Genomic DNA, 114,240 nt, shown 5'->3' on the forward strand with positions numbered 1-114,240 from the left:
TGATCCCGGCGGCCGCACCGCGGTCGCCCGGACGTGACGAAGGGCCCCACCGATGCGGTGGGGCCCTTCGTCGTCGAGCGTGGTGTCGTGCCGACTCAGTCGTCGACGATCTGCGGGTCGTAGCCCGCCTCACGGAGGGTCTGCACCACCAGGTCGCGGTGGTCGGGGCCGCGCGTCTCGATGCTGAGCTCGAGCTCGACGTCGCTGATCTGGAGTCCGTGGCCGTGCCGGGTGTGGAGCACCTCGATGACGTTGGCGTTCGCCTGCGCCACGAGTTCGGCCGTCCGCGCGAGCTGTCCGGGACGGTCGGGCAGTGGGATGCGGAGGGTCAGGTAGCGGTCAGAGGCGGCGAGCCCGTGGCTCACCACCCGCTGCAACAGGAGCGGGTCGATGTTCCCACCCGAGAGGATCGTGACCGTCGTCCCGGTCGGCTCGATCTTGCCGGCCAGGATCGCCGCGACCCCGGCCGCCCCGGCCGGCTCGACGACGAGTTTCGCGCGTTCGAGGAGGACGACGATCGCACGGGCCAGGTCGTCCTCGGAGACGGTGACGACCTCGTCGACGAGCGCGCTGATCATCTGGAAGTTCAACTCGCCGGGACGGGCCACGGCGATGCCGTCGGCGATCGTCGGCTGCACGGTGATGGTCGTCGGCGTGCCCGCCTCCAGGGACACCGGGTACGCGGCGGCGTTGGCCGCCTGCACGCCGATCACCCGGATGGTGCGACCTTCCAGGGCCGCCCGCTGCTTCATGACGCCGGCCACGCCGGAGATGAGGCCGCCGCCGCCGATCGGGACGATGACCGTCTCGACGTCGGGCACCTCCTCGAGGATCTCGAGGCCGAGCGTGCCCTGCCCCGTGATGACGTCGGGGTGGTCGAACGGCGGGATGAGGATCGCACCCGTCTCCGCGGCGAACTCGGCGGCGGCGATGAGCGGTTCGGCGACCGTGTGGCCGCGCAGGATGACGTGGGCACCGTAGTCGCGGGTGGCGGCGAGCTTGGGCAGCGGGACCCCGACCGGCATGAAGATGGTCGCGGCGATGCCGAGCTCGCGCGCGGCGAATGCGACTCCCTGCGCGTGGTTGCCGGCGGAGGCCGCGACCACGCCCCGAGCGCGTTCCTCCGGCGTCAGGCTCGACATGCGGTTGTACGCGCCACGGATCTTGTAGGAGCCGGTGCGCTGGAGGTTCTCGCACTTCAGATGCACCGGGACGCCGAGGACGTCGGCGAGGTAGCGGGAGCTCTCCATCGGGGTGCGTTGGACGGTGCCGACGAGGGTGTCCCTGGCACGCTCGAACGCGGCGAGCGACGGGCCGGGGATCACAGGTGCGGTGGTCGTTGAATCGGTCATGGTGTGCGGGGTCCTGGACTTTCTGGGGACGGGGTCGCTGGGAGGTCGTCGCTGGGGTGCTGGGGCTCCTGATCGGCTGGGCGATCCTTGGGCTCGTGGGACGAGCGGGAGCCCGGACGGATTCGCCTGGGGCTCGGGACGGTCTGCCAGATGGCGCCGTCGGCGTCCGGCTCCGGTGGAGCGGTGCCGCCGGTCCGCCAGGTGCCGCTGGCGATGGTGTGGACCATCACGTTGATCACGGCCACCACGGGTACGGCGAACAACGCGCCGGGGATGCCCGCGACGAGCGTGCCGCCGGCCACCGCGAGCACCACGGCCAGGGGGTGCACCTTCACCGCGGTCCCCATGATGAGTGGCTGGAGGACATGCCCTTCGAGCTGCTGCACGAGGAGGACGACACCCAGCATCAGCAGGGCGATCAACGGTCCGTTGTAGACGAGTGCGAGGAACACCGCGACGGCCCCGGTGACGACGGCGCCGACGATCGGCACGAACGAACCCAGGAAGACGAGCACGGCGACCGGGATGGCGAGGGGGACCCCGAGGATGAACGCGCCGAGGCCGATGCCGACCGCGTCGATCGAGGCCACGAGGATCTGCGTGCGCACGTAGTTGCCGAGCGTCCGCCAGCCCGCGCGGCCCGCGCTGTCGACGGCGGGACGTGCCCGCTGCGGGAAGACGCGTACCGTCCAGCGCCAGATCGTCCGACCGTCGATGAGCATGAACAGCAGGCAGAAGAGGGTCAGGAAGACGCCCGTGGCGACGTGGCCGAGCGTCGAACCGATCGACAGCGCGCCGGAGAGGAGCACCTGGCCGTCCTGTTGGAGCGAGTCGAAGGCCTGGGCGATGAAGTCGTTGAGCTGCGCCTCGGTCACGTGCAACGGACTGGCGAGCAGGAAGGCCTTGAAGTCGCCGTAGGCGGTCATGGTGCGGGCCTGCACGGAAGCGAACTGCGAGGTGATCTGCGAGATGGCGAGGAAGATCAGTCCGCTGACCACGGAGAGCGTGCCGACCATCGCGAGCGCGATGGCGAGGCCCTTCGGCCAGCGATGCCGCACCAGGACGTCGACGACGGGCTTCAGCAGCGCCGAGACGAGGACGGCGATGAGCAGCGGGATGACGATGAGGCGGAGCTGCACGACGAGGAAGACGAGCAGTGCGACGACCGCGGCGACCAGGAGGATCCGCCAGGACCATGCTGCGGCCACGCGCATGCCGCGCGGAACACTGCTCGAGCCGCTCAGCTCGGGTTCGCGCACGGGCGTTGTCGCTTCGGGAAGGAAACGTCCCCACCAGGTCTTCGGAGTGTCGTCCGCCATTGCTCAAGTGTAGGGCTGGCACATGCCTGTCCGAGCATGCGGATGACGGGCTCTGTGCCCTCGTCGTGGGCCGCCCGGGTGTCGGCGGCCGGTGCTAGCGTCGGGCCGTGCCCGCTCCCCTCTCCCCTGCTCTCGCCCGACGGATCGCACTCGGTGCGCAAGGCCTCGGCGGGCCACCGCGCACGTCCCCGGCCGGGACCCGCACGCTCCGCTCCACGATCGACCGCCTCGGCCTCCTGCAGATCGACTCCGTCAACGTCTTCGAGCGCAGTCACTACCTCCCGCTCTTCGCGCGGCTGGGCGGGTACGACAAGGGCCTCCTCGACGGCCTGACCCTCGCCGCCGACTCGCCCTACCTGGAGTACTGGGCGCACGAGGCGGCGTTCATCCCCCGCGAGTCGTGGCCGCTGTTCCGCTGGCGGATGGAGGCGAACCGCGCGAAGCATGCGGGCGACGACACCACCTGGGCGAGCCAGAACCCGGAGATGCTGGACTGGGTGCGAGCCCTGCTGCGCGCCGAGGGGCCGTTGAAGGCGAGCGAGATCGAACACGACGCGAACGTCCGACGCGGACCCTGGTGGGGATGGTCCGACGTGAAGCGGGCGTTGGAGGTGCTGTTCCTCTACGGCGAGGTCGTCACGGCCGGACGCGATCGATTCGAGCGCCGGTACGCGCTCGCCGAGCAAGTGCTGCCGCAGCACCTCCTCGACGTGGACGTCGCCCGGCCCGACGCGATCCGCGCGCTCGTCGAACAGGCCGCGGCGGCGCAGGGCGTCGCGACCCTCGCCGACCTGGCGGACTACTTCCGGATCAAGCCGCAGACCGCGGTCCGCCTGGCGGTCGACGAGCTCGTGGACGCCGGCGTCCTCGAGCCGGTCTCCGTCGCCGGTTGGGACCGACGCGGCGGGCCGCATGAGGCCTGGATCCATCGCGACGCCCGTCGACCGCGACGCATCGAGGGGGCGGCTCTGCTCAGCCCGTTCGACCCGGTCGTCTGGTTCCGCGAACGCGCACTGCGGATGTTCGGACTCCACTACCGGATCGAGATCTACACACCGGAGCCCAAGCGCGTCTACGGGTACTACGTCCTGCCGGTCCTGATCGACGGCGAGATCGTCGCGCGCGTCGATCTGAAGAGCGACCGCCAGGCGGGGGTCCTCCGTGTCCAGTCCGCGTGGTTCGAGCGTGGGCATGAGGATGACGTCGCCCGGGGGCTCCGTCCCATCGCCGACGACGCGATCGCGGGGCGCCTCGCGGGGTTGCTCGAGCAGACGGCCCACTGGCAGGGACTCGACGCCGTGGTCGTCGTCGATCGAGGGACGCTCGCGGCTCCCCTGGCCCATGCGGTCGGCACCACGCTCGTCTCCCGTCCACCCGCGTAGGCATGGGCACTACTCCCCATGCTCAGGGGTCGCAATCACTCTCAGGGGATGCACACCGACTGCTAAGTTGATGAGCACCTTCATGGTCCGAAACGAGGGGAACCCGCCCATGAGCAACGACGACACCACACCCGCACAACCCGGCCGACCGAACCCGGACGAGCAGCCGAACCAGCCGTACCAGGGGCAGCAGCAGTCCCCGTACCAGCAGGGTCAGCAGCCGTCCGACAACCCGTACCAGTCGGGCCAGCAGCAGACGCCGAACCCCTACCAGCAGGGCCAGCACACGCCGCAGAACCCCTACCAGTCGGGCCAGCAGCAGACGCCGAACCAGGCACCTCCGGCTCCGTACGGCCAGCAGACCGGCCAGCAGCCGACCGGCGGCCAGAACCCGTACCAGCAGGGCCAGCAGCAGACCGGCGCGCAGAACCCGTACCAGCAGGGCCAGCAAGGCCAGCAGCCGAACGGCCAGTACGCGACGGCGCAGAACCCCTACGCGACGGGCGCGCCCAAGCAGCCGATGGATCCGAAGCAGAAGAAGCGGATCATCATGTGGTCGTCGATCGCCGGTGGAGCGCTCGTCCTCATCGCAGCGGCAGCCATCACGATCGGTGTCCTGAACACCACGGCCTTCGGACCGCAGGCGAAGGTCGAGGAGTACCTCAAGGCCATCGCCGCGGGTGACGCCAAGCTCGCCAACAGCCTCGTGGCCCCCGACCCCTCGATCGTCGGCAGCACGGACGACGCCACGGCGGAGCCCGAAGCCACGAAGGAACCTGAAGCCACCCCCGACCCCGACGAGTCGGCAGCCCCCGACGATGACGCTGACGCCGATGCTGCAGCTCCCACCGCGGTGAAGCCGACGGCGCTGCTCACGAACGAGGTCCTCAAGGCCGCGGACGAGCGCATCAAGGACCCGAAGGTCGGCCGCGTCTACAACCGCAACGGCGAGGCTCGCGTGCAGGTCACGTACGAGCTCGGCGGCAAGAAGTACGAGGACACGGTCACGCTCGAGAGCGAAGGCAAGCAGTTCCTGTTCTTCGACCAGTGGAAGCTCGCGAGCTCGCTCGTCGGCAGCATCAGCGTGTACACCGGTCTCGGCGGCACAGCGTTCAGCGTCAACGGCGTCAACTTCGACGGTGCGGCTGACGCAAGCCTCTTCGCTTACCCGGCCGTGTACACGATCGCGCCGCCGGAGAGCAAATTCCTGCAGGGCGACGCGCAGACCATCACCCTGACCTCGTACACCGCCGGCGAAGGTTCGGCCTTCGTCGACATCGACGTGACGGCCACGGAGGCCCTCACGACCGAGGTGACCAAGCAGGTCGTCGCCATGATCGAGAAGTGCCTCGGCGCCACCACGCTCGACACCGAGTGCGGCGTCATGCCCGACTGGCAGCAGAAGCAGTTCTCGAGCGTCGGTCCGGTCACGTGGACGCTCACCTCTCCCCCGACCGTCGAGGTCGATGAGAGCGGTTCGTACTTCTACACCTCGGCCGGCCGCATCGACGGCTCGTTCGACGCCTCCTGGTACGGCAGCGCCGTCACCGGGCAGCAGGTGTGGGACACGTACCTGAACTTCCCGGGCAAGATCACGATCGACGCCGATGACAAGGTCACGGTGACGTTCGACTCCGACGAGCAGACCGAATAACGGTCCTCGCCTGAACGCCGAATGGGGCGGCACCTCCGGGTGCCGCCCCATTCGTGTGTCCCGGTTCGAAACGCTGACCGGTCCAGACCGCGCCGACAGGAACCAGACGGTGCCCACGAGAACCCGACCTGCCCGTTAGAACCCGTCGCCGATGGTGCTGAGTCGCTTGATGCGCTCGACGAGCGGCGGGTGCGTGCTGAAGAGTCGGGCCACGGCCCCTGGCTTCAGCGGGTCGGCGATCCACAGGTGCGCCATGGACGAGTTCTGCTTCGCCATGGGTCGACCGTAGGCGGCCAGCTTGCCGAGCGCACTCGCGAGGGCCTCCGGGTGGCGGGTGGTGAGCGCGCCCGTCGCATCCGCGAGGTACTCGCGCTGCCGCGAGATGGACAACTGGACGAGCGTCGCGAGCAATGGCGCCACCAGCATGGCGACGATCCCGATGACGAGCATGACGGGGTTGCCGCCGTTGTTGTTGTTGCGGTTGCCGCCGCCCCAGATCGTCATCCGGAGGAGCATGTCCGAGAGGAACCCGATCGCGACCACGAGCCCGAAGACGACCATCGAGACGCGGATGTCGTAGTTGCGGACGTGGCCGAGTTCGTGCGCCATGACGCCCTCGAGCTCGGCGTCGTTGAGGATGTCGAGGAGGCCGGTGGTCGCGGCCACCATGGCGTGCTCCGGATCGCGTCCCGTCGCGAAGGCGTTCGGCGCCGGATCGACGATGAGGTAGACCTCGGGCATCGGTGTACCGGTGGTGATCGCGAGGTTTTCCACGATGCGGTACAGCCGCGGGTGGTCGGCGAGCTCGATGCGTTGCGCGCCCGTCATCGCGATCGCCTGGCGGCCGGCGAAGAAGTACTGGATGCAGGCGTACACGACGGCGACGACCAGGACGATGATCGTGATCGTGAGGTTCTGGTACAGGTATCCGGCCAGCCACCCGAGCCCGCCGATGATCGCCAGGAAGACGATGAAGATCAGGACGGTGTTGCGCTTGTTCCGCGCGATCGCTCGGTACACCGGACGGCGCTCAGGCGATCAGAACTGGACGCGCGGCGGTTCGGCGATCGCCGCGTTGTCGGTGACCTCGAAGAAGTCGCTCTCGGAGAAGCCGAGCCCCTTGGCGAAGAGGTTGTTCGGGAACACCTTGATCTTCGTGTTGAGCTCCCGGACGCCTCCGTTGTAGAAGCGACGCGAGGCCTGGATCTTGTCCTCGGTGTCGACGATCTCCGACTGCAGCTGCAGGAAGTTCTGGCTCGCCTGCAACTGCGGGTAGGCCTCGGCGACCGCGAAGATGCTCTTGAGCGCCTGCTGCATGTGCGTCTCAGCCTCGCTCACCGCGGCCGGCCCCTGGGCGGTCAGCGTCTCGGCACGGGCCTTCGTCACGTTCTCGAACACCGCCTTCTCGTGGGAGGCGTAGCCCTTCACCGCCTCGATGAGGTTCGGGATGAGGTCGGCGCGGCGCTTCAGCTGCACCGTGATGTCGCTCCAAGCCTCCTCGACGCGGACGTTCAGCGTCACGAGCGAGTTGTACGTCACCCAGAAGTAGATGCCGACGATGACGACCAGGGCGACGACGATGAGGACTGGGATCAGCCATTCCATGAGGATGGGCTCCTTGCGAATCGATGGAGAGCGGGTCTGTCCATTCTATCCGCGAGGCGCGGCAACCCTTGGGGACTTCGCAGGAAGCACGCAGCCGCCATGCAGCCAGCGCCTGCGGGCCCCGCTTCGGCGTCACTCGCCGAGGACGCGCGTGAGGTACGGGTTGCCGAACACCCGGCCCGGGTCGAGACGGTAGCGAAGGGCGAGGAAGTCGTCGAAATGCGGGTACGCACCCCGGAGGGAGGAGGCGTTCCGGCCGTGCAGCTTGCCCCAGTGCGGCCGACCCCCGAGCTCCGTCATGATCGCCTCCACGGCCCGGAAGTACTCCCCCGGGTCCTCGCGGAAGAACCGGTGGACGGCGACATAGCCGGTCGCCCGGCCCGAGGCCGTGGACAGCCAGAGTTCGTCGGATGCCGCGACCCGCACCTCGATCGGGAACGAGATCCGCCACCCGCGTTCCTCGATGAGGGCTCGAACCTTGGCGAAGGCGGTCGGCAGCTGCTCGAGCGGGACGGCGTACTCCATCTCGACGAACCGCACCGTCCTGCTGGTCGTGAACACCGCCGTCGACCGGTCGACGAACTCCCGATCACCGACGAGCCGGTCGGCGAGTCGATTCACCCCCGGGACGATGGCGGGCGCCACGGTGCCGACGTTGCAGAGCACGCGGTACACCCCGTTCGCGAGCAGGGTGTCGTCGACCCACCGCTCGAGCGGCCGGAGTGGACGCACCGCGGAATCACCCGGGAGTCGCACGTTCGTCTTCGTGAGGGCGGTCCCGGTGTGCGGGAACCAGTAGAACTCGAAGTGGTCGACGGCGGCGGCCCGAGCGAGCAACTCCGACAGCAGCCCGTCCAGCGGTTCGGGTCGCTCGACGGCGTGCAGCACGAAGGCCGGGACGCACTGCAGGGTGACCTCGACCAGGATGCCCAGCGCTCCGAGACCGAGCGCCAGCGCCGGCAGCAGCGCGGTCTCCTGCTCGTCGTCGGCGGTCAGCAGCTCGCCGTCGGCGGTCACCAGTACCACGCCGACGACCTGCGTGGCGATCCCGCCGAAGGCCGATCCCGTCCCGTGCGTCCCCGTGGAGATCGCGCCGGCGATGGACTGCCGGTCGATGTCGCCGAGGTTGGGCATCGCGAGCCCGTAGGGTTCGAGCAGCCGCGGGACGTCGTGGAGGCGGGTCCCCGCGCGCAGGGTCACCCGGCGACGCTCCCGGTCGACCCGCACCACCCCGGACAACGCGTCGAGTTCGAGCAGCACCCCGGGTGCCACGGCGATCCCGGTGAAACTGTGACCCGCACCGACGGCTTTGATCGGCAGGCCGGCACCGGCTGCCGCACGGATGAGGCGCTGCACCTCGACGATCGACGCCGGGCGTTCGACGCGCACCGGCCGCACCCGTTCGGTGCGCGCCCAGTTCGTCCACACACTCCGACCGCGCATCAGATGAACCCCCGGCCTTCACCGCGGTACGTCGGGAGGACGGCCTCGACCCCGTCGTCGCCGATCACGTGGAACGCGTCGACGCGCTCGCTGAGCTCGCCCGACTTGGTGTGTCGCAACCAGACACGGTCGCCGAGCCGCAGAGCCGCCGCCGCCGCGCCGGAGACCGGCGTCTGGACCTCCCCCGCCATCTCGCGCGGGAGCATCCGCAGGCCTTCGGGCCAGGCGATCACCGGGAGCCGGTCCAGCCCGGGTGGCCCGGAAGCCACCCAACCGCCACCGAGGACGGTCGCGAGTTCGGCCGACGGCTTGCGGACCACGGACAGGCCGAAGGCAGCTGCGGGAGCCGGCGTGAAGGCCCGGTAGTGGTCGAAGAGGTGGCCGCCGAAGACACCGCTGCCGGCGGCGATCTCCGTCACGGCGTCATCGGACGCGGTCAGTTCGAGCGACCCGGTCCCTCCGCCGTTCACGAACTCGAGGTCCGTCACCGCGCGCACCTCGGCGACGACGGCGGCACGCCGCTCCCGGAGCTCCGCCCACGATCGCCGTTGGATCGCGCGGAGGGCGGCCGACCAGGCAGGCCGACCGGCCAGGTCGTCGCCCTGCCCCGCGATCTGCGCCTCGTAGGCCATGACACCCACCAGCCGGAAGCCCGGCCGGCGGTCGACCACCTCAGCGAGCGCCCGGACCGCGTCGGGGGTGCGGAGCGGTGAGCGGCGGACGCCGATGTGGCCGAGCGCCGGCGTGCGGAAGGAGGCGTCGAGCTCGATGCAGACCCGGATCTCGGCGCGCCGCCCCGGTGGCACGACGCTGTCGACGAGGTCGAGGTGCTCGACCGAGTCGATCATGATGGTGACCCTCCGCGCCGCCCGTTCGTCGGCGCCGAGCCGGTCGATCGCGCCGCGTTCCGCGGTCGGGTACCCGACCACGACGTCGTCGACGGTCTCCGCGAGCCAGAGCGCCTCCGCCAGGGAGTACGCGAGGACGCCCTCGTAGCCGGGCTGGCGGAGGAGGGCGTCGATGACGCCGCGCACGCGGATCGACTTGCTGGCGATGCGGATGGGTTTGCCTGCGGCCCGCCGGAGCAGGTCGTGGGTGTTGTACCGGAGCGCCCCGAGGTGCAGGACGGCGGCGGGCGAGTCGACGTGGGCGACTGCGCGTTCGATGCCGCCCCAGTACCGCCTCGGGTCGAGCCACGGCGTCGGGTCGGTCACACGACCGCCCGCGGTCAGTTCGATGGACATCAGCGCACTCCTCTGACTCGGGTGACGGCGATCGCCCCGGCGACGGCACACGCCGCCGAGACGAGGTACAGCCCGGCGAATCCGCCGAGCCACGCGACGAGACCGGCGCCGATGAGCGGCGCGACCGCCTGCGGCACGGCCTGCGCGATGTTCATGATGCCGAGGTCCTTGCCGTGGGACGTGGGGTCCGGGAGCACCTGCGTGGCGAGCGCCTGGTCGACCGACATGAAGCAGCCGTAGCCGAGTCCGATCAACGCGGACGAGACGAAGCCCATCGGCAGCGACGGCCAGATCGCGAGCAGGAGCGCGGCGAGGGCCTGCGACACGGACGCGGCGACGACGAAGGCCCGGCGACGACCGAGCCGGTCGGAGAGGCGGCCGAGCAGGATCGAGGACGCGACCACGAACACGGTGTAGACGATCGTGACGAGCAGGAGGTCGGTCTCCGCGTCGGCGTCGCCGAGCCCGTACAGCAGGAAGTAGAAGAGCAGGGAGGTGCTGAACGCGTTGCCGAGGTTGACGAGCACGCGGCTGAGCATCGTCCAGGCGAAGTCCGGATGCCGGCGCGGTGAGACCCAGAGGCTCTCCACGAGCGTCCGCGGGGTGAGCGGCGCGGGCCGCTCCCCCGCCGGGATCGGGTCGGGCAGGCGGAGGAAGGGCACGACGAGCGCGACGAGGATCGCCGCGAGCGCGAGGTAGCCGACGAACGGCTGGGTGTCGAGGAGGAGGAGCAGGGCGATGCCGAGGATGACGCCGACGGCCTGGGGTGCCGAGATCCATCCGGAGACGAACCCGCGTCGCTCCACGGGGACCTGGTCGGAGATGGTCGCGGTGAGTGCCGCTCCGAGCACGCAGAAGCCGACGATAGCGAGGCACCAGCAGACGCCGATACCGACGACGTCGGTCTGCAGACCGAGCAGCACGAGTCCGAGGGCGAACAAGAGCGTCCCGGCGGCGATCCACGGTCGCCGCCGGCCGTACCGCGACCTGGTGCGGTCGGAGAGGGCGCCGGTCAGCGGGTAGACGACGATGGAGCAGAGCCCCGCGGCCCCCGCGACCAGGCCGAAGGCCACGACGCTGTCCACCCAGTGCTCGGGGGCGAGCCGGGCGTCGATCTGCGCCGGCAGCAGGAGCTGCAAGGGTGCGAGCTGGGCCATCCACACGCCCAACCAGGCGGCGGCGAACGCGGTGACCCAGCGACCGGTGATGCGTCGGTCCACCATGGCGGTACCCGTGCCGCTCATCGTCGTCGCGATTCGGCCTGGGGCTCGAGACCGGGCGTCCGCATGGCGGAGACACTCGGTGGCTCCTGCACCGCGGGGATCCTCGCCATGGCGACCCTTCCAGGTGCGCTCCCGGGTCGTACCGCTCCATCGCCACCGGCCCGCCTGGGGCAGACGACCCAGTCGGGCCAGTATGTCGGACGAGCGGTCGCGGCGCACCTGTCCGAGCCGGGCTCCGGTGCGGATCGCCCGGGAATTGTCGGCCGATCTGGCGAGGGAGGTTGACTTCGCGCGGCGATCTTGGGGGAATGGAGACGGTGACCGGGGAACACGCGCGCGCAGGAACAGGAGTCCGATCGAATCGCTCGATCGGACGCGTCGCGATCCTCCTCACCGGTTTCCTGCTCGCGGGGCTGTGGACGACGACCGTCGCCGCCCCCGCCTGGGCGACGCCCGAACCGCTTCCGGCTCCCAGCCCGAGCGACACCTCGGCGGCCCCGACCCCGCCGCCGCTCGACGGTCCGACGATCACGAGTCCGGCCGCCGGCTCGTTCATCGGCAGCGGGTCGGTCACCGTCACGGGCACGAAGGACACCGGGACCGGCATCCAACTCCAGCTCGGTGACGGCATGGAACCGGCCTGCATCCTGCCGCAGGACGACGGCACCGACTGGTCCTGCTCGGTCGTCCTCCCGGACGGCGGCGGCATCTCGATCACCGCGGTCGAGGTCGGCGCCTCCGAGACCCTGTCCGCGCAGGTCTCCGTGTCCGCGCTCGGCCCGCCCACGATCACGGACGGGACCCCGAGCAACGGTGGCGTCCGCGGCACCGCCTACCCGGGCGCGACGGTGACCGTGCGTGCGGACTCCGGCGCCACCTGCAGCTTCGCGGCGGACAGCTCGGGCAGCTGGTTCTGCGTGCTGGGTGAGCCGCTGCCGGCCGGCGACCTCTCCGTCACCGCCACGCAGCAGGCGTCGTTCACGGGTGGACAGCGTTCCGACGCCTCCGCCCCCGTCGTCCTCTCGATCGATCGGGACGCGCCCGCTCCCCCGGTGATGACCTCGCCGGTCGCCGGCCAGGCGATGCCCCTGGGCGCCTCCACCTACGCCGGCACCGGCGAAGCGGGCGCGACCGTCACCGTGTTCGCCGACTCCACCTCCGTCTGCACGGCGGTCGTCGTCGACGGCTCCTGGACGTGCTCGGGTGCCGGTGTCCCGGCCGGCGCGCACGTGGTCCTCGCCATCCAGCAGGACGCGGCGGGCAACACGAGCGGCGCGAGCACGGCCGTCACCCTCACCTTCGGGGACGCCGCCGGAGCACCCGCCACACCCGCACCCTCCCAGCCGTCCCCGCTGCCGACGGAGGGCGCCTCGCCGGCGCCAGCCCCCGGGAGCCAGCCGCCGGGGACGCAGCAGCCGGCACCCTCACCGAGCGGCGAGCCGACGCCCGGTGCGGCTCCCCCGGTCGGTGGTGGCGGCGGGCTCTGGTCGGGCTCGACGCCGTTCTCCCAGACCCTCTCCTCGACGATCGACGGCCGTGGTCAGCCCGTCTGGTGGCTCGCGGCCCTGCTCGCGCTCGCAGCCGTGGCCCTCATCGCGGTCCCGGCGCGGCTCCTCGCGACCTCGACCGCCGGATGGCTGTCGATGGTCGGCGAACACCGTCGAGCACCCGTGACGGGGCGCAACCGGCCCCGCAGCGAGTTCGAGCGCCCGCCGTCCGTGCCGCTGCCGAGCCGGTCAATCCTCGCCGTCGTCACCACCGTCCTCGCCGCCGGCATCCTGATGTTCGCGCACCCGGTCGTCGGACAGCCGGCCTACCTCCGCCTGTGGTTCGCATCCGTGCTGGCCGTGGTCGTCATCAACGTCGCAGGGCTCCTCGCCCAGCTCGTCGTCGCCCGGCGGTCCGCACTCGGTCCGATGCGGGTCAGCATCCGGAGCGGTGGCCTCGTGACCGTGGGCCTCGTGACCGCGCTGTCGAGACTCTTCGCGCTGCAACCCGCGTTGCTCTTCGCCCTCCTGGCGGACCTTCGCCCAGCTCCGAGCACTGAGGCGTCCGATGACGCCGACACAGCCTCAGGGACCGTCACGCCGGCTCGTGCGGCAGGCGTCTCCACACGGACCGCCGGTCACCTCGCTCTGGCGAGGATCGCCGCCGCCGCCGGGATCGGATCCCTCGCCTGGCTCGTGTCCGCATTGGCCGGCGAGCCGAGCGGCGCCGTCGGCGCCATGGCCGTGGAGGCCGTGAACCTGACCGCGATCGCCGGGATCGGGTCGGCGTCGATCGCGCTCCTCCCCCTGGGTCCGCTGGGCGGTCGCGCCGTCCTCGACTGGTCCAAGCCGGTGTGGCTCGCGAGTGCCTTCCTCGGCTTCACCCTGCTGTTCGGACTCCTGGGTCCGACGGCGACGATGCCCGGCGCCACCGACACCCTCGTCGGGATCCTGCTGGGTGCGCTCGTCTTCGCGGCGATCGGTGCCGGCGCGTGGGCGTGGCGTCGACACATCCGTCCGCTCCTCGACGCGCACTGAGCGTGCCGTGGCGTCCGCGGAGGGCCCGGCTGGACGCGATCGGCAGGTGGACGCTTCGGGAGCGTCAGCCGGCGTCTGCGGCGCGCTGGACGGGCAGGCCGCTGGCAGCCCACTCGGAGATGCCACCGGTGACGTTCACCGCGTCGTAGCCCTGCTGCTCGAGGTACCCCGCGACCCGTGCACTGCGGCCGCCGGAGTGGCACATCACGTAGACCGTCTCCTCGCGCGGGACCTCGTCGAGGTGGTCGAGGAAGGACGACATCGGCAGATGCCTCGCGCCGGCCACGCTCGCGACGGCGACTTCGTCGGCCTCACGGACGTCGATGATGACGGCCTCGTCGAGCTTGCTCAGTTCGGTTGGGGTGATCTCCTGCATCGCATCAGCCTACCCTCGCATCGCTGCCGCGCGGCCTGGTCCGACGGCGGGCAGACGTGAGGGCGAGGTAACCCGAATACCTCGCCCTCACTTGAGGCGTCTAGCAACCGATCGACCAGGAAGCTTGCGGCTTCCGGGACCGGCTCACGGGTGACGCCCCCACTCGAAGGTAGCGGACCGTCGGCCCCTTCCGTGACGTCGACCGCCGTGTCGCGGCCCGGAAGGTGAAAATGGCGACCCCCGTTCGGGGGTGCTCACCGACGGCCGGGAGGGTCAGTGGGCGCTGTCGGGGTCGCGCGGGAGGTGGAGCTCGCCCGGGTCGACGTCCACGTCACCGACGTCGTCCGGCCCGCCCGTACCGGGGGCGACGTTGATCATGCCCGAGGCGATGTCGGGGTCGCGGACGACCGGCTGTCCGTCGTCCTGCTTGGCTTCCGTCTCGGCTTCGCTCGAGGGGCTGTAGGAGCGGTCCTTGGTCGTCTGCTCGTCGTCGTTCAGGCCGGATTCGTTCGGAGTACTCATGCTCAGCACGCTACTGGCCGTCACGGTCCGCACCCGGCCCCTTGCAGGATGGTCGAGAACGTGCAGACCTCCGAGGGCACCGGGACGGTTCGCGTCGGCCGCGATCAGTGCAGGCGGCGGAGCGACGCCGCGGCGACGACCGGCCGGGCCGCCTCGACGTACGCGGAGAGCGTCTCGCGGAGCGCAGCCGCGTTCTCGTCGGTCAGATCGATCTCGTAGTTCTCGCCGTCGATGCCGAAGCGGACGGTCTCCCCCAGTCCGCGCGGGATGTCGGAACCGTCGAGGTCGTCGATGAGCGTCGTGATCGTTCGGGTGGCCATGCGTCCATCCTCCCACCTCACGGAAGGGGATCGTCGTACCCCCGGTGGGGTTCGAACCCACACTGCGGCGATTTTAAGTCGCCTGCCTCTGCCAGTTGGGCTACGGGGGCGTGCCTCTCATCGTATCGAGGCGTGAGACGCCGAGAGGCGCATGTCCCGGCTGACCGATGACATGCGCCTCTCGAAGGACGGAGCGGGACGCTCCAGCCGGACTACTTGCTCGCGCTGACGTCCTCTGCAGGCGTCGCGTAGGCCTGCTCGTCGCCGGCGCCGGTCGGGGCACCTGCGGCGGCGGCGGGAGCCTCCGACGAGGGAGCCTCAGCGGCGGGCGCTGCGGCCTCGGCCGGGGCGGCCTTCGGCTTGCGCTTGACGGGAGCCTTCCGGGCCGGCTTCTCGGCGGCTGCCGGAGCCGCGGGGGCCGCAGCAGGAGCCGCGGCGTCCGCCGGGGGCTTCGGGCGCGACGCGAAGGTCTCGAACGCCTCGCGGGGCGTCTGGACGGCCTGCAGGGAGACGATGTCGCGTCCGAGCCAGAAGTTGTTCCACCAGCCACCGAAGACGCGGAACTTGCGCTCGAAGCTCGGCATGGCCAGACCGTGGTAGCCACGGTGGGCGAACCAGGCCGGAAGGCCCTTGATCGCGAGGTTGCCGGACTGGAACACGCCGACGCCGATGCCGAGACCGGCGACCGCGCCCATGTTCTTGTGGAAGTAGTTCTTCGGCTCCTCGCCACGGAGGACCGCGGTGATGTTCTTCGCGAGGAGCTTGCCCTGACGCACGGCGTGCTGCGCGTTCGGCACGCAGAACCCGCCGACACCGCCGCCGCTGAGGTCGGGGACGGCGGAGACGTCGCCGGCCGCCCAGGCGCCCTCGACGATGTCGTCGTCGGTGCCCACGCGGAGGTCGGCGCGGGTCTTGATGCGGCCACGCTCCTCGACGGGGAGGTCGCCACCACGGACGACACCCGGGTTCGCCATGACGCCGGCGGTCCAGACGATGAGGTCGGACTCGAACGACTCACCCGTGGAGAGCTCGATCTTGCCGTCGACCGCGGACTGCAGCTGCGTGTCGAGGTGCACGAGCGCGCCGCGCTCGGCCAGGTTCTTGAGGACCCAGTGGCTCGTCTCGATCTTGACCTCGGGCATGATGCGCCCCATGGCCTCGATGAGGTGGAAGTGCGTGTCCTCGAAGGAGAGCTGCGGGTAGAACTTCAGCAGCGAGCTGGCGAAGGAACGCAGCTCGGCGAAGACCTCGATACCGGCGAACCCGCCACCGACGACGGTGAACGTGAGCAGGCGGTCGCGCTCGGGACCGGCGGGCAGGTTGGCCGCCTTGTCGAAGTTGGAGAGCACGCGGTCGCGGATCGCGACGGCCTCCTCGATCGTCTTCAGACCGATCGCGGTGTCGGCGACACCCGGGATGGGGAAGGTGCGGGAGACGGCGCCGGCGGTGACGACGATGATGTCGTAGTCGACCTCCCAGGGCTCGCCGATCTCCGGCGTGATCGTCGCCTTCTTCTCGGCGTGGTTGATGCCCGTGACCTTGGCGGTGATCACGTTGGTGGACTTCAGGTGACGACGCGGCGAGACGACCGCGTGACGCGGCTCGATGGAACCGGCGGCGACCTCGGGGAGGAACGGCTGGTAGGTCATGTACGGCAGCGGGTCGACCATGGTGACTTCGGCTTCGCCACGGCGAAGCTGCTTCTCGAGCTTCCAGGCGGTGTAGAACCCGGCGTAACCACCACCGACGATCAGAATTTTGGGCACGGCGAACGATCTCCTACGTCAAGACGATTGGTTCAGATCAATGTCTGAGAATATCGGAACAGAGTACTACTTCCGCAGTACCCGCTTGAAATGCCTGGTAGCGCCTATGACACCGAGCGCCACCAGGCTACCAGTTCCGAGCAGGAGCGCCAGCGGCAATGACCCGTAGAGCAGGGTGCTCGGGGTGGGCAGGAAGGGGTTCGCGCGGACCTCGACGGCCTCGCCCTCCGGGATCGCGGGTGGCTGCGGTTCCGGTGTCGGCCGGTGGAACCCGTCGGCCGGATCGGTGTCCTGCGGAGCACGCCGGTAGAGCGTGATCCAGTCGGACAATTGCTCCTCCGGAGACGTCGACGCTGGCCCGACGGTTGCGCTGACCGCCCGCTCGGCGTCGATGAGACCGGCGCCGTAGATCGGACTCTGGGCGGAATCGCCCACCTGCTTCGCCGTGGCGGTCACTCGCTCGATGGCGTCGGCCGCGCTGAGGTCCGGCCACGCCGAGCGCACGAGCGCGACCAGCCCGGAGACGATCGGCGCCGCGCCGCTCGTGCCCTGCCACTGCACGGAGGAACCGGCCGGCGTCACCCCGACGAGCTGCTCGCTCGGCGCGGCGACCGCGATCGTGATGCCCTGGCTCGAGGCGTCGAAGCTCGCCGAGCCAGTCCGGTCCACGCCCGCGACGGTCAGCACCCCGGGGATCGTGGCGGGGGCGCCGACCTCGACCGTCCCGCTCCCCCGGTTGCCCGCCGCGGCGACGACGACCACGTCGTGCGAGAAGGCGTACAGGAACGCATCGTCCCAACTGGTCGGCCAGTCGAGACTGTTGCGGGTGAGGGACATGTTGATGACGTCCGCACCGTTGTCGACGGCCCACCGGACGGCCGTGGCGATCTGCTCGTCCCAGGGCACGACCGTAGACCCCTCCGAGCCGAACCCGACCGAGATGGAGAGCAGCCGGGCCTCCGGAGCGACGCCGATGACGCCCGCGCCACCCGTCCGGCCGCGGCCCGCGATCATCGACGCGACGAGCGTCCCGTGCTCACTCCCCTCGGACCCAACCGGGGTCCGTCCGTCGGCGCTGCCGAGACCGGAGACGTCGACGCCGCCCGCCACCGCACCGTTCAACTCCGTGGGACCGTCGGCGATCCCCGTGTCGATGACCGCGACGGTGACCCCGGCGCCCTTCGTCGTCTCCCACGCCGTGGTGAACCCGTAGTCGTCGAGCCAGTACTGCATGTCGCGGACGGTGTCCGCCGAGGCCGGGAGTGCCGGTGCGACGACGAGGATGACTGCCACCAGGGCACCCAGCGCGGGGCGCAGACCACGGAGACCACGCGGACGGCGTCCGTGTCGCTCCCCGACGCTCCCCCGCGTGCGACGTCCGTCGCGTGCGGGGGCTATCCCAGACCCGCCTGGCCGTCCGCGCATGCGCAGACCTCCGGGCTCCACGTCGCACGCTCGAGCGCGAGGTCGCCGATGGGGTTGACGCCCGGGCCGGCCGCGAGGGCGTGGCCGACGAGCGCGTGCAGGCATTTGACCCGGACCGGCATGCCGCCGGCGGAGATCCCGTCGATCTCGGCGACCTCGGCGATGGAGGTGCGGTCGGCGAGGTAGGCGGCGTGAGCGCTCGCGTACCCGCTCCGCAGCTCCTCGTCCTCGGCGAGCAGCTCGGTGTACTCGTTCATGACCTGCGTCGCCTCGAGCGAGGACACCGCGGCGGTGGCCGCAGGATGCGTCAGGTAGTAGAAGGTGGGGAACGGCGTGCCGTCGGCGAGACGCGGTGCCGTGGAGACCACGGTCGGGGCACCGCACACACAGCGTGCGGAGATGCCGACGACGTCCCGTGCCGGGCGTCCGAGTTGCGCCGACACGATCTCGACGTCACGCTCGGAGACGGGGCCGAAGGGAGGGGTGCTCATGGTTCCATTATCGCCGGGATCACCGACGTCGCTCGACGTCAGCCTCCGGCGGGCGGCGCGGCGGGTGTCGTCTGCGCGGGCGCCGGTGTCTGCGCCGGGTCGGTGGCGTCGGTCGCGGTCGGTGCCGGCGAGTACCCTGTGGCGACGAGCGAGGCCAGCAGTCCGTCGAGCCAGTCCGACTTCGCGTCGACGAGGGTGTCGCTCACCGGGGTCTCGGTCGTGGGCAAGGACGCCGGGTCGACGTCGTTGATGATGATGTAGCTCACCTCGCCGGGCAGCGCGTAGAACAGGCGGTCGCGGGCCTGCGTCATGACGTAGCTCTGGTCGTTCCACCGTTCGCGCTCCGCCTGCTGGGCGTCGACCTTGGCCTGGGTGTCGGCGACCGAGGCCTGCAGGACCGCGATCTGCTGCCGCTGCTCGAGGAAGGTCTTGAGGTTCGGGGCGAGGACGACGACACCGAGGACCAGGATGCCGAGGAGGAGCACGCTGAACCCCGAGAGGCGGAGGCTCCGCAGCCATCCGCCGGCCTCGGACGGGCGTGCCGGGGCCGTCCTCGTCGATCCGGTCCGCGTCCGCGGGCCCGAGGAACCGGCGGCCGCCGAGCGGGCGGCCTTGGTCGCGGGTCGCGTCGCCTTCGTCGCGGATCGCGCCGGCTTCGCCGTGGCTCCCGCTGCGCGCTTGGACGGCGCGGCGCCCCGCGGCGCGGTCGCCTTGTCGGCTGACGGCCGCCGAGACGCCGACGACCGCTGCTTCGCCGTGCTGGCGGACGACGTCCCGCTCGTCGGCGGCGTGCCCTTCGGCTCGCCTCCGGCCGGCATCGATGGCTTCTTCACAGGCGCCTCCCGCACACGACGAAGGCTCTCAGGGGTGCCGATCGGCACCCCTGAGAGCCTTCAGGTGACGATGCTTAGGCGGTGAACCGGGGGAAGGCGCTGCGGCCGGCGTAGACGGCTGCCTGGCCCAGCTCCTCTTCGATCCTCAGCAACTGATTGTACTTCGCGACCCGCTCGCTGCGTGCAGGCGCACCGGTCTTGATCTGGCCCGCGTTCGTGGCGACGGCGAGGTCGGCGATCGTGGTGTCCTCGGTCTCACCGGAGCGGTGCGAGAGGATCGTGGTGTAGCCGGAGCGCTGCGCGAGCGAGACCGCGTCGAGCGTCTCGGTGAGCGTACCGATCTGGTTGACCTTGACGAGCAGCGAGTTCGCCGCACCCTTGGCGATGCCGTCGGCGAGACGCTTCGGGTTCGTGACGAACAGGTCGTCGCCGACGATCTGGACCTTGGAACCGAGCTCCGGCGTGAGGTGGGCGTACCCGGCCCAGTCGTCCTCGGCCAGCGGGTCCTCGATCGTGATGAGCGGGTAGTTCGCGACGAGGTCGGCGTAGTACGCGGTCATCTCGGTGCTGTTGAGCGCCTTGCCCTCGAACTGGTAGGCGCCCTCCTTGTAGAACTCGCTGGAGGCGACGTCGAGGCCGAGCGCGATGTCGGTGCCGACCGTGAAGCCGGCCTGCTCGATGGCCTCGACGATGAAGTCGAGGGCTGCGCGGTTGTGCTCGAAGTCGGGGGCGAAGCCGCCCTCGTCGCCGAGGCCGGTGGCGAAGCCCTTCGACTTCAGCAGGCCCTTCAGCGTGTGGTACGTCTCGGTGCCCCAGCGGAGCGCCTCACGGAAGCTCGGAGCACCGATCGGCAGGATCATGAACTCCTGGATGTCGACGCCGGTGTCGGCGTGCGAGCCACCGTTGATGATGTTCATCATCGGGACGGGCAGGACGTGGGCGTTGGCGCCGCCGACGTACCGGTAGAGCGAGAGGTCCGCGGAGTCCGCAGCGGCACGGGCGACCGCGAGGCTGGCGCCGAGGATGGCGTTCGCGCCGAGGCGGCTCTTGTTCTCGGTGCCGTCGAGCTCGATCATGGTGTGGTCGACGAGACGCTGGTCGTCCGCCTCGATGCCCTCGAGGGCCGGGCCGATCTCGTCGAGGACGGCGTCGACCGCCTTCTCGACGCCCTTGCCGAGGTACCGTGCGGCATCGCCGTCACGCAGTTCGTACGCTTCGAACGCACCGGTCGATGCGCCGGACGGGACTGCTGCACGACTGACCGTGCCGTCCTCCAGGAGCACCTCGACCTCGACGGTCGGGTTGCCTCGGGAGTCGAGAATTTCGCGAGCGCCTACTGCCTCGATGAGTGCCACTGATGTTCTCCTTGTGGGGATTGGGACGTGGGACGGGTACGACGGCCGCCCGCGCTCAGTCTAGTGACATCGGCTGAACGGGCGCAGGGCCCCGGTCCGTCGACGGGTGACACGCCTCAGCGGTCGAGACGGAAGCTCGAGACGATGCCGTGGTGGTCGCTCCCCTGCGCGTCGCCGACGGCGTTGTGGGTCGCGACCATGCCGCGCACGAACACGTGGTCGAGTCGCATGAGCGGGGTGCCCGCCGGCCAGGTGAGGCCGAACCCGCCCTCGCTCTGATTCGGTTCCGAGACCTCGCTCTGCAACGCGGCGAGCGCGCGGTCGGAGGCGGAGGCGTTGAAGTCGCCCATGACGACGACGCGGTCCCTGGTGTTCGCCGCGACGGCCTCCGCCAGCTCCTCGAGCATCACGTCGCGCTCGGCGTGCGCGCCGGGGCGGGCGGAGTCGGCGTGGATCACGTAGACGCTCACCGCACCCGCCGGCGTCTCCACGACGGCGTTGATCGCCCGATACCAGTCGAGGCCGAGCTTCAGGCCGACCGAGTCCTCGATCGGATACCGGCTCCAGAGGCCGACGGTCCCGGTGACGACGGAGTACGGGTAGGCGGCGTCGAGGGTCGCCGCGAGGGGCTCTCGGTCCTGGTCCTCGATCTCCTGCAGCGCGATGAGGTCGGCCCCGCTCGCCGCGAGCGAGCCCGCGATGACCGCCGGGTCGCCCTCGGGACCGAGGTTCTGGCTGGCGACGGACAGTGAGGCCGCCGCCGGGACGGCTTGCCGCGCATCGCCCAGCGGGACGACGCCCGGCCCGAACAGGAAGCCCCAGACGAGCGTCGGGGCGAGCAGGCCGATGACGGCTCCCGGCGTGCGCGCCACGAGCATCAGGAGGGCGAGGACGGGGAGCACGACCCAGGTCCACGGCAACGCGTTGTCCCACACGAGGCCCAGGCCGAGGACATCCGGCACGAGCGTGTGTGCGGCCGTGAGGAGCGCGAGCGGGACGCCCACGAGCAACGCGATCGTGGTCGCCTTGCGACGGACACGACCGACGCCGCGGCGGACGGGGACGGCCGTCTCCGGCGCGCGGCGCGAGCGCGGCGGGGAGGCCATGGCGGTCATCGGAACCAGTTCTTCGGTCGAGGGGTCGTGAGCGGGCGTCCACCTCGCGGTGCGGTTCCGTCGGAATGCTCCATCCTGCCCCGAAGAGCTGGGCAGGCGCTCGGAAGCGCGCCGTGCGTCGCGGACCTCGTCGCGCGGAGGCTCAGTCGAGCGGCTTGAACTCGAGCGACTCGCGCGTCGAGTCCGCCGCCACGAAGGCGAAGGAACCGAACCCGGCCGCCGTCACGCGCTCGAGGAGCGCTCGGAGGTTCTTCACCCGCGCCTCGAGGCGGACGCGGCGACCCTCGGCGACGAGTCTCGCCTTGAGCGCGACGAGCGTGGCCGGGGCCACGTCGCGGTCGTGCACGAGGACGACGGACTCCCCGGCGGCGTCGCTCGGGAGCTCGACGAGGTCCACGATGCGCTCGAACCCGATCGAGAACCCGGCGGCGGGCACGTCCTGACCCAGGAAGCGACCGATCATCCCGTCGTAGCGGCCGCCACCACCGAGCGAGTATCCGAGATCCGGGTGGGCGATCTCGAAGATCGCACCCGTGTAGTAGCCCATCCCGCGGACGAGGAAGGGGTCGAAGACGAGGGGGTTCGCGAACGGGTCGGCCGGCTGACCCTGGAGCGGGCTCGCCGCGGCAACGGCCTTGCCGAGCGCGTCGAGCTCCGCCACCACGGTGTCGTCCGCGCCGGCCGGCAGGGCCTTCCGGATCGCGCGTTCGCCGAAGGTGTTGAACTCCATCGTCTGCGGACGGGAGAAGAAGGCCTCGAGGGCGTCCACCGCCGCTTCGTCGACACCACGTCCGCGGAGTTCGGCGACCACACCCGCCTCGCCGATCTTGTCGAGCTTGTCGATCGTGATGAGCACCTGCGCGTGCGTCTCGGCGGGGAAGCCCAGGGCGTCGAGCATGCCGATCAGCAGGCGGCGGTCGTTGATGCGCACCGTGGACCCGGTGATCCCGAGTTCGACCAGGGTCGCGAGCGTCGCGGTGATGAGCTCGGCCTCGGCGAGGTTCGAGGCTTCGCCGATGATGTCGATGTCGCACTGCACGAACTGGCGGTACCGGCCCTGCTGCGGGCGCTCGCCGCGCCAGACCGGCGCGATCTGGATGGAGCGGAACACCGGTGGCAGCTCCGCCCGGTGCGAGGCGTAGAACCGCGCGAGCGGCACCGTGAGGTCGAACCGCAACCCGAGGTCGGTGAGCTCGGTCTGGTTCTCGGCCGCGGCCACGATGGCCTCAGGCGTGAGCTTGCGCCGGAGGATGTTGAACGCCATCTTCTCGTTGTCGCCGCCGAGCCCGGAGTGCAGGCGGTCGTACTCCTCGACCACCGGTGTCTCGATCTCGTCGAAGCCGTGCGCGGTGAACACCCGGCGGATGGTGCCCAGCGCGTGCTCCCGACGGGCCTTGTCGGCGGGGAGGAAGTCACGCATGCCGCGCGGCGGGTTCACTGGAGCAGCCATGCCTCAATTCTGGCACGGCGCCGACGGTGTCCAGTGAGGGTGTGACCGGCGATCAGCCGTCCCGGTCGGCCGTCGTCGGTGCCGCACCGGGGCGCTCGGCGTCGAGGACCCGTGCACTGAGCCGACGGACCGCGGTGCGCAGCGCCCGCTCGGCGTCGAGCCCGTCGGCCTTCGCTGCGGCGACCACGGCGAGGAGGTGGTTGCCGAGGGCGTCCTCGTCGGCGAACCGCTCCGCCTCTGGCTCCGGCCGCACGCCGAGCGAGGCGGCCCGGCCGAGCACCTTGTCGGCGAGGGCGAGCGAGGGCATCGCCTGTGGGATCCCCTCGAGGGCGCTCGCCCGCTGCGCCTTCTCGGTCGCCTTCGCGGCGTTCCAGACCCGCAGGACGTCCTCCGGGGTCGGTGCCTGCTCGTCACCGAAGACGTGCGGGTGCCGGTGGACCATCTTGCGGGTGACCGCTTCGGCGACGTCGTCGAAGTCGAACGGTGCGTCCGGGTCGCGTGACGCGATCTCCGCGTGGAAGACGACCTGCCACAGCACGTCACCGAGCTCCTCGACGAGATCCTCGCGCGACCCCGCCTCGACGGCTTCGACGAGTTCGTAGCTCTCCTCGATCAGGTACGGGACGAGCATCCGATGGTCGATGCCCTGCGTCCACACGCACCGGTCGCGGATCTGGCGCATCGCGTCGACGAGGCGCGCACCGGAGGTGTCGCCGACAGGCACACTGCTCATCGGCGCGGTCCGCCGAGACGAGCGTCGCCCGCGCGCCCGGTCCGGGACAGCAGCCGTACGATGCGGTCCCTGGCTTCGGTGAACGGCGGATAGACGAGCGACAGGGTGTCGGGCGAGAGGGGCTTGGAGAACACCGCCTTGGCGTGGCTGAACGTGTCGAAGGAGTGGCGACCGTGGTACGCACCCATCCCGCTCGCTCCCACGCCACCGAACGGCAGTCCGGGGACCATCAGGTGGGCGGCCGGGACGCCGAAGGCGAGTGCCCCGGACGAGGTGTCCCGGGTGAACCGGCGACGGGTGGTCGCGTCGTCGCTGAAGACGTAGAGCGCGAGCGGCTTCTCCCCCGCGCGGATGTGGGCGATGGCCTGCTCGAGACCCGACACGTGGAGGATCGGCAGGATCGGCCCGAAGATCTCCTCCTGCATGATCGCGGCGGACGCGTCGACGCCGTTCACGACCGTCGGGGCGATGTACCGCTGAGATGCGTCCACCACACCGCCGATGACCGGTTCCAGCCCGTCGAGGAGGCCGCTGACCCGCCCGAAGTGTCGGTCGGAGATGATGCGACCGTAGTCGGCGTTCCCGGCGGGATCGGCGCCGTAGAGGTGCGCGACCGCATCGCGCAGGTACGGGACCAGCCGGTCGGCCACGGATTTCGTGGCGAGCACGTAATCGGGGGCGACGCAGGTCTGTCCGGCGTTCATGAGTTTGCCCCACATGATCCGTCGGGCGGCGTCCGCGAGGTCGACCGTGTCATCGATGTAGACCGGCGACTTGCCACCGAGTTCGAGGGTGATCGGCGTCAGGTGCTCCGCCGCCGCCCGGGCGACGACCCGCCCGACGGGGGCCCCTCCCGTGTAGAAGACGTGGTCGAACCGTTCGGCGAGGAGGGCGGTGGCGACCTCCGCATCGCCCTCGACGACCGCGACCGCGCGGTCGTCGAGGTACTCGGGGAGCAGCCGGGCGAGCGCCGCGCTCGTCGCGGGGGCGAGCTCGCTCGGTTTCAGCAGGACGGCGTTCCCGGCGGCGAGCGCTCCGATCATCGGGCCGAGGGACAGTTGGACCGGATAGTTCCACGGCCCGATCACGAGGACGACGCCGACCGGCTCCGCCACGACCGACGCGGAGGCCGGCGCGAGGGTCAGCGGCACGGCCACCCGCCGCGGCTTGACCCAGCGCTTCAGGTGCTTCAGCGTGTGGTCGAGCTCACTGATGAGGAGACCGATCTCGGTGATCTGCGCCTCCGTGCCGCTCTTGCCCAGGTCGGTGGCGAGCGCCCGCTCCAACTCGTCCCCGCGCTCGAGCAGCAGCTGCTTCACCGCACGGAGCTGCCGGATGCGCCAGGCGAGGGGCTTCGTCGCTCCGCGGTCGAAGGCCTGTCGGAGCCGGGCCACGGTGTCGGCGACGACCGTCTCCGGGTCTTGGATCGTCCGGGTACTGGTCGCCATGGGTTCCTCCGACTCGACGGGATCGTGCGCCCCAGCATACGTCCGCCGACCGATCACCCGCGGGGCGGGACGGCTGCCTCATCGACGCCGGCTGCGGCGAGGAAACGCCCGACCCCGGCCGCGATCTCGGGCGATCTCGTGTGGTGCAGGTAGTGGTCGGCGTCGAGCGGGACGACCTCGCCGCGGATGACGCTCGCCGCCTGGTCCTCGTGCAGCGGGAGCCAGCCCTCCACCGTCGGGTTGTGGCGTTGCACGAACAGCAGCACCGGGAGGTCGCTCGGGAAGGTCTTCCCCTTCGCCGCGCGGAAGTTCGCCGCGATGCGGGACATCTCGTCCGACGACGTAGCACTCGAGGTGTTCCGCTGCGAGATCATCCCGAGCTGCTCCCGGGTGTGCCGCTCGTAGGGCGGATCCGGGTACGGGTCTCCCGACAGAGCCGTGACGAGACGGGTGATACCGAGCGCCTTGGCCGCGCGCAGGGCGTCGACCGGCAGGGCCGCGTCCATCCCGGGCTGGTCGGGGACGCTGCTGTCGATACCGACGAACGCCGTCACCTCGTCACGGAACCGCTCGACGTAGTCCAGTGCGTAGATCCCGGCGATGGAGTGCCCCATGAGCATGTACCGGTCGATGCCGAGCGCGGAGACGGCCTCGTGGATCTCGGAGACGATGTTCGTGGTCGTGCGGGGCACGTCGGTCTGGTCGCTGAGCCCGTACCCGAGCGGCTCGACGACGACCACCCGATACGTCGCGGACAGCTCGTCGGTGAGCGGCGAGAAGTCGAGCACGGGCGAACCGGTGCCGAAGCCCGGCAGCAGGACGATCGTCTGCTGGCCCTCCCCCGCCACCTGGACGTTCATGCGTCTGCCGTCGACCTCGACCCGCTGCCCGTAGTCCTCGATGCGCGTGGCCTCGGAAGCCGATGCGGCGGTGTTGACGATGGTGGTCGTGAGGAGCCCGGCGAGCACGAGCGCGACGAGCGACACGACCCCCGTGAGGACGATGCGGAGGAACTTCTTCATCCCTCCACGCTAGGAATGAACGACACCTGTCGGATCAGCCGCGGGTGCCGATCTCGTCGTCCCGAAGTCCCATCAGGACCGCGGCGTCTCGGCCGCAGGTACCTCCGGCAGCGGGTAGATCGCGTTCAGGAACTGCTGCACCCACGCGATGAGGTCCGTGTCGGCCAAGGCTTCATCACCCACCCGCGGCAAGGGCACGATGACCGTGTTCGTCTGAGCCAGGTACTTCGCACCGGGGTACATGCGACGCAACCGGGTCTGGATCGAATCCGGCAGATCCGCGGGCGTGACCCGGAGGTTCGGCCCCACGGCGATGAGGTCGCTGAGTCCGGAACGCTGCGCCCGCTGCCGCAGCCGTGAGACCGCCACGAGCGTGCTCACCTGCGCCGGCGGTTCGCCGTAGCGGTCGGTGAGCTCGTCGATGACGAGGTCGATCTGGCCGTCCTTCGCGGCGGGACCGGAGGCGGCGGACAGCTTCTGGTAGGCCTCGAGCCGCAGGCGCTCGCTGTCCACGTACTCCTCGGGGATGTGCGCGTCGACCGGCAGTTCCAGCCGGAGTTCCGTCTGGCCCTCGGCGACGTCACCGCGGAAGGTGGACACGGCCTCGCCGATCATGCGGAGGTAGAGGTCGAACCCGACACCGGCGATGTGCCCCGCCTGCTCGCCACCCAGCATGTTGCCGGCGCCCCGGATCTCGAGGTCCTTGAGCGCGACCTGCATGCCGCTGCCGAGCTCGTTGTTGGCCGCGATCGTCGACAGGCGGTCGTGGGCGGTTTCGGAGAGGGGCTTGTGCTCGTCGTAGAGGAAGTACGCGTAGGCGCGCTCGCGACCGCGCCCGACCCGCCCGCGGAGCTGGTGCAGCTGACTCAGGCCGTACTTGTCGGCGCGGTCGATGATGATCGTGTTCGCGTTCGAGATGTCGAGGCCGGTCTCGATGATCGTCGTGCAGACGAGGACGTCGAAGCGGCGCTCCCAGAAGTCGACGACGACCTGTTCGAGTGCGGCCTCGCCCAGCTGGCCGTGCGCGATCGCGATCCGCGCCTCCGGGACGAGCTCGGCGAGGTCGGCCGCGACCCGGCTGATCGACGACACACGGTTGTGGACGAAGAAGATCTGCCCCTCGCGGAGGAGTTCGCGCCGGATCGCCGCCGAGACCTGCTTGCCGTTGTACGGCCCGACGAACGACAGGATGGGGTGCCGGTCCTCCGGCGGCGTCGCCAGGGTCGACATCTCCCGGATGCCGGTGACGGCCATCTCGAGCGTGCGCGGGATCGGCGTCGCGCTCATCGCCAGGATGTCGACGTTCGTCTTCAGTTTCTTGAGGGCGTCCTTGTGCTCGACGCCGAACCGCTGCTCCTCGTCGATGATCACGAGACCGAGGTCCTTGAAGTGCACCTTGTCGGTCAGCAGGCGGTGGGTGCCGATGATGACGTCGACCGTGCCGTCCGCCAGTCCGGCGAGCGCCTCCTTCGCCTCCTTGTCGCTCTGGAACCGGCTGAGCGGTCGGAGGTGCACCGGGAATCCGGCGAAGCGCTCCTGGAAGGTCTCGAAGTGCTGCTTGACGAGCAACGTCGTCGGCACGAGCATCGCGACCTGCTTGCCGTCCTGGACCGCCTTGAACGCCGCCCGGACGGCGACCTCCGTCTTGCCGAACCCGACGTCGCCGGACAGGAGGCGGTCCATCGGGATCTCCCGCTCCATGTCGGCCTTGACCTCGTCGATGGTCTGCAGCTGGTCGGGCGTCTCCGCGAACGGGAACGCCTCCTCCAGCTCGCGCTGCCACGGGGTGTCGGGCCCGAAGGCGTGCCCCTTCGACGCCATGCGGGCCGAGTACAGCTTGACGAGCTCGACCGCGATGTCGCGGACGGCCTTGCGCGCCTTGCTCTTGGCCTGGGACCAGTCGCTGCCGCCCATCTTGCTGAGCTGCGGGGCCTCGCCGCCGACGTAGCGCGTGAGGAGGTCGAGCTGGTCGGTGGGGACGAGCAGTTTGTCGCCCGGGTACCCGCGTTTCGACGGCGCGTACTCGAGCACGAGGTACTCACGCGTGCTCTTCACGGGGTTGCGGCCACCGCTCGAGACCTCCCGTTGGGTCATCTCGACGAACTTGCCGATGCCGTGGGTCTGGTGCACGACGAAGTCGCCCGAGCGCAACTGCATCGGGTCGACGACGTTCTTCCGGCGGGTGGCGAGCTTCTTGACGAGTCGCGAGTCGTAGCCGGCGGTCCGCCCGTAGAACTCGGTCTCGCCGAGCAGCATGAGCTTCGAGGGTTCGAGCTCGAAGCCACCCTCGACGTCGGCCTGCAGCAGGTAGGCGACCCCGGGCTCGGGGTCGGCGGGCAGCTCGTCGACCATGCGTGCGGCGATCTCGTGCTCGGCGAGGACGTCGGCGGCTCGCTCGACGAGGCCGACCCCGCGCGCGGCGACGATGACCGTCCAGCCCTCACGGACGCGGGCGGCGACGTGCTCGATCGCGCCCTCGACGTTGCCGTGGAAACTCGGCACCGTGTCGCCCTCGACCGTGACGGTGAGCAGTTCGTCGAGTTCGAGGTGCTCGGGGAGCGTCTCGACGTCGGGCCCGGCACGGAAGCCGCTGAGGGTCCACCACGGGTGGTCGGGGGCCGGAGCCCCTGGCGCACTGAACGTGACGGAGTCCTTCAGCGCCCCGAGCGACATGAAGTCGCCGGACGCGAGGTCGATCGGCGCGTTCGCCCCCACGGTCGCCGCGCTCCAGGCGGCGGCGAGGAACTCGCGGTTCGTCTCGGCGAGGCTGATCGAGCGCGTCACGACGCGCTCCGGTGAGACGACGGCCACGGCCGCGCCGTCCGGCAGGTAGTGCGTCAGCGGCACGAGGCGGTCGACGAGCGCCGGGGTGAGCGACTCCATGCCCTCGACGGCGATGCCCTCCGCGATCTTCTCGAGGATGCCCGTCAGGCTCGGGAACTCGTGCTGCATCTCCGCGGCGCGCTGCCGGACGGCCGGGCTGAGGAGCAGCTCACGCGACGGCGGCAGGCGGATGGCGTCGACCGGCTCGGGCAGCGAGCGCTGGTCGGCCACCGAGAACGCCCGGATGCCGTCGACCTCGTCGCCGAAGAACTCGACCCGGTAGGGGTGGTCCGCGACGGGCGGGAAGACGTCGAGGATGCCGCCGCGCAGCGCGAACTCGCCGCGCCGGGACACCATGTCGACGCGGGTGTACGCCAGCTCGACGAGCCGGAGGGCGATGGCGGCCAGGTCGTGCCCGCGGCCTCCCTGGACGAGCTCGATCGGAGCGGTGTCGGTGAGGTTGTCCGCCACGGGCTGGAGGGCCGCTCGGACCGACGCCACGAGCAGGAACGGACGCTCGCCGGTCCAGGCGCCGAGCCGCCGCAGCGCCTCCAGACGTCGTCCGACGATCTCCGCGCTCGGGCTGAGGCGCTCGTGCGGCAACGTCTCCCAGGCGGGGAACTCCACGATCTCGGCTTCGGGCATGAGGTCGCTGAGCGCGGAGCGGAGTCGCTCCGAGTCGCGGCCGGTCGCCGTCACGACGAGGGCCGCCTGGGATGCACCCTGGCGACCGCGTTCGTCCATGAGCGCCGCGAGGAGCGGGGCACGGAGGCCGTCGATCACGGAGAAGTCCGCGCTCTTGCCCGCGTACGCGAGGGCGTCGTCGATCGTTGCGGCGCGCCGAAGCGCGTGAGTCAAACCCTGAAGCGTCACCGGGACAGCCTACGCCGAGCCACCGACACCGGTGACCGGACGGGCCCGTCCGCCACCGCTGTCAATCGGCTGCGGACGACGCCCCATGCGACGTCCCGGTCCGCCTGACGCGCCATGATTGAACCATGACCAGCACGGAGCCCCGGCCCGACCAGTACGCAGCGGTGGAGCCGGTTCGCGGCTTCCCCCTCCCGCCGATCCGGCAGCCGATCCGCCGGATCGGCGCACGGACGTTCGACTTCTCGAAGCAGGTCGCGGTCATGGCGATCATCAACCGCACCCCCGACTCCTTCTTCGACCAGGGCGCGACGTTCTCGCTCGACCGCGCCGTCGAGGCGGCGGTGACGGCCGCGGAACAGGGCGCGGACTGGGTCGACATCGGCGGCGCGAAGTTCGCCCCCGGTCCGGAGATCCCGGCGGCCGAGGAACTGGACCGCGTCCTCCCGGTGGTCGAGGCCCTTGCCGCTCGCAGCGACGTCGTGATCTCCGTCGACACCTTCCGCCCCGAGGTCGCCGCCGCCTGCATCGCGGCCGGCGCCTCCGTGATCAACGACACGACCGGCATCCACGATCCGGCACTCGCCGACGTGGTCGCCGCGAGCGAGGCGACGCTCGTCATCACGCACAGCCTGGCGAAGCCCCGGCAGCCGCACCCTCGACCGCACTACGACGACGTCGCGCGCGAGGTCGCCGCGTTCCTCGCCGACCGGGTGGAGCTCGCGATCGCACACGGCGTCCCCGAGTCCCGACTCATCGTCGACCCGGGCCACGATCTCAACAAGACCACCGTGCAGACGCTCGAACTGACCCGCCACCTGGGTGAGATCGCCGCACTCGGCTTCCCGACGCTCGCCGCCGTGTCGAACAAGGACTTCATCGGCGAATCCCTGGACCGCCCGAAGACGGAGCGCCTCGAGGGGTCACTCGCCGCGGCGACCGCCTGCATCCTGCTCGGTGCTCGCATCGTGCGCATGCACGCCGTGCCGGAGTCCATCGCCGCCGTGCGCATGGTCGAGGCGATCCTCGGCTTCCGCGCGCCGGTCGCGCCCGTCCACAACCTCTGACCCACACCCCTCGAGGAGCCCGATGAGCACCCCCACCATCACCAGTCTCGTCCCCGGACGGGACGAGGCCATGTCGATCGACGACCTCGTGGCCGCGTACACCGTCGACGATCGCGCCGCCACGACGGTCCGCGTCAACTTCGTGGCGAGCCTCGACGGCGGCGCGACCGTCGACGGCGTCTCCGGAGACCTCGGCGGACCGGCCGACAAGGTCGTGTTCGACATCCTGCGCCGGCTGGCGGACGTCGTCCTCGTCGGAGCGGGCACGGTACGCGACGAGGGGTATGGGGCGATGCGCCTCGACGTCGACGCCGCGACCTGGCGGGACGAACACGACCTCCCGTTGCACCCCGTGTTCGCGATCGTCTCCGGTTCGCTCGACCTGGACCTCCGCTCGGACGTCTTCACCCTCGCTCCCGTCCGCCCGCTCGTCGTCACGACGGATCGGGCCGACCCGGCGAAGCGCGTGGCGATCGAAGCGGTCGCCGACGTCGTCGTGTGCGGCGACGAGCACGTCGAACCGGCGAGGGTGGTCGAGGCGCTCGCGGAACGCGGCCTGCGGCAGATCCTCTGCGAGGGCGGGCCGGCGCTGTTCGGCTCGTTCATCGACGCCGACGCCGTCGACGAGTTCTGCCTGACGATCAGCCCGACCCTCGTCGGTGGCCAGAGCTCGCGGATCTCGGCCGGGCCGTCGCCGGCGGCGCCGCGCGGGTTCCACCTGCAGCACCTCCTGCGTTCGGAGGACCTGCTGCTCTCCCGGTACGTGCGAGCCCGACCGACGTCCACGCCGGAGTCGTCTACCCGGTGACCCGGCCCCGGGACACCACCGTGGCTCCGACGACCCCGCAGCTCGCGGGAGTCAGGCCCCGTGGAACCGGGTCTGGGCCGCCAGCAGCCCTTCGGACACGAGGAGCTCGACCGCGTCCGCCCCGTCCGAGACGAGCATCGGAAGCTGCTCCCGCTCCGTCCCCGCGAAGTCCTTGAGGACGAAGTCGGCTGCGTCCTGACGGCCGGGCGGGCGGCCGATGCCGACGCGCACCCGCGAGAACTCCGGGGTCTTCAGAGCCGCAGCGATGTCGCGGATGCCGTTGTGGCCACCGTGGCCGCCGCCCTGCTTGAGCTTGATGGAGTCGAACGGGATGTCGAGCTCATCGTGGACGGCGATGACGTGGTCGGGCTCCACCGAGAAGAACTGGGCGAGCGCCGCGGTCGGCCCACCGGACAGGTTCATGTAGCTGTTCGGCTTCGCGAGGATGAGCTTCGGACCGCCGGGGACGAGTCGTCCCTCCGCCACGCGGGCGTTGCCCTTGTGGCTCTTGAAGGTGCCACCGATCCGCTTCGCGAGTTCGTCGAGGACCATCTGTCCGACGTTGTGCCGGTTGCGGGCGTACTGCTCGCCAGGGTTGCCGAGCCCGACGACGAGCCATGTGTCTGCAGCCATGCTGCCTTCCTGATCGAACGCCTCGGTACGCCCGGTGAGACCGGCCAGAAACCGAGCGAACCTGCCGCCTGCCATGCCCCGAGACTATCGGGGCCGGCGGGCGACAGGTTCGTCTGCTGGGGTGGTGACTACTCTGCGGCCTCGGCTGCGGTCTCCTCGGCGGCGGCCTCAGCGGCCTCCGTCTCCTCGTCGGCCGGAGCGGACGGCACGGTGATCGCGACGATGAGGACGTCGGCCTCGGTGATGAGCGACGCGCCCTTCGGGAGCTCGAGGTCGCCGGCCAGGATCTGGGCGCCCTCTTCGAGGCCCTCGACGCTGATGGTGACGCGCTCGGGGATGTGGGTGGCCTCGACCTCGAGGCTGACCGTGGTGGCGTCCTGGTTGAGGATGGTGCCGGCAGCGGACTCGCCCTCGATGGTGACGGGGATGTCGACCTGGACCTTCTCGCCCTTCTTGACGACGATGAGGTCGAGGTGCTCGATGATCTGGCGCACCGGATCCTTCTGGACGTCCTTCACCAGGGCGAGCTGGCCCTTGCCGTCGATGTCGAGCTCGAGGACCGCGTTCGACTTGCGGAGGATGAGCAGCATCTGGTGGCCGGGCAGCGAGACGTGCACGGGCTCGGTGCCGTGGCCGTAGAGCACGGCCGGGATCTTGCCGAGGGCACGGAGCTTGCGGGCTGCGCCCTTACCGAACGATTCGCGGAGTTCCGCGGCTACCTTCAGGTCTTCAGACATGATGTTCTCCTCACGGGTCTTGCACCCGGTTGGTCGTGCCGCGACGCTGCGCGGCGGAATGGATGAGTCAACTCGAACGCGTATCTGCGTGAGGAAAAGCCGGAAGCCAGACCACCGCGTCGATCACGGAAGCTGCCACGGGCCGCTTCCCTCGCCGAAGTTCAATGGGAGAGTCTACCGCACGGCCTGGAGGCCCGCGACCGCCTCGTCCACGATCTCGTCGACGGTCGCGTCGACGTCGACGATGAACCCCGGCTCGTCGGCGTCGAGCTCCTCGAGCAGCGCGAACTGCGAGTCGAGCAGCGACGGGGGCATGAAGTGCCCGCTCCGGCCCTCCATGCGGCGGCCGAGCACCTCGCGCGAGCCGTGCAGCAGGACGAACCGCACGCCCGGCGCCTCCGCGAGGATCGCCTCGCGGTACACACGGCGGAGCGCCGAGCAGGCCATCACGAGCCCGGTGTCCTCGGCGTCGGCGAGCGCCTTGCCCACGAGGGCCAACCACGGCCACCGGTCGGGGTCCTCGAGCGGTGTCCCCGCCGCCATCTTGCGGACGTTCTCGAGCGGGTGCAGCGCGTCGGCGTCGACGAACGGCACACCCAGCCGATCGGCGATGAGGACGCCCGTCGTGCTCTTCCCGGACCCGGACACGCCCATGACGACGACGAGCGGTGCATTCACACGGAACCCCCTGCGGTCTCCGGCCGGTGACCGGTGGCCGGCTCGTCCGACCAGGACAGCACGATACCCGACCGCCGTCGGAGCCCACCTGATCGACCCGGGACCACACCGCCCTCGGAGGTCACTGAGAGGTGCGGGAACACCTCCCTTTGCTACGGTTGCAGCACGGGCCGTGCCCGGATCGACGAGGGCGTCACTGCTGTCACACCGCCGCCGGATCGAGCCCCGAGCACTCGGAACGCCTCCCGCATCACCCACTCTGAAGGAGAACCACATGGTGAACACCGCCGAAGCGCACGCCAACATCGGCGTCGTCGGTCTGGCCGTCATGGGCAGCAACCTCGCTCGCAACCTGGCGAGCCGCGAGGGCAACACGGTCGCCGTGTACAACCGCTCCCCCGAACGCACCGAGCTGCTCGTGTCCGAGCACCCCGAGGCCGGTTTCGTGGCGTCGAAGACCATCGAGGAGTTCGCCGCTTCGCTGTCGAAGCCGCGGACGGCGATCATCATGGTGCAGGCGGGCAAGGGCACCGACGCCGTCATCCAGCAGCTCACCGAGGTGTTCGAGCCGGGCGACATCATCGTCGACGGCGGCAACGCGCTCTTCACCGACACCATCCGTCGCGAGCACGCGGTTCGCGAGACGGGCATCAACTTCGTCGGCGCCGGCATCTCCGGTGGCGAAGAGGGCGCCCTGAAGGGTCCCTCGATCATGCCTGGCGGCTCCGCCGAGGCGTGGGAGACCCTGGGCCCGATCCTCAAGTCGATCGCCGCGGTCGCCGAGGGCGAGCCGTGCGTGACCCACGTCGGCACCGACGGCGCCGGTCACTTCGTGAAGATGATCCACAACGGCATCGAGTACGCCGACATGCAGCTCATCGCCGAGGCCTACGACCTCATCCGCCGTGGGACGGGCAAGTCGCCCGCCGAGATCGCGGAGATCTTCGCCGAGTGGAACCGCGGCACCCTCGAGAGCTACCTCATCGAGATCACCGCCGAGGTCCTCAAGCAGGTGGACGCCAAGACCGGGCAGCCGCTCATCGACGTCATCCTCGACCAGGCCGGCGCCAAGGGCACTGGCGCCTGGACGGTGCAGACGGCCCTCGATCTCGGCATCCCCGTGTCCGGCATCGCCGAGGCCGTGTTCGCCCGCTCGCTCTCGTCGAAGCCGGCGCAGCGCGCCGCGGCCCGCGAACTCGCCGGCCCCTCCGAGGAGTGGACGGTCGCCGACCCCGACCAGTTCGTCGAGGACGTGCGCCAGGCGCTCTACGCCTCGAAGATCATCGCCTACTCGCAGGGCTTCGACGAGATCGTCGCCGGCGCCGAGCAGTACGGCTGGGACATCAAGAAGGGCGAGATCGCGAAGATCTGGCGCGGTGGCTGCATCATCCGTGCGCAGTTCCTCAACCGCATCACGGAGGCCTACGAGGAGAACCCCGAGCTCGTCGCCCTCGTGACGGCACCGTACTTCAGCGACGCCGTCGCCGAGGCGCAGGACAGCTGGCGTCGCGTGGTCGTCGCGGCTGCCCAGGCCGGGATCCCCTCCCCCGCGTTCTCCTCGTCGCTGTCGTACTACGACGGGCTCCGCGCCGAGCGTCTGCCCGCAGCGCTCGTGCAGGGGCAGCGTGACTTCTTCGGCGCACACACCTACAAGCGCGTCGACCTCGACGGCACCTTCCACACGCTGTGGTCGGGCGACCGCAGCGAGGTCGAGCAGGAGGGCTCGAGCCACTAGCTCCCAGCCCCTGAACACGCGGAACGCCCGGTCCTCCTCGGACCGGGCGTTCTCCGTTGCTCCGGCTCTCCGGCGGCACGCGAAACGCCCGGTCCGTGACGGACCGGGCGTTTCGCGTCGCTCTGGCGGTTCGGCCTTATGCGGCGCCGTCGAACATGCTCGTCACGGAGCCGTCGTCGAAGACCTCGTGGATCGCGCGGGCGATGAGCGGGGCGATCGAGAGGACGGTGAGCTTGTCGAAGCGCTTCGCCTCGTCGACCGGCAGCGTGTCGGTGACGACGACGGAGTCGATCGCTTCGCTCTGCAGGAGCTCGACCGCGGGGTCGGAGAACACGGCGTGCGTGGCGGCGACGACGACGCCGATCGCTCCGGCGTTCTTGAGCGCCTCGGCCGCCTTGACGATCGTGCGACCGGTATCGATGAGGTCGTCGACGAGGAGGCACACGCGCCCTTCGACCTGTCCGACGATCTCGTGGACGCTGACCTGGTTCGGCACCAGCGGGTCGCGACGCTTGTGGATGATCGCGAGGGGCGCACCGAGCTTGTCGCTCCAGATGTCGGCGACGCGAACACGGCCCATGTCGGGCGAGACGACGGTCAGCGTCGACGGGTCGAGCTTCGCGCGGAAGTGCTCGAGGAGGACCGGCATGGCGAAGAGGTGGTCGACGGGGCCGTCGAAAAAGCCCTGGATCTGCGCGGCGTGGAGGTCGACCGACATGATGCGGTCGGCACCGGCGGCCTTGAAGAGGTCGGCGACGAGACGGGCCGAGATCGGCTCGCGGCCACGACCCTTCTTGTCCTGGCGGGCGTACGGGTAGAACGGGGCGACGACAGTGATGCGCTTCGCGCTCGCCCGCTTCGCCGCATCGACCATGATGAGCTGCTCCATGAGCCACTCGTTGATCGGAGCGGTGTGGGACTGGATGACGAAGACGTCGGTCCCGCGGATGCTCTCGTCGTACCGCGCATAGATCTCGCCGTTGGCGAAGGTCCTGGCGTCGGTGGGCAGGAGCTCGGAATCGAGTTCTGCGGCGATCGCCTCGGCGAGTTCCGGGTGGGCTCGTCCGGAGACGAGGACCAGCTGCTTCTTGTTGTCCGCCGTGATGCCTGACACAGACCCTGCCTTCTGCCGGAATCCTCCGGCCTCACTCACGAGTCGACGTTACCAGCCGCAGCCGAGTCGCCCGACACGGGATCCACGGCCGGAGGCGCCGTCGCCGCGGCTGCAGCCGACGCCGCCGCGGTACCCGGGCGCTTCTGCTCCACCCAGCCTTCGACGTTCCGCTGCTGTGCGACCGTCAGGGCGAGCGCTCCGGCGGGGACGTCCTTGCGGATGACCGAACCGGCTCCCGAGTACGCACCGTCGCCGACGCTGACCGGAGCGACGAGCGTGTTGTGCGCACCGGTGCGGACATGGGACCCGATGGTCGTGCGGTGCTTGTGCACGCCGTCGTAGTTCGAGGTGATGGTGCCCGCGCCGACGTTCGACTCGACGCCGATCTCGGTGTCACCGATGTAGCTGAGGTGCGGGACCTTGCTCCCCTCGCCGATCTGCGCGTTCTTCGTCTCCACGAAGGTGCCGATCTTGCCGCGCTCGCCGAGCACGGTGCCGGGGCGGAGGTAGGCGAACGGGCCGACCTCGGCACCAGCGCCGATGACCGACAGCGTCGCGTCCGTCCGGCGCACCCGAGCACCCGGACCGACCTCGGTGTCGACGAGCGTCGTGTCCGGACCGATCGTCGCGCCGGACTCGACGACCGTGGCTCCGAGGATCTGCGTGCCCGGCAGCAGGGTGACGTCGGCGTGCAGTCGCGCCTTGATGTCGATCCACGTCGTCGCCGGGTCCTGGACGGTCACGCCGGCGAGCTGCCAGGCGCGCACGAGGAGGGCGTTGAGCTTCGCCGCAGCGGCGCTCAGCTGCGCGCGGTCGTTGATGCCCTCGACGAGCCAGGAGTCGCTCACCGGGAGCGCCGAGACCTCGGACCCGGCACGCCGGAGCAGGCCGATGACGTCCGTGAGGTACTTCTCACCCTGCGCGTTGTCGGTCGTGACCTCGGCCAACGCGTCGCGGAGCTGGCCCACCCCGAAGAGGTAGACACCGGCGTTGATCTCGTTCACGGCACGCTCGGCGTCGGTCGCGTCCTTCTGCTCGACGATGTAGTCGAGCGCCCCGGCGTCGGTCCGGATGATCCGCCCGTAGCCCGTCGCGTCGTCCGGCACGGCCGAGAGGATCGTCGCGGCGACGTCGTGGTTGCGGTGGCGTTCGATCAGTGTCGTGAGCGTCGCGGCGTTCAGCAACGGGACGTCGCCGTTCACGACGAGGACGTCACCGTCGAAGTCGTCGGGCAGCGCCACGAGCGCCTGCTCGACCGCGCGGCCGGTGCCGGGGACCTCGTCCTGGTCGACGATCGTCGCGCCGGGGAGTTCGACCTCGATGGCCTCGACGAGCCGGTCGCGCTCGTGGCGGACGACGGCGATGACGTGCGCGGCGTCGAGCGAACGCGCCGTCGCGAGCACGTGCCCGACGATCGGGACGCCACCGAGCGGATGCAGCAGTTTCGGCGTCGCCGACTTCATGCGGGTTCCCTGGCCAGCGGCCAGGATGATGATGGCCAGACGGTCGTCGGTCACGTGTGCTCCCCCTCGGTCCGGGCACTCGCCCGGTCGGTGATCGGTCGCTCCGCCACCAGGATTCGAACCTGGACCGAACAGCTCCAAAGGCTGCCGTGCTGCCGTTACACTATGGCGGACCACTCAGCCTGACGGCGGAGCGTGGTCAATTCTGCCATGGATGGGCGACCATCGATTCAGCACCCGGCACTCGATTCGGGCCCGGTCGCCGCTGTGCCTCGATAATGGTGGGATGCCAGCTAGCACCGATGAGGTCGACCGCATCGTCGACGCGTGGAACCGCGAGCGCCCGGACCTCGACTTCTCGCCACTCCAGGTCCTCTCGCGCGTCGCCCGGCTGTCCCGCCACCTCGACCGTGCGCGTCGGGCGGCCTTTACCCGGTCGAACCTCGAGCCCTGGGAGTTCGACGTCCTCGCCGCCCTCCGACGTGCCGGTTCTCCGTACCGGTTGAGCCCGAAGGCACTCCTGCTGCAGACGCTCGTCTCGAGCGGGACGATGACGAACCGCATCGACCGTCTCGTCGAGCGTGGACTCGTCGAGCGGCAGGGCGACCCCAACGACGGCCGGGGCATCCTCGTCCAGATGACCAACGCCGGCCTCAACACCGTCGACGCCGCCATCACCAGGCTGGTCGACGCCGAGGCCGACCTCCTGGGTGGCCTGAGCGGCGCTGAGCAGACCAGGCTGACCGTGTTGCTCCGGAAGCTCAGCCTCGACTTCGACTAGCTAGCGGCGGAGGACCTTCCGCGCCAACCAGTTGCCGAAGAACTGGATGAGCTGGACGAGCAGGATGATGATGATCACCGCGGCCCAGGTCACGACCGGCTCGAACTGCCGGAACCCGTACTGGATCGCGAAGGCGCCGAGCCCACCGCCGCCGATGAAGCCGGCCACCGCAGACATGTCGACGATGACGACGAACACGAAGGTGTAGCCGAGGATCAGCGGCCCGAGCGCCTCCGGCAGGACGATGCTCAGGAGCGTGCGGAGCCGGCTCGCGCCCGCGGCCCGTGAGGCCTCGATGACGCCGGGCGACACCGTCAGCAGGTTCTGCTCGACGATGCGGCTGATACCGAAGGTCGCGGCCAGGGAGATGATGAAGATGAAGGCGTTCGCCCCGATCCCGGTGCCGATCACAAGTCGCGAGAGCGGCTGCGCGGCGGCCAGGAAGATGATGAACGGGATCGGACGGAAGATGTTCACGATCACGTTGAGCACGCCGTAGAGCACCGGGTGCGAGTAGAGGTTGCCGGGCCGGGTGACGTACAGACCGGTCCCGACGACGAGGCCGGCGATGCCACCGAAGAGGAGGCTGAAGGAGACGAGGTACAGGGTCTCGACGGTCGCGTCGCCGAGCTTCGGCAGGAGGTCGATGAGGGCGTCCATGTCAGCGCACCTCCGTCACGGTGGCCTGCGATCCGATGGCGGTCAACGCCCCGTCGATCGTGGCGTCGTCGCCGCGGAGCGCGAGCGTCAGGTGCCCGAACGCGCGCCCCTGGATGTCGTTGATGCCGCCGTAGACGAGTTCGAAGTCGACGCCGGCCTGCGCCAGCGTGAGGAAGACGCCGGCCTGGGACGCGTCGCCGTCACGGAAGGACAGGGTGACGATGCGTCCGACGTGGCGTTCCTGGAGGACGGCGAGCTCGGCCGGCGACGGGACACCCTTGATGACCGTCGAGACGAAGCGCTTGGACGCCGCGTGCTGCGGGTCGGAGAAGACCTCGAAGACGTCGCCCTGCTCGATGACCTTGCCACGCTCCATGACGGCGACCTTGGTCGCGAGCGACTGGATCACCTCCATCTCGTGGGTGATCACGACGATCGTGACGCCGAGGTCGCGGTTGACCTGCTTGAGCAGGGCGAGCACCTCCTGCGTCGTCTCGGGGTCGAGCGCGCTCGTCGCCTCATCGGCGAGCAGGATCCGGGGCGAGGTCGCGAGCGCCCGGGCGATGCCCACGCGTTGCTTCTGTCCGCCGGAGAGCTGGTCCGGGTAGTTGTCCGCCTTATCGGCGAGGCCGACGAACTTCAGGAGCTCGTCCACCCGCGTTCGTACCTCGGAGCGTGAGCGTCCGGCGACCTCGAGGGGGTACGCGATGTTCTTGCGGACCGACTTCGAGTTGAAGAGGTTGAACTGCTGGAAGATCATCCCGATGCCGAGTCGCAGCCGGCGGAGCCCGCTCTCCGAGAGCGTCGTCACCTCGGTCCCGTCGACGACGATGCTGCCGGACGTCGCCGGCTCGAGCGCGTTGATGAGCCGCACGAGCGTGGACTTCCCGGCTCCCGAGTAGCCGATGATGCCGAAGACGTCACCGGCCTCGATGTCGAGGTCGACGCCGTCGATCGCTGCGATCGGTGGGGCGCCCTTCTGCGGAGACGGGTAGCGTTTCGCGACGTCTCGGAGGCTGACGAGTGGCATGCGGGTGTCCTCGGGGTGGGGCGGTCAGCGGGCGGGGAAACGACGATGCGTTCCTACGGGGGCGGGTGACAGCCTCCCACAGGAACGCATCGGACGCTGGATCAGCCCTTGGCCTTGATGTCCTTCTGGACGGTCTCGAGCGACTGCACGAGGTCCTTGACCGGTGTCTTCAGGGGCACGGCCGTGCCACCGGAGTTCTCCACGACGCCGTCGACGACGGACTTCGTGTCCTGGTAGATCTTCACGAGCTTCGCGTACGTCTCACTGTCGGCGTCGGCGGCCTTCGCGGCGAAGATGTTGACGTACGGCAGGGCGTTCGGGTCGGACGGGTCGTCCTCGGCGATCGCGTCGGACGCCTTCAGGCCGGAGTCGTTGATGAAGTCGTTGTTGATGATCGCGCCGGTGACGTCGGGCAGCGAGGTCGGCGTGAGCGAAGCCTCGAGCGAGGTGACGGTGACCTTCGACTTGTCGGCGATGATGTCGTCGGGCGTCGAGAAGATGTTGCCGCCGTCCTTGAGCTCGAGGAGGCCGGCCGACTGCAGGACGAGGAGGGCGCGCGCCTGGTTGCTCTCGTCGTTCGGGATGGCGATCGTGTCGCCCTTCTTGATGTCCTTCACGCTGTCGACCTTGGTCGAGTAGAGACCGAGCGGGTAGATCGCGGTCGAACCGATGGGCGTGAGGTCTTCGCCGGAGGCCTCGTTGTACTGCGCGAGGTAGACGATGTGCTGGAACTGGTTGATGTCGATCTCGCCCTCGGTGAGCGCGGGGTTCGGCTGCGTGTACTCACCGAAGTCGACGATGTCGACGAAGATGCCCTCCTTCTCGGCGGCCTCCTTGTAGGTCTCCCAGTAGGGGTCGCTCGCGCCGACGACGCCGATCTTGACGGGGTTCGCCTCGGTGCCCTTGTCTTCGGCGGCGGCGCCTGAACCGCCGGCGCATCCGGCGAGGAGCGCGATGGCGGGGATGATGGCCAGTCCGGCCAGAAGCTTCTTCGAGAAGGTCATTGCTGTGATTCCTCTTTCGGGTGGTGCGCGCCGGTGGACGCTGATTCGACGGTACGTCGGCCTAGCAGGGATGACGAACCGGTGCGTAACACTTCGGAACAGAGCGACGGATGCGGTCGATCGCGGTCGACGACGGCGACTATTCGACGAGCTCGGACAGCTCCAGCCAGCGCACCTCGAGGTCGGCGATCTCGCCGTACATGGCCTGGATCTTGGCGCCGAGCGCCGTGATCCCGGCGAAGTCGTTCTGGTCGTGGACCGCGACCTTCTCGTGCGCCTGCTCGATCTGGCCGTTGAGCTTGTGGAGCTTGCGGTCGATCGCCTTGATCTCCTGCTGCGCGTTCCGCAGCTCCGCACCGCTCAACGTCGGCGTCTTCTTCGTCGGACCGCCGCCCGAGGCCGTCGGGCGGTCGTGCTCCTGCGAGCGGCTGCCGGCGGTCCCGGCGTTGAGCTTCAGGTACTGGTCGATGCCACCGGGGAGGTGGCGGAAGTGGCCGTCCATGATCGCGTACTGCTGGTCCGTCACGCGCTCGAGGAAGTACCGGTCGTGCGAGACGACGAGCAGGGTGCCGGGCCACGAGTCGAGGAGGTCCTCCATGGCCGCGAGCATGTCCGTGTCGAGGTCGTTGGTGGGCTCGTCGAGGACGAGGACGTTCGGCTCGTCGAGCAGGATGAGCAGCAGTTGCAGACGTCGACGCTGGCCACCCGAGAGGTCCTTCACCGGGGTCGACAGCTGGGCGCTCGTGAAGCCGAGGCGTTCGAGCAGCTGCCCGGGGGTCATCTCCTTGCCACCGGCGACGTAGCTCGTGCGCTTGCGTCCGATGACGTCGCTCACGCGGTCCTGCTCGTACTCGGCGAGCTCGTCGAGCTGCTGCGTCAGCGTGGCGACCTGCACGGTCTTGCCGCGCTTGACGCGCCCCTCGGTGGCCTCGACCTCGCCGGTGACGAGTCCGAGGAGCGTCGACTTGCCGGCGCCGTTGACACCGAGGATGCCGGTGCGCTCACCCGGGGCGATGCGCCACTCGACGTCCTTGATGATCGTGCGGTCGCCGTAGGACACGGTGACGTCGAGGATGTCGACGACGTCCTTCCCGAGCCGGGCGGTCGCCATACCGGCGAGCTCGACCGCGTTCCGGACCGGGGGTTCGTCGGCGATGAGCGCGTTGGCCGCTTCGATGCGGAACTTGGGCTTGGCCGTCCGCGCAGGGGCGCCGCGGCGCAACCACGCCAGCTCCTTCTTCATGAGGTTCTGACGCTTCGCCTCGGACACGGCTGCCGAGCGGTCGCGCTCGACGCGCTGGAGCACGTACGCCGCGTACCCGCCCTCGAAGGGCTCGACGATGCGGTCGTGCACCTCCCAGGTGGCGGTGCAGATCGCGTCGAGGAACCACCGGTCGTGGGTCACGACGAGCAGGCCGCCCGAGTTCCTGGACCAGCGACGGTTCAGGTGTTCGGCGAGCCAGGTGATCCCCTCGACGTCGAGGTGGTTGGTCGGCTCGTCGAGGAAGAGGATGTCGTGGTCGCCGACGAGGAGCGCCGCGAGCGCCACCCGACGACGCTGACCACCGCTGAGATCGGCGACGAGGGCATCCCAGGCGATGTCCGAGGCGAGGCCGGAGATGACGTCGCGGACCTTCGGGTCGCCCGCCCACTCGTGCTCGTCGAACCCGCCGACGATCGTCTGGCCGACGGTCTTGTCGTGATCGAGCGTGTCGGACTGGTCGAGCACGCCGACCGTGACGCCGTTGCGCACGGTGACCCGACCGGAGTCGGGCTCCTTCCGCCCCGCGAGGAGCCCGAGGAGCGTGGACTTGCCGTCGCCGTTGCGGCCGACGATGCCGATGCGGTCGCCCTCGTTCACCCCGATCGTGATGCCGTCGAAGACGACTTTGGTCGGGTACTCGAGGTGGAGCGCTTCAGCGCCGAGAAGGTGTGCCATATCCGGTCTACGATACCGGCTCCGGCGACGCGCGGCCTCCGTGCACCCTAGGCTGCACAGGTGGCTCTGTTCTCCCGTTCCCGCCGGCTCCCGCTCGACCAGCGCGACGCGCGGCTCACCCTCCTCGACAAGCGCATGCAGCGTTACGAACTCTCCGTCGACGACATCCCGCAGTCGGTCGTGTCACTCACCGACCCGCGCTCGCTCGAGTACCCCTACATCCGGCACATCGCCCGCGTGATCGACGCGGAGGGCCCGGCCGGTGAGCCGCTCTTCACCGTGCATCTCGGGGCCGGGGCGCTGACGCTCCCCCGCTACGTGCAGGCGACCCGACCGGGCTCTCCGCAGCTCGTCGTCGAATTCGAGCCGGAGCTGTACGCCGCGATGCTCGAAGCGCTCCCGCTGCCGGAGGGTTCGCGCGTGGAGGTCCGGTTCGGCGACGCCCGAGCCGTGGCGGACGAGCCGGTCGACGACATCGCGGCCACCGCCGCGGACGGCACGGTGTGGCGGGACGCCAAGGTGACCGTCGTCGACCTCTGGGATGCGGCGGTGATCCACCGTCGGGTCGCGAGCCTCGAGTTCTACCGTCGGGTCGCAGCGCGGTCCGCAGCCGACGGTGTGATCGCGGTCAACCTGCTCGACGGCAGCCCCTTCGACTACGCCAGGCGCCAGGCGGCGACCCTCCGGACCGTGTTCGCGCATGTGGCCGTCGTCCTCGACTTCGACCCGGTCGACGACGAGGGGCCGCTCGGCAACGTCGTCGTCTTCGCGAGCGACGCACCACTCGCTGCCGTGACGCACCCGCAGCTCTTCGGCGCGCCGGCCCCCGAGCAGCTGCACGGTGACGCACTGACGGCGTGGATCGACGGCGCGGCGGTCATGACCGACGCCGACGGCGAGGACTCCCCCGACCCCGACGACCCACGCTGGGACTGACGGCCGTCCTTTGCACCCCCATCCGATTGCGCTACGGTGGGCGTAGCGCAATCGACCGATCCACCCGGAATCGGCTCTCGCGCGGAGGAGGTTGGTCGGTGCCCGTCTCCCGACGCGTCTCCCGAGCGCAGCAGATGAGCGACCGCATCCTCGACGCAGCCCTCGACCTCATGCGCTCGCGCGGCTCGGTCGCCGTCAACATCGAGGCGGTCGCCGAGACCACCGGTGTCGCCAAGACGACGATCTACCGGCGGTACCGCAACCGCTCCGAACTGCTCACGGCGGCCGTCGCCCGCGCCATGGAGACCCCGGTCGAGATCCCCGAGGACCTGCCGACGTACGAGACGTTCACCTGGCTGCTCCACGAAGCGCGCGCGATGATCGAGGACGTGGTCGGCCGTGGCACGATTGCGTCGATCCTGCTCCAGGACGATCCCGAGTTCTCCACCCTGCTCCGGGACCTCACCCGCAACCGTGCTCGTGCCCTGTCGAACCTCGTCGACGAGCGGATCTCCACAGGAGATCTCAAGCCCGGTCTCGACGGCCGGCTCGTCGCGACCCTCCTGCTCGGCGCCGTCCTCGGTCAACTCGTCCGCGGCGCCGACATGGACGACGACTGGGCGGACCAGGTCCTCTCCGTGCTCTGGCCGGCACTCGCGGCATGAACCCTCGCAGCGCCAGACCGCACGCCGCGGTCGTCTACAACCCGACGCGCGTCCAGCTCGAGCGTCTCCGCCGCCTCGTCGACGACGCCGCGGACGACGCCGGCTGGGGCCCGACGACCTGGATCCCGACCCGCGAGCGGTCCGCCGCCGTCGAACAGGTCGCCGAGGCCCTCGACGGTGGCGCCGCACTCGTGATCGCAGCGGGCGGCGACGGGACCGTCCGCGAGGTCGCCGGAGCCATGCGTCACACGCGGACACCGTTCGCCGTGGTCCCGCTCGGCACGGCGAACCTCTTCGCGCGGAACGCGGGCATCCCCATCGACACGGCCGCAGCCGTCCGAGCGGCCTTCACCGGGGAGGAACGCCGCATCGACGTCGGGTCGATCGAGTACCGACGCGTCGACGGCGTCCAGCGGAGCACCCCGTTCCTCGTGATGACCGGCTTCGGGGTGGACGCCGACATGGTCGCCTACGCTGATCCCGTCCTCAAGCGCCGGTTCGGCTGGGTCGCCTACGTCGGCCCGATCGTCCGGGGACTCTTCCGTCGGGACCGGCCGCGCTTGTCCTGGAAGGTCGACGGCGGATCGATGCGCAGCGCGCGGACCCACACGATGTTCGTCGGGAACTGCGGGACCGTCTCGGCCGGACTCGACGTCCTGCCCGACGCATTGATCGACGACGGCGTCCTCGACGTCCTCATGGTGCGCTCGCTCGAGGGATGGGACGGGGTCCGGGTGACCCGCTGGCTGCATCGCGCGAACAACCCCGTCGCCCGGTTGACGAGGTCGAAGCTCGCGCGGCCACGCCCGCGGCCGAGCGCCGTCGAGACGGCCGGTTCCGCGGGCGGCGCGGTCCGCTACCTGCGGGCGGAACGGCTGGACGTCACGGTGTCACCACCCGCGGCGTTCCAGGCCGACGGCGACGGCATCGGCCTGGTGGCCGCGGCACGCGTGACCGTCGACGCCGGCGCACTGCTCGTGCGCCTGCCGGTGACGACCTCGCGTTCCACCCGCCTCGGGTCCTGAGCCGCCCTTCGACAGGCTCAGGGACCGGAGGCGGCTCAGGGACCGGAGGCGGCTCAGGGACCGGAGCGCGGTCCCGGACCGAGCTCAGTCGGCGAGGATCTTGCCGGGGTTGAAGTTCGATCCCGGGTCGGCGCTCTCGAAGAGGCCACGCATGATCGCGACGCCCTCGCTCGAGATGTCCTGTTCCATCCACGGAGCGTGCTCGACACCGACCGCGTGGTGGTGCGACAGGGTCCCGCCGTGGTCGACGAAGGCCTGCTGGATGGCCGACTTGACCTGCTCGTACTCACCGATGGGGTCGTCGCCCGTGATGAACGCGAAGGTGAAGTACAGGCAGGCACCCGAGTGGTACGAGTGCGAGAGGTGGCACATGATCCAGCCGTGCACGCCGAGCTTGTCGTAGGCGGCGTTGGCGGCGTCGTTCGCGGCGTCGTAGACCTCCTGCAACCGCGACCACGGTGCGGCCGTCTCCGAGACGTCTGCCGCCGCGCCACGGTCGAGCAGGAAGTCGCGGAGGTAGGGGGTGTCGAACTTCTTCTGGTCGTACAGGGCACCGGGGCCCTTGCCGACGCCCATGCCGCCGTGCTTCCGGACGATCGAGCCGACGAGGCCCTTCTCGTACCGGACGTGCGAGGCGCTGCCCTCGTAGCCGATGAAGGAGAGGCACAGCTGCTCCAGGTCCCAGCCGCGGGCCGTGAGGACCTTCATGAGGCCCTTGGTCACCTGCGCCGAGACGCCGGTGCTGGCCTTGCGGGTCGCGAGCGAGAAGCCGCTCTCCCGGGCGTTCGACACGCGCGTGACGGACGGGCTGGCGTCGCTCTCCGCGATCTCGTGCATCGCGGCGAGTCCGGCCTCCCAGGTGGGGAAGAAGTAGCCGAGGACCTCGCGGACCGCCGGCGTGCGGTGGACCTGCACCGTGACCTCGGTGATGATGCCGAGGCGGCCCTCGCTGCCGATGATCATCTCGCGGACGCTCGGTCCGGTGGAGGCGCTCGGAACCGGACGGATCGCGACGATCCCGTTCGGCCGGACCATGCGCAGGCCCTTGGTGATGTCGGCGATGTCGCCGTACTTGTCGGACTGCATGCCCGAGGAGCGCGTCGCCACCCAACCGCCGAGGGTCGAGTGCGTGAAGCTGTCGGGGAAGTGGCCCATCGTCCAGCCCTTGGCGCCGAGCTGTTCCTCGATCGACGGTCCCTGCGCACCCGCCTGGATGGTGGCGAGGCCGGAGCCCTCGTCGATCGACAGCACGCGGTCGAGGCGGCCGAGGTCGAGGGAGATGATGACCCGCTCCTCCGTCGGCTGCGGGTCGAGCGAGCCTGCGATGTTGGTTCCGCCACCGAACGGGATGATGACGGCGTCCGCGGCGACGGCCGCCGCGACCACGGACGCGACCTCGGCCTCATCGGCCGGGTACACGACGAGGTCGGGCGTCCGCGGAAGGTCGTTCGCACGGATCCGGAGCAGGTCGCGGATGCTCTTGCCGTAGGTGTGGACGACGCGTTCCTCGTCGTCGGCCGTGACGTGGCCCTGCCCGACGAGCAGCGAGAGCTCGGCGATGAATTCCTCGGTCGCACGCGAGGCCGGGACGGTGAGCTCGTCGAAGCTGAGGTGCGACTGCGCCGGCTTCCTCAGGTCGAGGCCGACGGCCTGCTTCACGAACGGCGCGAAGTCCGGCTTGTTGCTGTGCTCGAAGGCGACACCCTCGACACCCCAGCCCCACCACTTCATGTGCTCCACAGACGTCATCCGGCTTCCTTTCGTGGTGTGTCGATCGACAGGTGTGCTTCCGGCTCGACCGAGGCACGCAGAGCCACGATCTCGGCGACGACGCGGTCCATGAGCTGGACGGGCGTCTCGTTCGGTTGCGGGTGGATCGGTCGCCCGAAGACGACGCTGACGGGCGGCCGTCCGGGGACCGGCCAGTTCCGGCCCTTGGGCATCGCGGCGTGGGTGCCGAGCACGGCGACCGGGAGGCAGGGGATGCCCTGACGGGTCGCGAGGGCCGCGGCGCCGGGCTTGAAGCGGCCGAGCTCTCCGGTCCGGGACCTGCCGCCCTCGGGGAAGATGAGGATCGGGACGCCGCTCTCGAGCAGCTCCCTCGACACACCGGCCCGTTTGCGGTCGCCCGAACGGTCGACCGGGAAGGCGTTGAAGAACAGGGCCGCGAACAGGCGTCGGGCGGGGACGTCGAAGAAGTAGTCGGCCGCGACACCGGCGGCGAGGAATCGCGAGAGTCGTCGTGGCATGGCACCGACGACGAGCGGCGCGTCGAGGTGGGACTGGTGGTTCGCAACGACGATGAACGGACCGTCCACCCCGGTGAGACGCTCGCGGCCTGTGACGCGGACGCGAGTCAACGACCAGACGAGCGGCTTCAGGAGGAGGCGCTGGGCGACAAAGCGCGCGTTCGCGTGCAGGGATGAGGTGAACCGCGGCTCTGCGGTCATCGGTGGGCTCCTGACTGGGCGGCGTTCGCGGCACGACGACTCGACGACATCCGGCCCGAGATCCACCGGATCGAGGATCGGGGCGCGAACTTGACGAGGGCCATGAGCGATTTGAACCGGAGGCTCGGGATCGACACGACGACGCCACGACCGGCGTCGCGGAGGGCGTCGGCGACGAGTCGGTCGACGTCGACCCAGAGACCGGACGGGATCGAACGGGTGCTGATGCCGGCGCGGTCGTGGAACTCGGTGCGGACCCAGCCCGGGCAGAGTGCCGTGACGTGCACGCCGGTGCCGGCGAGTTCGACCGCGAGCGCCTCGGTGTAGGTCGTGACGAATGCCTTGACCGCCGAGTACCCGCCCGTGGTGATGAACCCGGCGGTGCTCGACACGTTGAGGATGGTGCCGCCGCCGCGTTCCCGCATGGCTCGGGCTGCGGCGCCCGAGAGCACGGCGACACTGCGGCACATGACCTCGATCGCGTTGTCGAGCTCGCTCGTGTCGGGATCCGTCAGCCGCGCGTGCACCCCGAAGCCGGCGTTGTTGACGACGACGTCGATCGGCGCTGCGGCGTCCTCGATGCGGGCGGCGAGTCGTGCGACGTCGGCGCGGTCGGAGAGGTCGGCGGAGATCACCTCGACCGTGCGTCCGGTCGCGCGGAGCCGTTCGGCCGACGCCTCCAGACGCTGTGCATCGCGGGCCACGAGCACCAGGTCGAAGCCCCGCCCGGCGAGCGCCGTGGCGAACGCGGCACCGATGCCGGAGGTCCCACCGGTGACGAGAGCTGTAGCCATGTGGATCAGAATACGCTACGCGTTGCGTATCGTTGCAAGCTACAGTGATGAGGTCGGATCGTCACGGAACGGAGACGCCATGGTGAACCGGGAATCGCCGCGCCCAGCAGCACCCGCCGCCCTCGACGACGTCGAGCAGGAGAGCGCCATGCTGCGCCCCGCCCACGGGTTCAGCGTCCGCGACTACGCCACCTCGGCGGTCGGCAGTCGTCGCAAGGAGATCGAGGCGGAGGACTTCTCCTCCACGCCACTCTCCCCCGAGACGGTCGCGCTGCTCCGGGCCCTCTCCGACATCGAGCGCGCGACGATGCAGTACCTGCGCGGCGTGCTCGTGACGCCGACCCACAAGGACGCCAGGGTGACCGCGTTCCTCATCACCTGGGCGTACGAGAAGTACTGGATCACCGACACCATCGACACGGTGCTCAAGGCGAACGGCACACCGCGGGTCAAGGTCCGGGCGACCGGGCTCCGCCGCACCCTCCGGGGTGTGAGCGACCGGTTCACCCCGATCGGTCAGGCCCTCATCGCGAACGTCCTCGGTGAGGACATCATCGCGTGGCACATGACGATCGGGACGATCGACGACCTCATCACCGCTGCGGCCTACCGGGCCGTCCGCGAGCGCGCCGCCCACCCCGGCCTCGACCGCCTCATCGACGAGATCCTCGAGACCAAGGCACGCCACCTGGAGTTCTTCAGCGCCCAGGCCGGCGACCGGCTCGCCGCGTCGCCCCGCGCGCAGGGCATCACCCGCCGCCGCATCCGCTCCGCCGTCTGGCCGACCGGATCAGACGTGACGGGTGCCCGGCAGACCGCTCGGTTCGCCGCACTCGTGTTCCGCAGTACCGCCACCTGGAGCGACCCGGCGGTGATCGGGATCGACGCGGCCATCGACGCGCTCCCCGGTCAGTCGGGCCTCCATCTCGCCGCCAAGCTCGCCCACCGTGGACGCCACGGAAGCACCGAGGAGAACCGATGACCGACGCCACCACCCCCGACGAGGCTCCGCAGCCGGAGCCGACCGCGAGCCCGGCACCGTCCGCCTCGCCCAGCGCGCTCGACGGCGCCCACGTCCTCGTCACGGGCGGCACCGGCTTCCTCGGGCAGGCCGTGCTCGAGCGCCTGCTGGCCGACCACCCCACCACCCGGGTCAGCCTGCTGATCCGCAAGAAAGGGTCCGTCCGCGGGAGCGATCGACTGCAGACCCTCCTCCGGAAGCCGGTATTCAAGGCCTGGCGCGAGCGCGTCGGTACCGAGGCGGCCTCGGCCATCGTCGCCGAGCGGGTGAACGTCATCGAGGGCGGCCTCGACGAGATGGCGCTCCCGTCCGATCTCGACGTCGTGATCCACAGCGCGTCCACCGTCTCCTTCGACCCGCCGATCGACGAGGCCTTCGCCACGAACGTCGGGGGTGCGACCACCCTCTACGCGGCGCTCGCCAAGAGCGGCGCGACCCCGCACGTCGTCCACGTGTCCACGGCCTACGTCGGTGGGACCCGCAAGGGCATCCAGCCGGAGCGGAGCCTCGTGCACGACGTGGACTGGCGGGCGGAGGCCGAGGCGGCACGCTCCGCCCGGGTCCGCGCCGAGGAGTCCTCCCGCCGGCCCGAGGTCCTGCGGAAGCTCATGCAGACCGCTCGCCGGGATCACGGCAAGGCGGGCCCGCAGGCGGTCTCGACCGCCGCGGAGGCCGCACGGATCGCCTGGGTCGACGCCCGACTCGTCGCCCACGGTCGTGCCAGGGCGGAGAGCCTCGGCTGGACGGACGTCTACACCTTCACGAAGGCGATGGCGGAACGCGTCGCCGAGGAGCGTTGGGCCGGTACGGGCAACCGACTGTCCTTCGTCCGCCCCTCCATCATCGAGAGCGCCCTCGCGCACCCGTTCCCCGGCTGGATCGACGGCTACAAGGTGGCGGATCCGCTGATCATCGCCTACGGCCGAGGCCAGTTGCCCGACTTCCCCGGCCTCCCGGACAGCGTCCTCGACATCATCCCCGTCGACTTCGTCGTGAACGCCATCCTCGCCGCGGCCGAGACCCCTCCGGAGCCCGCCGCCCCGCGCTACTTCCAGGTGAGCTCCGGCGCGAGCAACCCGCTGCCGTTCCACAAGATGTATGCGAACGTGCACAGCTACTTCACGGAGCACCCGATCCCCGCCGACGCCGGCGACATCAGCGTGCCGACCTGGAACTTCCCCGGCGGCCGCGCCATCGAGCGCTCCATCGACCGCCGGCAGAAGGCCACGAGCGCCGCGGGGCGGATCGTGTCGCACCTCCCGGCCAACGCGCGGACCCGCGGCTGGCAGGACCGCATCCGCAAGGCGTCGAGCGACCTCGGGTCGCTCCGCGACTTCACGGGGCTCTACCGCTCGTACGTCCAGAGCGAGATCGTGTTCGACGACCGTCGCACCCGCGAGCTCCACGCCTCGCTCACCCCTGAGCAGCAGGCGGACCGCGGCTTCGACGTCACGACGATCGACTGGGACGACTACTTCCAGCGGATCCACTTCCCGGCCGTCACCACGCTGACCCGCGCGTTCGCGAACCGCAAGGCCGGCGCGGCGAAGCAGCAGAAGATCCTCCCCGTGCGGGACGACGTCCTCGCGGTGTTCGACCTCGAGGGCACGGTGCTCGCCTGGAACCTCATCGAGCAGTACCTGTGGTTGCGGCTCGCCGCGACCTCGCGCTCGCGGTGGCCCATCGAGATCGCCGCGCTCGGCGCGTCGATGCCCGGCTACATCGGTGCCGAGCTCCGCGATCGCGGCGAATTCATCCGCACCTTCATGCGTCGCTACGAGGGCGTCGACGTGGCGCAGCTCGAGCAGCTCGTCCGAGGCGGGTTCGGCAAGGCGGTCCGCTCGCGACTGCTCCCCCAGGCGCTCGAACAGATCGCCGCGCACCGCGCCGCCGGTCACCGGACGATCCTCGTGACGGGCACGATCGACCTCATGGCCGCTCCCCTCGCACCGTTCTTCGACGAGGTCGTCGCCGGTGCGATGCACGCCGAGAACGGTCGCCTCACGGGGTACCTCGACAGCCCGCCGCTCGTCGACGAGGCCCGCGGCGCCTGGCTCACGCAGTACGCGGAGCAGCACGGGATGGACCTCGCCCACTCCTACGGGTACGGCGACTCCCACGCCGACGCCGCCTGGCTCCAGCTGGTCGGCAATCCCGTCGCCGTGAACCCCGACCACACCCTCTACCAGCTGGCGCAGGCCGGCCGGTGGACGGTGCGAGAATGGGCACGAACCACCGGGGGCGTCCGCTCCGAAGACGAACTGACCCGCGCACCGCGCCCCGCACAGCCGAGAGGAGAGCGGACGGCCGAGGACACGATCCCCGACCGCCCCAACGCACATGGCGTTTGACATCGACAAGTTCACCGAGACGAGCGTCTCGGTGAACTGGAGCGACCTCGACTTCGACGAGTTCAAGACGAATCCGCTCCCCGCTTCCACCCTCCGCAGCCTGCGGTACATGTGCGACATCGAGTACCACACGGTCTGCTACCTCCGCGACATGCTCATGACGCCGTCCCACGAGGACGACGAGGTCGGCGCGTTCATGACGATGTGGAACCGTGAGGAGTTCTGGCACGGTGAGGCACTCGCCGCCGTCCTGGCCGCCCACGACATCACCGTCGACTTCGACGAGCTCAAGGCGACGCGTCTGAAGCTCGGCTGGAAGGACCGCCTCGACCCGATCAAGCAGTCGATCCTCGGCAACCTCGTCGGCACCGACTTCATCGCCGTGCACATGAGCTGGGGTGCGGCCAACGAGTGGTCCGCCACGGCTGCGTACACCCGCCTCGCGCAGCTGGAGCGGCACCCCGTGCTCTCCGTGCTCCTCAAGCGCATCGCGAAGCAGGAGACCCGCCACGTGGCGTTCTACGCGAGCCAGGCCAGGGCCCGCCTCGAGTCGTCGAAGAGCGCCCGCCGCCTCACCCGCTTCCTGCTCCGCAAGGTGTGGGGCCCTGTGGGCTCCGGCGTCATGCCCGACTCCGAGGTCACCCACGTCATGGGGCACCTGTTCGGCGACGAGGACGGTCTGGCGGAGGTGCGCCGCATCGACGGTCACATCGCGAAGCTGCCCGGCATGGAGGGGCTCACGATCATCGAGAACTCCCTCCGCGTGCGAGGCGTCGCGGCCTGAGCCCGTACGACGGAACCCCGGTCGGATCACCGACCGGGGTTCCGTCGTTCGCGGAGGTATGCCTCAGCTCTGCGAGACGATGCGGGCGCCGTGGACCGGCCCGTGTGCCCGGATGGTCTTCAGCCCGGACGAGGCGAGCGTGACCTGCAGTTCCAGGGCGTCGTCGGCGTCCGCGGCGAGGAAGGCGATGGTGGGACCGGAGCCCGAGACGAGGCTGCCGAGCGCACCCTGCGAATCACCGAACTCGAGGACCTCGCCGAGCACGGGCCGCAGTTGCAACGCGGCGGCCTGCAGGTCGTTGTAGAGGACGTCGCCGAGCAGGTGGGCATCGCCGGCCCGAAGCGCCTGGAGCACCGCCGCGTCGACGGTCGGCTGGCGACCGGACGGCGAGATGTCGAGGATGTGTCGGGCGCGGTGCGCGTCGAGCTCCTGGTAGACCAGCGGCGTCGACATCCCGAAGTCGGCGAGGGCGAGCACCCACTCGAACTGCCCCTTGGCGAGCGCGCTGCTCAGCTGGTCGCCGCGACCGGTGCCGACGGCCGTCCCGCCGAGCAACGCGAACGGCACGTCAGCGCCGAGACGCGCGGCCAGGGCCAGGAGCTCGTCCCTGCTGCGCTCGGTGCCCCAGAGGGCGTCGCAGGCGAGCAGGGTGGCTGCGGCGTCCGCCGAGCCACCGCCCATCCCCCCGGCGACCGGGACGTGCTTCTCGATCTCGAGGCGCACGCCGCCACGGAACCCCGTCCGCCTCGCGAGCGCCTTCGCGGCGCGGATGGCCAGGTTGCTCGTGTCGGTCGGCACCCCGGAGACGTCGACGGACCCCGAGAACGAGACGCTGAAGTCATCGGCCGGGTACGCGTGCACGTCCTCGTACAGGGAGATCGCCTGGTAGGCGGTCGCGACGTCGTGGTAGCCGTCGTCCATCACGTCGCCGACCTTCAGGAAGACATTGATCTTCCCCGGTGCGCGCACGTGCACGTGCTTGAGGATGGCCTCGGTGGTCATTGTTCCAAGTTAGTCGATCCGGGAACCGCCCCGGACCGCCCTACTTGTCCGAGGAGTCCGCCCAGATGTTGACGTCCGCGCCCTCGGCGAGCCGGTCGATCTCCTCGAGCTCCTCGGTCGTGAACGCCGGCCCGTCGAGCGCGGCGAGGTTCTCGTCGAGCTGCTCCGGCCGGGAGGCGCCGATGAGCGCGGAGGTGATCGCCGGGTTGTTCAGCACCCAGGCGAGTGACATCTGCGCGAGCGTCTGGCCGCGCTCGGTCGCGATGTCGTTGAGGGACCGCAACCGCGTCGCCATCTCCTCGCTGACCTGACGGTCCGGCAGTGACGGACGGTTCGTGGCGCGCTCCGCCGGGCCGTCCCCGAGGTACTTGTCGGTGAGGAGGCCCTGCGCGAGCGGCACGAAGGCGATCGCCCCCAGCCCGGTCTCGGTGAGCACCTCGGTGAGTCCGTCCTCCACCCAGCGGTTGAGGATCGAGTACGAGGGCTGGTGGATCACGAGGGGGGTCCCCAGCTCACGGGCGACGGCGTGCGCGGCCGCGGTCCGTTCGGCCGAGTACGACGAGATGCCGACGTACAGCGCCTTCCCCGAGCGCACGATCGCGTCGAGCGCACCGACCGTCTCCTCGATGGGCGTCACCTCGTCGACCCGGTGGGAGTAGAAGATGTCGACGTAGTCGAGGCCCATGCGCTCCAGGGACTCGTCGAGGCTCGCGGTCAGGTACTTCTTCGAACCGAAGTTGCCGTACGGGCCTGGCCAGAAGTCGTATCCAGCCTTCGAGGAGATGATGAGCTCGTTGCGGTACGGGCCGAAGTCCTCGCGCATCATGCGGCCGAAGTTCGTCTCCGCCGAGCCGTAGGGCGGCCCGTAGTTGTTCGCGAGGTCGAAGTGGGTGATGCCGTGGTCGAACGCGTGCCGGAGGAGGGCACGTTGTCCGTCGAACGGCCGGTTGTCGCCGAAGTTGTACCAGAGGCCGAGGGAGATCGGGGGCAGGAAGAGCCCGGAGGTACCCACCTGGCGGTAGTCGTTCCGCGCGTAGCGGTCGTCCGCAGCGGCGTACGGGCGGTGGATGTCGGGGACGTTCAGCGGGAAACGAGCATCAGCGGTCATGCACCAACGCTATCGCCCTGCGCGGACGATCGACAGGAAGTCGTGGACGGTGAGTTCCTCACCACGCGCGGTCGGCTTGACGCCGGCCGCCTCCATGCGCTCCGTGGCCGCCTGCGAGCTGCCGAGGACGTTGCCGAGCGCCTGGCGGAGCATCTTCCGGCGCTGCTGGAAGGCGGCGTCGATGAGCGCGAAGGTCTCGACCCGCTCCTGCTCGGTGCCGATCACGTCGCTCCGTCGTTCGAAGCCCACCAGGACGGAGTCCACGTTCGGGATCGGCCAGAACACCTGGCGGCTGACCTGTCCGGCGATGCGCCACGCCCCGTACCAGGCGGCCTTCGCGCTCGGCGCGCCGTAGACCTTGCTCCCGGGGACCGCGGCCAGTCGGTACCCGACCTCCGCCTGCACCATGACCACGCCGGCGGTGAGCGAGGTGAAGTGTTCGAGGAAGTGCAGCAGGACCGGCACGGAGATGTTGTACGGCAGGTTGGCGACGAGCCGGTTCGGCGACGCTGGCAGTTCCTCGATGCGGAGGGCGTCCTCGTGGACGACCGACAGCCGGTCGATCATGCCCGGCGCCATCTCCCCCACCGTGATCGGGAGCTGCTTCGCGAGGCGACCGTCGATCTCGACGGCGACGACACTCGCGTCGGCTTCGAGGAGGCCCAGCGTGAGCGATCCGAGTCCCGGACCGATCTCGACCACCACGTCGCCCGGCGCGACATGGGCGACCGAGACGATCTTGCGGACGGTGTTCGCGTCGATGACGAAGTTCTGACCGAGCTTCTTCGTCGGCGTCACGTCGAGCAGGGTGGCGAGGTCTCGGATCTCGGCGGGGCCGAGCAGTGCGACGGAAGCGGTCATCCCCCCAGTATCCCCGATCGCCGGTGGCCCCGATCGCGCCGCGGCTCCAGGCCGCCCACCGGTCAGTCGGACCAGGAGCCGTAGACCCGCTCCGTGTTCGTGGCGAGCTGCGTCGCGAACCCCTCGAGGTCTGCGCCCAGGTGTGCGGCCATGCCACGGACCGTGTGGGGCAGCAGATAGGGGGCGTTGGGCCGACCGCGGAACGGCGCCGGTGTGAGGTACGGCGCATCGGTCTCGACCATGACGAGCTCGCGGGGCATGACCTCGAGCGCCTCGCGCAACGGGGCGGCGTTCTTGAACGTCACGGTGCCTGCGAACGAGGCGTACCAGCCGTGCTCGGCACAGAGCGCTGCGAGTTCGCGGCCCCCGGAGAAGCAGTGGAAGACGGTGCGCTCCGGAGCCCCGACGCGCAACAGGGTCTCGACGACCTCGTCGTGGGCGTCGCGGTCGTGGATCTGCAGGGCGATGCCGTGCCGCTTCGCGATCGCGATGTGCGCCTCGAAGGAGGCGAACTGCGCGGCTCGGCCATCGTCCTCGGTGCGGAAGAAGTCGAGGCCGGTCTCGCCGACGGCCCGGACACGGGGCTGGGCTGCCAGGCGGTCGATCTCGGCCAGCGCGTCGTCGAGCGTTCCCGCGCGGTCGAGGTCCGGAGCGTCATTCGGGTGGATCGCCACGGCTGCGAGGACGCGCGGGTCGCTTGCCGCGAGCGCCGCCGACCAGCGCGAGGTCTCGACGTCGGTGCCGACCTGCACGATCCCGCGGACACCGACGGCGAGCGCGCGGTCGAGGTGCTCGGTCGGCGTCAGCGGCGCTTCGCCGTCGGCGTGCTCGAGGTGCGTGTGGTTGTCGTACACGGCCACCGGCAGCGGCTCAGGGCTCTCCGGGTAGCTCAACTGCTTGCGCTCCCCCGCCTCCCGCTGCCGCAGATGCGGAGTGGCGGCTGGATCCGGTGCGACGGCCCCGCTCATTCCGCGACGGCCTCGATCCGCGGGAAGAGCGGCTCGAGCCCGGCCACCGTGGTGCCGGCGGGGACCTGAGCCCAGGTGCCGACCTCGCTGATGCGCTGCGCGCCGAGCTGACCCAGGGCGTCCTCGACACCGAGTGCGGTCCAGAGCTTGGTGGTCGCCTTCGGGACGAAGGGGTGCAGCAGGACCGACAGGGCGCGGAGCCCTTCGACCGCCGTGGCGAGGACGGTGCCGAGGCGTTCGCGCTTGGCCTCGTCCTTCGCGAGCGCCCACGGCTCCTGCTCGGTGATGTAGCCGTTCAGCTCGTCGACGATCCGCCAGATGGCGGCGAGCGCGTCCTGGATGGCGAGTCGCTCGATGGCGGCGTCGGCGTCCGTGGCGGCGCGGGCGACCGTCTGCTGGATCGCGACGTCGGCAGGCTCGGCGGGGCCGCTCGGCGGCACGACACCCTCGAAGTAGCGGGTGACCATCGCCAGCACGCGCGAGGCCAGGTTGCCGAAGCCGTTCGCGAGTTCGGCCTGGTAGCGCGCCGAGAGGTCCTCCCAGCTGAAGGAGCCGTCCTGGCCGAAGGCGATGGCGCGCATGAAGTAGTAGCGGAACGCGTCGGAGCCGAAGGTGTCGGTGATCTCGCTCGGGGCGATCCCGGTGAGCTTCGACTTCGACATCTTCTCGCCGCCGACGAGCAACCAACCGTGACCGAAGACGCGCTTCGGCACCTCGAGTCCGGCGGCCATGAGCATGGCCGGCCAGATGACGGCGTGGAACCGCAGGATGTCCTTGCCGACGATCTGCGTGGCCGGCCAGCGCTCGGCGAACGCCTCCTCGTCGGAGCCGTACCCGGCAGCGGTGATGTAGTTGAGCAGGGCGTCGAACCAGACGTAGACGACGTGGCTCTCGTCCCACGGGACCTTGATGCCCCAGTCGAAGGTGGAGCGCGAGATGGAGAGGTCCTTCAGGCCCTGGCGGACGAACTGGATGACCTCGTTGCGTGCCGATTCCGGCTGCACGAACTCCGGTCGCTCCTCGTAGAGGGCGAGCAGTCGCTCGGCGAAGTCACTCATGCGGAAGAAGTAGTTGCTCTCCTGCAGCAGCTCGACGGGCTTGGAGTGGATCGCGCAGACGAGCTGGCCGACGTACTCGCCGGTGCCCTGGACGAGGTCGCTCTCCTGCTTGTACTCCTCGCACCCGACGCAGTAGTAGCCCTCGAACTCGCCCGTGTAGATGTACCCGGCGTCGTACAGACGCTGCAGGAAGAGCTGGACGTTCTGCTCGTGGCGCTCGTCGGTCGTGCGGATGAAGTCGTCGTTCGAGATGTCGATCGTGTCGAGCAGCGGGTACCAGGACTCGCTGACGAGGCGGTCCGCCCACTCCTTCGGCGTCACGCCGTTCGCGGTCGCGGTGCGCAAGATCTTCTGGCCGTGCTCGTCCGTCCCGGTGAGGAACCAGGTGCGATCGCCGGCCTGACGGTGCCAGCGCGCGAGGACGTCGGCGGCCACCTCCGTGTACGCGTGCCCGATGTGCGGAGCATCGTTGACGTAGAAGATGGGCGTGGTGATGTAGAACGAGGTGCCGTCGGCCATGGGGTCAATCCTAGGACGAGCGGGCACCGCGCTCGTGCCTGTTACGACGTGGGGCGCCGCTCCGCGCCCGGTGCCGTCTTCGGCGGGCGTGCGGCCAGGGCCGCCTGGTAGAGGTCGCGCTTCGACAGGCCCGTGGCCTCGGCGACCTCGTTCGAGGCGTCCTTCAGGCGCATCCCTGCGGCCACGAGGGCGAGCACCTGCTCGAGCGCGGTGTCGGGATCGGCCTCGACGGCCTCGGCACCGGCGATGACGACGCAGATCTCGCCCTTCACCCCGCCCGAGGCCCAGACGGCGAGCTCGGCGGCCGTTCCGCGCTTGACCTCTTCGAACAGCTTCGTGAGCTCCCGACAGACGGCGACCCGGCGGTCGCCGCCGAGGACCGCCGCGACGTCCTCGAGCGAGGAGGCCAGGCGGTTGGGCGATTCGAAGAACACCATCGTGCGTGGTTCCGTCGCGAGGGCGCGGAGGGCGCTCCGACGGTCGCCCGGCTTCCGCGGCAGGAAGCCCTCGAAGGTGAACCGGTCTGTCGCGAGCCCGGAGACGGCGAGCGCCGTGACGACCGCGGACGGTCCGGGGATCGCCGTGACCTGGACGTCCGCCGTGGCGGCCGCGTCCACGAGGTGGAACCCGGGATCGGACACGGTCGGCATGCCGGCGTCGCTCAGGACCAGCACGTCGGTCTCGCGGGCGAGTTCGACGATCTCGGCGGCGCGCTCCCGCTCGTTGTGGTCGTGCATGGCGATGAGCCGGGGGCGCGACTCCACGCCGAGCGCCCGCAGGAGGTGGATCGCCGTCCGGGTGTCTTCGGCGACGATGACCTCCGCGGTGGCCAACGCCTCACGGAGTCGGGGCGACGCGTCGCCGAGGTTGCCGATGGGGGTCGCGCCGAGGATGATCACCGGACCAGTCTCCCACCGGCCGGGTGGTTAGATGAGACGGTGTCGGTCGATCTCCTGGAACCCCCCGTGACGGGATCGCGCCTCGACCGTTGGTGGGAGCGGATGCTCCGCACCGAGCGCCGCCGGAAGCTGTGGATCTGGGGCGGCCCTGCAGCCGTCACCCTCCTCGCCTTCGTCCTCCGGTTCTGGAACCTCGGTCACCCGCACTCGCTCGTCTTCGACGAGACGTTCTATGTGAAGGACTCGTGGTCGTTGTGGCTGAACGGGTACGAGAGCACTTGGCCGGACGGGGCGGACGAGGGCTTCGCCAACGGCGACGCCGGTGACCCGAGCACGAACCCGTCGTACGTCGTCCACCCGCCCCTCGGCAAGTGGCTGATCGCCCTCGGCATCGCCGTCTTCGGCATCGACGACAGCACCGGGTGGCGGATCTCCACCGTCATCGCCGGCACCCTGGCGGTGCTCCTCGTGACCCTGATCGCGAAGCGCCTGTTCACCTCGTCGATCCTCGCGGTCCTCGCCGGGTTCCTGTTCGCGATCGACGGTCACGCGATCGTGATGGCGCGGGTCTCCCTGCTCGACAACTTCGTGATGCTGTTCGTGCTGGCGGGGTTCGGTGCGATCCTGCTCGACCGTTCCTGGCATGCGTCCCGACTCGCCGCCAAGCTCGCCTCGCGCCGTTCCGGTGGCGCGGAACCGGCCTGGGGTCCCGTGCTCTGGTGGCGCCCCTGGCTGCTCGCCGCCGGAGTCGCGTTCGGTGCGGCGACGGCCGTCAAGTGGAACGGCCTGTACTTCCTCGCCGCGTTCGGCCTGTACGTCATCGTCACCGATCTGCTGCTCCGCCGCCGCCTCGGGCTCGGCCTCTGGGCGAGCGCCGCGGTCCTCAAGCAGGGTCCCATCTCCTTCCTGACGATGGTCCCGGTCGCCGCGGTGGTGTACCTCGCGAGCTGGTCGGGGTGGATCCTCACCTCGGGCGGCTATGACCGGCAGTGGGCGAACGCCGTCGGCAACGGGTGGACCGGCACCTTCGCCTGGGTCCCCCACTGGTTCCAGAGCCTCGTCCACTACCACCAGAGCGCGTACGGCTTCCACGTCGGGTTGAGCACACCGCACCCGTACGCGGCGAACCCGCTCGGCTGGTTGCTCATGATCCGGCCGACCAGCATGTACTACCAGTCCCCCGCGATGGGGACCGACGGCTGCGCCTGGGACGCCTGCTCCTCGGCCATCACCTCGATCGGCAACCCGCTCATCTGGTGGGGAGCAGCCGTCGCTCTCGGGTACTGCGTCTACCGTCTGGTCCGCTACCGCGAATGGCAGGTGGGGCTCATCGTGCTCGGCGTCGCGGCGGGCTACCTCCCGTGGCTGCTGTACCTGAACCGCACGGTGTTCCAGTTCTACACGATCGTGTTCGAGCCGTACCTGATCCTCGCGCTCGTCTTCGCGGTCGGGAAGATCCTCGGGTCCCGTGACGATCCGGAGGAACGCCGGGTCGCCGGTGTCGGGGTGATCGGCGTGTTCGTGACGATCACCACGCTCCTGAGCATCTTCTGGTACCCGCTCTGGACCGCGATCACCGTCCCGTACTGGTTCTGGCACCTCCACGCCTGGTTGCCGTCGTGGGTCTGACGGGCGGTCGGTGGTGAAGGCCCTCCCCGGTGTGCTCGTCGCCGGTGCCGCGGCACTGCTCGCCCTCGGGCTGCACACCCTCGTGCCGGTCGTGCCACTCCTCACCGCGAGTGTCCTGCTCGGGATGATCGTCGGCCAGCTGCCGGCCTTCCAGCGGCTCGCGAGCGGCGTGCTCAAGCCGGGACTCGGACTCAGCGCGAAGCGGTTCATGCGGATCGGGGTCGTGCTGCTGGGGCTGAAGCTCAGCCTCGTCGATATCGCCGGACTCGGCTGGGTGACCCTGGCGACCACCGTGGCCATCGTCGTCATCACCTTCTTCACCACCCTGTGGCTCGGCAAGGCGATCGGCCTCACCGGCCCGGAACCGTTGCTCATCGCGACCGGCTTCTCGATCTGCGGCGCCTCGGCGATCGGTGCGATGAGCGGGGTCGTCAAGGCGAAGGACGAGGAACAGGCCACCCCGATCGCGCTCGTCACCCTCTGCGGCACGCTCGCGATCTTCGTCCTCCCCGCGCTCCGCGGACCGCTCGGCCTGACCGACGAGCAGTTCGGCCACTGGGTGGGTGCGAGCGTGCACGACGTCGGCCAGGTGGTCGCGACCGCGCAGATCGCGGGGACGAGCGCGCTCGCCGTCGCCGTGGTCGTCAAGCTCACGCGCGTCGTCCTGCTCGCGCCCATGGTCGCCGCCGCCGCGACGATCGAACGCCGCCGACTCCAGACCGTGTCGGCCGGAGCCGGCGGGGGCGCGGACGGGACCGCCACCGCTCGACCGCCGATCGTCCCGCTGTTCGTCGCCGGCTTCATCGCGGCCGTGCTCGTCCGCACGCTCCTGCCGGTGCCCGAGGTCGTCCTCGACGTCGCGGACGCCGCGCAGACCGCGCTGCTCGCGATGGCGCTGTTCGCGCTCGGCGCGGCGATCCGGGTGCGGACGCTCATCACCACCGGGTGGCGGGCGCTCGTCGTCGGCCTCGGGTCGTGGCTCCTCATCGCCGTCCTGGCGCTCGGAGCAGTGCACCTGTCCTGACGCCCTGCGGCTCGCCGAGCTGGTCGGGCTAGTGCTCCCCGCCCACGAGCTTCAGGCCGATGACGCACCCGATGAGCCCGAGGATGAGCAGCACCTTGACGACGGACAGTTCCTCCCCGCCGAAGACCATGGCGTAGCCGACGGTGAGCGCGGCACCGATCCCGACCCACACGGCGTAGGCGGTGCCGACCTGGATGTCGCGCATGGCCCAGGCCAGGCCCGCCATGCTGAGGACGAGCGCCACGCCGAAGGTGACGGTGGGCCAGAGCTTCGTGAAGCCCTCGGACTTGCCGAGCGCGGTGGCCCAGACGGCCTCCAGGACACCCGATGCGATGAGCACGATCCATGACATGACGATCACTCCTCAGTGGTCAGTCTTGTCGCGTTCCGGGTACTGCGCCCTCGTCCGGCAACCCCATCGGGGCTGTGCCCGTCACGATACGCGTCCGGCCTGGGCAGGCGCTGGGCACGGTGATGGACGGTCGGGAGCAATGCGTCCTTCTGTTGCAGCAGGGCCGAGCCGCGCGCAGTGCTCGGGTAGCGTGAACGCATGGCAGATCGTGAGTATGGCTTCCGCACGCGTGCGATCCACGCGGGCAACATCCCCGACCAGGTGACCGGCGCCCGCGCGCTGCCCATCTACCAGTCGAGCGCCTTCGTCTTCGACGACACCGCCGACGCCGCCGCGCGCTTCGCCCTGCAGAAGTACGGCAACATCTACTCCCGTCTCGCGAACCCGACGGTCGCGAGCTTCGAGGAGCGCATCGCGAGCCTCGAAGGCGGTCTCGGTGCCGTCGCGACGGCCTCCGGTCTCGCCGCGCAGTACATCACCTTCGCCTCGCTCGCCGGGCAGGGCGACCACATCGTCGCCTCGGCCAACCTCTACGGCGGGTCGATCACGCAGCTCGACGTCACCCTGCGACGCTTCGGCATCGAGACCACGTTCGTGCAGTCCTCCGACGCGGCCGACTACGCCGCCGCGATCCAGGAGAACACCAAGCTCGTCTTCGCCGAGACGGTCGCGAACCCGTCCGGCGAGATCGCCGACATCGAGGGTCTGGCCGACGTCGCCCACGCCCACGGCATCCCGCTCATCATCGACTCCACGATCGCCACGCCCTACCTCAACCGTCCGATCGAGTGGGGTGCCGACATCGTCACGCACTCCGCCACCAAGTTCCTCGGCGGACACGGCACGACCCTCGGTGGCGTCGTCGTCGAGAGCGGCCGGTTCGACTGGGACTCCGACAAGTTCCCGCTCTTCGGGCAGCCGGTGCCGAGTTACGGCGGGCTGCAGTGGTCGGGGAACTTCGGCGAGTACGCCTTCCTCACCCGCCTCCGTGCGGAGCAGTTGCGCGACATCGGCCCGGCGCTCGCGCCGCACTCGGCCTTCCTGCTCGCGCAGGGCGTCGAGACGCTGCCGTTCCGCATCCAGGCGCATGTCGACAACGCGCGGATCGTGGCCGAGTGGTTGGACGCCGACCCGCGCATCGCCGCCGTCAACTGGGCTGGACTCCCCGCCCACCCGCACCACGAGCGGGCGAACAAGTACCTGCCGAAGGGGCCGGGCTCCGTCTTCAGCTTCGAGGTGAAGGGTGGCCGCCAGGTCGGCCAGAAACTCATCGAGTCCGTCGACCTCGCGAGCCACCTGGCGAACATCGGCGACGCGAAGACGCTCATCATCCACCCGGCGTCGACCACGCACGCCCAGCTCTCCGACCAGCAGCTCGTCGATGCAGGCGTGCTGCCCGGCATCGTCCGACTGAGCGTCGGCATCGAGGACCCGGACGACATCATCTACGACCTCGACCAGGCCCTCGCGGCCGCGGTGAAGGAGTAACGGCATGAGCACGTCGACAAGCTCAGTGACCGGGCAGGGCGAGACCGTGACCGGGCAGGACGAGACCGTGACCGGGCAGGACGCGACGGAGACCGTCCGGCTCACCAACGGGCTCACCTGCTCGCTGCCGGCGAGCTCGCCGCTCGCGAAGCTCCTGCGATCCCAGCGCACCTGGGTCGGACCGGACGCCAAGGCCCGCCTCAAGCTGCTCCGTGACGCGAAGTCCGTCGCCATCGTGGGCGCCTCCCCCAATCCCGCGCGCTCCTCGTACTTCGTGGGCACCTACCTGCAGCAGTCGAGCGACTTCCGCATCTACTTCGTCAACCCGAACGCGACCGAGATCCTCGGGCAGCCCGCGTACCCCGACCTCGCGTCGCTCCCCGAGGTTCCCGACATCGTCGACGTGTTCCGGAAGGCGAGCGACATCCCGCAGGTCATCGACGAGGTCGTCGCCGTCGGCGCCCCCACCGTCTGGGTCCAGCTCGGCATCTGGAACCAGGAGGCAGCCGAGTACGGCGAGTCGAAGGGCCTGAACGTCGTGATGGACCGCTGCATCAAGGTGGAGCACGCCCGCTTCCACGGAGGCCTGCACCTGCTGGGCTTCGACACCGGGCAGATCACCGCCCGCAAGACCCTGCGGTAGCCGTCCCGCCCGCTGGGTATGCTCGACAGGTGCCCGCGTCCACGCCTCGAGTGACCGTGCTCGGTCCCATCCGCGTCGAGGGTCGTGCCGGTGGGCTGGTCGAACCGGGTGGGCGCCGCGCCAAAGCCCTCGTGGCCGCGCTCGCCCTCGCGGAGGGCCGGTCCGTGTCGACGACGGCCCTCATCGACGCGCTCTGGGACGACGCCCCGCCGGTCGGTGCGAAGGCGGCCCTGCAGACCCTCGTGTCCCGGGTGCGAGCCGTCGCCGTACCAGGACTCATCGAGTCGTCGGCCGCCGGCTACCGGCTCACGGCCGGCGCGGACGACGTCGACCTCGGCGCCGCCTCCGCCCTCGCGGACGCCGCGTCGACGGCGGTGCGAGGCGCCGACCCGCGTGCTGCCGCGCAGCTCTCGCAGGAGGCCTTACAGCTCTGGACCGGTGACCCCGGCGCCGAGCTCGACCCACCGCTCGCCGAGGAGCTCTCCGGCCGTGGGGCGCGACTGCAGGACGAGCTGCGCCGGGTCAGGGCGCAGAGCCGGATCGACGTGGGCGAGGGTGTCGCCGTGATCAGCGATCTGGAGTCGCTCGCCGCAGCGGCACCGCTCGACGATGCGACGCACCTGATGCTCTTCAACGCCTACGCGCAGTGCGGCCGACGCGCCGACGCGATGCGCCTGTTCTCGGACCACCGGCGCCACCTGCGGGACGAGCTCGGGACGGATCCGGCGAACGCCCTCGTCGCCGCCCACACCTCCCTGCTGCAGGAGGGCACCGATCAGCCGGCGACCGCGGCCTCCGCTCACGGAGCGCCGCCTCCACCCCAGGAACGCACCGACCGCCTCGTCCTGGGGCTCCGCACGCCGCCGAACGAGCTCATCGGACGGGAGGCCGACCTGGAGGCGATCCGGGAGCTGGTCGCCGAGGTGCGGATGACGACGATCCTCGGCCCGGGTGGACTCGGCAAGACCCGCCTGGCCCAGGAGGTCGCCCGCCGCGCGTCGGCGTCCACACCGGGTGTCGTCTTCGTGGAGCTCGCCAGCATCCGGGATGCGGAGGACCTCCCGCTCGCGGTGGCCACCGCCCTCGGCATCCGGGACGTCACCGGCTCCCGGCGCCTCGGCGAGGCCTTCGCCGCCCTGCCCGTGGACCTGCATGAGCGCATCGTCGCGCGGCTGTCCGAACGTCCCACGCTGCTCGTCATGGACAACTGCGAACACCTCGTGGACGCAGCGGCCCGGTGGATCGCCGACGTCCTCGACTGGACGACGGGCCTCCGCGTCCTCGCGACCAGCCGCAGCCCGCTGTCGATCACGGCCGAGCACGTCTACCAGCTCGAACCGCTCGGTGCCGGCCACACCGACGGTGACGACCCGAACGAGGTCGGCCCGGCGGTGCGCCTGTTCATCGAACGAGCTCGCGCCGCCCGCCCGGGCGTCCACATCCCGCTCGAGACCGCGGCACGACTGTGCGCCGCTCTGGACGGGCTCCCCCTCGCGATCGAGCTGGCGGCGGCGCGCACCCGCTCCATGTCCGTGGAGGAGGTGGAACGGCGGCTCGGGAACCGTTTCGCCCTGCTGACCACCGGCTCCCGCAGCGCGCCCGAGCGTCACCAGACCCTCCACGCGGTCATCGAATGGAGTTGGAACCTCCTCGGCGAGCGTGAGCGGACGGTCCTGCGTCGCACATCGCGATTCCCGGACGGGTTCGGCATCGACGCGGCCGGCGCCGTCGCCCCGGAGGTCGACGACGTCGCCGACGCCCTCGACGCGCTCGTCGGACAATCGCTCCTGACCGTCCGGGACGACCCGGCGACCGGGTCGCTCCGATTCCGGATGCTCGAGACGGTCCGCGAGTTCGGGATGATCGCGATGCAGGACGCCGGCGAGGATGCGGTGGTCGTGGACGCCATGCGGCGGTGGGCGATCACCCTCGCCGACGCGACACAGCCGCGCATGCACGGGGCCGAGCAACTCGACGCCTTCGCGATCCTCGCCCTCGAACAGGACACCCTCGTGAGCATCCTGCGACAGGCCCTCGCCGACGACCGGGCAGACGTCGTCGGCCCGCTGTTCGCCGCGCTCGCGGTGTTCTGGACCTTCCGGAGCGCCCATCAGGAGGTGCTCGCGTTCGGTGAGCCGGTCCTCGCCGTGCTCCGACGCCAGGACGCCGGCTCGGTGACCGGCGACGCCCCGGCGGTCGCGTTCGCGATCATCGCGGTGACCTTCCTCACCACCGACGTCCGGACGTCGGCCCGCGCGATCGGGGCGCTCCGCCGCGTCGAACGCGTGCATCGGACGGAGCACCCGCGGATGCGCGCGCTCGTCGGGCTCATGCTCGCCGCAGGACGCGCTGATCGGTCGGTGGACCTCATGCAGTCGTTCCGGACCTCACCCGACCCTCGGGTCGCCAACGTCGGCAACCTCCTCGCGGCGCAGATGGCCGAGAACGAGGGTGATCCGGCATCAGCAGAGGTGGCCGCGCTCCGGGCGAACGAACTCTCCGTGTCGATCGGCGACGTCTGGGGAGCTGCGATGAGCGCTCACATGCTGGCGCAGTTGCACAGCCAGAACGCCGAATCCGAGTCCGCCCTCCACTGGGCCGGGTTGGCGGCCACCGGCCTCGAAGCGATCGGCGCCGAGGCCGACCTCCGCCAGCTGGACTGGCTCATCGCGCTCGGCGACATCGGCCGGGGCGACTACGCGTCGGCGACCGCGGTCCTCGACCGCTTCCTCACCGATGAGACGCCGTCGACGGGCTTCACGCCGATCCCCGAACGCGAGTCGATCGTGTGGGCGGGTCTCGCCGAGATCGCCCGCGCCCAGGGCGACAGCCGACGCGGCACCGAGCTCTACGGCCGCGCGCTCGGGGCCTTCAGCGGTGGTGAGTCCCGCCGCTCGCCCTGGTTCGCGCTCGTCGCCTCCGCCGCCCTCGCTGCGGCCGTGCTCGACGGGACCACGTCCTCCGAGGTCCACGGGCGTCTGGCCCGCCGGATCCGGACCCGGACGGTCGCGCTCGGCCGCCTGCTGCCGGAACGGTTCGACCGCCCCGTCCTCGGCGCCACCGTCCTCGCCCTCGGCAGCTGGTACCTGCGTGCGGACGAGGACGACGTCCGGGTGGTCGGCGCGGAGCTCGTCGCTCTCGCCGCCGGGCTCGCGTCCCGGCAGGACATCCCGTCACTCGTCCGCCGCCTGCATGAACCGGACGCGACCGTCTTCCTGAGCGCTGTCGATGACACGGCCATCGCCGCACGGGTCGCCCGCCGGTCCGCGAACGAGAGCGCCGCCAGGGCCCTCGAGCTGCTGGGCAGCCGGGTCCTGGCGGCGCGCTGACCGACCGTCGGAGCCGATCTCAGGCGCGGCGCATGTACGCCCGCACCGTCAGCGGCGCGAACACCGCGACGATGACCGCGGCACCGAGGAGCGCGAGCCAGGCGTCCGAGCCGAAGGTGCCCGTGTTCGCGAGGTCGCGGACGGCGGTGACGAGGTGCGAGACCGGGTTCACGGCGACGAAGCCCTGGAGGAACGATGGCATCGTGTCCGGGTTCACGAACGCGTTCGAGAGGAACGTGAGCGGGAACAGCACCAGGAAGGAGATGCCCTGCACGCTGCTGGCGCTCCGGGCGATGACGCCGAAGAACGCGAAGATCCAGCTGATGGCCCAGGCGCAGACGATGACGAGCAGACCGGCGACCACCACGAAGCCGAGGCCACCTTCCGGCCGGTAGCCCATGACGAACCCCATGGCGAAGGTGAGCGTGGTCGCGATCGTGTACCGCACGGTGTCGGCCAGGAGCGCACCCGCCAACGGCGCGATCCGGGCGATGGGCATCGACTTGAAGCGGTCGAACACGCCCTTGTCCATGTCCTCGCGCAGCTGGATCCCGGTCACGACCGAGGTCGTGATGACGGTCTGCACGAGGATGCCGGGGATGATGATCGGGAGGTAGCTCGCCACGTCGCCGGCGATCGCGCCGCCGAAGATGTAGGTGAACATCAGGGTGAAGATGATCGGCTGGATCGTCACGTCGATCAGCTGCTCCGGCGTCCGTTTGATCTTGAGCAGTCCGCGGTACGCCATGGTGAAGGAGTTGCGGACCGTCTGCGACAGGCTGACGTGGTTCCGGAGGGACCGGTCTGTGCCGGGGGTGATGGTGATCGTGCTCATGCGTGGACCTGCTCTGCGGTGTCGAAGGAATCGGTGTCGGACGTGGCGCCGGCGTCGTCGGCCTCGACGCCGTGTCCGGTGAGAGTGAGGAAGACCTCGTCGAGCGTCGGCTTCTGGACACTCATCTCCGCGAGCCGGATCCCGGCTTCACGGAGGGTGATGAAGAGGTCGGTGACGGCGTCGGGGTCGCGCATGGGCGCCGTGATGCGGGTCGCCTCGGGCGAGACGACCGTCTCCACCCGGAGCACCTCCGTGATGACGCGTCGGGCGTCCTCGAGGTCGGCCGGATCCGACAGTCGCAGTTGCAGCGACGACTCCCCCACGGAGGCCTTCAGTTCGTCGGACGTCCCCTCGGCGACGACGAGACCTCGGTCGATGACCGCGATGCGATCGGCCAACTGGTCGGCTTCGTCGAGGTACTGGGTCGTGAGCAGCACCGTCGACCCGGTCGCCACGAGGCGTCGGATGGTGTCCCACATCTGCGCCCTCGTCCGCGGGTCGAGGCCGGTGGTCGGTTCGTCGAGGAAGATGAGCGGCGGTTGCGCGATGAGGCTCGCGGCGAGGTCGAGCCGACGCCGCATGCCGCCGGAGAACTTCTTCAGCGGACGAGCCGCCGCCTCGCTCAGTCCGAACTCCTCGAGGAGCTCGGCGCTCTTGCGCTTCGCCTCGGCACGACCGAGGCCGAGGAGCCGCGAGAAGATGACGAGGTTCTCGGTCGCGGAGAGGTTCTCGTCCACCGAGGCGAACTGCGCAGTCACGCCGATGAGCTGGCGGACCACCTGCGATTCGCGCTGGATGTCGTGGCCGAAGATGGTCGCGCTGCCCGCGTCGGGACGGAGGAGCGTCGCGAGCATGCTGATGGTGGTGGTCTTCCCGGCGCCGTTCGGGCCGAGGACGCCGTAGACGGTGCCGGTCCTGACGGAGAGGTCGACGCCGTCGACCGCTCGGTTGTCGCCGAAGGTCTTCACGAGGCCGTGGGCCTCGATCGCCCAGTCGGAGCGGATGCTCATGCGGATGCCTTTCGATTCGTGGCGAACCGCCGGTGGGCGACCCGGACACGAGTGTGCTCGTCGGCACTCACCGATCACTCACGTCGCGCTGACGGCCGCTGACCGGGGCCGACAGCCGCCGTCAGCGACCGACCGCAACCGATCGCGCCTAGAGTGGAGGGAGCCAGTCGTACCGAAGGAGGTCGTCCAGTGACGGCATACGTGTCCGCATTCGACCTCTTCTCCGTCGGCATCGGCCCCTCCAGTTCGCACACCGTCGGCCCCATGCGCGCCGCGCTGGCGTTCGTCCTCGGTCTCGAGCGCGACGGTCTGCTCGGACGGGTCGACCGCGTCACGTGCTCGCTCTTCGGCTCGCTCGGCTCGACCGGTATCGGCCACGGCACCCCGGACGCGGTCGTCGCCGGACTCCGCGGACTCACCCCGGAGGGATGCGACCCGGCCGAGGTCCGTCACGCCTGGAGCGAGCACCCGGACGGCGGAACCCTCCTCCTCGCCGGGGTCAGGCCCGTCGACTTCTCCCGAGACGACGTCTCGTTCGTCCCGAGGACGCGCCTCCCCGGTCACCCGAACGCGCTGACCCTGTCCGCCTGGGACCGCTCGAGCGAGGTACCAGTCCGCTCGGAGACCTACTACTCGGTGGGCGGCGGTTTCATCAGGCGCGACGGCGACGACCCGGCGTCCGCGCTCCCCCAGCACCCCGTCCCCATGCCGTTCCGGACCGCCGAGTCACTCATCGACATCTGCGACGACAGCGGACTGCCGATCGACGCGATCGCCAGGCGGAACGAGGAGGCCATGCGCACCCCGGAAGCGGTCGACGCCGGCCTCGACGCCATCTGGGCGGCCATGCACGAGTGCGTCACGGCCGGACTCGCGGACACGGGCACGCTGCCCGGCGGCCTCGGCGTCAAGCGTCGCGCCCGCGCCGTCCGCGAGCGACTCGACGTGGCCGAGGCGGAGAGCGGCCGCGAGCTGCCGACCGAGTGGCTCCACGCGTTCGCCCTCGCCGTCAACGAACAGAACGCCTCAGGCGGACGGGTGGTGACGGCCCCGACGAACGGGCGGCCGGCATCATCCCGGCGGTCGGCAGCTACTACCTGCGATTCGTCCCCGGGGCGTCGCTCGACGGCATCCGCCGATACCTGCTCACCGCGACCGCGATCGGGTCGCTGTTCAAGGCGAACGCCTCCATCTCCGGTGCGGAGGGCGGGTGTCAGGCGGAGGTCGGCTCCGCGTGCGCGATGGCGGCCGGCGCCCTGTGCGCCGTGCTCGGCGGCACCCCACGGCAGGTCGAGAACGCGGCGGAGATCGCGATGGAGCATCACCTCGGCCTGACCTGCGACCCGGTCGGCGGACTCGTCCAGGTGCCGTGCATCGAGCGGAACGCGATCGCCTCCTCGACGGCGGTCAGTGCGGCCAGGCTGTCGTTGCACGGTGATGGGACGCACCTCGTCTCCCTCGACACCGTGATCGAGACGATGCGTCAGACCGGCGTCGACATGTCGACGAAGTACAAGGAGACCAGCGAGGGCGGCCTCGCGGTCAACGTCATCGAGTGCTGAGTCGCGCCGCCATCTCGGGCGGGGTCGGGCGCCTCAGCGTCGTTCGGCGGGTGACCCGATCACCGTGGGTCGAGTGCTGCCACGTCCGTCACGGGTAGGCGGCACACGAAGTCGTGGCAGAGATAGGCGGTCGGCAGACCGTCCCGGCTCGTCCGCTCGGCGAAGAGGCCGAAGCCGGCAGCAGCCCAGGCGGCGGCCTCCTGGTCCGTGACCACCGTCACCACCGCGTCGCGTCGCGTCCTGACGGCGTCACGCATCGCCCGAGCGGCGGTGACCCGGTCCTCGCTCTCGTCGGCGCGGACGTGATCCGGTGCGACGACGACGAGTTGCGAGGCCGGTTCCGCGAGCGATGCGGCCAGTCCGAGGCTCGCGCCGAACGCGGTCGGTGCCCGCAGCGCCGCCGACGCGGCGAACCGCACGGCGCCCTCGGCGGCCGCCCGGAAGCGACCGTCCGCCGAGAGCTGGTACAGCAGCAGCGACGCCTGGCCGAGCGCGGAGATCCCCGACGGGTAGGCGCCCTCCGACGGGTCGCCGTCCACGCGGGTGCCGTGAGCGGCCAGCACCGGGTCTCCGCCGCCCGGCAGGACGAACCCGGCCACAGCGGTCGGCGCACCGGCCCCTGACGCCTCGGCCCCGGAACCCTCCGGGAGGCATCGTTCGACGAGGTCCCTGGCGAGTTCCGCGTAGCGCACCTGCCCCGTCGCTAGGCCAAGACGCACCAACCCTGCGGCGAGCATCCCGTAGTCCTCGAGGGCCGCCGCCGCTCCTGAGCGCTGCTCGTCGAGCGAGGCGCGCGCGAGGGTGCCGTCCGGCAGCAGATGGTTCTCGACGACCGCGTCGGCCGCCCACCGGGCGGCCTCGAGCCACTCGGGGCGGTCGAGGACCGTCGACGCCTCGGCCAACGCCCCGATGGCGAGTCCGTTCCACCCCGACAGCACCTTGCGGTCGACCGCGGGCGGAACGAGCGTCGCTCGGCCGTGCACGTCGCGCCGGTAATAGCCGCCCTCCGACCGGACGCCGTCGACGACGCTCTCCGAGTCCTGGGCGGACCCGAAGCCACCGCTCGGCTGCTGGAGGGTGTCGATGAGGAAGCCGGCGATCCCGGTCGCGACGGTGGCGGCCCACGGGCTCGGTCGCTCCGCCCAGGCCCGCACGTAGGCGGTGAGCAGCAGCGCGTTGTCCGTCAACATGCGTTCGTAGTGCGGCTCGGTCCAGTCGCGGTTGACCGCGTACCGGAAGAACCCGCCTTCGACGGGGTCGCGAAGCGCCGACGCCCCCATGGTCCGGAGCGTGCGCTGCGCGAGGTCGACACCGCGGCGAGCAGCCTCCCCCTCGCGTGGCGTGAGCAGGACGTCGAACACCGGCGCCATCGGGAACTTCGGGGCGGTGCCGAATCCGCCCAGGTCGCGGTCCTCGAGGCCCTCGATGATCGCGACCGCGGCGTCGAGGTCTTCGGGCCCCGGCACGGACGCGTCTTCAGGGGCGGTCATCGCCTCGGCGATCGCGCGGGCGAGGCCGTCGGCGCTGGCGACGACGTCCTCTCGACGCTCCGTCCACGCCACCCGGACCGCCTCGAGCACCTGCGGGAAGGACGGGTGGCCCCGGAGCGGCACCGGCGGAGAATAGGTGCCGGCGTGGAACACATGCCCGCGAGGCGTCACGAAGACGTTCAACGGCCAGCCGAGCTCCCGGGTGAACGCCCCGGCCGCGGCGAGGTAGCTCGCGTCGACGTCGGGATGCTCCTCGCGATCGACCTTGACGGCCACGAAGTCACGGCGGAGCAGCTCCGCGATCCGCTCGTCCGCGAAGGACTCCCGCGCCATGACATGGCACCAGTGACAGGTCGAGTACCCGATCGACACGAGCAGGGGGACGTCACGACGGGCGGCCTCCTCGAAGGCCTCGGGCCCCCAGGGGTACCAGTCGACCGGCTGCTCGGCGTGGGAGCGGAGGTACGGGCTCATCGCCCCGGCGAGCCGGTTCGTCATGTCGGGTCCGTCGCCCGATCCCTATCGACCGAGCGGCAGCTGCTCGCCCGCCGTGATGCGGGACCGGAGCCGGTTGTTCGGGGCGGGCAGCGGGCACACGTAGTGGTCGCTGAACGCACACGGCGGCAGGTAGGCGCGGTTGAAGTCCACGAGGACGTGTCCGTCTGCGGTGGGCGCCGGCATGCTGATGAACCGGAACCGGTAGGTCTCGTCGCCGCTCGTGCCGTCGGAGAACACCGCCCAGAGCCCGTTCGGGCCGCCGGTGACGGTCAAGGACACGGCTTCGTCGCCGAGCGTGAACTCGACCCGGCCCACCGGCGTCTCCGTCGTGACGTGGCCGTCGATGGATTCGGTCTCCACCGTCACCCCGGGCGAGGGGACGAATCGGGCGGGCCTGATCCACGAGACGTCCGGGGCGAAGGCGCTGATCCCGGAGAGCGCGGTGCGCGTCGGAGCCTCGGGATCGAGGACTCGGAGGGCGTAGGCGCCGTCGCGCTCCATGCCGCGAAGGAGGGCGTCGCCGAAGTGCAGTTCCTCACCGTGGACGAGCTCGACGCGGTCGGTCATGATCTGCGCACCGCTCGGTGTCGTGAGGCCCGTGCCGGTGAGCCGTTCGCCCACGATGCCGGTGTCATCGGCACGCCAGGTGCCCGGAGCGCCTTCCAGAGGCGTCGCCTCCTCGGTCAGCCAGTGCGTGAAGCGCAGCGCGGCGATCCCGTGCGGCGCGCGCACCGAACGCTCGCGGGCGGTGTGCCAGGCGGTCCAGGACGCGATGAACTCGGCGGGGGTCTCGGAACTCATACCCCGACGGTACCAACTCCGGGCGCCGCACAGCCCCCCTGGACATCCCGCCTCGCCCGGATGCGCTCACCGCGAACAGCACGATGGCGCCGCCCGGCGGACCGGGCGACGCCATCGAGGTGGTGCGGACTAGTTGAAGAGCTTCTTGTCCTTGAGCCAGTCGGCCGCAAGGGTCTTCGGTGCCGCCTTCTCGTCGCCCTGGTTGCGGGCGTTGAGCTCGATGAGGTCTTCGGTGGTGAGCTCCGCCGACACGGCGTTGAGCACCTCCTTGACCTTGTCGCTGGCCTTGTCCGAGTTGATCAGCGGGAGGACGTTCTGCGGGAGGATCAGGTTCTCCGGGTCCTCCAGCGTGACGAAGTCGTTCGCGGCGATCGACGGGGTGGTCGTGTAGATGTCGGCCATCTGGACCGTGCCGTCGAGCAGGGCCGCGGTGGTCTGCGCGCCGCCGCCGTCGCTGATCGGCACGAAGGTGAGCTTGTCGGCCGGGACACCGTAGACCTCGGTCAGGCCCTTCGGTCCGTACGGACGCTCGGCGAGCTCAGGAGCCCCACCGATGGCCAGCGGGACGGTGAGGGACGCGAGGTCGGCGAGGCTCGTGACGTTGTTCGCCTCACTGAACTCCTTGGTGACGTTGTAGGAGTCCTTGTCCTCGGCCTTCGACTGGTCGAGCACCTCGTAGCCCTTGGGAGTCGCCTCCTGGAGCGCCGAGTAGACCTCGTCGCTCGACTTGGCCGTCGCTGAGTCGTCGAAGAACTGCAGCAGGTTGCCGCTGTAGTCGGGGACGAGGTCGATGGACCCGTCTTCGAGGGCGGCGATGTAGACGTCGCGGGCGCCGATGTTGAGCGACTCGGCGGTCTTGATGTCGTTCGCCTCGAGCGCCTGGATGTAGATCTGCGCGATGATCTCGGACTCGGGGAACCCGGCGGAACCGACGGTGATGGTGTCGGAAGCGGCGGTCTCGCCGGCGGTCGGATCGCCCGCGGAGCAGGCGCTGAGGGCGAGTGCTGCTGCGGCGGTCGCCGCGATGCCGACGGCGAGGCGTCGACCCTGTCGAATGGTGAACATGAGGTTTCCTATCTGTGATGGACGAGAACGGTGGTGCCGTTGTGCGGGACGGTGCCTCGGGCGATGCTGGCGCCCGAGAGGGTTCGGAGTGCTACTCGATGCGGTGCGCTGCGGTCTGCATCTTCGTCTCCGCCGCTGCGAGCTCGGGGTCCGGTGACGTCGATCGGTCGCCGGCACCTGCGCCGGCACCGCGCGAGCGGGTCTCGTCGACGCGGGCGTGAGTCGCCTGGACGCCGCGCGGGACGACCGCTCGCTGGAGGAGCGAGAAGAGGCCCTCCAGCAGCAGGGCGAGAACGATGATGATGATCGATCCGGCGAGCATCTGCGCGTAGTCGCGCACCGGCAGGCCGTCGAGGATGTACCGGCCGAGCCCGGGGCCGTTGGTCAGGAAGGCCACGACCGTCGCGGTCGCGATCGTCTGCAGGACGGCCGAACGGACGCCACCGATCATGAGCGGCAGCGCCAGGGGGATCTCCACCTTGCCGAGGATCTGCCACTCGTTCATGCCGACGGCGCGAGCGGCGTCGACGGTCTGTCGGTCGATCGCCTCGACACCGCCGTACGCGCCGGCGAGGACCGGCGGGACGGCGAGCACGACGAGTGCCGTGATCGCGGGGACGAGGCTCGTGCTCGAGAAGCCCCAGCCGAGCGTGATGAGTGCGAGCAGCGAGAGCAGGCCGAGCGTCGGGAGCGCGCGGAGCGACCCGGTGATGACGACCGCGAGCTCACGCCCCTTGCCCGTGTGCCCGATGAGGAGCCCGAGCGGGATCGCGATGAGGCAGGCGATCAGGACGGTGAGGCCGGTCACGCCGAGGTGCTGGAGCACCCGGACGGGGATGCCGCCAGGACCCTCCCAGTGTTCCGGGTCGAAGATCCACGCGAACGCGGCGAGGAAGTTGATCATGCGACTCCTCCCCCGGTGGTCGCCAACTCGCGGGCCTCGGTGGCGGCGCGACGGCGACGGATCGCCCCCTTCGAGCTGATACGCGTCCAGGGCATGAGCAGGCGCCCCAGGAGGACGAGCAGGACGTCGAACACGATCGCGATGACGACCGTCCCGACGATACCCGTGAGGATCTCGATCGGGAACTGGCGGTTGTAGCCGTCGGTGAACAGGTAGCCGAGGTTCGTGACCCCGATGAGGGCGCCCACGCTCAACAGGCTGATGGTGCTGGCAGAGACCACCCGGATGCCCGCGAGCATGAGCGGGCCGGCGAGCGGGAACTCGACCCGCCAGAAGCGTTGGCCGGTCGAGAACCCGACGGCCTGCGCCGACTGCCGCACGCCGGCGTCGACGGCGTCGAGCGCGTCGGCGATCGTCCGCACGAGGAGCGCCACGGCGTAGATGGTCAGGGCGATGACGACGTTCGCCGGGTCGAGGATCTTCGTCCCGATCAGGGAGGGCATGAGGACGAACAGCGGCAGCGACGGGATCGCGTAGAGGATGCCGCTCACCGTGAGCAGGACCCCGCGCGACCACCGGTACCGGTGGGCGAGCCAGCCGAGCGGCAGGGAGATGAGGAACCCGAGGATGATCGGCGGAAGACTCAACTGCACATGGGTGAGCGTGAGCTCCCAGATCATGCTCCAGTTCGCGATGACCCAGTTCATCTGGACGCGCCGCCCTCGGCCGATTCCCTGCCCTGTGGCCCACCGGGATCGCGGCGGTCTCCGAGGACACCCGCTGGGCGCCCGGACTCGTCGACGACGACGTCCCGTCCGCCCACCCGCTCGACGTGCAGGGTGCGCTGGCCGCGATCGGCACCGATGAACTGGGCGACGAAGTCGTTCGCCGGCTCCGCGACGATCTCCGCCGGCGAGCCCACCTGGGCGATGTGGCCACCCTTCTGCAGGATGACGACCTGATCGCCGAGGAGGAACGCCTCGTCGATGTCGTGGGTGACGAACACGATCGTCTTGGCGATGTCGCGCTGCAGGCGGAGCAGCTCCCGCTGGAGTTCGGCCCGCACGAGCGGGTCGACGGCGCCGAACGGCTCGTCCATCAGGAGGATGTTCGGGTCGATGGCGAGGCCTCGGGCGACGCCGACACGCTGCTGCTGCCCGCCGGACAGCTGGCTCGGGTAGCGGTCGGCGAGCGAGCGGTCGAGTCCGACGGTGTCGAGCAGGGTGAGGGCGTCCGCCCGGGCCTGCTTCTTGTTGATGCCGGTGAGCATGGGCACCGTGGCCACATTGTCGATCACGGTGCGGTGCGGGAGCAGGCCGGAGTTCTGCATGACGTACCCGATGCGGCGACGCAGCCGGACGGGGTCGACCGCCGAGACGACCTCGTCGTCGATGACGATGCGACCCTCACTCGGATCGACCATGCGGTTGATCATGCGCAAGAGGGTGGTCTTGCCGCAGCCGGAGGATCCGACGAAGACCGTGGTCGACCGCGACGGGATCGTGAGGGAGAAGTCGTCGACCGCGAGGGTGCCGTCGTCGAAGCGCTTGGAGACGTGTTCGAAGGAGATCATGCTGGACCGATGCCTCTTCTCTGCACGGCTGTTCGTGACAGGTCGTCTTCCAAGGGTCGTCGCCGCCGTGGTCGGTGGCTCGCTGAACGTCTCTCGGTCGGTGGTCCGAACCTACCGGAGGGTACCGACATCGCCCACCCCCTCGACACGTGTCGAAATACATGGCATGCGACGGCGCGCACCGGCACCGTCCGGCCGACGGGTCCCTCAGGAGCGGTCGACGCCGAGCGCGGCGAGCGCCGCCGCGACGAGCTGCTGACCATGCTGCTCCTGCTCGATAGCCGACCGGAGGCCGGCGTGGGCGACCGAGAACCCGACGGACCACTCGTCGTGCTCCGCCGGACCGAGCGCGTCCGCTGCGACGACCGCCTCGACCGCCAGGACGTCCGCGAGGAGGGCGGTCGAGCGTTCCAGCAGTCGGAGGGAGGTCCCGGCGAACGAAGCAGGATCGTCCGCGGCCTCGTCCGGCACGCCGGTCGCGACGACCGGGGTCGCGAGCACGCGGAGCTCGGCGACGAGGTCCGCGGCCGACTGCCGGAGCCGATGCGGGACGAGCCGGTGCCCGGTTTCGCGGTGGTCGACCTCACCTCCGTCGATGCGTGCGAGCCGTCGCTCGGCGGCAGCGGCGGTGTGCGCGACGGCCGCGCGGAGCCCGTCGAAGGCACGGGCGAGCCGCGCGCCATGCAGCAGACCGCCGGTCCGGAGGACACCCGACGCCTGATCGACGAGCGGATCATCCGAGGCCGTTGCGAGCGTCGCTTCGACGAGCAGGACGGCCGCCGTGACCTCGTCGGCGAGGGCACCGTTGATCTGCGGCGTCGCCCGGAGCCGCAGTCCGTCCGGGTCTCGTTCACCGCGCGCACCGTCCGCGCGCACCGGCGTCGCCAACAGCTCGGCGATGCGCTCGGCGCTCGCCCGGGTGCCCGCCGACGGGCTGCCGGCGAGGACGGTCGCGTCGAACGCCGGTCCTCGCTCGCCGAGTCCTGACGGCGCACCGGCCCGCGACGAGAGAGCGCTCGTAGTGTCCGCCAGCCGGCTGAGCGCACCGAGCCGGTGGAGCGCGAGTGCGCCGACGCCGAGGGAGTAGGCGTTGTGGTGCACGAACGCGAGCGCCTCGTGCACCGCGAGGCCGAGCGGTGCGAGCCCGACCCGCGACAGGGCGACCCGTGCGGAGAGCCGCTCGCCCGCGAGGACCGCCTCCCCCTGTCCGATCACGAGCGTCGCGACGGGCGCGAGGTGGGTCTGGTCGCCGTCGCCGAGGGATCCGATGGACGGGATCACCGGGGTCACGCCACGGTTGAGGAGCTCCGCGACGAACACGGCGGTCTCGAGGCGGATCCCGGATGCGCCACGCGTCCATCCGGCGAGCCGGGCGGCGACCACCGCCCGAGCCCGGTCCACGGACAGCGGGAGACCGATGCCGCCACGGCGATCATGGACGACACGCTCCTCCACCGCCGACGCGTCGAGCGTCGCGGTGCGCGGAGCCACTCGCCCCACGCCCGGGCCTCGAGACGGTGCGCCCGGCGCGTCGACTCCGACCGCCGCCGTCTGCCGGTCGACGATGGCCCGCCCCGCACCGATGCGGTCGAGCGCCGCCGTGTCGAGGACAACGATCGCGTCGTCGCGGGACACGGCCACGAGGTCGTCGACCGAGATCGGACCGGTGCCGAACACCACAGGCGCTCCCATCAGCGCGCACCGGTCGGCCGGTCGGCGGCGTTCATCTGGTCTGCGCTGCTGGACACGGGTCGCTCCATCCGCTCGTCGAGGGGCCGTGGACCGGCCGGGATGGACGTCAGCGTACGAGCGCCTGGCGACCGGCGCACGGCGTGTGTCGACGTATGACGGGACGTGGGGACGGCCGGAGCGACGGGGTGCCGGCGGACCTCAGCGGTAGCGGCGGCCCTCGTCGCGGCGGTAGAGGGCGAGGACCACGACGGTGAGGACGAGCGTCCACGCGAGGACCCCGACCCACGACCACCACGGCAACTCGCCGCCCTGGACCGCCCAGACGACGAGCTCCCGGGTCTGGCGGCTCGGAAGGAACATCGACAACCGGTCGAGCCACGGGGCGAAGAGGAACGGCGGGATGAACAGTCCGCCGGCGAAGGCCAACGAGAACATGGCCACCTGCACCACCGCGATCGCGGCCTTGCTGGGGAGGGCGTACCCGATCGCGGTGCCCAGGAGCATGAACGGCATGGCACCCACGATGAGCGCCACGACGCCGCCGAGGAGTCCCAGCGGGGTCGCGGTGGCCGCGGTCAGGAGCGCACCGAGCACGACGACCGGTACGACGGCCGCGAACCCGAGGAGGCCGACCGAGCAGAGGTGCGAGAGGACCCGGGCGACACCCGTCACCGGGAGCGTGCGGAGGTACGGATCCCACGCCTGCTCCCTCGCCTGGGCGATGGTCAGCCCGAAGCCGAACAGGGCGTTCGCGAGCACCGCGAAGACGATGAGGGAGATGACCGCCTGGGTCGCGATGCGGGGGTCGCCGGCGACCTGCGCCTGCGGGACGACGAAGAACAACAGCGAGAGCGCCGGGAACACGAGCGAGCCGATCACCGCGATCGGGACGCGCACCGTTTCGAGCAGGGAGTACCGGGCGTGCAGGGTGGTGAGCTGGAGCGTCGTGGCCATCAGGCGGCGCTCCGTCCGACGGTCGCCCGGGCGTCCGCGGTGAGGGTCAGGAACGCCTCCTCGAGGGTCGCGCCGCGGAGGGCGAGATCGGTGAACGGGACCTGCGACCGGACGAGATCGCGCACGAACGCGTCGGCGTCGCGGACGTCGAGTTCGACGGCGTCCCCGTCCCGGCTCGCCTGGACGACCCCGGCGAGCCGCTCCACCGACGCGGGGTCGGTGCTGCGGAGTCGCACCCGGTGGATGCCGACCAGCCCGAGCACCTCGCGCAGCGGCGCATCGGTGATGACCCGTCCGCCGCCCAGCACCACGACACGCTCGGCGAGTGCCTCGATCTCCTCGAGGTAGTGGCTGGTGAGGACGATCGTCGCACCGAGCTCGCGTTGCCGGCGGATCGCGTCCCAGAGGGTGCGGCGTGCGTCGACGTCGAGGCCCGTCGTCGGCTCGTCGAGGAGCACGAGACGCGGTTTTCCGACGAACGCGAGCGCGACCGCGAGGCGCCGCTGTTGGCCGCCCGAGAGCGAGCCCGTCTGGCGTCGGATGAGCTCGCCGAAACCGAACTGCTCGGCCAGGACGTCCGTCGGCACGCGGTCGGCGAAGTGCCGTCCGACGAAGTCGACGACCTCGCCCACCCGCAGCGTCGGCGGGAGTGCCGTCTCCTGCGGGGTCGATCCGAGCCGGGTGCGGTTGACCGCCTGGGCGGGATCGCCACCGAAGAGGGTCACGGTGCCGCTCGTCGGACGTCGCGTGCCCTGCAGCAGGGAGAGCACGGTGGACTTGCCGGCGCCGTTGGGGCCGAGGAGCCCGACGAGCGAACCCGGCTCGATCCTGAGGTCGACGTCGTCCAGCGCGGTCACGTCGCCGTAGCGTCGCGTCACGCCCTCGAGGGTGGCCAGTGGTGTGGTCGTCATGATGTCCCCGTTCCCGTCGCGCCGCCGAGCATCGCTCGGAGCCCGGTCATGTAGTCCTCGAACGCGCGGCGCCCGAGCGTGGTGAGTTCCAGGTAGGTGACCGGAGTGCGTCCCCGGTGGGTCTTGGTGACGAGGACATAGGCGCCGTCCTCGAGTTTCCGCAGGTGGGTGGACAGGTTTCCGGCGGTCATGTCGAGCATCTCCTGCAGGCGGGGGAACGACATGCTGCTGTCGGCATCGATCGCCGCGAGCGTCGACATGATGCGCAGGCGGGCTTGTGCGTGGATGAGGGGGTCGAGTTCGTCCATCGGTCACACCGCCGATCGGTGGGCACGCCGACGGCGGGTCGCCTCGAGGAAGGTCGCGTACACGAGGAAGCCGCCTCCGCCGGCGATCGCCATGATGAGCGCGTTGCCCGGCGAGCCGAAGAACGGCGCGGCCATGCCGACCACGATGATCCAGATGCCCATGCCGTACATGAGGCGGTCGCGCCACACCGCTCCACCTGCGAGGTACAGCAGCCCGACCACGAGGCTGTAGATGGCCGGGTAGAAGATGGCGGCGAGTGCGGGTGCCATCCCCGCAGCGAACAGGGCGCCGCCGAACACGGCCGCGGCCGTGCACCCGATCGCCCAGGCGATGCCGTACATGGTCCCTTGCACCTGCTGGGCTCCCTGGATACCCCGCGACACGCGGGAGCCGATGATCGACGACGAGACGATGCCGCCCACCATCAGGATCCCGAAGAGCCACCCGGCGACCGTCGGCGGCGTGGTGAACCAGGGGTTCTCGTCGCTCGCCGACCAGAGCGCGAGGAACCCGACGGTCCACGCGACACCCCAGATGTACACGATCGCGATGGTGGGCCTCGTGAAGATGTCGTCGACGCGGCTCGCCTGTCGCTCCTGCAGAGCGAGCATGGCGGCCGGGTCGAGCGCGTCCGAACCATCGGTGGGTTCCATCGGTGAAGTCATACCTACTTTGTAACGCAAACCACTCTGCGATGCAACCCTGTTTGCAGCACGAGCACCTCTCGACAGGCTCAAGGACCGCAAGAGTTCAGAACGGTGCGGGGTCCGGGGCTGTCCGGTGGTGTTTTCCGTCGGGTGTGGTCCAGTCGAGGACGCCGTCCGGTTGGTGGTCGAGGTTCCAGCCGGGAAGGTGCTTCATCCGGTGATGATGTCGGCACAGGCAGGCGAGATTCCCGACGTCTGTCATGCCGCCGTCTTGCCAGGCGACCGAATGATCCAAATCGCAAGCCCTCGCGCGGCGCCCACACCCTGGTGCGCGACAGGTGCCGTCTCGGAGCCGCACTGCCCGTTGCAAGTCGGCGGGGACTCGGTACTGGCCGCGACCGACCGAGAGGACGGCGCCGGTTTCGGGCTGGATGAGGATCCGGGTCATGCTGGGTGCGTTGACCGCGATGCGGACGGCGGTCTCGGGATCGATCGGACCGTACCCATCGAGCGTGGCGGGTGCGTCGGAGACACCGGCCATGCTGAGCGCCGGGACCGTGATCTGCACGGTAGGCCTGATGTGTTCATGCACCTCGATCGGGTGCGGAAGCACCGGGTTCGATGCGACGTCGTCCGGGGTGACACCGGTGAGCGCCAGGGCGGCGAGGGCGTCGGCCTGCAACTGCCCGCTGGTGCGCTGATCGCCCGCGCGACGCGCTTCGGACGCTGCGCTCTCGAGGCGCTCGACGATGCCCTGCGCGATGGGCGCCGTGGTGAACAGGTGCACCCACGCCATGCCGTCGCCCGCGGGCTCGAACTCGATGCGGCGGTCAGCCTCGGAGCGCGCTGCACGCGCCGTGATGGACTCCGGGTGGAGGCGCTCCCGCAGGACGCGGGCCCGCTTCCGGAGGTTGGCGTTGGTCAGCTGCTCCGCGACCGGCAACACCGCCTCCAGGAACGCCGTCCGCCCGGCGGTGGGCACGTAGCTGAGTTGGTCGATGATGGTCTGCGCGTGCCGGGCTGAGATGCGGCCCGCCTCAAGTGACGCGAGCACGGCCGGGGCTTCGTTCACGAGGCGTTCCGCTTCGTTCGTCGCCCGCTGGACCGTCTGCTCGGGCGTTCGCGTCGCCATGGCGAGGGCAGCGCAGGTGGACCGGCGGGAGAGCGCCTGCCGTTCCGCGGGCGGGTACACGGCCGGGACCACGGGGTCGGCGAGGGCGTCGGCGTAGGCCGCCGACCGGGCCAGCAGCCGGGCCTCCTCGGCGTCCAGAGCCGCGCGCCGGCGGTGGATGTCCGAGAACTCCGCGAGCTGCGCGGCGTACTCGTCGCCAGCTCGAACTACGGACGTGGTGCTCTCGGCCATGGATCGAGTCCACCACGGACCACTGACATTCCAGATGCCGAGCTCGCGCTGGTGTGGACGCGTCCCGTGAGCACGTCGACAAGCTCAGTGACCGGGTCTGGTCGGAGGGATTCGACCGGGTCGCCGAGCCGCTCGGCCACCGGGAACGGGCCTCACCGTCGCCCAGCCCGATACGATGGAGGGCTGATGTCCGACCTCCGAATCTCCTACCCGCCCGAGCTGCCGGTGAGCGCCGCCCGTGCGGACATCGCGCGCGCCATCTCCGAGAACCAGGTGGTCATCGTGGCGGGGGCCACCGGCTCGGGCAAGACCACGCAGCTGCCGAAGATCTGCCTCGAACTCGGTCGGGAGTCGATCGGGCACACGCAGCCGCGTCGTCTCGCCGCCCGCACCATCGCGGAGCGCATCTCCGAGGAACTCGGCCAGGAGCTCGGTGGCATCGTCGGGTACCAGGTGCGCTTCACCGATCAGGCGTCGAAGGCGACGAAGATCAAGCTGATGACCGACGGCATCCTCCTCAACGAGATCCACCGCGACCGGCTGCTCCGCAAGTACGACACGATCATCATCGACGAGGCGCACGAACGCAGCCTGAACATCGACTTCCTGCTCGGCTACCTCAAGCAGCTGCTCCCCCAGCGCCCCGATCTCAAGGTCATCATCACCTCGGCCACGATCGACCCGGAGAGCTTCTCGCAGCACTTCGACGGCGCCCCCATCGTCGAGGTCTCGGGCCGGACCTACCCCGTCGAGATCCGCTACCGCCCGCTCGTGGCCGACGAACCCTCCGACGACGACGAGGACGCCCCGGAATCGGAATCGGCGGACCGCGACTACCTCGAGGGCATCAACGCGGCCCTCGACGAGCTCGCCCGCGAATCGATGGGCGACGTGCTCGTCTTCCTGTCCGGCGAGACCGAGATCCGCGACGCCGCAGACGCGATCCGCGGCCGGAACCTGCCGGGCACGGAGGTGCTGCCGCTCTACGGCCGCCTGTCCTCGGCCGACCAGCACCGCGTGTTCCAACCATCCTCCGTGCCGGGCCTCCGCCGCCGCATCATCCTCGCGACCAACGTCGCCGAGACGAGCCTCACCGTCCCCGGCATCAAGTACGTGATCGACGCCGGCACGGCCCGCATCTCCCGCTACAGCGTCCGTTCGAAGGTGCAGCGACTCCCGATCGAGGCGATCTCGCAGGCATCGGCGAACCAGCGCTCCGGGCGCTCCGGCCGCACGAGCGACGGCATCGCGATCCGCCTGTACTCCGAGGAGGACTTCGCGAAGCGACCGGAGTTCACCGAGCCCGAGATCCTCCGCACCAACCTCGCAGCAGTCATCCTCCAGATGATCTCCCTCGGCCTGGGCGACATCGCTGCATTCCCGTTCCTGCAGCCGCCGGACGCCCGCGGCATCAAGGACGGCGTCGACCTCCTGGCGGAACTCGGCGCGATCGAGACCCGGACCTTCGCCGACGGCTCCGCTCGAGGCGGCGGCCCCCGCCTCACCCGGGTGGGACGCGACCTCAGCCGCCTCCCCATCGACCCGCGGTTCGCCCGGATGGTCGTCGAGTCGAAACGCCACGGCGTCTCCCGCGAGGTGCTGGCGATCGTCGCCGCCCTCACCATCCAGGATCCCCGCGAGCGCCCACTCGAACACCGCCAGAAGGCCGACGAGTTGCATCGCCGGTTCGTCGACCCGACGAGCGACTTCCTCGCGCTGCTCAACCTCTGGAACTACCTTGAGGAGCAGCAGGACGAACTCTCGTCGAGCGCGTTCCGCCGGCTCTGCAAGAACGAGTTCCTGAACTACCTGCGCGTCCGCGAGTGGCATGACGTCTACCGCCAGCTCCGGCAGCTCGCGAAACCGCTCGGCCTGACCATCGGCGAGGCGTCCGTCAACCCCGACGGCATCCACAAGTCGCTGCTCGCCGGCCTCCTCTCCCACATCGGGTTGAAGGACCAGACTGTCGCGCCCGTCGTGAAGGGTCGTGGGGCGCCGCCGGCGACGAAGACCGCCAAGAAGGGCGACTACATCGGCGCCCGCCAGACGCGGTTCGTCCTGTTCCCGGGCTCCGCGCTCGCCAAGAAGCAGCCGAACGCCGTCATGAGCGCCGAGCTGGTCGAGACGAGTCGGCTCTTCGCCCGCACCAACGCCTCGATCGACCCGGCCTGGGCCGAGCAGATCGCCGGCGACCTCTGCAAGCGCTCCTACAGCGAGCCGCACTGGGAGAAGAACCAGGGTTCGGCCGTCGCCTTCGAGAAGGTGACGCTGTTCGGCGTGCCCATCGTGCCTCGGCGTCGGGTGCAGTTCGGGCGCATCGACCAGGAGCAGGCGCGCGAGCTCTTCCTGCGCCACGCCCTCGTCGACGGCGAGTGGACGCACGACATCGGCCGCGACAAGCTGTTCGACTTCCACCGGGCGAACCGCCGACTGCGCAAGGAGCTCAGCGAGCTCGAGGAACGGACCCGCCGGCGCGACATCCTGTTCGACGACGAGGCCGTGTTCGACTTCTACGACGCCCGGGTGCCGGCGGACGTCTCGACCACGCGCGGCTTCGAGTCGTGGTGGCGGAAGACCCGCACGGAGCAACCCGAACTGCTGACCATGCGTCAGGAGGACCTCCTCCCCGAGGACGCCCCAGCCGTGGACGAGGACCGCTTCCCCGCCGAATGGGTGCAGGCCGACCAGCGACTGAAGCTCAGCTACCGCTTCGAGCCGGGTAGCGACGACGACGGCGTCACCGTCATCGTGCCCCTCGCCCTCCTCGACCGGCTCTCGCCCGCCGGGTTCGACTGGCAGGTCCCCGGACTCCGGCGCGACCTCATCACCGCGATGATCAAGGCCCTCCCGAAGGCGCTGCGCCGCAACATCGTCCCGGCGGCCGACTGGGCGACGAAGCTCATCGCCGAGCTCCCGGCCGACGTCCCCGCGGTCTCGGCCGACCGTCCCTCCGCCGAGGACTCCTTCGCCACCCGGCTCGCGAACGCCATCAAGCGACTGTCGTACATGGACATCTCCGCTTCGGACTTCGAGATGGAACGTGTCCCGGAGCACCTGCTCGTGACCTTCCGGGTCATCGACGAACGCGGGCGCGCACTCGCCCGCGGCAAGGACCTCGTCGAACTGCAGCACCGGTTGAAGCAGCGCACGCGCGCGAGTGTCGCGAAGGTCGCCGCCGCCCGGGTCCCGAACGCGATCGAGCGCTCCGGGTTCACCCGATGGGACTTCGACGACCTGCCGCGATTCATCGACATCAGGCAGGAGGACGGCGTCATCCGGGGCTACCCCGCGATCGTCGACGACGGCACGAGCGTCTCCATCCGGATCATGAGCACGGAGGCCGACCAGGCACGCGCCATGCCGTCCGGTGTCCGCCGGCTGCTGCTGCTCGCGATCCCCTCACCGACCGCCTACGTGCAGCAGCACCTCAAGCCGAACGAGAAGCTCGCCCTCGCGACGAGTCCGTACCGTTCGACCCCAGCGCTCTTCGAGGACTGTCTCGCCGCCTGTATCGACGACGTCCTGTACCGGGTCGTGCCGGACGGCCAGGTGTTCTCGAAACTGCAGTACGAGACGCTCCGCGACCGCGTGTCGGCGTCGGTGATGGACCGTATGTTCCAGACCGTCGCGATCGTCGCCCGCATCCTGCAGGCCGCGCGCGACACCGAGAAGGCGATGAAGGCGGCGACGAGCATGACCCTGCTCGCCGCCCTCACCGACATGCGCGGGCAGCTCGATGGTCTGGTGTTCCCCGGCTTCGTCTCCCGGACGGGGTCCGCTCGACTCGAGCACCTGCCGCGCTATCTCGCCGGCATCCGCTATCGCGCCGAGCGCCTGACGGATAATCCGAACCGCGACCGCGTCTGGATGACCGAGGCCCAGACGGCGCTCGCCCGGTTCGAGGCGGCCGGCGGCACGATCCCCCTGCCCGCCGAGGCGCCTGAGCACCTCGTGAAGGCGCGGTGGATGCTCGAGGAGCTGCGGGTCAGCCTGTTCGCCCAGCAGTTGGGCACGGCCGAGTCGGTGTCGCTGCAGCGCCTGCAGAAGGTGCTCGCGGGCTAGCGTGCCCGCGGCACACGCTCAGGCCTCGGGGCCCGTCGCCACCGGACGTTCGGGGTGGTTGGCCCACTCGCTCCACGAGCCCGGGTAGAGGACCGGTTCGAAGCCGGCGAGCGTGAGGGCGACGGCGTTGTGCGCTGCCGTCACGCCGCTCCCGCAGTACGTGGCCACCGCCGCACCCTCCTGCACGCCTGCCGCGAGGAACTGCTCGCGGAGCGTTTCGGGCGACAGGAACCGTCCGTCCTCGTCGACGTTCGCCGTCGTCGGCGTGTTGATCGCGCCGGGGATGTGGCCGGCGCGCGGATCCACCGGTTCGACCTCCCCGCGGTACCGCTCGCCGGCGCGGGCGTCGAGCAGCACACCGCCGTCGCGCGTCCACGTGGCAGCGGCATCGATGTCGATGCTCGGGAGGGCATCCGGCGTCAGCCTGACCGTGCCCGGCTCCGGCACGACCTCGCCCCGTTCGACGGGCAGTCCGGCGTCCGTCCAGGCCCGGAACGCCCCGTCGAGGATCCGGACGTCGGCGACACCGGCGTTCCGCAGCACCCACCAGGCCCGCGCGGCCGACAGGCTCTTCAGGTCGTCGTAGACCACGACGACATCGCCGTCGTCGATCCCCCACGACCGTGCGGCGGCCTGGAGCGCTTCGGGAGCGGGCAGCGGGTGACGGCCATCGACCGGCTGCTGTCCGGTGGGCACGTGGTCCGCCAGCTCGTGGTCGAGGTCCACGTAGACCGCGCCGGGGAGGTGTCCCTCGAGGTAGGCGGGCCGTCCGTCCGGAGCGTCGAGTCGCCACCGCACGTCGAGGACACGCACCGGCGTCTCCGAGGCGATCAGGGCTGCGAGGTCGTCCGGTGTGATGAGGAGGGGCATGCCCTCCAGCGTACGCAGCCGGAGTGGCGGCGTCCGCTGCGGACCCGTCCGTCCGCCGTCACACCGGGTAACAGAGTTGCAGTGGCTCCCGGATGAGCGAAACGTAGCCTGTGCAGCGTCCGCGGAATCGGACGCCGCACCAGCCGTCCACAGCCGTTCGAAGGATCCCCCGTGAGCTCAGTCCACCCGGCAGCCGCCTCCGTGACCGCCTTGCCGTCCCCCGTCGACGGCGGTGAGGTCGCCCCCGGTTTCGCGTCCCTCTCCCCCGACGACTTCAAGGCCGCCTTCAGACAGCACCCGGCCGGGGTGTCCGTCATCACGGCGGACGACGGTTCCGGACCCGTGGGCCTCACGGCCACCTCGGTCTTCTCGGTGAGCGCGGAGCCACCCCTCCTCGTGTTCTCGGTCTCGTCGCTGTCGTCGAGCGCACCGACCATCACCGCCTCCGACACGGTCGTCGTCCACTTGCTGGGCTCCGAGCAGCTCCACATCGCGAAGCTGTGCGCCACGAGCGGGATCGACCGGTTCGCCGACACCTCCATCTGGGACCGCCTCCCGACGGGTGAGCCGTACTTCACGGGCAACGGGGTGTGGATCCGCGGGCGCATCGTGAACCGCATGGAGGCGGGGACGTCCACGGTCATCGCGGTGCACGCCCTCGAGTCGAGTGTGTCGCAGACGCAGGCGGAGACGCACACGCCGGCGGACCCGGTCCGGACCGAGTCGGCCGCCGCGGCTCCAGCCCCGGCCACGCCGGCGTTCAGCCCCAGCTTCGACGGAGCGCCACTCGTGTACCACAACCGCACCTGGCACCGTCTCGACGCGAACTCGCAGATCGACGGCTGAGGTTCGTCGGCTGAGCATCTGTGCAGACCGAACCGGCGTCGTCCCCGTGATCTGCGGATAGCGTGGTGACATCACCATCGTCGAGAGGACCCCGCATGGCTGGATCGAAAGCCCGTACCGCCGCCCGTCTGCTGCTCGGAGGCGCCCTCGTCTTCGCCGGCATCAGCCACCTGACCTTCGCCCGCAAGGACTTCCAGGCGCAGGTGCCGGAATGGGTGCCGATCGACGAGGACACCACGGTGCTGGCATCAGGCGTCGTCGAGATCGCCCTGGGTGCAGCCCTGGCCTCGGGCGTCAAGCGGAACCTGGTGGGCAACGTGGCCGCGGCGTTCTTCACCGCGATCTTCCCCGGCAACCTGTCGCAGTGGATCAACCGCCGCGACGCGTTCGGCCTCGACACCGACAGCCGCCGGTTCACCCGCCTCTTCTTCCAGCCGGTGCTCATCGCCTGGGCGCTCTGGTCCACCCGCCGCTGAGCTCGTGAACGGCGAATCCGACGCCGCCGGGCATCGGATGTCCCGATCCACCGGCGAGTCGACGATTCCTCCCGTCACGGCAGGTATGGTCGACAACACCGCACACCCAGGGAGAACGATGCTCACGACCGAAGCGACCATGGACGAGCTGCTCGTCGCCGAACCCGTCGACGCTCCGAGCGCCGGACGGAACGGCGTCGTCAGCCTGGTGTCGCTCGCCGTCATCATCACGATCGTCGTGACGGCCGTCGCCGTCCTCTTCTTCCCGGTCGTCCAGGGCGTGACGGCGTTCTTCTACTTCTTCCTCGCCGCGGCCGGCGGCATGGGCGGCGCGCTCGGCGGCTGACGCCGAACGATCGACCCCGGAAACGACCGAGGGCCGGATGGAATCATGGATTCCATCCGGCCCTCGTGCATGCAGCGCAGGAGCGCGGTGACTAGAAGTCCCAGTCCTCGTCTTCCGTGACCACGGCCTTGCCGATCACGTAGGAGGAGCCGGAGCCAGAGAAGAAGTCGTGGTTCTCGTCTGCGTTCGGCGAGAGCGCCGACAGGATCGCCGGGTTCACGTCGGTGACCGTCTTCGGGAACATGGCCTCGTAGCCGAGGTTCATGAGCGCCTTGTTGGCGTTGTAGTGCAGGAACTTCTTGACGTCCTCGGTCAGGCCGACCTCGTCGTAGAGGTCCTGCGTGTACTGCACCTCGTTGTCGTAGAGCTCGTAGAGCAACGAGAAGGTGTAGTCCTTGACGTCGTCGCGCTCGGCCTGCGTCAGCTTCTCGAGGCCCTTCTGGAACTTGTAGCCGATGTAGTACCCGTGCACGGCCTCGTCGCGGATGATGAGGCGGATCATGTCGGCCGTGTTGGTGAGCTTCGCGCGGCTGGACCAGTGCATGGGCAGGTAGAAGCCGGAGTAGAACAGGAAGGACTCGAGGAGCGTCGAGGCGGCCTTCCGCTTCAGCGGGTCGTCACCGTGGTAGCGGTCGAGGACGATGGACGCCTTCTTCTGCAGGTTCGGGTTCTCGACCGACCAACGGAACGCCTCGTCGATCTCCTTCGTGCTGCTCAGCGTGGAGAAGATCGAGGAGTAGCTCTTGGCGTGCACCGACTCCATGAACGCGATGTTCGTGTAGACGGCCTCCTCGTGCGGGGTGATCGCGTCGGGGATGAGCGCGACGGCACCGACGGTGCCCTGGATCGTGTCGAGCAAGGTGAGGCCCGTGAACACCCGCATGGTGAGCTGCTGCTCCTGCGGCGTCAGGGTGTTCCACGACTGGACGTCGTTCGACAGCGGGATCTTCTCGGGCAGCCAGAAGTTGTTGACGAGGCGGTTCCAGACCTCGACGTCCTTCTCGTCCTCGATCTTGTTCCAGTTGATCGCCTGGACGCGGTCGACCAGCTTGAGCTTCTCTGACATGAATTGGTGTCCTCTATGGGGAAGTGGAGTCGGCCCGTCGACGAGCTCAGGGACCGGGGTGACGCGGGTGGCCCGCCGACAGGCTCAGGGACCATCCGGTTCCTGAGCCTGTCGAAGGGGTTAGAGCATGCAGCTGACGCAGCCGTCGACTTCCGTGCCCTCGAGCGCGAGCTGGCGGAGACGGATGTAATAGATGGTCTTGATGCCCTTCTTCCACGCGTAGATCTGCGCCTTGTTGATGTCGCGCGTGGTGGCGGTGTCCTTGAAGAACAGCGTCAGCGAGAGTCCCTGGTCGACGTGCTGCGTCGCCGCGGCGTAGGTGTCGATGATCTTCTCGGCGCCGATCTCGTAGGCGTCCTCGTAGTACTCCAGGTTGTCGTTCGTCATGAACGGCGCCGGGTAGTACACGCGACCGAGCTTGCCTTCCTTGCGGATCTCGATCTTCGACGCGATCGGGTGGATCGACGACGTGGAGTTGTTGATGTACGAGATCGAACCGGTCGGCGGCACGGCCTGGAGGTTCTGGTTGTAGATGCCGTACTCCTGGATGGACGCCTTGAGGGCGACCCAGTCGGCCTGCGTCGGGATCTGCACGCCGGCCTGCTCGAACAGCTCGCGGGCACGGGCCGTCTCCGGCTCCCAGACCTGGTCGGTGTACTTGTCGAAGAACTCACCGGACGCGTACTTCGAGTCGGCGAAGCCGTCGAAGGTCTCGCCGCGCTCCTTCGCGATGAGGTTCGAGGCGCGCAGCGCGTGGAACACCACCGTGTAGAAGTACATGTTCGTGAAGTCGATGCCCTCGGCGCTGCCGTAGTGCACCCGCTCACGGGCGAGGTAGCCGTGCAGGTTCATCTGGCCGAGGCCGATGGCGTGCGACTTGTCGTTGCCGTCCTCGATCGAGCGCACCGAGGTGATGTGGCTCTGGTCGGACACCGAGGTGAGGCCGCGGATGGCGGTCTCGACGGTGCGACCGAAGTCGGGCGAGTCCATCGTCAGCGCGATGTTCAGCGATCCGAGGTTGCAGGAGATGTCCTTGCCGATCTCCTTGTAGGAGAGGTCCTCGTTGTACGTCGTCGGCGTGTTGACCTGCAGGATCTCCGAGCAGAGGTTCGACATGTTGATGCGGCCCTTGATGGGGTTCGCCTCGTTGACGGTGTCCTCGAACACGATGTACGGGTAGCCGGACTCGAACTGGATCTCCGCGATGGTCTGGAAGAACTCGCGGGCGTTGATCTTCGTCTTCTTGATGCGCGAGTCGTCGACCATCTCGTGGTACTTCTCGCTCACCGAGATGTCGCCGAAGGGCACACCGTAGACGCGCTCGACGTCGTACGGGGAGAACAGGTACATGTCCTCACCCTTCTTCGCGAGCTCGAAGGTGATGTCGGGGACGACGACGCCGAGGGACAGCGTCTTGATCCGGATCTTCTCGTCGGCGTTCTCACGCTTGGTGTCGAGGAAGCGCAGGATGTCGGGGTGGTGCGCGTTCAGGTACACGGCACCGGCGCCCTGGCGGGCACCGAGCTGGTTCGCGTAGCTGAAGGAGTCTTCGAGGAGCTTCATCACGGGGATGATGCCGCTCGACTGGTTCTCGATCTGCTTGATCGGAGCACCGGACTCGCGGATGTTGGACAGCGACAGTGCGACGCCGCCGCCGCGCTTCGAGAGCTGCAGCGCGGAGTTGATTCCGCGGGCGATCGACTCCATGTTGTCCTCGATGCGGAGGAGGAAGCAGGAGACGAGCTCGCCGCGCTGCGCCTTGCCCGAGTTGAGGAAGGTCGGCGTCGCCGGCTGGAAGCGTCCGGCGATGATCTCCTCGACGAGCGCGATCGCGAGCTGCTGGTCGCCGTCGGCGAGGCCGAGGGCGGTCATGACGACGCGGTCCTCGAAGCGCTCGAGGTAGCGCTTGCCGTCGAACGTCTTCAGCGTGTACGAGGTGTAGTACTTGAACGCACCGAGGAAGGTCTGGAAGCGGAACTTCTTCGAGTAGGCCAGGTCGTTGAGGTCCTGGATGAAGTCGAACGGGTACTTGTCGAGCACGGCCTGCTCGTAGTACTCCTTCTCGACCAGGTAGTCGAGCCGCTCCTTCAGGGAGTGGAAGAACACCGTGTTCTGGTTGACGTGCTGGAGGAAGTACTCCCGCGCGGCCTCACGGTCCTTGTCGAACTGGATCTCGCCGTTCGGGCCGTAGAGGTTGAGCATCGCGTTGAGCGAGTGGTAGTCCATCTGGCTCGTCGACGGTGCGTCGATCACTGAAACTGGCGCTGCTGCCAAAATGATTCCAATCCATTGTGGACGGTGGTGACATCGTCCTGGGTTCCGAAGAGTTCGAAGCGGTACAGGTGCGGGACCTTGCATTTGCTGGCGATCACGTCGCCGGCGAGACCGTAGGCCTCACCGAAGTTCGTGTTGCCGGCGGCGATGACCCCGCGGATCAGGGAGCGGTTGGCCTCGACGTTGAGGAACCGGATCACCTGTTTGGGCACCGCTCCGTCGCCGTTACCCCCGCCATAGGTGGGGGTCACGAGGACGTAGGGCGCCGTGGCGTGCACGGCTTCGTCTTTCGCATACAGCGGGATCTGCAGTGAGGGCAGATCGAGCTTCTGCATGAAGCGGTGCGTGTTGCCGGAGATGCTGGAGAAGTAGATCAGCCGTGGTTCCACGGTGGGCCTCCTCGTCGGATTCCGGACGGGCGGATGGTGCGGTGCTGCTGGGGCCGGCTCATGGTGACGCCTGCGACCGAGGGCTCAAGCCAGACGTGCAGCGAGCTCTTCGATCTTGTCGGGACGGAAGCCCGACCAGTGGTCTTCCTCGGTGATGACGACGGGCGCCTGGAGGTAGCCGAGCGCCTTGACCTGCTCGAGCGCGTTCTCGTCGACCGACAGGTCGAGGATGTTGTACTCGATGCCCTTGTTGTCGAGCGCGCGGTACGTCGCCGTGCACTGCACGCAACTGGGCTTCGTGTAGACCGTGATTGCCATAGCTCTTCGTGCCTTCCCCTCTAAATCCTGGTGATTCCCGCGGCGTCTGGCGCCGGGGTTCCAATACTACATATAGATGAAGACCTTCGGGCCAACCACAAGGGCTAGTAGTTACAGCCCTGTAGTTTTCCACCGGGTTCTCCACCGTTTCGGGCGAGTTATCCACCGGTTCTCCACTGGGTACAACGCTCGGCGGCGACGCGAAAATCCCGGATTCTCGGCCTTTTCTCCCCCGTGTGAGGGATATCTATCCACAGGTGGAATTCTCCTCGGGACCACCGACACCGACCGCCGTCTTGGGCGTGTCGTGGGCGTGTCGCGGACGTGTCGCGGACGTCCGGACGGGTCCATAGACTGGTCTCCTTGTGAGCAGCTACCGTGACCTTCTTCGTACCCCCGGCGTCGCCCGGATCATCGCAGCGCAGCTCACGGCTCGCTTCCCGTTCGGGATGCTCTCGCTCGCGTTCCTCCTCCACATCGAGCAGGTCACCGGGTCCTACGGCGCAGCCGGACTCGTCCTCGCCGCGACGAGCATCGGCCAGGCGATCGCCGGCCCGCTGACGAGTCGGTGGATGGGCGTGTGGGGTATCCGCAAGGTGCTCCTCCTGACGCTGGTGGTCTGCGCCGTCTCGGTCACGACCATCGCCCTCGTGCCCATGAGCGTCCCGGCGTACATGGCGGTCGGGTTGGTCGCCGGCCTCAGCACCCCGCCGGTGCAGCCCGCCGTGCGCACCATCTACCCGAAGCTCGTGACCTCCCAGCAGCTGACGCCGCTCTTCTCACTCGACGCCTCGGCCCAGGAGATCATCTGGGTCCTCGGGCCCGTCGTGACGACCTTCGTCTCCACGCAGGTCGGCACCGTCTGGGGCATCGTCCTGGCCGCCGCGATCATGATCGTCGGCTGCCTGTGGTTCATCTTCTCCCCCGAGGTCGGTCGGGTCCGCATCCCGAGGAGCCGTCGCAAGCTCGGTCAGGTGCTCAAGCGTCCGCCGGTCCTCCTCGCCACGGTGGTGGGCTTCCTGCTGATCGGCGCCTGCTCGGCCGTGGAGGCCGGCGTCGTCGCGACGTTCGGCCACGACGGCCTCGAAGCGGGCATCGTCCTCGCGATCTTCTCGGTCGGGTCCCTCGCGGGCGGCCTCGCCCTCGGGCACACCCCCATCGGCCCCTACGCCCTGGCCCGCCGCATCTTCATCGTCTTCGCCGGACTCGCCGTCGCGAGCCTCTTCCTCAACGCCTGGTGGTTGTCGGTCACGCTCTTCGTCGCCGGGATCGGCATCGCGCCGGCCCTCGCCGTGCTGTTCGCCATCGTCTCGGCGAGCGTCAAGTTCAGCGACACGGCGGAGGCCTACGGCTGGGTCGGCACCGGTCAGCTCATCGGAGCGGCCATGGGATCCGCGGCCGCCGGGTTCCTCATCGACGGTTCAGGAGCCGTCGGCGCATTCTGGGTCGCCGGGACCTTCGCGCTCTTCGGCTTCGTGATCCCCTGGGTCGGTCACCGCTGGCACCCGGACCTCCGCGGACGCGATGCGAGCCCCATCCCCGACACCGAGCCGATCAACACGCACCCGTCCTGATCGTCGAGCGGGTCGGCCCGCCGGCCCGTCAGTCGGCGGAACGCAGGGGCGCGAGCGCTCCATCGAGGGCGGACACCTCGTCGAGCAGCATCGGCAGCACCGCCGACTGACGGTCGTTCGGCGAGAACACCCCGTCGGCGATCTGGCGGGCGACGTACGGGATCTCGACGTTGGCACCCGTGCTCACGAGACCGAGGGCCTGGAGCACGGGCCGCAGCGCGACCACGCCCCTCGTCCCACCGGACAACCCGCCGTAGCTGACGATCCCGACGGGCTTCCTCGCCCACTCGTGCATCAGGTAGTCGAGTGCGTTCTTCAGCGCCGGTGCGAAGCTGTAGTTGTACTCGGGCGTCACGAACACGAAGGCGTCGGCCCGGTCGACCCGCTCGCTCCACGCGATCGTGTGCTGCTTCGTATACGCGCGCTTCCGAGGATGCGCCGGTTCGTCCATGAAGGGCAGCGCCAGCTCGCGGAGGTCGACCGCGTCGACGGTGAACCGCTCGTCGGCGCGGGCCACGCCCACGACCCAGTCGGCGACGGCACCCCCGACCCGTTCGGAACGGACACTCCCGGTGACGATCATGAGGTGCGGCATGGGCTCCCTTTCGACGGCGACGGTGCCCTGTCGAGGATACTGGTGACATGGCAGCCACCACCCCGACCGTCGTCCTCAACGACGGGCGTTCCATCCCCCAGCTCGGCTTCGGCGTCTACAAGGTCGCGGACGCCGCCAGCACGGACATCGTCCGGACCGCGCTCGAGGTCGGGTACCGACACATCGACACCGCATCCCTCTACGGGAACGAGCGGGGCACCGGCGTGGCGATCCGCGAGTCCGGACTCCCCCGCGACGAGCTGTTCGTCACGACCAAGGTCTGGAACACCGACCAGGGCTACGACGAGACGCTCCGCGCGTTCGACACGAGTCTCGGCCTCCTCGGCCTCGATCACGTCGACCTCTACCTGATCCACTGGCCCGCGCCGAAGCAGGACCGCTATCGCGAGACCTGGCGCGCACTCGAACGGCTCAGGGCCGAGGGTCGGGCCCGTTCCATCGGCGTCTCGAACTTCCACCGCAGCCATCTGGAACGCCTCCTCGAATCCGCCGAGATCACGCCGGCCGTCAACCAGATCGAACTGCACCCCTTCCTCCCCCAGCGCGAACTGCGTGCCGTGAACGCCGCTCACGGCATCGCGACGGAGGCCTGGTCGCCGCTCGCGCGCGGCCGGTTCTTCACCCCCGCCACTGACGGTTCCGACGCCACGAGCGACCTCGGGGCGATCGCCCGCAAACACGACCGCACGGTCGCGCAGGTCGTCCTGCGCTGGCACCTGCAGCTCGGCAACATCGTGATCCCCAAATCCGCCACACCGGCGCGGATCGCCGAGAACTTCGCGGTGTTCGACTTCACCCTCGACGCCGACGACCTCGCCGCCATCTCGGCGCTGGAGAACGGCGAGCGCACCGGCACCGACCCGGACCGGCTCGACTGAGCTCGAGACCGTAGGCTGAACGCATGACCGAGCCCGTCGTCGACACCGCGTCCAGCCTCGCCGCCCGCACGATCACCCCGGTGGAGCTTCCGCGCCATCGTTGGGGTCGTCATGACGCTCCGGCCCGCGCGCTCGTCGTCCACGGCCTCGGGAGCAACGGACCGAGCACGTGGCGGATCTGCGCCGCCCTGGCAGACCGCGGGTGGCTCGTGGAGGCGGTCGACCTGCGCGGACACGGCCTGGCCCCACGATCGTTGGACTACCGCGTCGAGGCGTACGCCGCCGACCTGCTGGCGACGCGACCGGCGCCGTCGGCGATCGACAGCCGGGGCACCTGGGATCTCGTCGTCGGGCATTCGCTCGGTGGCGCGGCCACGGCGGTCGCGGCGGCGGCGGATCCCCGCTGGACCGCGGCACTCGTACTGCTGGATCCGGCCATCGCCCTCGACGACCACGACGCCGAGACCATCCGGGCGAGCCAGGAGGCGGCGTTCGCCGACAACACGACCGCATCCGTCCGCGCGAAGAACCCCGAGTGGCACCCGCTCGACGTCGAGCTCAAGGTCCAGGCGGTGTCGCAGGCGAGCCGGTGGGCGATCGAGCAGACGAGCGAGCAGAACCACCCGTGGGATGTGCGGCCGGCGGCCGCCTCCCTCCGGAACCCGACCTTCGTGATCGCCTCCGACCCGGAGGTGTACAGCCTCGTCCGCGGCCCGCTGGCCGCACAGATCCTCGCCAATCGTCAGGTGAGTCTCACCGTCATCCAGGGCGCCGGGCACAACGTGCACCGGGACCGCCCCGCCGAGACCACGAAGGCGATCGGCGACTGGGCCGAGTTGCAGCTCGAGCAGCGATCTCGTCACGAGGTCTGATCGCCGCACCGCCCGCAGACACCCGTGTCATCGTCGGACCCCGGTGCGACAATGGTCCCGTGACCGTTCCCACGCAGTCAGACCCCGCCGCTCGCGCGTTCGATCCCAGCTCCGTGCTCGGCGACCAACTCATCGAGCGCATCCGTGAACGCGCGGCCGTGGCCGACCGCGAGAACGCCTTCTTCGACGAGGACCTCGTCGAACTGCGGGCGTGCGGGTACCTGCGCGCCCTCGTCCCCGTGGATCTCGGTGGTCTGGGCCTCGGGCTGAGCGAGGTCACGCAGCTGCAATCGCGGCTCGCCACCGCAGCCCCTGCGACCGCGCTCGCGGTCAACATGCACCTGGTGTGGACGGGCGTCGCGCGGCTGCTGCACGAACGGGGCGACGACTCGCTCCGGTTCGTCCTCGACGGTGCGGCGGGCGACGAACTCTACGCGTTCGGGGTGAGCGAGGCCGGGAACGACCTCGTGCTCTTCGGGTCCGACACCGAGGCCCGGCCGGGTCCCGACGGTTCGTACCGCTTCCACGGTCGCAAGATCTTCACCTCCCTGTCCCCGGCCTGGACCTGGCTCGGGACGACCGGCCTCGACTCGACCTCGGCCGACGGCCCGAAGGTGGTCTACGGGTTCGTCGAGCGCTCGCGGGGCGGCTTCGAGATCCTCGACGACTGGGACACCGTCGGGATGCGCGCCAGCCAGAGCCGGACGACCCTGCTCCAGGGCGCCGAGGCGAGCGCCGAACACGTCGTCCGCCGACTCGACCCCGGGCCGAACCCGGATCCCATCGTGTTCGGCATCTTCGCCTGTTTCGAGACCCTGATCGCCGCGGTCTACACGGGTGTCGCGGAGCGTGCGCTCCGGCTCGCCGTCGAGACCGCGCACCGCAAGACCTCGAAGAAGGCCGGTGGCGCGAGCTACGCCTCGGACCCGGACATCCGTCGCCGGATCGCCGCTGCCGCCATCGCCTACGACGGCATGCTGCCGCAGCTGGCGAGCGTGGCTCGAGACCTCGACGACGGCGTCGACCACGGGTCCCTCTGGTTCCCGAAGCTCGTCGGGCTCAAGGTGCGCGCGACGGAGACCGCCCGCGAGGTCGTCGACCAGGCGATCAGGGTGGCCGGCGGCGGGAGCTACTTCGCCGCGAGCGAGCTCGGCCGTCTTTACCGCGATGTCCTCGCCGGGATGTTCCACCCCTCCGACGACGAGTCAGCGCACGCGACCGTCGCGAACGCCTGGCTCGGCCCCGCCTGACGTCCTGCGCCGGGGTCAGCCCCGGTTGTTGCTGAGCTCGAAGACACGCAGGAGCTCGGCGACCGCAGCGTCCTTGCTGTCGCCACCCTCCTCGAACATCTGCGTGACGTGCGTCAGCAGGTGGTTCTCGACCAGGAGCTTGTTGAGCGAGCCGAGCGACTTCTGGATGGCGAGCGACTGCGTGATGATGTCCATGCAGTAGTCCTCGTTCTCGATCATCTTCTCGAGCCCGCGCATCTGTCCTTCGAGGATCTTCGTGCGGTGGAGGGCGCGCTTCTTGATGTCTTCGATCACCGGCTCAGAGTACCACCAGGGGGTACATCAGCGGCCTCGCGAGGGGACGCTCTCCCACACCGCGCGAGCCTAGGATGGGCGGATGACGAGCTCCCCCGCCCTCGAACTCACCGCCGCCGACGCGGACCGCGCCAGAGCCCTGCGCTCGATGAAGCGTCTGGCCACCGGGCTGCTCCTCGTCATGGCGGTCATCTTCGCCGTCGCGTTCGCGCTCGAGGGTCGCTACCCGTGGCTGGCGTACGTCAGGGCCGCTTCGGAGGGCGGGATGGTGGGCGCCCTCGCCGACTGGTTCGCGGTCACCGCCCTCTTCCGCCACCCCCTCGGCATCCCGATCCCGCACACGGCGATCATCCCGAAGCGCAAGGACGAGATCGGGGTCAGCCTCGGTGAATTCGTCGAGGACAACTTCCTCTCCGAGGAGGTCGTGCGACAGAAGCTCGCTACCGTCAGCCTCTCGGAGAAGCTCGGTGGGTGGCTGTCCGAGCCGGCCAACGCCGAACGCGTTACCGCCGAGGCGTCGGTCGCGGTCCGTGGGCTCCTCGAGACCCTGTCCGACGACGACGTCCGCGAGGTCATCGAGGCGCTCGCATCGAAGCACCTCATCGATCCGCAGTGGGCGCCGAACATCGGCCGGTGGGTCGAACACATCGTCGGCGCCGGAGCGCACCACGACGCGGTCGACCTCCTGCTCGACCGGACGGGCGAGTGGTTGGGCAGCAACCCGAAGGCGTTCGAACGCCTGGTGTCGAGCCGGCTCCCCACGTGGGTGCCGTCGTTCGTCGACCGGCTGGTCGACGACAAGCTCTACCGCGAGGCCGTGTCGTTCGTGCACGCGGTCCGGGCCGATCCCGACCACCAGCTCCGTCACGCGCTCGACGGCTACCTGGCCGAGCTCGCCGAGCAGCTGCAGACCGACGAATCGACGATCGCGCGCTTCGAGAACGCGAAGCACGAGGTCATCGACAGTCCGCGGGTCCGCGAGGTCGCTGGGAAGACGTGGACCGCCGCGAAGACGGCCTTCCTCGAGGCGCTGGACGCCCCCGACAGCGAGCTCCGCAAGCGTGTCGCCGGTACCATCGCGGACGTCGGCCGACGACTCTCCACCGACGAGGCGTTCGCGACCCGGGTCGACACACGCGTCGCCGACGCCCTGTCCTATGTGGTCACGCGGTACCGGCACGACATCGCCAGCATCATCACCGAGACGGTCGAACGCTGGGACGCCCGCGAGACGACGCAGAAGATCGAGCTGCTCGTCGGACGCGACCTGCAGTTCATCCGCTTGAACGGGACGATCGTCGGCGCCCTGGCCGGCCTCGCCATCTTCACGATCGCGCAGGCCGTCCTCCGGGCGTTCTGACGGCCCGTCCCGTCAGCGCTTCGGGAGGAGCTCGACGGAGATGAGGTTGACGACGTCGCTCGCGAGCTGGTCGAGTGCGGCCTGATCACGGCAGGTGAAGGTGAAGACCACGAGCGTCCCCATCTTCGTGAGTGAACGGACACCCCAGTAGGTGCGCTCCCCCGACGCCTGCGTCCACGACAGCACGCGGAACTCGATGAGCCCACCGCCGCTGTTGTAGTTGAGCTGTTCCGTCGTGCCGTCGGCCTTCACGTAGTCGGCGCCGACGTACTTCGCCAGGTAGGCGTCGCTCGAGCGCTCGTCGTCTCCGACGGCGATCTCGTCCTGCGTCAGCGCGATGTTGCCGAGCCGGACCTCGCACGAGGTCGAGGCGTTGGTGTAGATGTCGATGCCGTTCTTGTCCTTACCACCGGCCGCCCACGACGAGTCGAAGTCGTTCGTCAGGTACGCCGTCCACTCGGTGGGGACCTCCTGTCCCGCAGCGAAGTCGAGATCCGGCGGGATGGAGACGTAGGTCTTCGTCGGCTCCGGCGTGGCGTCGGTCTCCGACGGCGTCGGCGACGCGGTCTTCGTCGGCGTCGCCGAGCGGGTCGGGCTCGGGTCGGCCACCGGCGCGCCGCCCTGCGCGAGCACGAGGGAGACGACGGTGATGATGGCGGCGATCACCACGACGGGGACGCCGACGGCGAGCGCGATGATGAGGCCGGTGCGCTTGCGCTTCGGCGGTCCGTAGGGCGGCTGTTGCGGCGGCTGCTGGCCGTACGGGTTCTGCTGCTGCGGCTGCTGGCCATACGGGTTCTGCTGCTGCCAAGGCTGCTGGGGCTGCTGCTGGCCGGACGGGTTCTGTGGCGGCCAAGGCTGCTGCGGCTGCTGCGGCGGGGTCGGCTGCTGCTGCCAGGTGGGCTGCTGGCCGTTCGGCTGCTGCTGCCAGTTCTGCTGCGGGTTCGGGTTCGGCTGCTGCTGCCAGGTAGGCTGCTGGCCGTTCGGCTGCTGTCCCCAGTTCTGCTGCGGCGGCTGCCGGGGCGGGTTCGGCTGCTGCGGCGGCCGGCCGTCGGGGTACTGCGGGTCGGGCGGCGGGACATCGGTCACGGCAGTGGCCTTTCGACGGAACGGCGGGCGGAGCGGCTGAACTGCCCGGCCGCACGCCTGCAGTTCGTTGCCGTCAGCCTATCTGCGACAGAGCGGCCCCGGTGGGTGCATCCTGCACCAGAATGGTGACGTGTCCACCGCGCCCACCACCCCTCGCAGCCGCAGCGAGCGCCTCGATGCGCTCCCGTTCACGAAGGCGCACGGACGACTCCTCGTCGGTTCCGGTGTCGGATGGGCGCTCGACGCCATGGACGTCGGACTCGTCTCCTTCGTCCTCGCCCAGCTCGCCGTCCAATGGCAGCTCGGGAAGACCGAGCTGTCCTGGATCGCCTCGGCCGGGTTCCTCGGGATGGCCATCGGAGCGACCCTCGGCGGGCTCCTCGCCGACCGCGTCGGCCGCCGCCACGTCTTCGCCATCACGCTGCTAGTCTTCGGCATCGCGACGGGCGCCTCGGCGCTGGCGTGGGGGCTCGGGGTCCTGATCGTGCTGCGCTTCGTCGTCGGCCTCGGGCTCGGCGCGGAACTCCCCGTCGCCTCGACCCTCATGAGCGAGTTCGCCCCGCCACGGATCCGCGGTCGGATCATCGTCTTCCTCGAGGCGTTCTGGGCCGTCGGGTGGATCGCCGCCGCGCTCATCGGCTACCTCGTCGTGCCGACGAGCGACGACGGCTGGCGGTGGGCGCTCGCCATCGGCGCGCTCCCCGCGGTCTACGCCGCCATCGTGAGGACGCGCCTGCCGGAGTCGGTGCGCTTCCTCGAATCGCGCGGCCGCCACCGCGAGGCGGAAGTCGTCGTCCGCGAGTTCGAGGCCTCCGCCGGTGTCGACCACGTCGAGGTTCCCGGCGGCACCGGGGGCGACACCGCCGCGAGCGCCGGCCTCTCCGCGGGGCAGCGGCTGCGCGGCCTCTGGGTGCGGGAGCACCGCCGAGACACCGCATCGCTCTGGATCGTGTGGTTCTGCGTGAACTTCTCCTACTACGGAGCGTTCATCTGGATCCCGACGATCCTCGTCGACTCGGGCTTCTCGCTCGTCCGATCCTTCGGCTTCACGCTCATCATCACGCTGGCCCAGCTCCCCGGTTACGCGGTGTCGGCCTGGCTCATCGAGGCATGGGGTCGGAAGCAGACCCTCGCCACCTTCCTCGCCGGTTCGGCCGTGTCCGCGGTCCTCTTCGGCACGGCGACGACCGAGCCGATGATCATCGCGTTCGGCATGTGTCTCTCCTTCTGCAACCTGGGTGCCTGGGGCGCGCTGTACGCGACGACGCCGGAACTGTATCCGACCCTGCTGCGCGCGACCGGCGCCGGGTGGGCGGCCGGGATCGGACGCATCGCGTCGATCATCGCCCCCTTGTCGGTCCCGGTCCTGCTGGTCGCCGGCCACGCGCTGCTCTTCTCGGTGTTCGCGGCGTTCTTCGTCGTCGCCGCGGTGGCCGCTCTGTTCCTCTCCGACCGGCGCGGGCGCTCCCTCGACTGAGCCGCCGGACGACGCGCTCGGAGCAGCCGCCATACGACAGAATGGGGCCGTGATCGAATCCACCCCCGCCGCGTCCCCGTCCGCCACCGTCGACCGCCGACCGATCTCGGGACGACGTGTCGACCTCACCCATGGGGCGTACACCGCGTCGATCGCGTCGGTCGGCGCCTCCCTGCGGTTCCTGCGGCACGAGGGACGCGACCTGGTGGTCCCGTTCGACGCCGACGAGGTCCGTCCGGCCTTCCGGGGTGCGATGCTCGCCCCGTGGCCGAACCGTGTGGTCGACGGCCGGTACACCTTCGCGGGGGTCGAGTACCAACTCGCCCTGACGGAGCCCTCGCGCGGGCACGCGCTCCACGGCCTCGCCGCCTGGTCCGATTGGGAGCTCGTGGCCTCGTCGACCGCGTCCGCGACGTTCCGCGTCGTCATCGAGGCGCAGGACGGCTACCCCTTCCGTGTGCAGGTGGCCGCGACGTACACGCTCGACGACGACGGGCTGCGCACCGAGGTCGAAGCGGTGAACCTGGGCGACACCGACGCCCCGTACGGCACGGGACCGCACCCCTACCTCGTCGCCGGCGAGGGCCGGGTCGACGACTGGACCCTGGAGCTCCCGGCATCGAAGGTGCTGACGGTCACCCCCGACCGCCTGAGCCCCGTCGCCGTGGAGGACGTGGACGGCGCCGACACCCGGCACTTCGACTTCCGGACGCCGCGCAGCATCGGCGACACCTTCATCGACCACGCGTTCACGGACCTCGCGACGGACGCCGACGCCGGTCAGGTCGTGGTCCGGGTGACCTCGCCTGCCGGCACCGGCGTCACCATGCACTGGGGCGACGGGCTGCCGTGGGTGCAGGTCCACACGGCCGACCAGCCTGTGCCGGAGCTCGACCGGCTGGGTCTCGCCGTCGAGCCGATGACCTGCCCGCCCGACGCCTTCTCGACCGGCACGGACCTCGTCGTGCTGGCCCCCAATACACCACACCGGGTGTCCTGGACCATCGCAGCACTCTGACAGCGGTCGGCGTTAGGCTGACGACATGTCACAGACGCTTGCGAAACTCATCGGTGGTCCGCTCGACAGCGAGATCATCCCGCTCGAAGACGGCCAGGACGGCGAACTCGTCCTCCCCTACGGCGAAGGCCAGCTCATCTACCGCCCCGCCGGCGAGGCGACGAACACCGGCGACCACGACGGCCCCACGACGACCGCGTACGAGTACGTCGAGTCCACCGAGGAGATCTCACCGACCAACCGCAACGGGAACGGCGACGACGACTCGATCGGCTGACCCGACCATCCGGACGCCGGCGACTGATCCTCAGTCGTCGGCGTCCGTCGTCTCCGGTCCTTCGTGATCGACCGTCACGGTGAAGGTCTGGACCCGCAGCGGCACCACCGGGGTCATGCGGACCTCCAGTCGGAGCCTCCCCTGCTCTCCCTCGACGAACCAGACGAGATGGTCCGGCGAGTTGCAGACGGGCGTGGCCCGGCCGGACGCCACCTCGGCGATACCGCCGACCGCCGCGACAGCCGCCTCGGCCGCGGTGCGGCGTTCGTCCAGCGGGACGTCGAGCGCGACGTTCTCGGCGAACAACGACGCGGCGACCCGGTCGTCCCAGTGCGACAGCAGCCCGGTCGCGGTCATCGACGCCACCAGGGTCTCCGGCCACGGACGGATCGCGGGTTCGGCGAGTTCGTCGGATGCCTGCGCTTCGGCGATCGCCAACCGGAGCACCTGTTCGGCGGGCTTCGCCACGGCCGCGTATCCGGCGTTCTCGAACGCGACGACCCCGAAGCCCGAGGCCGGGTGCCAGCGCATGTGCGCACTGTAGCCCGGGTATCCACCGGAGTGCGACACGAGCGGCCCGAGCGTGGCGTCCTCCTCCACGAAGAGCCCGAAGCCGTAGCCGAGCGCAAGGCGCGGCGGGAGGCCGTCGAGCGAGGGGCGCGGCGGGGCGAGGCGGTGCAGCTGCTGCATCTCGCGGCGACTCGCGCTCGACAGCGGACCGGTCTCGTCGCCCGTCCAGGCGGCGTCGAGCCAACGGACCCAGCCGATCAGGGTGGTCGCCGAAGCGAAGAGCCCGCCGATCGCGGAGAAGACCCCAGGCCCCGAGAACGGGACCTCGACGAACCGGTCGTCCGCGTCGACGGCTCGGTCCCGTCGGACGCGGTGACCGATCGCCGTGACCGCTCCGCCGTCCTCCGGGTGCTCGCGGTCGGGTCGCTCGAACACGGCGCCGAGCCCGAGCGGTTCCAGCAGGAGTGACGTCACCGCGTCCACGAACCGCCCGCCCGTCACCCGCTCGATCACCTGACCGAGGAGCGCGTAGCCGAGGTTCGAGTAGGCGAACGCCGTCCCCGGCACGGTGACGCACCGCACGCCGCGCACCAGCAGCCGACGGAACTCCGCAGGGGTGATCGACTCCTGGCGGTCGGCCCACGGATCGTCCGTCCCGAGCCCACCCGACATCGTGAGCAGCATCCGGACCGTCGGCCGGACGGCCGTCCCACCGGGCGTGGCCGGGGCGAACTCCGGGACGAACTCGTCCACCGGGGTGTCGAGGTCGAGCCGACCGGTGTCGCGGAGGATGAGGAGGACGGCAGCGGTGAAACTCTTCGTGCAGGACGCGATGCGGAAGAGCGTGTCCTCGTCGGGCACGTCGCCACCTCGGGTGCTCTCGCCGAAGCCGTGCGAGAAGCGGATCCGATCGCGATCGAACACCGCGACGTACGATCCGGGAGCGACGCCGCCGGCGATCCGGTCCTCGAACACGCGGGCGATACCCGTCTCCGTGCCGTCCTCCACCAGGTGCATCTCGTCTCCTCCTCGGCGGCGGCGCACCGCCGTCCGCGGTCCACTCGCCGTTCGAGCGTACGACCATTCCGCGACGACGATCACCATCGGCCGGGGTGCCGGGCGTACTGTGCTCCTCCGTTCAGATGAAGTCAAGGGGGCGAGATCCGCTGCGTCGGATCCGCGCCTCGGGAGTAGCGTCATCTCCCGGATCGACCGTCGAGGGGACGGCCGTGGAAGGAGTCGTTCCATGTCGAGCACGTCGACCTCCGGGCAGCCGGGTCCAGTCAAGAGTCTCGTCCCCGCCAGGATGGACCGATTGCCCTGGACCAGGTTCCATTGGATGATCGTCGTCGGTCTCGGGTTCTCCTGGGTGCTCGACGGACTCGAGATCCAGATCGTCGCCTCGGCCGGCTTCCAGAAGTCCCTGGGGCTCTCGGCTGCCGAGGTCGGGCTGCTCGGGACGATCTACCTGCTCGGCCAGGTCACCGGCGCCCTCGTCTTCGGGCGGATGGCGGACCGACTCGGGCGGAAGAAGCTCTTCATCCTCACGCTCGCGATCTACCTGGTCGCGAGCGGGATTGCCGGCCTGTCGCCGACGTTCTGGTTCCTCGCGATCTTCCGTTTCTTCGCCGGGATGGGCATCGGCGGTGAGTACGCCGCGATCAACTCGGCCATCGACGAACTCATCCCGTCGAAGTACCGAGGCCACGTCGACATCGCCATCAACGGCACGTACTGGGGCGGTGCCGCACTCGGATCGGCCGCGAACCTGTTCCTGTTGAACACCGACTACTTCGCCGAGGACGTCGGCTGGCGGATCGGCTTCTTCATCGGCCCGGTCCTCGGCCTCATGATCATCTTCCTCCGGCGGCACATCCCCGAGAGCCCGCGCTGGCTCATGACGCATGGCCGGGAGCAGGAGGCGGAGGCCACGGTCGACGACATCGAGGACACGGTCCGCAAGCAGGGCGGCACGATCGACCCCGTCGACGACTCGAAGGCGCTCACGGTGCAGGCACAGGGGCACATCCCGATCCGCACGATCTTCGGCGTGCTCTTCCGGACCTACCCCAAGCGCACCTTCGTCGGGCTCGCGATGATGATCACGCAGTCGTTCCTGTACAACGCGATCTTCTTCACCTACGCGCTCGTCCTCCAGAACTTCTACGGCACGAGCCCGTCGTCGACCCAGTACTACTTCTTCCCGTTCGCCATCGGGAACCTGCTCGGACCGCTCCTCCTCGGACGACTCTTCGACACCTGGGGTCGTCGCCAGATGATCTTCCTGACGTACGGGGTCTCGGGCGTGGTGCTCGCCGTCTCGGCCGTCCTCTTCAACGCCGGCGTCCTCGATGCGACGACGCAGACGATCTTCTGGTGCGTGTCGTTCTTCTTCGCCTCGGCAGGAGCGTCCAGCGCCTACCTCACGGTGAGCGAGATCTTCCCGCTCGAACTCCGCAGCCAGGTCATCGGGTACTTCTTCGCGATCGGTCAGATCGCCGGCTCGGTCGCGCCACTGCTGTACGGGATCCTCATCGGCGACGGCACGGACCGGGGCCCGCTGACGGTCGGCTACTTCATCGGAGCCGGGGTGATGATCCTCGGCGGTCTCATCGCCCTCATCTTCGGCGTCGACGCGGCCCGGAAATCGCTCGAGGACATCACCGAACCGCTGTCGATCGTCCGGGACGGCAAGCGCCCCGGGAACTGACCGTGGCCGCGGTTCAGCCCTCCTCGTCCACGTAGACCCCGAGGGTCTCAGCCAACCGCTCCCGCTCCACCGCACGTCGGCCGGCGCCCTTGGCGCTGGCCGTCGTGAGCGTCGCGAGGAGATGCAGGGTGAGCGCGATCCCGATCGAGGAGCTCGGGTGACCGTCGTCGGCTCGCCCGACCACGATCGTCTCGTCCGCGTAGGGGGTCAGCGGGGAGTCCGGGGCGTCGGTGATGAGGACGAGGCTGCCGCCCGCCTGCGCGAAGGGGACGGCGGAGGCGATCGTGTACTTGCGGTACCGCCGCAACGACACGGCGATCATCACATCGCTCGATCGGACGTCGCTGAGGACGTCGAGGGGACGGACGATGGTGCCGTCGATGAGGGTGACGTTCGCCAGACCGTAACTCAGGTCGGCGGCGAGCAGGGACGCGTAGGTGAACGACTTCGACGCCCCGATGAGGAACCGTCGGCGGGCCGACACGATGAGTGCAGCCGCACGTTCGAGTGCGCCGTCCGTCTTCGCCCAGGCGAGCGAGTCCTCGAACTGCTTGCGCTCCTGGTCGAGCAGCCGGTGCTTCAGCACGGAGGCGGACCGTCGTTCGAGTCGCTGCTCCGGCCGCTCACCCGGGACGGCCGTGTCCTCCTCGGTGAGGAAGCGGATGTCGTGGTTCACGCGGGGTCTCCTTCGCCTGCAGACACCGTCGTGCGATCAGGCGTCGTCCGTCCAGGTCGGCAGGGGCACCGACGGCCCGCCGGCAGGTCGCCCGGCGAGGTTCCCTCGATGGTAGCGAGCGGAAGCGCATACAAGATCGCCGGAACGACAACGATTCGGTGCAGACCGACGCGGCCGGTCCGCGATCAGCGTCCGCCCTGCTCGTCCGCCTCGGGCAGCGTGATCGAGGAGGTGAAGAGGCTCGCGCGCTGCTCGGCCTCCACGCTGCCGCTGAACAGCCCGACCGGTTCCGTCACCGGACCGCCGCGCTTCGGGACCGGGCGCGGTTCCTGCTCCACCATCTGCACGCGGTTGCGCGGGATCGCCGACGGGTTCTGCGCGAGGATCCACTCCACCATCTGCTCGCGCACGAGGCAGCGCAGGTCGAAGAGTGTCGGTGCGTCCACCGCCGTGACGAGGATGCGGATTCGCACGTACCCGCCGACGGCGTCGGTGACCTGCAGCACCTGGGCCCGGCCGTCCCAGAGGTCGGTGCGGTCGAGGATGCGCTCCAGCTCGGTGCGCATGACGGCGGGACTCACCCACCAGTCGAGGTCGAACTCCACCGAACCGAGCAGCTCGCTGGTGTTGCGGGTCCAGTTCTGGAACGGCGTCGACGTGAAGTAGGTGGAGGGCAGCACCATCCGCCGGTCGTCCCAGATGCCGACGACGACGTAGGTGAGCGTGATCTCCTCGATCCGCCCCCACTCCCCCTCGACGATCACGACGTCGTCGACGCGGATGGCGTCGCTGAAGGCGAGCTGGATCCCCGCGAAGACGTTGCCCAGGACGGACTGCGCGGCGAGGCCGGCGACGATGCTGACGACACCGGCCGAGGCGAGCACACTCGCTCCGACGCCCTGCACGCCGGGGAACGTCAGCAGGATCGAGGCGACGCCGACGATGACGACGACCGCGATCGCGAGCCGCCGGACGAGCGCGAGCTGCGTCTGCATGCGTCGGGCGACCTTGTTGTTCGGGACGTCGATGCGGTACCGCGCCTGTCCGAGCCCGATGACGAAGGCGAGGAGCGCGGCGACCAACCAGGTGGCAGCGGCGATCACGGCGATCCGGAAGCCCTGATCGATGAGCCCGCGGACGTTCTCGTCGGGCAGCGTCGCCGCCACCGCCAGCCACACCGCCACGAGGATCACGAGCGCGCGGAACGGGTGCCGTGCGCTCCCCGCGAGCGCGGCCGGCCAGTCGCGCCGTCTTGCCGCCAAGCGGAACGACACCGAGACGACGGCGAGCACGACGAGTGCTGCGACGGTGGCGATCCCCGCCGCTGCGGCGACACCCCACCAGCTCTCCCAAACGAACATCCGTGCCTCCTCGAGCTGGTCCTGCAGTCCTTGGTCGCGCCCTGCTCCTGCAGCGCGCAAGCGTCAAGCGTAGGGGCGCTCGTCCGCCGGGATCGACCGCTTGTGCGGCCTGCCACGAACCTCTCAGGCCGAGATGATCGGGTGCGGGTACTCCATCGTCCGATGCTGGAACTCGGCGATGGCCTCGTTGCGGAGGACACCGTCCTGGATCTCGACGGCGCGGTCGACGGTCAGGTTGTCGGCCCACGCCGCCGGCCCGGCGAGCACGACGGGCAGGAACGGCAGGAGGGCCTCGCTGTTCTCCCAGCTGGACGAGTTCCAGAGAAGCGAGGGACTGTGGTCGACGGCGTAGTAGTTGATCTCGCCCCGCCCGACGGTGAACATCGGGTCGTCGAAGCCGGTCGTCCGCGCCCACTCGAAGGCCATCCCCTCGTCGCAGGAGACGTCCACGATGAGGCTGCCGGGGCGGAAGGCACCCAGGTCGTCCTCTCGCAGGTACAGCAGCGGGGCGTTCGGGTCCTGCAGGGTGCAGTTCACGACGATGTCGCTCTCCGCGAGGAACGGAGCGAGCGGGACGCGCCCCTCGTCGGTGATCACCTCGCTGAGGTAGGGGCCGTCATCGTGGTCGAACTGGATCATGCGGGCGGAGTGGATGGGTGACGCCACCGCCGCCACCCGACGGTTGGTGAGCACCCTCACATCGTGGATGCCGTGGGCGTTGAGCGCGGTCACCGCGCCTCGGGCGGTCGCGCCGAAGCCGATGACGACGGCAGTCAGGCGACGACCGTAGCTGCCGGTGGAGCCGCAGAGCTCCAGGGCGTGGATCACCGAGCTGTAGCCCGCGAGTTCGTTGTTCTTGTGGAAGACGTGCAGCCCGAAGCTGCCGTCGGCGGCCCAGTGGTTCATCGCCTCGAAGGCGATGAGGGTGAGCCGTTTGTCGATCGCGAGCTGGGTGAGCGGGGTGTCCTGGACGCAGTGCGGCCAGCCCCACAGCGTCTGCCCGTCGCGGAGTTGCTGGACGTCCTCGAGCTGCGGCTTCGGGAGGAGGACGACGTCGGCCTGCGCGATGACCTCGGCGCGCGTCGCGAACGAGCGGACGTACGGTGCGATCTCCTCGCCGGAGACGCCGAATCGGGTGCCATACCCATGCTCGACGACGATGCGGGACCGGAACTCCTCCGGGATGCGTTCGAAGTGCGCCGGGTGGATCGGGACGCGCCGTTCGTCGGGTTTCAGCGAGGTGCCGACCACCCCGAGGACGCTGTCGTGCTGCACGGTCGGTTCGGATCCTGCTGGCATGACTGCTCGTCCCGTTCACGGGAGCCGAGGCGGCGCCGTGCCCCTGACCGTACAGGACGCGGCGCGGAGCCGACACGCGGGGGCACGCGCACGGCCCTGGGAACACGGCAGCCCCTCGAACGTGACAGGCCCTCCAACACGACAGCCCCACACCGTGAGGTGCGGGGCTGTCGTCGTGTTGGTGGACCCAAGGGGATTCGAACCCCTGACCCCCTCGATGCGAACGAGGTGCGCTACCGGACTGCGCCATGGGCCCAACTACTCGTCCAGGCTAGCAGACCGCGCGACCCGTTTCGAACCGGCGGAACTACTCCTCGTAGGGGTTCGGGCCGTCGTCGACCGGCATCCCGCCGTCCTGTGGATTCGCCGCGATGAGCGCCGCGAGGTCGAGGTCGCGGAACCACCGGAGGCGCTGACTCCTGGCACGTCGGTAGTGTTCGTCCACGACCGGTTCGTCGAGCACCCGGTCGAGTTTCGCCTGGATGGCGCGCTCCAGATCGCCCCAGGCGCGCTCGCGAGCGGACTCCGCGATCGCCGCGACGAAGGCCTCGTCCTGGCTCACGCGCCGCAGTTCCGCGGCGAGCCCCGAGTACACCTCGCGACGACGCGACAGCGCGCTGAGATCCCCTGCGCGGTAGTCGTGCTGGTGGCGAGCGCTCCCCCGACGCTGGAACGCCGTCTGGCGGGCCTCCCGCGCCAGATCGGCGTACTCCTCCTGCTCGTCCGCCATACGCCCGAGCTCGCGGCGGACGGCGGCCTGCGTGGCCTCAGCGTCGTAGGAGGCACCATCGCGGAGGGCTCGCTCGATGATCCAGTTCGTGACCTCGACCACCGTCCATGAGCGGGCGATCAGCAGGCCTTCCTCGACCGCGTGCTCGACCGGCGGCGGAGCGACCTCGGGAGGCGCGACGTAGGGCTTCATCGGCTTCCGCCGGCCTTTGCGCCACACGCCCATCGGTCACCTTTCGCGTTCCAGGGCGCCGACGAGACTGGATCGACGAACCCCCTCCACGAGTCTATCCGGAGCGGGTGACCGCTTCATGAACGACTGGAGCGGAGGGCCGTCGGTCAGCCGGCGGCGCGGCGACGCTGCAGGAGCGTGGAGCCGCCGGCGGCGATCTCGCCCTCGTCGACGACGCCCATGGCGGCGAACCGGCTCGGAGCCGGCTGTGGTTCGACCCGCTCGGGCTGCGGAGCGGCCACCGGCTCCGGGCGACGGACGATCGTCGGCATGGCCGGAGCGAGTCGCTCGGCGCGCGAGGCGATGGCCTCCTGCATGGCGGCCTGGCGGAGCCGGTCGTACGCGTCGGCCTTCGCCAGCTCGGCTGCAGCGGACGAGCCCTCGGAGAGGTGCAGCGGCTTGGGGATGGCCGTCGGGGTCCACGTCTGCGCCTGGGAGGCCGCCTTGACGGGCTCGTTGTACTCGAAGAGCGCCGACTCGACCCGCCTGGTCGTCACGGCGACCGCGGGGACCGGCGCGACGGCACGGTGGGCGATGCGCGACATGCGCGAGAGGGCGGACAGGGCGAGCAGCCCGACGACGGTTGACGAGACACCGAGGACGAGCCCGCCGCCGGCCAGGAAGGTGGTGACACCGGAGCAGAAGCCGATGATCGACGCGACGAGCACGGTGGTGGCGAGCAGCCTCGAGCGTCGTCGGCTCCTCGCGAGTTTCGCGGCCCGCGCGTTGCGCTGGACGGCACGAGCAGCAGCGGCGGCGGCACGACGAGCGTCCTCTGCGGCACGAGCCGCGGCCTCGGCCTGCACGGCCTTCGCCTCCTCCTCGCGCCGGATGCGATCGGCTTCGGCGAGTTCGACGCGCGCCGCGGCTTCCGCCGTCGCCTTCGTCCTGGCTTCCAGCTGCTTC

100 protein-coding genes, 3 tRNA genes, 1 pseudogene and 1 riboswitch (2 of these 105 running past the window's edge) are annotated in these 114,240 nt (G+C 70.0%); of the genes and pseudogenes, 33 read left to right on the top strand and 71 right to left on the bottom strand.

The window, feature by feature from the left end; translation table 11 throughout:
• On the top strand, positions 1-3 hold the end of the coding sequence (gene greA, locus ASE44_RS06630) for a transcription elongation factor GreA (RefSeq protein ID WP_235522561.1). Its footprint begins 489 nt before the window's first position; only the last 3 of its 492 coding nucleotides appear in the window; the start codon falls outside the window, past its left edge; the stop codon is at positions 1-3.
• A 92-nt stretch (positions 4-95) separates the two neighbouring features.
• Here greA and ilvA read toward each other — a convergent pair whose 3' ends face one another.
• A complete protein-coding gene (ilvA, locus tag ASE44_RS06635) occupies positions 96-1,352 on the bottom strand; it encodes a threonine ammonia-lyase (protein ID WP_056007416.1) in 1,257 nt (418 codons plus the stop codon).
• Positions 1,349-2,671, bottom strand: coding sequence for an AI-2E family transporter (locus tag ASE44_RS06640; RefSeq protein ID WP_082455870.1), 1,323 nt, complete (start codon positions 2,669-2,671; stop codon positions 1,349-1,351). The genes ilvA and ASE44_RS06640 overlap by 4 nt, the downstream gene beginning before the upstream one ends.
• Positions 2,672-2,778: 107 nt before the next feature.
• Between ASE44_RS06640 and ASE44_RS06645 the strand changes: the two genes are divergently transcribed.
• Both ASE44_RS06645 and ASE44_RS06650 read left to right on the top strand, forming a co-directional pair.
• Complete coding sequence (locus ASE44_RS06645; protein ID WP_056778396.1) at positions 2,779-4,053, top strand: winged helix-turn-helix domain-containing protein; 1,275 nt, start codon at positions 2,779-2,781, stop codon at positions 4,051-4,053.
• A gap of 109 nt (positions 4,054-4,162) precedes the next feature.
• Positions 4,163-5,707, top strand: a complete 1,545-nt coding sequence (locus tag ASE44_RS06650; RefSeq protein ID WP_056778399.1) for a hypothetical protein — start codon at positions 4,163-4,165, stop codon at positions 5,705-5,707.
• 135 nt (positions 5,708-5,842) lie between these two features.
• Here the strand turns inward: ASE44_RS06650 and ASE44_RS06655 are convergent, their stop codons facing one another.
• The 5 genes from ASE44_RS06655 to ASE44_RS06675 all read right to left on the bottom strand — a co-directional run bounded on the left by ASE44_RS06655 (position 5,843) and on the right by ASE44_RS06675 (position 11,243).
• Positions 5,843-6,727: a M48 family metalloprotease gene (locus ASE44_RS06655; protein ID WP_056778402.1), complete on the bottom strand. Its 885-nt coding sequence runs from the start codon at positions 6,725-6,727 to the stop codon at positions 5,843-5,845.
• Between the two features lie 18 nt (positions 6,728-6,745).
• Positions 6,746-7,312 (bottom strand): LemA family protein, encoded by a 567-nt coding sequence (locus ASE44_RS06660; RefSeq protein WP_056778405.1) that lies wholly within the window; start codon positions 7,310-7,312, stop codon positions 6,746-6,748.
• Positions 7,313-7,444: 132 nt separating this feature from the next.
• The gene (locus tag ASE44_RS06665; protein ID WP_369817200.1) at positions 7,445-8,758 is read right to left on the bottom strand and encodes a D-arabinono-1,4-lactone oxidase; all 1,314 of its coding nucleotides are present in this window, start codon (positions 8,756-8,758) and stop codon (positions 7,445-7,447) included.
• The gene (locus ASE44_RS06670) at positions 8,755-9,999 is read right to left on the bottom strand and encodes an alanine racemase (protein ID WP_082455871.1); all 1,245 of its coding nucleotides are present in this window, start codon (positions 9,997-9,999) and stop codon (positions 8,755-8,757) included. Before ASE44_RS06670 ends, ASE44_RS06665 begins: the two co-directional genes overlap by 4 nt.
• Positions 9,999-11,243 (bottom strand): MFS transporter, encoded by a 1,245-nt coding sequence (locus ASE44_RS06675; RefSeq protein ID WP_056778410.1) that lies wholly within the window; start codon positions 11,241-11,243, stop codon positions 9,999-10,001. Before ASE44_RS06675 ends, ASE44_RS06670 begins: the two co-directional genes overlap by 1 nt.
• A 287-nt stretch (positions 11,244-11,530) precedes the next feature.
• On the opposite strand from ASE44_RS06675, the gene ASE44_RS06680 reads away from it, so the two are divergent.
• Positions 11,531-13,747, top strand: a complete 2,217-nt coding sequence (locus ASE44_RS06680) for a hypothetical protein (RefSeq protein ID WP_056778413.1) — start codon at positions 11,531-11,533, stop codon at positions 13,745-13,747.
• Positions 13,748-13,811: 64 nt separating this feature from the next.
• Here the strand turns inward: ASE44_RS06680 and ASE44_RS06685 are convergent, their stop codons facing one another.
• The 15 genes from ASE44_RS06685 to mfd all read right to left on the bottom strand — a co-directional run bounded on the left by ASE44_RS06685 (position 13,812) and on the right by mfd (position 30,299).
• A complete protein-coding gene (locus ASE44_RS06685) occupies positions 13,812-14,123 on the bottom strand; it encodes a rhodanese-like domain-containing protein (protein ID WP_056778416.1) in 312 nt (103 codons plus the stop codon).
• 273 nt (positions 14,124-14,396) lie between these two features.
• A complete protein-coding gene (locus ASE44_RS06690) occupies positions 14,397-14,645 on the bottom strand; it encodes a hypothetical protein (RefSeq protein ID WP_157579812.1) in 249 nt (82 codons plus the stop codon).
• 104 nt (positions 14,646-14,749) lie between these two features.
• Positions 14,750-14,965, bottom strand: coding sequence for an Lsr2 family protein (locus ASE44_RS06695; protein WP_157579813.1), 216 nt, complete (start codon positions 14,963-14,965; stop codon positions 14,750-14,752).
• 36 nt (positions 14,966-15,001) lie between these two features.
• Positions 15,002-15,075 (bottom strand) — tRNA-Leu (locus tag ASE44_RS06700).
• Positions 15,076-15,177: 102 nt separating this feature from the next.
• Entirely contained in the window at positions 15,178-16,731 is a 1,554-nt protein-coding gene (locus ASE44_RS06705) for an NAD(P)/FAD-dependent oxidoreductase (RefSeq protein ID WP_082455872.1), read from the bottom strand.
• Positions 16,732-16,797: 66 nt separating this feature from the next.
• Positions 16,798-18,024 (bottom strand): S8 family serine peptidase, encoded by a 1,227-nt coding sequence (locus ASE44_RS06710; RefSeq protein ID WP_327078805.1) that lies wholly within the window; start codon positions 18,022-18,024, stop codon positions 16,798-16,800.
• Between the two features lie 101 nt (positions 18,025-18,125).
• Positions 18,126-18,647 carry a DUF501 domain-containing protein gene (locus ASE44_RS06715; protein ID WP_056007448.1) on the bottom strand — a complete coding sequence of 174 codons (522 nt, stop codon included), beginning with the start codon at positions 18,645-18,647 and terminating at the stop codon, positions 18,126-18,128.
• A 38-nt stretch (positions 18,648-18,685) separates the two neighbouring features.
• Positions 18,686-19,480, bottom strand: coding sequence for a septum formation initiator family protein (locus ASE44_RS06720; RefSeq protein WP_157579814.1), 795 nt, complete (start codon positions 19,478-19,480; stop codon positions 18,686-18,688).
• 74 nt (positions 19,481-19,554) lie between these two features.
• Positions 19,555-20,835 carry a phosphopyruvate hydratase gene (gene eno, locus ASE44_RS06725; protein ID WP_056007454.1) on the bottom strand — a complete coding sequence of 427 codons (1,281 nt, stop codon included), beginning with the start codon at positions 20,833-20,835 and terminating at the stop codon, positions 19,555-19,557.
• Between the two features lie 116 nt (positions 20,836-20,951).
• On the bottom strand, positions 20,952-21,950 hold the full coding sequence (locus ASE44_RS06730; RefSeq protein WP_056778423.1) for an endonuclease/exonuclease/phosphatase family protein: 999 nt from the start codon (positions 21,948-21,950) through the stop codon (positions 20,952-20,954).
• A 142-nt stretch (positions 21,951-22,092) separates the two neighbouring features.
• Entirely contained in the window at positions 22,093-23,400 is a 1,308-nt protein-coding gene (hisS, locus tag ASE44_RS06735; protein WP_082455874.1) for a histidine--tRNA ligase, read from the bottom strand.
• A 52-nt stretch (positions 23,401-23,452) separates the two neighbouring features.
• Positions 23,453-24,133: a MazG family protein gene (locus ASE44_RS06740; protein WP_056778425.1), complete on the bottom strand. Its 681-nt coding sequence runs from the start codon at positions 24,131-24,133 to the stop codon at positions 23,453-23,455.
• Entirely contained in the window at positions 24,130-25,581 is a 1,452-nt protein-coding gene (locus tag ASE44_RS06745; protein WP_056778428.1) for an aldehyde dehydrogenase family protein, read from the bottom strand. The genes ASE44_RS06740 and ASE44_RS06745 overlap by 4 nt, the downstream gene beginning before the upstream one ends.
• 53 nt (positions 25,582-25,634) lie before the next feature.
• A complete protein-coding gene (locus ASE44_RS06750) occupies positions 25,635-26,603 on the bottom strand; it encodes an alpha/beta fold hydrolase (RefSeq protein WP_056778431.1) in 969 nt (322 codons plus the stop codon).
• Positions 26,604-26,675: 72 nt separating this feature from the next.
• On the bottom strand, positions 26,676-30,299 hold the full coding sequence (gene mfd, locus ASE44_RS06755; RefSeq protein WP_056778434.1) for a transcription-repair coupling factor: 3,624 nt from the start codon (positions 30,297-30,299) through the stop codon (positions 26,676-26,678).
• A gap of 125 nt (positions 30,300-30,424) precedes the next feature.
• Between mfd and folP the strand changes: the two genes are divergently transcribed.
• Entirely contained in the window at positions 30,425-31,363 is a 939-nt protein-coding gene (gene folP / locus ASE44_RS06760; protein WP_082455875.1) for a dihydropteroate synthase, read from the top strand.
• A gap of 22 nt (positions 31,364-31,385) precedes the next feature.
• Positions 31,386-32,171 (top strand): pyrimidine reductase family protein, encoded by a 786-nt coding sequence (locus tag ASE44_RS06765; protein ID WP_056778437.1) that lies wholly within the window; start codon positions 31,386-31,388, stop codon positions 32,169-32,171.
• A 51-nt stretch (positions 32,172-32,222) separates the two neighbouring features.
• Here ASE44_RS06765 and pth read toward each other — a convergent pair whose 3' ends face one another.
• The 3 genes from pth to ASE44_RS06780 all read right to left on the bottom strand — a co-directional run bounded on the left by pth (position 32,223) and on the right by ASE44_RS06780 (position 34,219).
• Positions 32,223-32,804 (bottom strand): aminoacyl-tRNA hydrolase, encoded by a 582-nt coding sequence (gene pth, locus ASE44_RS06770; protein WP_056007476.1) that lies wholly within the window; start codon positions 32,802-32,804, stop codon positions 32,223-32,225.
• A 128-nt stretch (positions 32,805-32,932) separates the two neighbouring features.
• Complete coding sequence (locus ASE44_RS06775; RefSeq protein ID WP_056007478.1) at positions 32,933-33,541, bottom strand: 50S ribosomal protein L25/general stress protein Ctc; 609 nt, start codon at positions 33,539-33,541, stop codon at positions 32,933-32,935.
• 174 nt (positions 33,542-33,715) lie between these two features.
• Positions 33,716-34,219 carry a gluconokinase gene (locus ASE44_RS06780; protein WP_235522562.1) on the bottom strand — a complete coding sequence of 168 codons (504 nt, stop codon included), beginning with the start codon at positions 34,217-34,219 and terminating at the stop codon, positions 33,716-33,718.
• A 274-nt stretch (positions 34,220-34,493) separates the two neighbouring features.
• Here ASE44_RS06780 and gndA point away from each other — a divergent pair, with 274 nt between their 5' ends.
• Entirely contained in the window at positions 34,494-35,954 is a 1,461-nt protein-coding gene (gndA, locus tag ASE44_RS06785; RefSeq protein ID WP_056007481.1) for an NADP-dependent phosphogluconate dehydrogenase, read from the top strand.
• A gap of 136 nt (positions 35,955-36,090) precedes the next feature.
• Here gndA and ASE44_RS06790 read toward each other — a convergent pair whose 3' ends face one another.
• The 3 genes from ASE44_RS06790 to ASE44_RS06800 form a co-directional block, all read right to left on the bottom strand.
• The gene (locus ASE44_RS06790) at positions 36,091-37,068 is read right to left on the bottom strand and encodes a ribose-phosphate diphosphokinase (protein ID WP_056007484.1); all 978 of its coding nucleotides are present in this window, start codon (positions 37,066-37,068) and stop codon (positions 36,091-36,093) included.
• Positions 37,069-37,103: 35 nt separating this feature from the next.
• Positions 37,104-38,585, bottom strand: coding sequence for a bifunctional UDP-N-acetylglucosamine diphosphorylase/glucosamine-1-phosphate N-acetyltransferase GlmU (glmU, locus tag ASE44_RS06795; protein ID WP_056778440.1), 1,482 nt, complete (start codon positions 38,583-38,585; stop codon positions 37,104-37,106).
• 47 nt (positions 38,586-38,632) lie between these two features.
• Positions 38,633-38,704 (bottom strand) — tRNA-Gln (locus ASE44_RS06800).
• A gap of 113 nt (positions 38,705-38,817) precedes the next feature.
• Between ASE44_RS06800 and ASE44_RS06805 the strand changes: the two genes are divergently transcribed.
• Positions 38,818-39,312 (top strand): MarR family winged helix-turn-helix transcriptional regulator, encoded by a 495-nt coding sequence (locus ASE44_RS06805; RefSeq protein WP_056007489.1) that lies wholly within the window; start codon positions 38,818-38,820, stop codon positions 39,310-39,312.
• Here ASE44_RS06805 and ASE44_RS06810 read toward each other — a convergent pair whose 3' ends face one another.
• From ASE44_RS06810 to ASE44_RS06825, 4 genes are all read right to left on the bottom strand, one after another.
• Entirely contained in the window at positions 39,313-39,972 is a 660-nt protein-coding gene (locus ASE44_RS06810) for a methionine ABC transporter permease (RefSeq protein ID WP_056007493.1), read from the bottom strand.
• Between the two features lies 1 nt (position 39,973).
• Positions 39,974-41,002, bottom strand: a complete 1,029-nt coding sequence (locus ASE44_RS06815; RefSeq protein ID WP_056778443.1) for a methionine ABC transporter ATP-binding protein — start codon at positions 41,000-41,002, stop codon at positions 39,974-39,976.
• 101 nt (positions 41,003-41,103) lie between these two features.
• Positions 41,104-42,006 (bottom strand): MetQ/NlpA family ABC transporter substrate-binding protein, encoded by a 903-nt coding sequence (locus tag ASE44_RS06820; protein ID WP_056778445.1) that lies wholly within the window; start codon positions 42,004-42,006, stop codon positions 41,104-41,106.
• A 139-nt stretch (positions 42,007-42,145) separates the two neighbouring features.
• Complete coding sequence (locus tag ASE44_RS06825; protein ID WP_056778447.1) at positions 42,146-43,945, bottom strand: ABC-F family ATP-binding cassette domain-containing protein; 1,800 nt, start codon at positions 43,943-43,945, stop codon at positions 42,146-42,148.
• A 60-nt stretch (positions 43,946-44,005) separates the two neighbouring features.
• On the opposite strand from ASE44_RS06825, the gene ASE44_RS06830 reads away from it, so the two are divergent.
• The 3 genes from ASE44_RS06830 to ASE44_RS06840 all read left to right on the top strand — a co-directional run bounded on the left by ASE44_RS06830 (position 44,006) and on the right by ASE44_RS06840 (position 46,571).
• Entirely contained in the window at positions 44,006-44,881 is an 876-nt protein-coding gene (locus ASE44_RS06830; protein ID WP_056778450.1) for a spermidine synthase, read from the top strand.
• Positions 44,882-44,979: 98 nt separating this feature from the next.
• Positions 44,980-45,546 (top strand): TetR/AcrR family transcriptional regulator, encoded by a 567-nt coding sequence (locus tag ASE44_RS06835; RefSeq protein WP_056007508.1) that lies wholly within the window; start codon positions 44,980-44,982, stop codon positions 45,544-45,546.
• Positions 45,543-46,571 (top strand): diacylglycerol kinase family protein, encoded by a 1,029-nt coding sequence (locus ASE44_RS06840; protein WP_056007511.1) that lies wholly within the window; start codon positions 45,543-45,545, stop codon positions 46,569-46,571. Before ASE44_RS06835 ends, ASE44_RS06840 begins: the two co-directional genes overlap by 4 nt.
• An 84-nt stretch (positions 46,572-46,655) precedes the next feature.
• Here ASE44_RS06840 and ASE44_RS06845 read toward each other — a convergent pair whose 3' ends face one another.
• From ASE44_RS06845 to ASE44_RS06855, 3 genes are read right to left on the bottom strand one after another with little or no spacing between them, the layout of a single operon-like run.
• Positions 46,656-48,320, bottom strand: coding sequence for an FAD-binding oxidoreductase (locus ASE44_RS06845; protein ID WP_056007513.1), 1,665 nt, complete (start codon positions 48,318-48,320; stop codon positions 46,656-46,658).
• A complete protein-coding gene (locus ASE44_RS06850) occupies positions 48,317-49,021 on the bottom strand; it encodes a 1-acyl-sn-glycerol-3-phosphate acyltransferase (protein ID WP_056007516.1) in 705 nt (234 codons plus the stop codon). Before ASE44_RS06850 ends, ASE44_RS06845 begins: the two co-directional genes overlap by 4 nt.
• Positions 49,018-49,815 carry an SDR family oxidoreductase gene (locus ASE44_RS06855; protein ID WP_056778452.1) on the bottom strand — a complete coding sequence of 266 codons (798 nt, stop codon included), beginning with the start codon at positions 49,813-49,815 and terminating at the stop codon, positions 49,018-49,020. The genes ASE44_RS06850 and ASE44_RS06855 overlap by 4 nt, the downstream gene beginning before the upstream one ends.
• Positions 49,816-49,894: 79 nt before the next feature.
• Here ASE44_RS06855 and ASE44_RS06860 point away from each other — a divergent pair, with 79 nt between their 5' ends.
• The 3 genes from ASE44_RS06860 to ASE44_RS06870 are packed head-to-tail and all read left to right on the top strand — an operon-like array spanning position 49,895 to position 53,971.
• Positions 49,895-50,797: a hypothetical protein gene (locus ASE44_RS06860; RefSeq protein ID WP_056007521.1), complete on the top strand. Its 903-nt coding sequence runs from the start codon at positions 49,895-49,897 to the stop codon at positions 50,795-50,797.
• Positions 50,794-53,187 (top strand): SDR family oxidoreductase, encoded by a 2,394-nt coding sequence (locus ASE44_RS06865; RefSeq protein WP_056778455.1) that lies wholly within the window; start codon positions 50,794-50,796, stop codon positions 53,185-53,187. The genes ASE44_RS06860 and ASE44_RS06865 overlap by 4 nt, the downstream gene beginning before the upstream one ends.
• Positions 53,177-53,971, top strand: coding sequence for a hypothetical protein (locus tag ASE44_RS06870; RefSeq protein WP_056007527.1), 795 nt, complete (start codon positions 53,177-53,179; stop codon positions 53,969-53,971). Before ASE44_RS06865 ends, ASE44_RS06870 begins: the two co-directional genes overlap by 11 nt.
• 63 nt (positions 53,972-54,034) lie before the next feature.
• On the opposite strand, the gene ASE44_RS06875 is transcribed toward ASE44_RS06870, so the two are convergent.
• The 6 genes from ASE44_RS06875 to rsmI form a co-directional block, all read right to left on the bottom strand.
• Positions 54,035-54,973: a 4-(cytidine 5'-diphospho)-2-C-methyl-D-erythritol kinase gene (locus tag ASE44_RS06875; RefSeq protein WP_056778456.1), complete on the bottom strand. Its 939-nt coding sequence runs from the start codon at positions 54,971-54,973 to the stop codon at positions 54,035-54,037.
• 40 nt (positions 54,974-55,013) lie between these two features.
• On the bottom strand, positions 55,014-56,081 hold the full coding sequence (mgrA, locus tag ASE44_RS06880) for an L-glyceraldehyde 3-phosphate reductase (protein WP_056778459.1): 1,068 nt from the start codon (positions 56,079-56,081) through the stop codon (positions 55,014-55,016).
• A gap of 9 nt (positions 56,082-56,090) precedes the next feature.
• Positions 56,091-56,942 carry a 16S rRNA (adenine(1518)-N(6)/adenine(1519)-N(6))-dimethyltransferase RsmA gene (gene rsmA / locus ASE44_RS06885; protein WP_056007536.1) on the bottom strand — a complete coding sequence of 284 codons (852 nt, stop codon included), beginning with the start codon at positions 56,940-56,942 and terminating at the stop codon, positions 56,091-56,093.
• A 62-nt stretch (positions 56,943-57,004) separates the two neighbouring features.
• Positions 57,005-57,910: a TatD family hydrolase gene (locus ASE44_RS06890; protein WP_056778462.1), complete on the bottom strand. Its 906-nt coding sequence runs from the start codon at positions 57,908-57,910 to the stop codon at positions 57,005-57,007.
• Positions 57,907-59,487 (bottom strand): methionine--tRNA ligase, encoded by a 1,581-nt coding sequence (gene metG / locus ASE44_RS06895; protein ID WP_056007542.1) that lies wholly within the window; start codon positions 59,485-59,487, stop codon positions 57,907-57,909. The genes ASE44_RS06890 and metG overlap by 4 nt, the downstream gene beginning before the upstream one ends.
• Before the next feature lie 41 nt (positions 59,488-59,528).
• Positions 59,529-60,386 (bottom strand): 16S rRNA (cytidine(1402)-2'-O)-methyltransferase, encoded by an 858-nt coding sequence (gene rsmI, locus ASE44_RS06900; RefSeq protein WP_056778466.1) that lies wholly within the window; start codon positions 60,384-60,386, stop codon positions 59,529-59,531.
• Positions 60,387-60,452: 66 nt separating this feature from the next.
• On the opposite strand from rsmI, the gene ASE44_RS06905 reads away from it, so the two are divergent.
• Together ASE44_RS06905 and ASE44_RS06910 are read left to right on the top strand one after the other, a co-directional pair.
• Positions 60,453-62,015 (top strand): dolichyl-phosphate-mannose--protein mannosyltransferase, encoded by a 1,563-nt coding sequence (locus ASE44_RS06905; RefSeq protein WP_235522563.1) that lies wholly within the window; start codon positions 60,453-60,455, stop codon positions 62,013-62,015.
• Between the two features lie 10 nt (positions 62,016-62,025).
• Positions 62,026-63,039, top strand: a complete 1,014-nt coding sequence (locus tag ASE44_RS06910) for a YeiH family protein (protein ID WP_056778470.1) — start codon at positions 62,026-62,028, stop codon at positions 63,037-63,039.
• Between the two features lie 28 nt (positions 63,040-63,067).
• On the opposite strand, the gene ASE44_RS06915 is transcribed toward ASE44_RS06910, so the two are convergent.
• Positions 63,068-63,391 (bottom strand): multidrug efflux SMR transporter, encoded by a 324-nt coding sequence (locus ASE44_RS06915; protein WP_056011390.1) that lies wholly within the window; start codon positions 63,389-63,391, stop codon positions 63,068-63,070.
• A gap of 14 nt (positions 63,392-63,405) precedes the next feature.
• A riboswitch (guanidine-III (ykkC-III) riboswitch) is annotated at positions 63,406-63,469 on the bottom strand.
• Between the two features lie 120 nt (positions 63,470-63,589).
• On the opposite strand from ASE44_RS06915, the gene ASE44_RS06920 reads away from it, so the two are divergent.
• The 3 genes from ASE44_RS06920 to ASE44_RS06930 all read left to right on the top strand — a co-directional run bounded on the left by ASE44_RS06920 (position 63,590) and on the right by ASE44_RS06930 (position 68,851).
• Positions 63,590-64,879, top strand: coding sequence for an O-acetylhomoserine aminocarboxypropyltransferase/cysteine synthase family protein (locus tag ASE44_RS06920; RefSeq protein WP_056007552.1), 1,290 nt, complete (start codon positions 63,590-63,592; stop codon positions 64,877-64,879).
• A gap of 124 nt (positions 64,880-65,003) precedes the next feature.
• Positions 65,004-65,522: a CoA-binding protein gene (locus tag ASE44_RS06925; protein ID WP_056780922.1), complete on the top strand. Its 519-nt coding sequence runs from the start codon at positions 65,004-65,006 to the stop codon at positions 65,520-65,522.
• Between the two features lie 29 nt (positions 65,523-65,551).
• Complete coding sequence (locus ASE44_RS06930; protein ID WP_082455877.1) at positions 65,552-68,851, top strand: BTAD domain-containing putative transcriptional regulator; 3,300 nt, start codon at positions 65,552-65,554, stop codon at positions 68,849-68,851.
• A gap of 19 nt (positions 68,852-68,870) precedes the next feature.
• Here ASE44_RS06930 and ASE44_RS06935 read toward each other — a convergent pair whose 3' ends face one another.
• Both ASE44_RS06935 and ASE44_RS06940 read right to left on the bottom strand, forming a co-directional pair.
• Positions 68,871-69,686, bottom strand: coding sequence for an ABC transporter permease (locus ASE44_RS06935; protein ID WP_056778477.1), 816 nt, complete (start codon positions 69,684-69,686; stop codon positions 68,871-68,873).
• Complete coding sequence (locus ASE44_RS06940; RefSeq protein ID WP_056778480.1) at positions 69,683-70,696, bottom strand: ATP-binding cassette domain-containing protein; 1,014 nt, start codon at positions 70,694-70,696, stop codon at positions 69,683-69,685. The genes ASE44_RS06935 and ASE44_RS06940 overlap by 4 nt, the downstream gene beginning before the upstream one ends.
• 189 nt (positions 70,697-70,885) lie before the next feature.
• On the opposite strand from ASE44_RS06940, the pseudogene ASE44_RS06945 reads away from it, so the two are divergent.
• Positions 70,886-72,258: pseudogene (locus ASE44_RS06945) on the top strand (L-serine ammonia-lyase).
• Between the two features lie 59 nt (positions 72,259-72,317).
• Here the strand turns inward: ASE44_RS06945 and ASE44_RS06950 are convergent.
• From ASE44_RS06950 to ASE44_RS07005, 12 genes are all read right to left on the bottom strand, one after another.
• Positions 72,318-74,246, bottom strand: a complete 1,929-nt coding sequence (locus ASE44_RS06950; RefSeq protein WP_056778483.1) for a thioredoxin domain-containing protein — start codon at positions 74,244-74,246, stop codon at positions 72,318-72,320.
• 21 nt (positions 74,247-74,267) lie between these two features.
• Entirely contained in the window at positions 74,268-75,047 is a 780-nt protein-coding gene (locus ASE44_RS06955) for a DUF1684 domain-containing protein (protein ID WP_056778486.1), read from the bottom strand.
• Positions 75,048-75,176: 129 nt separating this feature from the next.
• Positions 75,177-76,112: an ABC transporter substrate-binding protein gene (locus ASE44_RS06960; RefSeq protein WP_056007572.1), complete on the bottom strand. Its 936-nt coding sequence runs from the start codon at positions 76,110-76,112 to the stop codon at positions 75,177-75,179.
• A gap of 91 nt (positions 76,113-76,203) precedes the next feature.
• Positions 76,204-77,016, bottom strand: coding sequence for an ABC transporter permease (locus tag ASE44_RS06965; protein WP_082455878.1), 813 nt, complete (start codon positions 77,014-77,016; stop codon positions 76,204-76,206).
• Positions 77,013-77,723, bottom strand: a complete 711-nt coding sequence (locus ASE44_RS06970) for an ABC transporter permease (protein WP_056778490.1) — start codon at positions 77,721-77,723, stop codon at positions 77,013-77,015. The genes ASE44_RS06965 and ASE44_RS06970 overlap by 4 nt, the downstream gene beginning before the upstream one ends.
• Complete coding sequence (locus ASE44_RS06975; protein WP_056007581.1) at positions 77,720-78,589, bottom strand: ABC transporter ATP-binding protein; 870 nt, start codon at positions 78,587-78,589, stop codon at positions 77,720-77,722. The genes ASE44_RS06970 and ASE44_RS06975 overlap by 4 nt, the downstream gene beginning before the upstream one ends.
• A gap of 207 nt (positions 78,590-78,796) precedes the next feature.
• Positions 78,797-80,281, bottom strand: a complete 1,485-nt coding sequence (locus tag ASE44_RS06980) for an aromatic amino acid lyase (RefSeq protein WP_056778493.1) — start codon at positions 80,279-80,281, stop codon at positions 78,797-78,799.
• A 198-nt stretch (positions 80,282-80,479) separates the two neighbouring features.
• On the bottom strand, positions 80,480-81,235 hold the full coding sequence (locus tag ASE44_RS06985) for an ABC transporter permease (protein ID WP_056778494.1): 756 nt from the start codon (positions 81,233-81,235) through the stop codon (positions 80,480-80,482).
• Positions 81,235-82,146, bottom strand: coding sequence for an ABC transporter ATP-binding protein (locus tag ASE44_RS06990; protein ID WP_056778496.1), 912 nt, complete (start codon positions 82,144-82,146; stop codon positions 81,235-81,237). Before ASE44_RS06990 ends, ASE44_RS06985 begins: the two co-directional genes overlap by 1 nt.
• Positions 82,143-82,454 (bottom strand): transcriptional regulator, encoded by a 312-nt coding sequence (locus tag ASE44_RS06995; RefSeq protein WP_056007592.1) that lies wholly within the window; start codon positions 82,452-82,454, stop codon positions 82,143-82,145. Before ASE44_RS06995 ends, ASE44_RS06990 begins: the two co-directional genes overlap by 4 nt.
• Positions 82,455-82,457: 3 nt before the next feature.
• The gene (locus tag ASE44_RS07000; RefSeq protein ID WP_157579815.1) at positions 82,458-83,120 is read right to left on the bottom strand and encodes a hypothetical protein; all 663 of its coding nucleotides are present in this window, start codon (positions 83,118-83,120) and stop codon (positions 82,458-82,460) included.
• Between the two features lie 85 nt (positions 83,121-83,205).
• Complete coding sequence (locus ASE44_RS07005; RefSeq protein ID WP_056778499.1) at positions 83,206-84,465, bottom strand: HNH endonuclease signature motif containing protein; 1,260 nt, start codon at positions 84,463-84,465, stop codon at positions 83,206-83,208.
• Positions 84,466-84,651: 186 nt separating this feature from the next.
• Between ASE44_RS07005 and hrpA the strand changes: the two genes are divergently transcribed.
• Positions 84,652-88,527 carry an ATP-dependent RNA helicase HrpA gene (gene hrpA, locus ASE44_RS07010; protein WP_056778502.1) on the top strand — a complete coding sequence of 1,292 codons (3,876 nt, stop codon included), beginning with the start codon at positions 84,652-84,654 and terminating at the stop codon, positions 88,525-88,527.
• Positions 88,528-88,545: 18 nt separating this feature from the next.
• On the opposite strand, the gene ASE44_RS07015 is transcribed toward hrpA, so the two are convergent.
• The gene (locus tag ASE44_RS07015; protein ID WP_056778504.1) at positions 88,546-89,397 is read right to left on the bottom strand and encodes a sulfurtransferase; all 852 of its coding nucleotides are present in this window, start codon (positions 89,395-89,397) and stop codon (positions 88,546-88,548) included.
• A 210-nt stretch (positions 89,398-89,607) separates the two neighbouring features.
• On the opposite strand from ASE44_RS07015, the gene ASE44_RS07020 reads away from it, so the two are divergent.
• The 3 genes from ASE44_RS07020 to ASE44_RS07030 all read left to right on the top strand — a co-directional run bounded on the left by ASE44_RS07020 (position 89,608) and on the right by ASE44_RS07030 (position 91,065).
• A complete protein-coding gene (locus ASE44_RS07020; protein WP_369817201.1) occupies positions 89,608-90,243 on the top strand; it encodes a flavin reductase family protein in 636 nt (211 codons plus the stop codon).
• Between the two features lie 95 nt (positions 90,244-90,338).
• A complete protein-coding gene (locus tag ASE44_RS07025) occupies positions 90,339-90,719 on the top strand; it encodes a DoxX family membrane protein (RefSeq protein WP_056007606.1) in 381 nt (126 codons plus the stop codon).
• A 118-nt stretch (positions 90,720-90,837) separates the two neighbouring features.
• A complete protein-coding gene (locus ASE44_RS07030) occupies positions 90,838-91,065 on the top strand; it encodes a hypothetical protein (protein WP_157579816.1) in 228 nt (75 codons plus the stop codon).
• A gap of 91 nt (positions 91,066-91,156) precedes the next feature.
• Here the strand turns inward: ASE44_RS07030 and nrdF are convergent, their stop codons facing one another.
• The 4 genes from nrdF to nrdH form a co-directional block, all read right to left on the bottom strand.
• Positions 91,157-92,131, bottom strand: a complete 975-nt coding sequence (nrdF, locus tag ASE44_RS07035) for a class 1b ribonucleoside-diphosphate reductase subunit beta (protein ID WP_056007612.1) — start codon at positions 92,129-92,131, stop codon at positions 91,157-91,159.
• A gap of 120 nt (positions 92,132-92,251) precedes the next feature.
• The gene (nrdE, locus tag ASE44_RS07040) at positions 92,252-94,357 is read right to left on the bottom strand and encodes a class 1b ribonucleoside-diphosphate reductase subunit alpha (RefSeq protein WP_056011398.1); all 2,106 of its coding nucleotides are present in this window, start codon (positions 94,355-94,357) and stop codon (positions 92,252-92,254) included.
• A gap of 23 nt (positions 94,358-94,380) precedes the next feature.
• Positions 94,381-94,794, bottom strand: a complete 414-nt coding sequence (gene nrdI, locus ASE44_RS07045) for a class Ib ribonucleoside-diphosphate reductase assembly flavoprotein NrdI (RefSeq protein ID WP_082455879.1) — start codon at positions 94,792-94,794, stop codon at positions 94,381-94,383.
• Between the two features lie 84 nt (positions 94,795-94,878).
• The gene (nrdH, locus tag ASE44_RS07050) at positions 94,879-95,112 is read right to left on the bottom strand and encodes a glutaredoxin-like protein NrdH (RefSeq protein WP_056007615.1); all 234 of its coding nucleotides are present in this window, start codon (positions 95,110-95,112) and stop codon (positions 94,879-94,881) included.
• 365 nt (positions 95,113-95,477) lie between these two features.
• Here nrdH and ASE44_RS07055 point away from each other — a divergent pair, with 365 nt between their 5' ends.
• Positions 95,478-96,686, top strand: a complete 1,209-nt coding sequence (locus ASE44_RS07055) for an MFS transporter (RefSeq protein ID WP_056778507.1) — start codon at positions 95,478-95,480, stop codon at positions 96,684-96,686.
• A gap of 28 nt (positions 96,687-96,714) precedes the next feature.
• On the opposite strand, the gene ASE44_RS07060 is transcribed toward ASE44_RS07055, so the two are convergent.
• Complete coding sequence (locus ASE44_RS07060; RefSeq protein ID WP_056778509.1) at positions 96,715-97,281, bottom strand: NADPH-dependent FMN reductase; 567 nt, start codon at positions 97,279-97,281, stop codon at positions 96,715-96,717.
• 47 nt (positions 97,282-97,328) lie between these two features.
• Between ASE44_RS07060 and ASE44_RS07065 the strand changes: the two genes are divergently transcribed.
• Genes ASE44_RS07065 through ASE44_RS07075 form a run of 3 tightly spaced genes read left to right on the top strand, consistent with a single transcriptional unit; the run spans position 97,329 to position 100,302 of the window.
• The gene (locus tag ASE44_RS07065) at positions 97,329-98,180 is read left to right on the top strand and encodes an aldo/keto reductase (RefSeq protein WP_056778512.1); all 852 of its coding nucleotides are present in this window, start codon (positions 97,329-97,331) and stop codon (positions 98,178-98,180) included.
• Between the two features lie 23 nt (positions 98,181-98,203).
• Positions 98,204-99,052, top strand: a complete 849-nt coding sequence (locus ASE44_RS07070) for an alpha/beta fold hydrolase (protein ID WP_056778514.1) — start codon at positions 98,204-98,206, stop codon at positions 99,050-99,052.
• Between the two features lie 59 nt (positions 99,053-99,111).
• The gene (locus tag ASE44_RS07075) at positions 99,112-100,302 is read left to right on the top strand and encodes an acyl-CoA dehydrogenase family protein (protein ID WP_056778517.1); all 1,191 of its coding nucleotides are present in this window, start codon (positions 99,112-99,114) and stop codon (positions 100,300-100,302) included.
• A 15-nt stretch (positions 100,303-100,317) separates the two neighbouring features.
• Here the strand turns inward: ASE44_RS07075 and ASE44_RS07080 are convergent, their stop codons facing one another.
• Positions 100,318-100,596 carry a metal-sensitive transcriptional regulator gene (locus tag ASE44_RS07080; RefSeq protein WP_056007632.1) on the bottom strand — a complete coding sequence of 93 codons (279 nt, stop codon included), beginning with the start codon at positions 100,594-100,596 and terminating at the stop codon, positions 100,318-100,320.
• 82 nt (positions 100,597-100,678) lie between these two features.
• Between ASE44_RS07080 and ASE44_RS07085 the strand changes: the two genes are divergently transcribed.
• Positions 100,679-101,956 carry a DUF445 domain-containing protein gene (locus ASE44_RS07085; RefSeq protein ID WP_056007635.1) on the top strand — a complete coding sequence of 426 codons (1,278 nt, stop codon included), beginning with the start codon at positions 100,679-100,681 and terminating at the stop codon, positions 101,954-101,956.
• A 12-nt stretch (positions 101,957-101,968) separates the two neighbouring features.
• Here ASE44_RS07085 and ASE44_RS07090 read toward each other — a convergent pair whose 3' ends face one another.
• Complete coding sequence (locus tag ASE44_RS07090) at positions 101,969-103,045, bottom strand: hypothetical protein (protein WP_056778519.1); 1,077 nt, start codon at positions 103,043-103,045, stop codon at positions 101,969-101,971.
• 130 nt (positions 103,046-103,175) lie between these two features.
• Between ASE44_RS07090 and ASE44_RS07095 the strand changes: the two genes are divergently transcribed.
• Genes ASE44_RS07095 through ASE44_RS07105 form a run of 3 tightly spaced genes read left to right on the top strand, consistent with a single transcriptional unit; the run spans position 103,176 to position 105,817 of the window.
• Positions 103,176-104,522 (top strand): MFS transporter, encoded by a 1,347-nt coding sequence (locus tag ASE44_RS07095; RefSeq protein ID WP_235522564.1) that lies wholly within the window; start codon positions 103,176-103,178, stop codon positions 104,520-104,522.
• A gap of 49 nt (positions 104,523-104,571) precedes the next feature.
• Positions 104,572-105,540 (top strand): aldose 1-epimerase family protein, encoded by a 969-nt coding sequence (locus ASE44_RS07100; RefSeq protein ID WP_056007641.1) that lies wholly within the window; start codon positions 104,572-104,574, stop codon positions 105,538-105,540.
• Between the two features lie 25 nt (positions 105,541-105,565).
• Positions 105,566-105,817 (top strand): hypothetical protein, encoded by a 252-nt coding sequence (locus ASE44_RS07105; RefSeq protein ID WP_056778523.1) that lies wholly within the window; start codon positions 105,566-105,568, stop codon positions 105,815-105,817.
• 30 nt (positions 105,818-105,847) lie between these two features.
• Here the strand turns inward: ASE44_RS07105 and ASE44_RS07110 are convergent, their stop codons facing one another.
• Entirely contained in the window at positions 105,848-107,344 is a 1,497-nt protein-coding gene (locus tag ASE44_RS07110) for a serine hydrolase (RefSeq protein ID WP_162235740.1), read from the bottom strand.
• A 229-nt stretch (positions 107,345-107,573) separates the two neighbouring features.
• Here ASE44_RS07110 and ASE44_RS07115 point away from each other — a divergent pair, with 229 nt between their 5' ends.
• Positions 107,574-109,037: an MFS transporter gene (locus ASE44_RS07115; RefSeq protein ID WP_056007650.1), complete on the top strand. Its 1,464-nt coding sequence runs from the start codon at positions 107,574-107,576 to the stop codon at positions 109,035-109,037.
• Between the two features lie 13 nt (positions 109,038-109,050).
• Here the strand turns inward: ASE44_RS07115 and ASE44_RS07120 are convergent, their stop codons facing one another.
• From ASE44_RS07120 to ASE44_RS07145, 6 genes are all read right to left on the bottom strand, one after another.
• Positions 109,051-109,713 (bottom strand): MurR/RpiR family transcriptional regulator, encoded by a 663-nt coding sequence (locus ASE44_RS07120; RefSeq protein WP_200921026.1) that lies wholly within the window; start codon positions 109,711-109,713, stop codon positions 109,051-109,053.
• Between the two features lie 185 nt (positions 109,714-109,898).
• Positions 109,899-111,074, bottom strand: coding sequence for a mechanosensitive ion channel family protein (locus tag ASE44_RS07125; protein ID WP_056007653.1), 1,176 nt, complete (start codon positions 111,072-111,074; stop codon positions 109,899-109,901).
• Between the two features lie 123 nt (positions 111,075-111,197).
• Positions 111,198-112,373 carry a N(5)-(carboxyethyl)ornithine synthase gene (locus ASE44_RS07130; protein WP_056007655.1) on the bottom strand — a complete coding sequence of 392 codons (1,176 nt, stop codon included), beginning with the start codon at positions 112,371-112,373 and terminating at the stop codon, positions 111,198-111,200.
• Between the two features lie 179 nt (positions 112,374-112,552).
• Positions 112,553-112,629 (bottom strand) — tRNA-Ala (locus tag ASE44_RS07135).
• 51 nt (positions 112,630-112,680) lie between these two features.
• Complete coding sequence (locus ASE44_RS07140; protein WP_056778534.1) at positions 112,681-113,295, bottom strand: hypothetical protein; 615 nt, start codon at positions 113,293-113,295, stop codon at positions 112,681-112,683.
• Positions 113,296-113,441: 146 nt separating this feature from the next.
• On the bottom strand, positions 113,442-114,240 hold the 3' portion of the coding sequence (locus tag ASE44_RS07145; protein WP_056778536.1) for a hypothetical protein. 227 nt of this gene lie beyond the right edge of the window; the window shows 799 of its 1,026 coding nt (coding positions 228-1,026); the start codon falls outside the window, past its right edge; its stop codon occupies positions 113,442-113,444.

The sequence above is a fragment of the Plantibacter sp. Leaf1 genome (genome assembly GCF_001421315.1).
Classification (GTDB): Bacteria; Actinomycetota; Actinomycetes; order Actinomycetales; family Microbacteriaceae; genus Plantibacter.

Excerpts from the sequence above, each read along its gene's own strand:
- ASE44_RS06640 (WP_082455870.1), bottom strand. The coding sequence starts at position 2,671 with ATGGCGGACGACACTCCGAAGACCTGGTGGGGACGTTTCCTTCCCGAA.
- ASE44_RS07115 (WP_056007650.1), top strand. The coding sequence starts at position 107,574 with ATGTCGAGCACGTCGACCTCCGGGCAGCCGGGTCCAGTCAAGAGTCTC.
- ASE44_RS06815 (WP_056778443.1), bottom strand. The coding sequence starts at position 41,002 with ATGCCACTCGTCAGCCTCCGAGACGTCGCGAAACGCTACCCGTCTCCG.
- ASE44_RS07030 (WP_157579816.1), top strand. The coding sequence starts at position 90,838 with ATGCTCACGACCGAAGCGACCATGGACGAGCTGCTCGTCGCCGAACCC.
- hisS (WP_082455874.1), bottom strand. The coding sequence starts at position 23,400 with ATGGCTGCTCCAGTGAACCCGCCGCGCGGCATGCGTGACTTCCTCCCC.
- ASE44_RS06995 (WP_056007592.1), bottom strand. The coding sequence starts at position 82,454 with ATGGACGAACTCGACCCCCTCATCCACGCACAAGCCCGCCTGCGCATC.
- mgrA (WP_056778459.1), bottom strand. The coding sequence starts at position 56,081 with ATGACCGCTGATGCTCGTTTCCCGCTGAACGTCCCCGACATCCACCGC.
- ASE44_RS06840 (WP_056007511.1), top strand. The coding sequence starts at position 45,543 with ATGAACCCTCGCAGCGCCAGACCGCACGCCGCGGTCGTCTACAACCCG.
- ASE44_RS06865 (WP_056778455.1), top strand. The coding sequence starts at position 50,794 with ATGACCGACGCCACCACCCCCGACGAGGCTCCGCAGCCGGAGCCGACC.
- ASE44_RS06685 (WP_056778416.1), bottom strand. The coding sequence starts at position 14,123 with ATGCAGGAGATCACCCCAACCGAACTGAGCAAGCTCGACGAGGCCGTC.
- ASE44_RS06765 (WP_056778437.1), top strand. The coding sequence starts at position 31,386 with ATGAGCACCCCCACCATCACCAGTCTCGTCCCCGGACGGGACGAGGCC.
- ASE44_RS06960 (WP_056007572.1), bottom strand. The coding sequence starts at position 76,112 with ATGTTCACCATTCGACAGGGTCGACGCCTCGCCGTCGGCATCGCGGCG.
- ASE44_RS06875 (WP_056778456.1), bottom strand. The coding sequence starts at position 54,973 with ATGACCACCGAGGCCATCCTCAAGCACGTGCACGTGCGCGCACCGGGG.
- ASE44_RS06820 (WP_056778445.1), bottom strand. The coding sequence starts at position 42,006 with ATGACCTTCTCGAAGAAGCTTCTGGCCGGACTGGCCATCATCCCCGCC.
- metG (WP_056007542.1), bottom strand. The coding sequence starts at position 59,487 with ATGGCCGACGGCACCTCGTTCTACATCACCACGCCCATCTTCTACGTC.
- ASE44_RS07015 (WP_056778504.1), bottom strand. The coding sequence starts at position 89,397 with ATGCCCCTCCTCATCACACCGGACGACCTCGCAGCCCTGATCGCCTCG.
- ASE44_RS06745 (WP_056778428.1), bottom strand. The coding sequence starts at position 25,581 with ATGGCGACCAGTACCCGGACGATCCAAGACCCGGAGACGGTCGTCGCC.
- hrpA (WP_056778502.1), top strand. The coding sequence starts at position 84,652 with ATGTCCGACCTCCGAATCTCCTACCCGCCCGAGCTGCCGGTGAGCGCC.
- nrdF (WP_056007612.1), bottom strand. The coding sequence starts at position 92,131 with ATGTCAGAGAAGCTCAAGCTGGTCGACCGCGTCCAGGCGATCAACTGG.
- ASE44_RS06690 (WP_157579812.1), bottom strand. The coding sequence starts at position 14,645 with ATGAGTACTCCGAACGAATCCGGCCTGAACGACGACGAGCAGACGACC.
- ASE44_RS06920 (WP_056007552.1), top strand. The coding sequence starts at position 63,590 with ATGGCAGATCGTGAGTATGGCTTCCGCACGCGTGCGATCCACGCGGGC.
- ASE44_RS07130 (WP_056007655.1), bottom strand. The coding sequence starts at position 112,373 with ATGCCAGCAGGATCCGAACCGACCGTGCAGCACGACAGCGTCCTCGGG.
- ilvA (WP_056007416.1), bottom strand. The coding sequence starts at position 1,352 with ATGACCGATTCAACGACCACCGCACCTGTGATCCCCGGCCCGTCGCTC.
- folP (WP_082455875.1), top strand. The coding sequence starts at position 30,425 with ATGACCAGCACGGAGCCCCGGCCCGACCAGTACGCAGCGGTGGAGCCG.
- ASE44_RS07060 (WP_056778509.1), bottom strand. The coding sequence starts at position 97,281 with ATGCCGCACCTCATGATCGTCACCGGGAGTGTCCGTTCCGAACGGGTC.
- ASE44_RS07005 (WP_056778499.1), bottom strand. The coding sequence starts at position 84,465 with ATGGCCGAGAGCACCACGTCCGTAGTTCGAGCTGGCGACGAGTACGCC.
- ASE44_RS06850 (WP_056007516.1), bottom strand. The coding sequence starts at position 49,021 with ATGACCGCAGAGCCGCGGTTCACCTCATCCCTGCACGCGAACGCGCGC.
- ASE44_RS07065 (WP_056778512.1), top strand. The coding sequence starts at position 97,329 with ATGGCAGCCACCACCCCGACCGTCGTCCTCAACGACGGGCGTTCCATC.
- ASE44_RS06965 (WP_082455878.1), bottom strand. The coding sequence starts at position 77,016 with ATGATCAACTTCCTCGCCGCGTTCGCGTGGATCTTCGACCCGGAACAC.
- ASE44_RS06980 (WP_056778493.1), bottom strand. The coding sequence starts at position 80,281 with ATGGGAGCGCCTGTGGTGTTCGGCACCGGTCCGATCTCGGTCGACGAC.
- ASE44_RS06940 (WP_056778480.1), bottom strand. The coding sequence starts at position 70,696 with ATGAGCATCCGCTCCGACTGGGCGATCGAGGCCCACGGCCTCGTGAAG.
- ASE44_RS06935 (WP_056778477.1), bottom strand. The coding sequence starts at position 69,686 with ATGAGCACGATCACCATCACCCCCGGCACAGACCGGTCCCTCCGGAAC.
- ASE44_RS06805 (WP_056007489.1), top strand. The coding sequence starts at position 38,818 with ATGCCAGCTAGCACCGATGAGGTCGACCGCATCGTCGACGCGTGGAAC.
- ASE44_RS06870 (WP_056007527.1), top strand. The coding sequence starts at position 53,177 with ATGGCGTTTGACATCGACAAGTTCACCGAGACGAGCGTCTCGGTGAAC.
- ASE44_RS06650 (WP_056778399.1), top strand. The coding sequence starts at position 4,163 with ATGAGCAACGACGACACCACACCCGCACAACCCGGCCGACCGAACCCG.
- ASE44_RS06695 (WP_157579813.1), bottom strand. The coding sequence starts at position 14,965 with ATGGCCACCCGAACGATCACGACGCTCATCGACGACCTCGACGGTTCC.
- ASE44_RS06970 (WP_056778490.1), bottom strand. The coding sequence starts at position 77,723 with ATGAACTGGGTCATCGCGAACTGGAGCATGATCTGGGAGCTCACGCTC.
- gndA (WP_056007481.1), top strand. The coding sequence starts at position 34,494 with ATGGTGAACACCGCCGAAGCGCACGCCAACATCGGCGTCGTCGGTCTG.
- ASE44_RS06890 (WP_056778462.1), bottom strand. The coding sequence starts at position 57,910 with ATGAGCGGGGCCGTCGCACCGGATCCAGCCGCCACTCCGCATCTGCGG.
- ASE44_RS06975 (WP_056007581.1), bottom strand. The coding sequence starts at position 78,589 with ATGATCTCCTTCGAACACGTCTCCAAGCGCTTCGACGACGGCACCCTC.
- ASE44_RS06675 (WP_056778410.1), bottom strand. The coding sequence starts at position 11,243 with ATGAGCGGCACGGGTACCGCCATGGTGGACCGACGCATCACCGGTCGC.
- ASE44_RS06990 (WP_056778496.1), bottom strand. The coding sequence starts at position 82,146 with ATGACGACCACACCACTGGCCACCCTCGAGGGCGTGACGCGACGCTAC.
- ASE44_RS06855 (WP_056778452.1), bottom strand. The coding sequence starts at position 49,815 with ATGGCTACAGCTCTCGTCACCGGTGGGACCTCCGGCATCGGTGCCGCG.
- ASE44_RS06825 (WP_056778447.1), bottom strand. The coding sequence starts at position 43,945 with ATGGCACACCTTCTCGGCGCTGAAGCGCTCCACCTCGAGTACCCGACC.
- ASE44_RS06860 (WP_056007521.1), top strand. The coding sequence starts at position 49,895 with ATGGTGAACCGGGAATCGCCGCGCCCAGCAGCACCCGCCGCCCTCGAC.
- ASE44_RS06670 (WP_082455871.1), bottom strand. The coding sequence starts at position 9,999 with ATGTCCATCGAACTGACCGCGGGCGGTCGTGTGACCGACCCGACGCCG.
- ASE44_RS07105 (WP_056778523.1), top strand. The coding sequence starts at position 105,566 with ATGTCACAGACGCTTGCGAAACTCATCGGTGGTCCGCTCGACAGCGAG.
- ASE44_RS06775 (WP_056007478.1), bottom strand. The coding sequence starts at position 33,541 with ATGTCTGAAGACCTGAAGGTAGCCGCGGAACTCCGCGAATCGTTCGGT.
- nrdH (WP_056007615.1), bottom strand. The coding sequence starts at position 95,112 with ATGGCAATCACGGTCTACACGAAGCCCAGTTGCGTGCAGTGCACGGCG.
- ASE44_RS07025 (WP_056007606.1), top strand. The coding sequence starts at position 90,339 with ATGGCTGGATCGAAAGCCCGTACCGCCGCCCGTCTGCTGCTCGGAGGC.
- ASE44_RS06740 (WP_056778425.1), bottom strand. The coding sequence starts at position 24,133 with ATGAGCAGTGTGCCTGTCGGCGACACCTCCGGTGCGCGCCTCGTCGAC.
- ASE44_RS06680 (WP_056778413.1), top strand. The coding sequence starts at position 11,531 with ATGGAGACGGTGACCGGGGAACACGCGCGCGCAGGAACAGGAGTCCGA.
- pth (WP_056007476.1), bottom strand. The coding sequence starts at position 32,804 with ATGGCTGCAGACACATGGCTCGTCGTCGGGCTCGGCAACCCTGGCGAG.
- ASE44_RS07125 (WP_056007653.1), bottom strand. The coding sequence starts at position 111,074 with ATGTTCGTTTGGGAGAGCTGGTGGGGTGTCGCCGCAGCGGCGGGGATC.
- rsmA (WP_056007536.1), bottom strand. The coding sequence starts at position 56,942 with ATGACCGCTTCCGTCGCACTGCTCGGCCCCGCCGAGATCCGAGACCTC.
- nrdE (WP_056011398.1), bottom strand. The coding sequence starts at position 94,357 with ATGGACTACCACTCGCTCAACGCGATGCTCAACCTCTACGGCCCGAAC.
- ASE44_RS07085 (WP_056007635.1), top strand. The coding sequence starts at position 100,679 with ATGACGAGCTCCCCCGCCCTCGAACTCACCGCCGCCGACGCGGACCGC.
- ASE44_RS06955 (WP_056778486.1), bottom strand. The coding sequence starts at position 75,047 with ATGAGTTCCGAGACCCCCGCCGAGTTCATCGCGTCCTGGACCGCCTGG.
- ASE44_RS07000 (WP_157579815.1), bottom strand. The coding sequence starts at position 83,120 with ATGACTTCACCGATGGAACCCACCGATGGTTCGGACGCGCTCGACCCG.
- ASE44_RS06750 (WP_056778431.1), bottom strand. The coding sequence starts at position 26,603 with ATGAAGAAGTTCCTCCGCATCGTCCTCACGGGGGTCGTGTCGCTCGTC.
- ASE44_RS07070 (WP_056778514.1), top strand. The coding sequence starts at position 98,204 with ATGACCGAGCCCGTCGTCGACACCGCGTCCAGCCTCGCCGCCCGCACG.
- ASE44_RS06810 (WP_056007493.1), bottom strand. The coding sequence starts at position 39,972 with ATGGACGCCCTCATCGACCTCCTGCCGAAGCTCGGCGACGCGACCGTC.
- ASE44_RS06660 (WP_056778405.1), bottom strand. The coding sequence starts at position 7,312 with ATGGAATGGCTGATCCCAGTCCTCATCGTCGTCGCCCTGGTCGTCATC.
- ASE44_RS07110 (WP_162235740.1), bottom strand. The coding sequence starts at position 107,344 with ATGCACCTGGTGGAGGACGGCACGGAGACGGGTATCGCCCGCGTGTTC.
- ASE44_RS07140 (WP_056778534.1), bottom strand. The coding sequence starts at position 113,295 with ATGAAGCCCTACGTCGCGCCTCCCGAGGTCGCTCCGCCGCCGGTCGAG.
- ASE44_RS06915 (WP_056011390.1), bottom strand. The coding sequence starts at position 63,391 with ATGTCATGGATCGTGCTCATCGCATCGGGTGTCCTGGAGGCCGTCTGG.
- ASE44_RS06730 (WP_056778423.1), bottom strand. The coding sequence starts at position 21,950 with ATGACCGCCATGGCCTCCCCGCCGCGCTCGCGCCGCGCGCCGGAGACG.
- ASE44_RS06715 (WP_056007448.1), bottom strand. The coding sequence starts at position 18,647 with ATGAGCACCCCTCCCTTCGGCCCCGTCTCCGAGCGTGACGTCGAGATC.
- ASE44_RS06985 (WP_056778494.1), bottom strand. The coding sequence starts at position 81,235 with ATGGCCACGACGCTCCAGCTCACCACCCTGCACGCCCGGTACTCCCTG.
- ASE44_RS06950 (WP_056778483.1), bottom strand. The coding sequence starts at position 74,246 with ATGACGAACCGGCTCGCCGGGGCGATGAGCCCGTACCTCCGCTCCCAC.
- ASE44_RS06845 (WP_056007513.1), bottom strand. The coding sequence starts at position 48,320 with ATGACGTCTGTGGAGCACATGAAGTGGTGGGGCTGGGGTGTCGAGGGT.